Source organism: Streptomyces sp. NPDC102514 (assembly GCF_055584525.1).
Genome location: NZ_JBVJLW010000008.1, coordinates 283,445 through 398,143, shown reverse-complemented (window position 1 = coordinate 398,143; position 114,699 = coordinate 283,445). Strand labels below are relative to the sequence as shown.

The 114,699-nt window shown below is 70.4% G+C and carries 102 protein-coding genes and 1 tRNA gene (1 of these 103 running past the window's edge); 38 read left to right on the top strand and 65 right to left on the bottom strand.

The features are described from left to right. Window positions 1–276, bottom strand: partial view of a 3-hydroxyacyl-CoA dehydrogenase family protein gene (locus ACZ60E_RS22795; RefSeq protein WP_469442670.1) — the 5' portion only. Its footprint begins 573 nt before the window's first position; only the first 276 of its 849 coding nucleotides appear in the window; it begins with the start codon at window positions 274–276; the stop codon falls past the left edge of the window. A gap of 239 nt (window positions 277–515) precedes the next feature. Further along, window positions 516–1,157: a TetR/AcrR family transcriptional regulator gene (locus ACZ60E_RS22790; protein WP_469442668.1), complete on the bottom strand. Its 642-nt coding sequence runs from the start codon at window positions 1,155–1,157 to the stop codon at window positions 516–518. 90 nt (window positions 1,158–1,247) lie between these two features. Between ACZ60E_RS22790 and ACZ60E_RS22785 the strand changes: the two genes are divergently transcribed. Genes ACZ60E_RS22785 through ACZ60E_RS22775 form a run of 3 tightly spaced genes read left to right on the top strand, consistent with a single transcriptional unit; the run spans window position 1,248 to window position 3,405 of the window. Then, window positions 1,248–2,030, top strand: a complete 783-nt coding sequence (locus ACZ60E_RS22785; RefSeq protein ID WP_469442666.1) for an ABC transporter ATP-binding protein — start codon at window positions 1,248–1,250, stop codon at window positions 2,028–2,030. A 36-nt stretch (window positions 2,031–2,066) separates the two neighbouring features. Further along, window positions 2,067–2,819, top strand: coding sequence for an ABC transporter permease (locus ACZ60E_RS22780; protein WP_469442663.1), 753 nt, complete (start codon window positions 2,067–2,069; stop codon window positions 2,817–2,819). Between the two features lie 13 nt (window positions 2,820–2,832). Further along, window positions 2,833–3,405 carry a cob(I)yrinic acid a,c-diamide adenosyltransferase gene (locus ACZ60E_RS22775; protein ID WP_384803130.1) on the top strand — a complete coding sequence of 191 codons (573 nt, stop codon included), beginning with the start codon at window positions 2,833–2,835 and terminating at the stop codon, window positions 3,403–3,405. 231 nt (window positions 3,406–3,636) lie between these two features. Here the strand turns inward: ACZ60E_RS22775 and ACZ60E_RS22770 are convergent, their stop codons facing one another. Further along, window positions 3,637–4,197 (bottom strand): hypothetical protein, encoded by a 561-nt coding sequence (locus tag ACZ60E_RS22770; RefSeq protein WP_469442660.1) that lies wholly within the window; start codon window positions 4,195–4,197, stop codon window positions 3,637–3,639. A 152-nt stretch (window positions 4,198–4,349) separates the two neighbouring features. Here ACZ60E_RS22770 and ACZ60E_RS22765 point away from each other — a divergent pair, with 152 nt between their 5' ends. The 3 genes from ACZ60E_RS22765 (at window position 4,350) to ACZ60E_RS22755 (ending at window position 8,149) form a co-directional block, all read left to right on the top strand. After that, window positions 4,350–5,567 (top strand): sensor histidine kinase, encoded by a 1,218-nt coding sequence (locus ACZ60E_RS22765; RefSeq protein WP_469442658.1) that lies wholly within the window; start codon window positions 4,350–4,352, stop codon window positions 5,565–5,567. Next, the gene (locus ACZ60E_RS22760) at window positions 5,564–6,205 is read left to right on the top strand and encodes a response regulator (RefSeq protein ID WP_384803136.1); all 642 of its coding nucleotides are present in this window, start codon (window positions 5,564–5,566) and stop codon (window positions 6,203–6,205) included. Before ACZ60E_RS22765 ends, ACZ60E_RS22760 begins: the two co-directional genes overlap by 4 nt. 105 nt (window positions 6,206–6,310) lie before the next feature. After that, complete coding sequence (locus ACZ60E_RS22755) at window positions 6,311–8,149, top strand: glycosyl hydrolase family 18 protein (protein ID WP_469442656.1); 1,839 nt, start codon at window positions 6,311–6,313, stop codon at window positions 8,147–8,149. A gap of 164 nt (window positions 8,150–8,313) precedes the next feature. Here the strand turns inward: ACZ60E_RS22755 and ACZ60E_RS22750 are convergent, their stop codons facing one another. The 25 genes from ACZ60E_RS22750 to ACZ60E_RS22630 all read right to left on the bottom strand — a co-directional run bounded on the left by ACZ60E_RS22750 (window position 8,314) and on the right by ACZ60E_RS22630 (window position 35,070). Beyond that, window positions 8,314–8,760 carry a DUF2550 domain-containing protein gene (locus ACZ60E_RS22750; RefSeq protein ID WP_189773465.1) on the bottom strand — a complete coding sequence of 149 codons (447 nt, stop codon included), beginning with the start codon at window positions 8,758–8,760 and terminating at the stop codon, window positions 8,314–8,316. 128 nt (window positions 8,761–8,888) lie between these two features. Further along, window positions 8,889–9,263, bottom strand: coding sequence for a F0F1 ATP synthase subunit epsilon (locus tag ACZ60E_RS22745; RefSeq protein ID WP_107021294.1), 375 nt, complete (start codon window positions 9,261–9,263; stop codon window positions 8,889–8,891). A gap of 129 nt (window positions 9,264–9,392) precedes the next feature. Beyond that, on the bottom strand, window positions 9,393–10,829 hold the full coding sequence (gene atpD / locus ACZ60E_RS22740; protein ID WP_107021295.1) for a F0F1 ATP synthase subunit beta: 1,437 nt from the start codon (window positions 10,827–10,829) through the stop codon (window positions 9,393–9,395). Beyond that, complete coding sequence (locus tag ACZ60E_RS22735; protein ID WP_469442654.1) at window positions 10,829–11,770, bottom strand: F0F1 ATP synthase subunit gamma; 942 nt, start codon at window positions 11,768–11,770, stop codon at window positions 10,829–10,831. The genes atpD and ACZ60E_RS22735 overlap by 1 nt, the downstream gene beginning before the upstream one ends. Window positions 11,771–11,790: 20 nt before the next feature. After that, the gene (atpA, locus tag ACZ60E_RS22730; RefSeq protein WP_107021297.1) at window positions 11,791–13,383 is read right to left on the bottom strand and encodes a F0F1 ATP synthase subunit alpha; all 1,593 of its coding nucleotides are present in this window, start codon (window positions 13,381–13,383) and stop codon (window positions 11,791–11,793) included. A gap of 189 nt (window positions 13,384–13,572) precedes the next feature. Beyond that, window positions 13,573–14,388: a F0F1 ATP synthase subunit delta gene (locus tag ACZ60E_RS22725; RefSeq protein WP_384803144.1), complete on the bottom strand. Its 816-nt coding sequence runs from the start codon at window positions 14,386–14,388 to the stop codon at window positions 13,573–13,575. Then, on the bottom strand, window positions 14,385–14,939 hold the full coding sequence (locus tag ACZ60E_RS22720; protein WP_107021299.1) for a F0F1 ATP synthase subunit B: 555 nt from the start codon (window positions 14,937–14,939) through the stop codon (window positions 14,385–14,387). The genes ACZ60E_RS22725 and ACZ60E_RS22720 overlap by 4 nt, the downstream gene beginning before the upstream one ends. Before the next feature lie 44 nt (window positions 14,940–14,983). Then, on the bottom strand, window positions 14,984–15,220 hold the full coding sequence (locus tag ACZ60E_RS22715; protein WP_067273352.1) for an ATP synthase subunit c family protein: 237 nt from the start codon (window positions 15,218–15,220) through the stop codon (window positions 14,984–14,986). 74 nt (window positions 15,221–15,294) lie between these two features. Next, a complete protein-coding gene (atpB, locus tag ACZ60E_RS22710; protein ID WP_210889789.1) occupies window positions 15,295–16,116 on the bottom strand; it encodes a F0F1 ATP synthase subunit A in 822 nt (273 codons plus the stop codon). 225 nt (window positions 16,117–16,341) lie between these two features. Next, the gene (locus ACZ60E_RS22705) at window positions 16,342–16,779 is read right to left on the bottom strand and encodes a hypothetical protein (protein WP_384803448.1); all 438 of its coding nucleotides are present in this window, start codon (window positions 16,777–16,779) and stop codon (window positions 16,342–16,344) included. Window positions 16,780–17,076: 297 nt separating this feature from the next. After that, on the bottom strand, window positions 17,077–18,465 hold the full coding sequence (locus ACZ60E_RS22700; RefSeq protein ID WP_469442651.1) for an MraY family glycosyltransferase: 1,389 nt from the start codon (window positions 18,463–18,465) through the stop codon (window positions 17,077–17,079). Between the two features lie 130 nt (window positions 18,466–18,595). After that, the gene (locus tag ACZ60E_RS22695) at window positions 18,596–19,846 is read right to left on the bottom strand and encodes a serine hydroxymethyltransferase (RefSeq protein WP_469442649.1); all 1,251 of its coding nucleotides are present in this window, start codon (window positions 19,844–19,846) and stop codon (window positions 18,596–18,598) included. Between the two features lie 283 nt (window positions 19,847–20,129). Beyond that, window positions 20,130–20,810, bottom strand: a complete 681-nt coding sequence (locus tag ACZ60E_RS22690) for an arsenate reductase/protein-tyrosine-phosphatase family protein (RefSeq protein ID WP_282566196.1) — start codon at window positions 20,808–20,810, stop codon at window positions 20,130–20,132. Further along, window positions 20,807–21,454: an L-threonylcarbamoyladenylate synthase gene (locus ACZ60E_RS22685; protein WP_189773476.1), complete on the bottom strand. Its 648-nt coding sequence runs from the start codon at window positions 21,452–21,454 to the stop codon at window positions 20,807–20,809. The genes ACZ60E_RS22690 and ACZ60E_RS22685 overlap by 4 nt, the downstream gene beginning before the upstream one ends. An 82-nt stretch (window positions 21,455–21,536) precedes the next feature. After that, window positions 21,537–22,382 (bottom strand): peptide chain release factor N(5)-glutamine methyltransferase, encoded by an 846-nt coding sequence (gene prmC, locus ACZ60E_RS22680; protein ID WP_384803155.1) that lies wholly within the window; start codon window positions 22,380–22,382, stop codon window positions 21,537–21,539. 78 nt (window positions 22,383–22,460) lie between these two features. Then, complete coding sequence (prfA, locus tag ACZ60E_RS22675; protein WP_384803158.1) at window positions 22,461–23,537, bottom strand: peptide chain release factor 1; 1,077 nt, start codon at window positions 23,535–23,537, stop codon at window positions 22,461–22,463. Window positions 23,538–23,744: 207 nt separating this feature from the next. Further along, window positions 23,745–23,972 (bottom strand): 50S ribosomal protein L31, encoded by a 228-nt coding sequence (gene rpmE / locus ACZ60E_RS22670; protein WP_189837654.1) that lies wholly within the window; start codon window positions 23,970–23,972, stop codon window positions 23,745–23,747. A 240-nt stretch (window positions 23,973–24,212) separates the two neighbouring features. Further along, a complete protein-coding gene (locus tag ACZ60E_RS22665) occupies window positions 24,213–25,298 on the bottom strand; it encodes an LCP family protein (RefSeq protein ID WP_469442645.1) in 1,086 nt (361 codons plus the stop codon). 358 nt (window positions 25,299–25,656) lie between these two features. Beyond that, window positions 25,657–27,780, bottom strand: a complete 2,124-nt coding sequence (gene rho, locus ACZ60E_RS22660) for a transcription termination factor Rho (RefSeq protein ID WP_469442643.1) — start codon at window positions 27,778–27,780, stop codon at window positions 25,657–25,659. Window positions 27,781–28,165: 385 nt separating this feature from the next. Continuing rightward, the gene (gene thrB / locus ACZ60E_RS22655; RefSeq protein ID WP_107021308.1) at window positions 28,166–29,083 is read right to left on the bottom strand and encodes a homoserine kinase; all 918 of its coding nucleotides are present in this window, start codon (window positions 29,081–29,083) and stop codon (window positions 28,166–28,168) included. A 267-nt stretch (window positions 29,084–29,350) separates the two neighbouring features. Then, a complete protein-coding gene (gene thrC / locus ACZ60E_RS22650) occupies window positions 29,351–30,409 on the bottom strand; it encodes a threonine synthase (protein ID WP_469442641.1) in 1,059 nt (352 codons plus the stop codon). Window positions 30,410–30,415: 6 nt separating this feature from the next. Then, entirely contained in the window at window positions 30,416–31,714 is a 1,299-nt protein-coding gene (locus ACZ60E_RS22645; protein ID WP_384803451.1) for a homoserine dehydrogenase, read from the bottom strand. A gap of 166 nt (window positions 31,715–31,880) precedes the next feature. Continuing rightward, window positions 31,881–33,272: a diaminopimelate decarboxylase gene (lysA, locus tag ACZ60E_RS22640; RefSeq protein WP_384803171.1), complete on the bottom strand. Its 1,392-nt coding sequence runs from the start codon at window positions 33,270–33,272 to the stop codon at window positions 31,881–31,883. 121 nt (window positions 33,273–33,393) lie between these two features. Continuing rightward, window positions 33,394–34,494: an ArgS-related anticodon-binding protein NrtL gene (gene nrtL / locus ACZ60E_RS22635; RefSeq protein WP_469442639.1), complete on the bottom strand. Its 1,101-nt coding sequence runs from the start codon at window positions 34,492–34,494 to the stop codon at window positions 33,394–33,396. 90 nt (window positions 34,495–34,584) lie between these two features. Beyond that, window positions 34,585–35,070, bottom strand: a complete 486-nt coding sequence (locus ACZ60E_RS22630; RefSeq protein WP_469442637.1) for a response regulator — start codon at window positions 35,068–35,070, stop codon at window positions 34,585–34,587. Window positions 35,071–35,312: 242 nt separating this feature from the next. On the opposite strand from ACZ60E_RS22630, the gene ACZ60E_RS22625 reads away from it, so the two are divergent. Further along, window positions 35,313–35,384: transfer RNA gene (locus tag ACZ60E_RS22625), tRNA-Arg, on the top strand. A gap of 101 nt (window positions 35,385–35,485) precedes the next feature. On the opposite strand, the gene ACZ60E_RS22620 is transcribed toward ACZ60E_RS22625, so the two are convergent. Beyond that, window positions 35,486–36,274 carry a hypothetical protein gene (locus ACZ60E_RS22620; RefSeq protein WP_469442635.1) on the bottom strand — a complete coding sequence of 263 codons (789 nt, stop codon included), beginning with the start codon at window positions 36,272–36,274 and terminating at the stop codon, window positions 35,486–35,488. A gap of 70 nt (window positions 36,275–36,344) precedes the next feature. On the opposite strand from ACZ60E_RS22620, the gene ACZ60E_RS22615 reads away from it, so the two are divergent. The 3 genes from ACZ60E_RS22615 to ACZ60E_RS22605 all read left to right on the top strand — a co-directional run bounded on the left by ACZ60E_RS22615 (window position 36,345) and on the right by ACZ60E_RS22605 (window position 37,898). Beyond that, window positions 36,345–36,608, top strand: coding sequence for a CopG family transcriptional regulator (locus ACZ60E_RS22615; protein WP_469442634.1), 264 nt, complete (start codon window positions 36,345–36,347; stop codon window positions 36,606–36,608). Continuing rightward, window positions 36,605–37,018, top strand: coding sequence for a type II toxin-antitoxin system VapC family toxin (locus ACZ60E_RS22610; protein ID WP_469442632.1), 414 nt, complete (start codon window positions 36,605–36,607; stop codon window positions 37,016–37,018). Before ACZ60E_RS22615 ends, ACZ60E_RS22610 begins: the two co-directional genes overlap by 4 nt. 127 nt (window positions 37,019–37,145) lie before the next feature. After that, complete coding sequence (locus tag ACZ60E_RS22605; protein WP_384803237.1) at window positions 37,146–37,898, top strand: DUF4142 domain-containing protein; 753 nt, start codon at window positions 37,146–37,148, stop codon at window positions 37,896–37,898. Between the two features lie 11 nt (window positions 37,899–37,909). Here the strand turns inward: ACZ60E_RS22605 and ACZ60E_RS22600 are convergent, their stop codons facing one another. From ACZ60E_RS22600 to ku, 6 genes are all read right to left on the bottom strand, one after another. Beyond that, window positions 37,910–38,431, bottom strand: coding sequence for a MarR family winged helix-turn-helix transcriptional regulator (locus ACZ60E_RS22600; RefSeq protein ID WP_384803454.1), 522 nt, complete (start codon window positions 38,429–38,431; stop codon window positions 37,910–37,912). Window positions 38,432–38,686: 255 nt separating this feature from the next. Further along, window positions 38,687–39,760 (bottom strand): LacI family DNA-binding transcriptional regulator, encoded by a 1,074-nt coding sequence (locus tag ACZ60E_RS22595; protein ID WP_384803240.1) that lies wholly within the window; start codon window positions 39,758–39,760, stop codon window positions 38,687–38,689. 126 nt (window positions 39,761–39,886) lie between these two features. Continuing rightward, window positions 39,887–42,406 carry a beta-galactosidase gene (locus tag ACZ60E_RS22590; protein WP_469442630.1) on the bottom strand — a complete coding sequence of 840 codons (2,520 nt, stop codon included), beginning with the start codon at window positions 42,404–42,406 and terminating at the stop codon, window positions 39,887–39,889. Beyond that, the gene (locus tag ACZ60E_RS22585) at window positions 42,406–44,172 is read right to left on the bottom strand and encodes a beta-galactosidase (RefSeq protein WP_469442629.1); all 1,767 of its coding nucleotides are present in this window, start codon (window positions 44,170–44,172) and stop codon (window positions 42,406–42,408) included. Before ACZ60E_RS22585 ends, ACZ60E_RS22590 begins: the two co-directional genes overlap by 1 nt. A 104-nt stretch (window positions 44,173–44,276) precedes the next feature. Beyond that, window positions 44,277–45,446, bottom strand: a complete 1,170-nt coding sequence (locus tag ACZ60E_RS22580; protein ID WP_469442743.1) for an MFS transporter — start codon at window positions 45,444–45,446, stop codon at window positions 44,277–44,279. Window positions 45,447–46,133: 687 nt separating this feature from the next. Further along, window positions 46,134–47,117 (bottom strand): non-homologous end joining protein Ku, encoded by a 984-nt coding sequence (gene ku / locus ACZ60E_RS22575; protein WP_469442628.1) that lies wholly within the window; start codon window positions 47,115–47,117, stop codon window positions 46,134–46,136. Window positions 47,118–47,202: 85 nt separating this feature from the next. Between ku and ligD the strand changes: the two genes are divergently transcribed. Continuing rightward, the gene (ligD, locus tag ACZ60E_RS22570) at window positions 47,203–48,084 is read left to right on the top strand and encodes a non-homologous end-joining DNA ligase (RefSeq protein WP_469442627.1); all 882 of its coding nucleotides are present in this window, start codon (window positions 47,203–47,205) and stop codon (window positions 48,082–48,084) included. Between the two features lie 294 nt (window positions 48,085–48,378). Here ligD and ACZ60E_RS22565 read toward each other — a convergent pair whose 3' ends face one another. Then, window positions 48,379–49,182 carry a nuclease-related domain-containing protein gene (locus tag ACZ60E_RS22565; RefSeq protein ID WP_469442625.1) on the bottom strand — a complete coding sequence of 268 codons (804 nt, stop codon included), beginning with the start codon at window positions 49,180–49,182 and terminating at the stop codon, window positions 48,379–48,381. A gap of 91 nt (window positions 49,183–49,273) precedes the next feature. On the opposite strand from ACZ60E_RS22565, the gene ACZ60E_RS22560 reads away from it, so the two are divergent. The 7 genes from ACZ60E_RS22560 (at window position 49,274) to ACZ60E_RS22530 (ending at window position 56,282) form a co-directional block, all read left to right on the top strand. After that, window positions 49,274–49,780, top strand: a complete 507-nt coding sequence (locus ACZ60E_RS22560) for a protein-tyrosine phosphatase family protein (RefSeq protein WP_384803258.1) — start codon at window positions 49,274–49,276, stop codon at window positions 49,778–49,780. A gap of 182 nt (window positions 49,781–49,962) precedes the next feature. Beyond that, entirely contained in the window at window positions 49,963–50,721 is a 759-nt protein-coding gene (locus ACZ60E_RS22555; protein WP_469442622.1) for a hypothetical protein, read from the top strand. Window positions 50,722–50,795: 74 nt separating this feature from the next. Beyond that, window positions 50,796–52,085: an ATP-binding protein gene (locus ACZ60E_RS22550; protein WP_469442741.1), complete on the top strand. Its 1,290-nt coding sequence runs from the start codon at window positions 50,796–50,798 to the stop codon at window positions 52,083–52,085. A 354-nt stretch (window positions 52,086–52,439) separates the two neighbouring features. Continuing rightward, entirely contained in the window at window positions 52,440–52,802 is a 363-nt protein-coding gene (locus tag ACZ60E_RS22545; RefSeq protein ID WP_384803263.1) for an SH3 domain-containing protein, read from the top strand. A 92-nt stretch (window positions 52,803–52,894) separates the two neighbouring features. Next, window positions 52,895–54,268, top strand: coding sequence for an FtsW/RodA/SpoVE family cell cycle protein (locus ACZ60E_RS22540; RefSeq protein ID WP_469442620.1), 1,374 nt, complete (start codon window positions 52,895–52,897; stop codon window positions 54,266–54,268). A gap of 17 nt (window positions 54,269–54,285) precedes the next feature. Continuing rightward, on the top strand, window positions 54,286–55,743 hold the full coding sequence (locus tag ACZ60E_RS22535; protein ID WP_469442740.1) for a penicillin-binding transpeptidase domain-containing protein: 1,458 nt from the start codon (window positions 54,286–54,288) through the stop codon (window positions 55,741–55,743). 44 nt (window positions 55,744–55,787) lie between these two features. Beyond that, entirely contained in the window at window positions 55,788–56,282 is a 495-nt protein-coding gene (locus tag ACZ60E_RS22530) for a DUF3291 domain-containing protein (protein ID WP_469442619.1), read from the top strand. A gap of 30 nt (window positions 56,283–56,312) precedes the next feature. Here the strand turns inward: ACZ60E_RS22530 and ACZ60E_RS22525 are convergent, their stop codons facing one another. Then, entirely contained in the window at window positions 56,313–57,422 is a 1,110-nt protein-coding gene (locus ACZ60E_RS22525; protein WP_469442617.1) for a ferritin-like domain-containing protein, read from the bottom strand. 184 nt (window positions 57,423–57,606) lie between these two features. Here ACZ60E_RS22525 and ACZ60E_RS22520 point away from each other — a divergent pair, with 184 nt between their 5' ends. The 4 genes from ACZ60E_RS22520 (at window position 57,607) to ACZ60E_RS22505 (ending at window position 61,023) form a co-directional block, all read left to right on the top strand. Continuing rightward, on the top strand, window positions 57,607–58,557 hold the full coding sequence (locus ACZ60E_RS22520) for an AurF N-oxygenase family protein (RefSeq protein ID WP_469442615.1): 951 nt from the start codon (window positions 57,607–57,609) through the stop codon (window positions 58,555–58,557). Between the two features lie 157 nt (window positions 58,558–58,714). Further along, entirely contained in the window at window positions 58,715–59,440 is a 726-nt protein-coding gene (locus ACZ60E_RS22515; protein ID WP_384803278.1) for a TetR/AcrR family transcriptional regulator, read from the top strand. A 10-nt stretch (window positions 59,441–59,450) separates the two neighbouring features. Further along, complete coding sequence (locus ACZ60E_RS22510) at window positions 59,451–59,762, top strand: hypothetical protein (protein WP_469442612.1); 312 nt, start codon at window positions 59,451–59,453, stop codon at window positions 59,760–59,762. 106 nt (window positions 59,763–59,868) lie between these two features. Beyond that, complete coding sequence (locus tag ACZ60E_RS22505; protein WP_469442610.1) at window positions 59,869–61,023, top strand: C40 family peptidase; 1,155 nt, start codon at window positions 59,869–59,871, stop codon at window positions 61,021–61,023. An 81-nt stretch (window positions 61,024–61,104) separates the two neighbouring features. Here ACZ60E_RS22505 and ACZ60E_RS22500 read toward each other — a convergent pair whose 3' ends face one another. The 5 genes from ACZ60E_RS22500 to ACZ60E_RS22480 form a co-directional block, all read right to left on the bottom strand. Then, on the bottom strand, window positions 61,105–62,358 hold the full coding sequence (locus ACZ60E_RS22500) for a styrene monooxygenase/indole monooxygenase family protein (RefSeq protein WP_469442609.1): 1,254 nt from the start codon (window positions 62,356–62,358) through the stop codon (window positions 61,105–61,107). Between the two features lie 129 nt (window positions 62,359–62,487). Then, the gene (locus ACZ60E_RS22495; protein ID WP_384803290.1) at window positions 62,488–63,150 is read right to left on the bottom strand and encodes a GTP-binding protein; all 663 of its coding nucleotides are present in this window, start codon (window positions 63,148–63,150) and stop codon (window positions 62,488–62,490) included. Next, entirely contained in the window at window positions 63,131–63,547 is a 417-nt protein-coding gene (locus ACZ60E_RS22490) for a DUF742 domain-containing protein (RefSeq protein WP_384803293.1), read from the bottom strand. The genes ACZ60E_RS22495 and ACZ60E_RS22490 overlap by 20 nt, the downstream gene beginning before the upstream one ends. Continuing rightward, window positions 63,544–64,044, bottom strand: a complete 501-nt coding sequence (locus ACZ60E_RS22485) for a roadblock/LC7 domain-containing protein (protein WP_469442607.1) — start codon at window positions 64,042–64,044, stop codon at window positions 63,544–63,546. Before ACZ60E_RS22485 ends, ACZ60E_RS22490 begins: the two co-directional genes overlap by 4 nt. After that, window positions 64,041–67,040 carry a sensor histidine kinase gene (locus tag ACZ60E_RS22480; RefSeq protein ID WP_469442606.1) on the bottom strand — a complete coding sequence of 1,000 codons (3,000 nt, stop codon included), beginning with the start codon at window positions 67,038–67,040 and terminating at the stop codon, window positions 64,041–64,043. The genes ACZ60E_RS22485 and ACZ60E_RS22480 overlap by 4 nt, the downstream gene beginning before the upstream one ends. 356 nt (window positions 67,041–67,396) lie before the next feature. On the opposite strand from ACZ60E_RS22480, the gene ACZ60E_RS22475 reads away from it, so the two are divergent. Continuing rightward, window positions 67,397–68,182: a hypothetical protein gene (locus ACZ60E_RS22475; protein WP_469442604.1), complete on the top strand. Its 786-nt coding sequence runs from the start codon at window positions 67,397–67,399 to the stop codon at window positions 68,180–68,182. A gap of 302 nt (window positions 68,183–68,484) precedes the next feature. Here ACZ60E_RS22475 and ACZ60E_RS22470 read toward each other — a convergent pair whose 3' ends face one another. Beyond that, on the bottom strand, window positions 68,485–68,994 hold the full coding sequence (locus tag ACZ60E_RS22470) for a MarR family winged helix-turn-helix transcriptional regulator (protein ID WP_385832389.1): 510 nt from the start codon (window positions 68,992–68,994) through the stop codon (window positions 68,485–68,487). A gap of 229 nt (window positions 68,995–69,223) precedes the next feature. Between ACZ60E_RS22470 and ACZ60E_RS22465 the strand changes: the two genes are divergently transcribed. Further along, window positions 69,224–70,078, top strand: a complete 855-nt coding sequence (locus tag ACZ60E_RS22465; protein ID WP_469442603.1) for a lysozyme — start codon at window positions 69,224–69,226, stop codon at window positions 70,076–70,078. Window positions 70,079–70,240: 162 nt separating this feature from the next. On the opposite strand, the gene lon is transcribed toward ACZ60E_RS22465, so the two are convergent. Further along, entirely contained in the window at window positions 70,241–72,658 is a 2,418-nt protein-coding gene (lon, locus tag ACZ60E_RS22460; RefSeq protein ID WP_384803306.1) for an endopeptidase La, read from the bottom strand. Window positions 72,659–72,888: 230 nt separating this feature from the next. On the opposite strand from lon, the gene ACZ60E_RS22455 reads away from it, so the two are divergent. Then, a complete protein-coding gene (locus tag ACZ60E_RS22455; RefSeq protein WP_469442602.1) occupies window positions 72,889–73,803 on the top strand; it encodes a hypothetical protein in 915 nt (304 codons plus the stop codon). Here ACZ60E_RS22455 and ACZ60E_RS22450 read toward each other — a convergent pair. After that, on the bottom strand, window positions 73,761–74,432 hold the full coding sequence (locus ACZ60E_RS22450) for a rhomboid-like protein (RefSeq protein WP_469442600.1): 672 nt from the start codon (window positions 74,430–74,432) through the stop codon (window positions 73,761–73,763). The genes ACZ60E_RS22455 and ACZ60E_RS22450 overlap by 43 nt on opposite strands. A gap of 408 nt (window positions 74,433–74,840) precedes the next feature. On the opposite strand from ACZ60E_RS22450, the gene ACZ60E_RS22445 reads away from it, so the two are divergent. From ACZ60E_RS22445 to ACZ60E_RS22430, 4 genes are all read left to right on the top strand, one after another. Continuing rightward, on the top strand, window positions 74,841–75,527 hold the full coding sequence (locus ACZ60E_RS22445; protein ID WP_469442598.1) for a spermine/spermidine synthase domain-containing protein: 687 nt from the start codon (window positions 74,841–74,843) through the stop codon (window positions 75,525–75,527). Between the two features lie 112 nt (window positions 75,528–75,639). Next, window positions 75,640–76,377, top strand: coding sequence for a response regulator transcription factor (locus ACZ60E_RS22440; protein WP_107021341.1), 738 nt, complete (start codon window positions 75,640–75,642; stop codon window positions 76,375–76,377). 500 nt (window positions 76,378–76,877) lie between these two features. Then, window positions 76,878–77,942, top strand: coding sequence for a HAMP domain-containing sensor histidine kinase (locus ACZ60E_RS22435; RefSeq protein ID WP_384803469.1), 1,065 nt, complete (start codon window positions 76,878–76,880; stop codon window positions 77,940–77,942). A 285-nt stretch (window positions 77,943–78,227) separates the two neighbouring features. Beyond that, complete coding sequence (locus ACZ60E_RS22430) at window positions 78,228–82,088, top strand: multifunctional oxoglutarate decarboxylase/oxoglutarate dehydrogenase thiamine pyrophosphate-binding subunit/dihydrolipoyllysine-residue succinyltransferase subunit (protein WP_469442596.1); 3,861 nt, start codon at window positions 78,228–78,230, stop codon at window positions 82,086–82,088. Window positions 82,089–82,198: 110 nt separating this feature from the next. On the opposite strand, the gene fxsT (ACZ60E_RS22425) is transcribed toward ACZ60E_RS22430, so the two are convergent. The 9 genes from fxsT (ACZ60E_RS22425) to fxsA all read right to left on the bottom strand — a co-directional run bounded on the left by fxsT (ACZ60E_RS22425) (window position 82,199) and on the right by fxsA (window position 96,844). Continuing rightward, entirely contained in the window at window positions 82,199–85,672 is a 3,474-nt protein-coding gene (gene fxsT / locus ACZ60E_RS22425) for an FxSxx-COOH system tetratricopeptide repeat protein (RefSeq protein WP_469442594.1), read from the bottom strand. After that, window positions 85,672–86,991, bottom strand: a complete 1,320-nt coding sequence (locus ACZ60E_RS22420) for a CHAT domain-containing protein (protein ID WP_469442593.1) — start codon at window positions 86,989–86,991, stop codon at window positions 85,672–85,674. The genes fxsT (ACZ60E_RS22425) and ACZ60E_RS22420 overlap by 1 nt, the downstream gene beginning before the upstream one ends. Beyond that, window positions 86,981–88,951, bottom strand: a complete 1,971-nt coding sequence (locus ACZ60E_RS22415; protein ID WP_469442592.1) for a magnesium chelatase — start codon at window positions 88,949–88,951, stop codon at window positions 86,981–86,983. Before ACZ60E_RS22415 ends, ACZ60E_RS22420 begins: the two co-directional genes overlap by 11 nt. Window positions 88,952–88,959: 8 nt before the next feature. Next, a complete protein-coding gene (locus ACZ60E_RS22410) occupies window positions 88,960–89,904 on the bottom strand; it encodes an AAA family ATPase (RefSeq protein ID WP_469442591.1) in 945 nt (314 codons plus the stop codon). Further along, window positions 89,901–90,320, bottom strand: a complete 420-nt coding sequence (locus ACZ60E_RS22405; RefSeq protein ID WP_469442589.1) for a CU044_2847 family protein — start codon at window positions 90,318–90,320, stop codon at window positions 89,901–89,903. Before ACZ60E_RS22405 ends, ACZ60E_RS22410 begins: the two co-directional genes overlap by 4 nt. Window positions 90,321–90,442: 122 nt before the next feature. Continuing rightward, the gene (fxsT, locus tag ACZ60E_RS22400) at window positions 90,443–93,460 is read right to left on the bottom strand and encodes an FxSxx-COOH system tetratricopeptide repeat protein (protein WP_469442588.1); all 3,018 of its coding nucleotides are present in this window, start codon (window positions 93,458–93,460) and stop codon (window positions 90,443–90,445) included. Between the two features lie 209 nt (window positions 93,461–93,669). After that, on the bottom strand, window positions 93,670–95,163 hold the full coding sequence (locus tag ACZ60E_RS22395; RefSeq protein WP_469442586.1) for an aKG-HExxH-type peptide beta-hydroxylase: 1,494 nt from the start codon (window positions 95,161–95,163) through the stop codon (window positions 93,670–93,672). Then, a complete protein-coding gene (locus tag ACZ60E_RS22390) occupies window positions 95,160–96,416 on the bottom strand; it encodes an FxsB family cyclophane-forming radical SAM/SPASM peptide maturase (RefSeq protein WP_469442584.1) in 1,257 nt (418 codons plus the stop codon). The genes ACZ60E_RS22395 and ACZ60E_RS22390 overlap by 4 nt, the downstream gene beginning before the upstream one ends. A gap of 251 nt (window positions 96,417–96,667) precedes the next feature. After that, window positions 96,668–96,844 (bottom strand): FxSxx-COOH cyclophane-containing RiPP peptide, encoded by a 177-nt coding sequence (gene fxsA, locus ACZ60E_RS22385; RefSeq protein WP_469442582.1) that lies wholly within the window; start codon window positions 96,842–96,844, stop codon window positions 96,668–96,670. A gap of 197 nt (window positions 96,845–97,041) precedes the next feature. Between fxsA and ACZ60E_RS22380 the strand changes: the two genes are divergently transcribed. The 3 genes from ACZ60E_RS22380 to ACZ60E_RS22370 all read left to right on the top strand — a co-directional run bounded on the left by ACZ60E_RS22380 (window position 97,042) and on the right by ACZ60E_RS22370 (window position 99,770). Beyond that, window positions 97,042–97,227 carry a DUF6104 family protein gene (locus ACZ60E_RS22380; RefSeq protein ID WP_267027230.1) on the top strand — a complete coding sequence of 62 codons (186 nt, stop codon included), beginning with the start codon at window positions 97,042–97,044 and terminating at the stop codon, window positions 97,225–97,227. Window positions 97,228–97,603: 376 nt separating this feature from the next. Continuing rightward, window positions 97,604–98,653: a DUF4097 family beta strand repeat-containing protein gene (locus ACZ60E_RS22375; protein ID WP_469442580.1), complete on the top strand. Its 1,050-nt coding sequence runs from the start codon at window positions 97,604–97,606 to the stop codon at window positions 98,651–98,653. A gap of 1 nt (window position 98,654) precedes the next feature. Continuing rightward, window positions 98,655–99,770 (top strand): PadR family transcriptional regulator, encoded by a 1,116-nt coding sequence (locus ACZ60E_RS22370; RefSeq protein ID WP_469442578.1) that lies wholly within the window; start codon window positions 98,655–98,657, stop codon window positions 99,768–99,770. A gap of 49 nt (window positions 99,771–99,819) precedes the next feature. Here the strand turns inward: ACZ60E_RS22370 and ACZ60E_RS22365 are convergent, their stop codons facing one another. The 4 genes from ACZ60E_RS22365 to ACZ60E_RS22350 form a co-directional block, all read right to left on the bottom strand. Continuing rightward, on the bottom strand, window positions 99,820–100,428 hold the full coding sequence (locus ACZ60E_RS22365) for a Clp protease N-terminal domain-containing protein (protein WP_469442576.1): 609 nt from the start codon (window positions 100,426–100,428) through the stop codon (window positions 99,820–99,822). After that, the gene (locus ACZ60E_RS22360) at window positions 100,428–100,637 is read right to left on the bottom strand and encodes a helix-turn-helix domain-containing protein (RefSeq protein WP_107021356.1); all 210 of its coding nucleotides are present in this window, start codon (window positions 100,635–100,637) and stop codon (window positions 100,428–100,430) included. Before ACZ60E_RS22360 ends, ACZ60E_RS22365 begins: the two co-directional genes overlap by 1 nt. A gap of 107 nt (window positions 100,638–100,744) precedes the next feature. After that, entirely contained in the window at window positions 100,745–101,710 is a 966-nt protein-coding gene (locus ACZ60E_RS22355; protein WP_469442575.1) for a zinc-binding dehydrogenase, read from the bottom strand. Between the two features lie 514 nt (window positions 101,711–102,224). Further along, window positions 102,225–103,448 carry an NAD(P)-dependent malic enzyme gene (locus tag ACZ60E_RS22350; RefSeq protein WP_384803340.1) on the bottom strand — a complete coding sequence of 408 codons (1,224 nt, stop codon included), beginning with the start codon at window positions 103,446–103,448 and terminating at the stop codon, window positions 102,225–102,227. Window positions 103,449–104,107: 659 nt separating this feature from the next. On the opposite strand from ACZ60E_RS22350, the gene ACZ60E_RS22345 reads away from it, so the two are divergent. From ACZ60E_RS22345 to ACZ60E_RS22335, 3 genes are read left to right on the top strand one after another with little or no spacing between them, the layout of a single operon-like run. Then, window positions 104,108–105,070 (top strand): ABC transporter substrate-binding protein, encoded by a 963-nt coding sequence (locus ACZ60E_RS22345; protein ID WP_384803343.1) that lies wholly within the window; start codon window positions 104,108–104,110, stop codon window positions 105,068–105,070. A 33-nt stretch (window positions 105,071–105,103) separates the two neighbouring features. Next, window positions 105,104–106,048, top strand: a complete 945-nt coding sequence (locus tag ACZ60E_RS22340) for an amino acid ABC transporter permease (RefSeq protein WP_384803346.1) — start codon at window positions 105,104–105,106, stop codon at window positions 106,046–106,048. A gap of 53 nt (window positions 106,049–106,101) precedes the next feature. Next, entirely contained in the window at window positions 106,102–106,854 is a 753-nt protein-coding gene (locus ACZ60E_RS22335) for an amino acid ABC transporter ATP-binding protein (protein ID WP_210890593.1), read from the top strand. Between the two features lie 423 nt (window positions 106,855–107,277). On the opposite strand, the gene ACZ60E_RS22330 is transcribed toward ACZ60E_RS22335, so the two are convergent. Continuing rightward, window positions 107,278–108,036, bottom strand: coding sequence for a class I SAM-dependent methyltransferase (locus ACZ60E_RS22330; protein WP_469442571.1), 759 nt, complete (start codon window positions 108,034–108,036; stop codon window positions 107,278–107,280). A gap of 98 nt (window positions 108,037–108,134) precedes the next feature. Between ACZ60E_RS22330 and ACZ60E_RS22325 the strand changes: the two genes are divergently transcribed. Next, window positions 108,135–108,767, top strand: coding sequence for a CGNR zinc finger domain-containing protein (locus ACZ60E_RS22325; protein ID WP_384803352.1), 633 nt, complete (start codon window positions 108,135–108,137; stop codon window positions 108,765–108,767). Here ACZ60E_RS22325 and sodX read toward each other — a convergent pair. Then, a complete protein-coding gene (gene sodX, locus ACZ60E_RS22320) occupies window positions 108,668–109,105 on the bottom strand; it encodes a nickel-type superoxide dismutase maturation protease (protein WP_384803355.1) in 438 nt (145 codons plus the stop codon). The two genes, ACZ60E_RS22325 and sodX, sit on opposite strands and share 100 nt — an antisense overlap. A 144-nt stretch (window positions 109,106–109,249) precedes the next feature. Between sodX and sodN the strand changes: the two genes are divergently transcribed. Together sodN and ACZ60E_RS22310 are read left to right on the top strand one after the other, a co-directional pair. Beyond that, window positions 109,250–109,645: a superoxide dismutase, Ni gene (gene sodN, locus ACZ60E_RS22315; protein ID WP_005480378.1), complete on the top strand. Its 396-nt coding sequence runs from the start codon at window positions 109,250–109,252 to the stop codon at window positions 109,643–109,645. Window positions 109,646–109,874: 229 nt separating this feature from the next. Then, a complete protein-coding gene (locus tag ACZ60E_RS22310; protein WP_469442569.1) occupies window positions 109,875–110,228 on the top strand; it encodes a hypothetical protein in 354 nt (117 codons plus the stop codon). A gap of 13 nt (window positions 110,229–110,241) precedes the next feature. On the opposite strand, the gene ACZ60E_RS22305 is transcribed toward ACZ60E_RS22310, so the two are convergent. The 5 genes from ACZ60E_RS22305 to ACZ60E_RS22285 form a co-directional block, all read right to left on the bottom strand. Continuing rightward, entirely contained in the window at window positions 110,242–110,571 is a 330-nt protein-coding gene (locus ACZ60E_RS22305) for a MerR family transcriptional regulator (RefSeq protein WP_384803361.1), read from the bottom strand. A 168-nt stretch (window positions 110,572–110,739) separates the two neighbouring features. After that, entirely contained in the window at window positions 110,740–111,243 is a 504-nt protein-coding gene (locus ACZ60E_RS22300; RefSeq protein WP_469442567.1) for a hypothetical protein, read from the bottom strand. A 173-nt stretch (window positions 111,244–111,416) separates the two neighbouring features. Further along, window positions 111,417–111,803: an STAS domain-containing protein gene (locus ACZ60E_RS22295; protein ID WP_469442565.1), complete on the bottom strand. Its 387-nt coding sequence runs from the start codon at window positions 111,801–111,803 to the stop codon at window positions 111,417–111,419. Window positions 111,804–112,040: 237 nt separating this feature from the next. Next, window positions 112,041–112,769, bottom strand: a complete 729-nt coding sequence (locus ACZ60E_RS22290) for a GAF domain-containing protein (protein ID WP_469442563.1) — start codon at window positions 112,767–112,769, stop codon at window positions 112,041–112,043. Further along, on the bottom strand, window positions 112,766–113,614 hold the full coding sequence (locus ACZ60E_RS22285) for a GAF and ANTAR domain-containing protein (protein WP_384803373.1): 849 nt from the start codon (window positions 113,612–113,614) through the stop codon (window positions 112,766–112,768). The genes ACZ60E_RS22290 and ACZ60E_RS22285 overlap by 4 nt, the downstream gene beginning before the upstream one ends. Window positions 113,615–114,699: the final 1,085 nt, after the last annotated feature.

Sequence of the window (114,699 nt, the reverse complement as noted above, 5' to 3'; positions counted from 1 at the left end):
CTTCTCGAACACGGCCTCGACGACGAGGTCGACGTCGGCGACCGCGTCCAGGTCGGTGGTCGTGGTGATGCGGCCCAGCGCCTCTTCGGCCGCGCCCGCGTCCAGCTTCCCCTTGCTCACGAACTTGTCGTACGAGACCTTGATGCCGTCGGTGCCACGGGTCAGCGCCGCGTCGGTGACATCCCGCAGGACGACGTCCCAGCCGGCCTGTGCGGCGACCTGGGCGATACCGGACCCCATGAGTCCGGCCCCGATGACGGCGAGCTTCCCTGCCACTGTCCGACTCCCCTGCTGCTTCTTCCCCGGGGCCGCGTCGATGTGCGGCGACCGCCGCGCGACCCCGGACTCCGGCCGGCGAGAGGCCGACCGGGACGACTGGTGCTGACAACGCGAGACAGCCCCGAACAACGCGCCTTCGAGTTGCCTCTCCGGCGGACCATAGCGCTCGTGAGGTGCCGTGTGACCGCTAAGTAATGCGCGTCACGTCTCATCTGACGGACATCACACCGGGCGGCTCATTCCGCCGCTCGTACGGCGTAGTTGAGGACCTTCTCGCTCAAAAGGTCCTCCATGCCGTCCAGGAGCGTCAGCACCTCGCGGGAGACCTCGGCCGGATCGCGCCCGGCGATCATCTCGCGGCCGACGGTGCTCATGACCGTCTGGTGGAGCCAGCCGATCTGGCCCGCCATCAGGCCGGGCATCGGATCGTCGGGCGCGGCGCCCGTCTCCTCGCGCAGGGTGTCCGCCAGGTGGTCGTGCACCTCCTGCTGGAGACTCCACAGCCGGGAGCGCAGGGCCGGCGCGTCGTGGATGACGCGCATGAACCGGTCGTACCCGTCCATCAGGCCGACCCGCGGCGAGACCGCCTCGACCTCCTCGCGCAGTTCGCGCAGGACGGCGGCGGCGGCCGACTCGCCGGGATCCCGGCCGCGCACCCAGCGCGAGAGCCGGTCGATCACGCCCTTGCTGCGGTCGAAGAAGAGGTCTTCCTTGGCGGGGAAGTAGTTGTACACGGTGTTCACGGACACATCGGCGGCGTCCGCGACGTCGACCATCGTCACGGTGACGAAGCCGTGCTCCAGGAACAGTCCCGTGGCGATGTCCGAGATGCGCTGCCTGGTCTCGCGCTTCTTCCGCTCCCTGAGCCCCTCTGCCATGGCCTCATCGTAGGCCGGACCGGGATTTTCTGGGCTCCTCCAAATTTTGGTGGCATTGCAAAATTGGGGTGCCTCTGTTTTTCTTGACGCATGCCCATCATCAGCACGGCCGGCCTGGCCCGGACGTTCCACACCAAGCGCGGCCCCGTCGAGGCGGTCCGCGGCATCGATCTCACCGTGGCGCCGGGCGAGATCCTCGGCCTCCTCGGCCCGAACGGCGCCGGCAAGACGACCACGCTCCGGATGCTCACGACCCTGCTGGCCCCCACCGGCGGCGCCGCCACCGTGGCGGGCCACGACCTGGCCGGCGACCCGGCGGGCGTGCGCCGCGCGTGCGGGTACGTGGCGCAGTCGGGCGGGGTCGACCCCCAGGTCTCCGTACGGGAGGAACTGGTCACGCAGGGCCGCCTCTACCGTCTGACGAAGCGGCAGGCGGTCGAGCGCGCCGACGAACTGGCCCTGGATCTCGGCCTGACCGACCTCCTCGACCGGAAGACGTCGGCGCTCTCCGGCGGGCAGCGCCGCCGGCTCGACATCGCGCTCGGCCTCGTCCACCGCCCGAAGGTGCTGTTCCTCGACGAGCCGACCACCGGCCTCGACCCGGCGAGCCGCGCCGACCTCTGGGACCTCGTCCGCCGCCTCCGTACCGAGCACGGCACCACCGTCGTCCTCACCACGCACTACCTCGACGAGGCGGACGCGCTGGCCGACCGGCTTGTGATCGTCGACGGGGGTGTCGTGGTCGCGGAGGGCACGCCGAGCGCGCTCAAGCTCCGGTACGGGGGGTCGATCGACGCGACGCTCCAGGACACGTTCCTGGCGATCACCGGCCGCACCCCGGAGCCGACGGCTCCCGCCCCCGCAACCGTCTAGCCATCGGCCGCCGGCCATCGAGGAAGTGACCTGCCCATGCTTCTCCACGACACCGCGCTGATCTTCGGGCGCTATCTCCGCCAGACCCTGCGCTCCAGATTCGCGATGCTCTTCGGCGTACTGATGCCGCTGCTGTACCTGCTCTTCTTCGGCCCCCTGCTCACCGATCTGCCGCTGGGCGGCGGCGGCGGGAGTTCCTGGCAGATCCTGGTACCGGGACTGCTGCTCCAGCTCGGCCTGTTCGGCGCCGCGTTCGCCGGATTCATGATCATCGTCGAGAAGAACCACGGGGTCGTCGAGCGGATGCGCGTCACCCCGGTCAGCCGGCTCGCGCTCCTGCTCGGCCGGGTACTGCGCGACACGGCCGTCTTCGTCCTCCAAGCGGTCCTGCTGGTCCTGGCCGCCGTGGTGATGGGCCTGCGCGCGCCCGTGGCGGGCATCCTGATCGGCTTCGCCTTCGTCGCCCTCCTGACGGTCTCCCTGGCCTCGCTCTCCTACGCGCTGGCCATGCGGATCAGCTCGCCCCACGCGTTCGGCCCGACGATCAACGCCCTGACCATGCCCTCCATGCTCCTGTCCGGCTTGATGCTGCCCATGTCGCTGGCCCCGGGCTGGCTGGACGCCCTCTCGCACGTCATGCCGCTGCGCTATCTCGTGGACGCGATGCGGGACGCGTACACCGGCTCGTACGCGACCGCCTCCATGGCGTACGGGGTCCTCGTGGCCGTCGGCCTCGCGGGACTCGCCGTGACAGTGGGCACACGCGTGTTCCGAACGGCCGGGGCGTAACTACGCTGGCCGCATGGTCAATCTGACGCGCATCTACACCAGGACCGGCGACCAGGGCACCACCGCCCTCGGCGACATGAGCCGCACCGCCAAGACGGATCCGCGGATCTCGGCGTACGCCGACGCCAACGAGGCGAACGCGGCCCTCGGCACGGCGATCGCCCTCGGCAACCTCGACGAGGAGATCGTGAAGGTCCTCTCCCGCGTCCAGAACGACCTGTTCGACGTGGGGGCGGACCTGTCGACGCCGGTCGTGGAGAACCCCGAGTTCCCGCCGCTGCGCGTCGAGCAGTTCTACATCGACAAGCTGGAGGCGGACTGCGACCGCTTCAACGAACAGCTGGAGAAGCTCCGCTCCTTCATCCTCCCCGGCGGCACGCCCGGAGCGGCCCTGCTCCACCAGGCCTGCACGGTGGTCCGCCGGGCGGAACGCTCGACCTGGACGGCCCTGGAATCCCACGCGGAGGTGATGAACCCCCTCACAGCGACCTACCTGAACCGCCTCTCGGACCTCCTCTTCATCCTGGCAAGGACAGCGAACAAGGAAGTGGGCGACGTCCTGTGGATCCCGGGCGGCGAACGCTGACGCTTGTCCCCTGGGGGCGCGGGGAACGACGCAGTCTTGCCGTCTTCCGCCTCCAGGGGCCGCGGGCAACGGCGCAATCCCGTTGCCTCCAACTCCCAGGAGCGCGGGCAACGGCGCAATCCCTTCGCTCTCAAGGGGCGCGGGGAACGGCGCAGTCTTGTCGCTTTTAAGGGGCGCGGGGAACTGCGCGACCGGCCCCCACCGGGCCCGCACCCGAGAACCGCACCCCAGTCACTCCTTCGTCAGGCCCGCCACAGACTCCGGCACCTTCTTCGGAAACACCAGATACGTCAACGCGATCACCCCGTGAATCCCGGCAGCCCGCCACGCCACATACCGCCAGCTCTCCAGCGAGGACACCCGCCCAGGGTCACCGACGTACCAGATCGCGATCTGAAGCAGAGCCGTGGCGACGGCAGCCCCCACCACGGTCCCGACCCACACCCGCCCCTCGTGCCGCGCCCGAGCCATCCCGTACCGCGGCGGCCCCGCCGGCCGAGGCCCCCCGCCGAGCCGATGCGCCGCATGCCCGTCGAGCCACGACACGGTCCGGTGCCCGTGTCCGACGGTGTACCCGATGTACAGCGCGGCCAGCCCGTGCGTCCAGTTCGGCTCGGCCCCGGCCTTGAGGTCCAGCGCGGTGACCACCAGCAGCACGACCTCCAGCAGCGGCTCGCACAGCAACAGCGCCAGCCCGGTGCGGGGCATCCGAAGCAGATAGCGGAAGGCGAGCCCCCCGGCCAGCAGCACCCAGAAGCCGACCTCGCACACGACGATCAGCGTGACGACCACGACGAACTCCTCTCGGTCACCCTTCAAGACTTCCGCGGGCCGCGCCCCCGATCGTCGTCGGCAGTGACGAAGTCGTACTGCATCCTTCGATGTACCGGCAGACCGTCCTGCGGCATCAGGCGACGGGCGGACCCGCCGTGTTGGATGGAGTCATGGCCCTCCGACACCCGCGCCCGCACCGCGACGACGTACGCATCGCGCTGGCGGGACTGCTCGGCGGGCTCCTCCTCTGGGCCGTCGGCCTCGGCACCCGCCCGGCCGCCGACCCGATCGTGCTCTGGTCGGGCCGCTGGCCGATCCTGCTGCCGCTCGCCGTGACGGCGGGCTGCGAGCTGCTGCGCCGGACCCGTCCGCGCACGGGCCTGCTGGTCGGCGTCGCCGCACTGACCGCCGACACGATCACGCAGGGCAGCCTGGCCACGGTCGTGATGTTCACGGACCTCGTGTATGCGGCCGTCCTGTACGGCCCGCCCGCCACCGCCCGCCGCGTCCTGTGGATCAGCGGGGTGCTCACGGTGCTCGGCACGGTGGTGCCGTTCGCCGTCTGGCGGGTCCCGGAAGCGCTGCTGATCGGTGTGGTCGTCGGCATCGTGGCGTTCACGCCCGGCGCGACCGGCTGGGTGGTCCGCAACCACCGCGACGCCGCGGAGGCCGCCCGGCTGCGCGCCGAACAGACCGCCCTGCTCGCCGAGATCGACCGCGTCCAGGCCGTCACCGCCGAACGCGCCCGGATGGCGAGGGAGTTGCACGACATGGTGGCCAACCACCTGTCGGCGATCGCCATCCACTCCACGGCCGCGCTCTCCCTCGACGACCCGGACACCTCGAAACAGGCGCTCGGGGTGATCCGCGAGAACAGTGTCGAGGGGCTCGCCGAGATGCGCCGTCTCATCGGCATCCTGCGCGACAGCAGCGGGGACACCGAGCCGGCCGCCGCGCCCACCCTGGACGGACTCGCCTCCCTGGTGGAACACGCCCGCGGCAACGGCCTGGACGTCACCCTCGACTGCGCCCGCACCGTGCTCCCGGCCCCGGTCGAACTCGCCGCCTACCGCATCGTGCAGGAATCCCTGACCAACGCCCTCAAGCACGCCTCCCCCGGCCGGGTCACCGTCTCCCTCGTGCAGCGCGACCACGCCCTGGACGTACGGGTGACCAGCCCTTTCGGCGAGGTCCGGCACGACGGCCCCCGCGCCCCCGGTTCGGGCGCGGGCCTGATCGGCATGCGCGAACGGGTCGCCCTGTTGCAGGGCACCTTCGAGGCGGGACCCGGGACCGAGGGAACGGCGACCGCCCCGCGGAACACACCGGGCGGCAGCACCTGGACGGTCCGCGCCACCCTCCCGATCGCCGAAGGAGAAACCGCATGATCCGTGTGCTCGTCGCCGAGGACCAGTCCGCCGTACGCGCCGGACTCGTCCTCATCCTGGGCAGCGCCCCCGACATCGAGGTGATCGGCGAGGCCGCGGACGGCGAGCAGGCGGTGGCCATGGCCCGGGAACTACGCCCCGACCTGGTCCTGATGGACATCCAGATGCCCCGCCTGGACGGCGTCGCCGCCACCCGCCAGGTCGTCGGGGAGAACCTCGCCGACGTCCTCGTACTGACCACGTTCGACCTGGACGAGTACGTGTTCGGCGCGCTGCGCGCGGGCGCCGCCGGCTTTCTGCTGAAGAACACCGAGGCCCGCCAACTCATCGAGGCGGTCCGCACGGTGGCGGGCGGCGAGGGCCTGATCTCCCCCGCGGTCACCCGCCGGCTGATCGCCGAGTTCGCCGCACGCCCCGTCCGCGCACCGTCGGCGGACCCCTCGGTCCTGGACGCGCTGACCCGGCGCGAACGGGAGGTCCTCGCCCGCCTGGGCGAGGGCCTGTCCAACGCGGAGATCGGACTGCGCCTCGACATGGCGGAGGCGACGGTGAAGACACACGTCAGCCGCCTGCTGGGGAAGCTGGGACTGCGCAGCCGGGTGCAGGCGGCCGTACTGGCCCAGGAGTTGGGCGTGTAACAAGTAGTCGCACCACACCCCAACAGTGGTCTGGACCTATTGACCTATGGTCCAGACCTTTCTATTGTCCTGCGCACCTCATAAAACTCCCCCAAGGAGACGCGGATGCGCCTCAGACGCAGACTCGGTCACAGAGCCATAGCGGGGTTCACCACCCTGCTGCTGCCGTTCGCCGCCCTGGTCGGGCTCGCGAGCCCCGCCTCCGCCGCCACGTCGGCGACCGCCACCTACGCCAAGACCCAGGACTGGGGAACGGGCTTCGAGGGCAAGTGGACCGTCAAGAACACCGGTACCACGGCCCTCAGCTCCTGGACCGTCGAGTGGGACTTCCCCTCGGGCACCTCGGTCACCTCCGCCTGGGACGCCGACGTCACCAGCTCCGGCACCCACTGGACCGCCAAGAACAAGTCCTGGAACGGCACCCTCGCTCCGGGCGCCTCCCTCTCCTTCGGCTTCAACGGCGCGGGCGCCGGCTCCCCCGCCAACTGCAAGCTCAACGGCGGCAGTTGTGACGGCGGACCCACCGTCCCCGGCGACAACGCGCCCTCCGCCCCGGGCAAGCCGACGGCCTCCGACATCACCAACACCTCGGTGAAACTCGCCTGGAGCGCCGCCACCGACGACAAGGGCATCAAGAACTACGACGTCCTGCGCGACGGCGCCAAGGTCGCCACGGTGACCGGGACCTCGTACAGCGACACCGGTCTGACCGCCGGCACCGACTACTCCTACACCGTGCAGGCGCGTGACACGGCCGACCAGACCGGTCCGGTCAGCGGCGCGACCGCCGTGCACACCACGGGCGGCACCACCGACCCGCCGCCCACCGGCGACAAGGTCAAGCTCGGCTACTTCACCGAGTGGGGCGTCTACGGGCGCAACTACCACGTGAAGAACCTGGTCAGCTCCGGCTCCGCGTCGAAGATCACCCACATCAACTACGCGTTCGGCAACGTCAAGGGCGGCAAGTGCACCCTCGACGACGCCTACGCGGCCACCGACAAGGCGTACACCGCCGACCAGTCCGTCAGCGGCACCGCCGACACCTGGGACCAGCCCCTGCGCGGCAACTTCAATCAGCTGCGCCAGCTGAAGGCCAAGTACCCGAACATCAAGGTGCTGTGGTCGTTCGGCGGCTGGACCTACTCGGGCGGCTTCGGTGAGGCCGCCGCCAACCCGGCCGCGTTCGCCGCGTCCTGCAAGGCCCTCGTCGAGGACCCGCGCTGGGCCGACGTCTTCGACGGCATCGACATCGACTGGGAGTACCCGAACGCCTGCGGCCTGAGCTGCGACGCGTCCGGCTTCAGCTCCTTCAAGACCCTCACCCAGGCACTGCGGACCGAGTTCGGCTCCAACTACCTGGTCACCGCCGCCATCACGGCGGACGGCTCCTCCGGCGGCAAGATCGACGCGGCCGACTACGGCGGCGCCAGCACGTACCTCGACTGGTACAACGTGATGACGTACGACTACTTCGGCGCCTTCAACGCGCAGGGCCCGACCGCCCCGCACTCGCCGCTGACCTCGTACAGCGGCATCCCGACGGCCGGCTTCAACTCGGCCGACGCCATCGCCAAGCTCAAGAGCAAGGGCGTGGCGTCCAAGAAGCTGCTGCTCGGTATCGGCTTCTACGGACGCGGCTGGACCGGCGTCACCCAGGCCGCCCCCGGCGGTTCGGCGACCGGCGCGGCACCCGGCACGTACGAGGCGGGCATCGAGGACTACAAGATCCTCAAGAACTCCTGCCCCGCCACCGGCACGATCGCCGGCACGGCGTACGCCTACTGCGGCAACAACTGGTGGAGCTACGACACCCCGGCCACCATCGGCTCCAAGATGACCTGGGCCAAGAACCAGGGCCTGGGCGGCGCGTTCTTCTGGGAGTTCAGCGGCGACACCACGAACGGCGAACTGGTGACGGCCATCAACAACGGCCTCAACTAGCAGCCCCGTAGGGGGCGCGGGAAACTGCGCGCCCCCGTAAGGGCCGCAGGAACTGCAGGCCCCGTAAGGGGCGCGGGGAACTGCGCGGCCAGCCCCCACCGGCCCGCAGACACCCCCCGACCCCCGCGGCATAAGCCAAAACCGCCCGGGCAGCGGGTGAATGGTTAAGCCACATTCACCCGCTGCCCGGGCGGCGCGGCTTCCAGCCAAGCCAAAAACCCGGTCAGCGCATCCTCGCTCATGGCGAGTTCAAGCCGCGTCCCCCGATGGACGCAGGTCAAGATGATCGCGTCGGACAGCAGCGCGAGCTCTTCCTCACCCTCAGGCGCCCGCCGCCCCGCGACCTCGATCGCCGAGCGTTCAAGAACCCGCCGCGGCCGAAGCGCGTACGAGAAGACGCGGAACCACTCGATCCGGTCACCGCTGTAGCGGGCGATGCCATAGCCCCAGCCCTTGCCGCTCGTGTCGGTCTTCTCCGGGACGTCCCACCGGAGGCTGCAGTCGAAGGTGCCGCCCGAACGCTGGATCACTCTGCGACGCAGGCCGAAGACGAAGAGTCCGAGGGCCACCAGTAGTACTACCGACCCGACCACAGTCAGAGCGAGGACCATCGACACCGACCTCCTCGTCTCCTAGGTAACGGAAAGGAAAAAAGCACCCGCATCGCCTCAGCCGCGACCCGGTCCGGAAAAGCTCCGGTCCTGGCCGCGGCTGAGTCACTTCCTTCTGCGCGCTGGTTTCAGTGCGCAGACACCGCCCGCAGTCGTACGTCCGCGCGACGCTCGGCGGACGCGTCGGCGTCCGACTTCGCACGCTCGAACGCCCGCTCCGCACGCTGGACGTCGATCTCGTCCGACAGTTCGGCGATCTCGGCCAGCAGGGACAGCTTGTTGTCCGCGAAAGAGATGAAACCGCCGTGCACCGCGGCGACGACCGTTCCACCATCACTCGTACGGATGGTCACCGGGCCCGACTCCAGCACACCGAGCAGCGGCTGGTGACCGGGCATGACGCCGATGTCGCCGGACGTGGTACGCGCGACGACCAGGGTGGCCTCGCCGGACCAGACACTGCGGTCCGCGGCGACGAGCTCGACATGCAGCTCAGCAGCCAAGGTGGGCTCCTCGGGTCACCACCCGGCGTTCGCTGCCGGGTGTTGGGTCAAAGTCTAATGGGCGTAGTGAGAGGGGCGGGACCCGCCCCGCGAGGCACGGCCCCGCCCCTCTCACTCAGAACGCGAGGTTCAGCTGACGCCGAGTTCCTTGGCGTTGGCCTTGAGGTCCTCGATGCCACCGCACATGAAGAACGCCTGCTCCGGGAAGTGGTCGTACTCCCCGTCGATGATCGAGTTGAACGCCGCGATGGACTCCTCCAGCGGAACGTCCGACCCGTCCACACCGGTGAACTGCTTGGCGGCGTGGGTGTTCTGGGACAGGAAGCGCTCCACACGACGGGCACGGTGGACGACGAGCTTGTCCTCCTCGCCCAGTTCGTCGATACCGAGGATCGCGATGATGTCCTGGAGGTCCTTGTACTTCTGCAGGACCGTCTTGACGCGCATGGCGGCGTCGTAGTGGTCCTGCGCGATGTAGCGCGGGTCCAGGATGCGGGACGTGGAGTCCAGCGGGTCCACGGCCGGGTAGATGCCCTTCTCGGAGATCGGACGGGAGAGCACCGTCGTCGCGTCGAGGTGGGCGAACGTGGTCGCCGGGGCCGGGTCGGTCAGGTCGTCCGCGGGAACGTAGATCGCCTGCATCGACGTGATCGAGTGACCACGCGTCGAGGTGATGCGCTCCTGCAGCTGACCCATCTCGTCGGCCAGGTTCGGCTGGTAACCCACCGCGGACGGCATACGGCCGAGCAGGGTGGAGACCTCGGAACCGGCCTGCGTGAAGCGGAAGATGTTGTCGATGAAGAACAGCACGTCCTGCTTCTGCACATCGCGGAAGTACTCCGCCATGGTCAGACCGGCCAGGGCCACGCGCAGACGGGTGCCCGGGGGCTCGTCCATCTGACCGAAGACGAGAGCGGTCTTGTCGAGAACACCGCTCTCTTCCATCTCCGCGATGAGGTCGTTGCCCTCACGGGTGCGCTCACCGACGCCCGCGAAGACGGAGACGCCCTCGTGGAGGTTGGCGACACGCATGATCATTTCCTGGATCAGCACGGTCTTGCCGACACCGGCACCACCGAACAGACCGATCTTGCCGCCCTTGACGTACGGGGTCAGCAGGTCGACGACCTTCAGGCCCGTCTCGAACATCTCGGTCTTCGACTCGAGCTGGTCGAACGCGGGGGCCTTGCGGTGGATGGTCCACCGGTCGCCCTCGTAGGCCTCGTCGGAGTTCAGAACCTCGCCGAGGGTGTTGAACACCTTGCCCTTGGTGAAGTCACCGACGGGGACGGAGATGCCCGTGCCCGTGTCGGTCACCGCGGCCTGGCGGACCAGACCGTCGGTGGGCTGCATGGAGATGGTGCGGACCAGACCGTCACCCAGGTGCTGGGCGACCTCAAGGGTCAGCGTCTTCTTCTCGCCGGCGTTGGCCGGGTCGGCCACCTCGACGTGAAGGGCGTTGTAGATCTCCGGCATGGCGTCGACGGGGAATTCCACGTCGACGACCGGGCCGATGACCCGGGCGACGCGGCCCGTGGCAACGGCCGTCTCAACTGTCGTCGTCATTACCTGTCACTCCCCGCGGTCGCGTCGGCCAGCGCTGCGGTGCCACCGACGATCTCGCTGATTTCCTGGGTGATTTCGGCCTGGCGGGCCGCGTTGGCAAGTCGGGAGAGTGAAGTGATCAGGTCTCCCGCGTTGTCGGTCGCCGACTTCATCGCGCGGCGGGTGGCGGCGTGCTTGGAAGCAGCCGACTGGAGCAGCGCGTTGTAGATACGGCTCTCGACGTACCGCGGCAGAAGGGCGTCCAGGACGTCCTCCGCCGACGGCTCGAAGTCGTAGAGCGGGAGGATCTCGTCCTTGCTGGACGACTCCTCCGTGCCCGCGGCGGTAGCCGCTGATGTCACAGTTTCGAGGCTGAGCGGCAGCAGACGGCTGTCCACCGCCGTCTGCGTCATCATCGAGACGAACTCGGTGTAGACGATGTGGATCTCGTCCACGCCGCCCTCCGCCGTCTCCTTCTCGATGGCCTCGATCAGCGGAACGGCGACGTTCTTCGCGTCCGCGTACGAGGGCTCGTCGGTGAAGCCCGCCCACGATTCCGAGACCTTGCGCTCACGGAAGTTGTAGTGGGCGAGACCGCGGCGGCCGACGATGTACGTGTCGACCTCCTTGCCCTCGGCCACCAGACGGGCGGTCAGCTGCTCCGCCGCCTTGATGGCGTTGGAGTTGAAGGCGCCGGCCAGTCCGCGGTCGCTCGTGAGGAGCAGCACCGCGGCACGGGTCGCCGTCTCAGCCTCCGTGGTCAGCGGGTGCTTGGTGTTCGAACCGGTCCCGACCGCCGTGACCGCGCGGGTGAGCTCGGTCGCGTACGGCGTGGAGGCCCGTACCTTGCGCTGCGCCTTGACGACACGCGAGGCGGCGATCATCTCCATCGCCTTGGTGATCTTCTTGGTCGCGGTGACGGATTTGATGCGACGCTTGTAGACCCGGAGCTGGGCTCCCATGAGTCAGGTCCCTTCCGTCGTCACTTGCCCGCAGCGGCAGGGGTGTCCTCGCCGAGCAGCTTGCCGTCCGACGTCTCGAACTGCTTCTTGAAGTCCGCGATCGCGTCGGCGATGGCCTGCAGGGTGTCGTCCGACATCTTGCCGCCCTCCTTGATGGAGGTCATGAGGCCCTGCTCCTTGCGGTGCAGGTACTCCAGGAGCTCCTTCTCGAAGCGGCGGATGTCGGCGACCGGAACCTCGTCCATCTTGCCGGTGGTGCCCGCCCACACGGAGACGACCTGGTCCTCGGTGGCCATCGGCTGGTACTGAGCCTGCTTGAGCAGCTCGACCATCCGCTGACCGCGGTCCAGCTGCGACTTCGACGCGGCGTCCAGGTCGGAACCGAAGGCGGCGAACGCCTCCAGCTCACGGAACTGGGCGAGGTCCACGCGCAGTCGGCCGGAGACCTGCTTCATCGCCTTGTGCTGCGCGGAACCACCGACTCGGGAGACGGAGATACCGACGTTCAGCGCGGGGCGCTGACCGGCGTTGAAGAGGTCCGACTCCAGGAAGCACTGGCCGTCGGTGATGGAGATGACGTTGGTCGGGATGAACGCCGAGACGTCGTTGGCCTTCGTCTCGACGATCGGCAGACCGGTCATCGAGCCCGCGCCCAGCTCGTCCGAGAGCTTCGCGCAACGCTCGAGGAGACGGGAGTGCAGGTAGAAGACGTCACCGGGGTAGGCCTCGCGCCCCGGCGGACGGCGGAGCAGCAGGGACACGGCGCGGTAGGCGTCGGCCTGCTTCGAGAGGTCGTCGAAGATGATGAGGACGTGCTTGCCCTCGTACATCCACTGCTGGCCGATGGCCGAGCCGGTGTACGGCGCCAGGTACTTGAAGCCGGCCGGGTCGGACGCCGGGGCGGCGACGATGGTCGTGTACTCCAGCGCGCCGGCCTCTTCGAGGGCGCCACGCACGGAGGCGATGGTCGAGCCCTTCTGACCGATGGCGACGTAGACGCAGCGGACCTGCTTCTTCGGGTCGCCGGTGCGCCAGTTGTCACGCTGGTTGATGATCGTGTCGACGGCCAGCGCGGTCTTGCCGGTCTGACGGTCGCCGATGACCAGCTGACGCTGGCCACGGCCGATCGGGGTCATCGCGTCGACGGCCTTGTAGCCGGTCTCCATCGGCTCGTGGACCGACTTACGGGCCATGACGCCCGGTGCCTGCAGTTCGAGCGCGCGGCGTCCGGACGTCTCGATCTCGCCGAGACCGTCGATCGGGGCGCCGAGCGGGTCGACAACGCGGCCGAGGTAGCCCTCGCCGACGGCCACGGACAGGACCTCGCCGGTACGCGTGACCGGCTGTCCCTCCTCGATACCGCTGAACTCACCGAGGACGACCGCACCGATCTCGCGCTCTTCCAGGTTCAGCGCGAGACCGAGGGTGCCGTTCTCGAACTTCAGCAGTTCGTTGGCCATGGCCGAGGGCAGGCCCTCGACCTTCGCGATGCCGTCGCCGGCAAGGGTGACCGTACCGACCTCCTCGCGCGAGGCCGCGTCCGGCTTGTACGACTGGACAAAGTTCTCCAGCGCATCCCGGATCTCCTCCGGCCGGATCGTGAGCTCCGCCATCTGGGTTCCCTGCTCTCCTTGTTGGGCCCGAAGTTTTCTTGGGGGGTCTGGGGCTTTTTCCCTCAGCGGCTGCGCCGCGGGCCCCCAGGAATCCTCTGCACGGCCCAACCAGGGCCGTAAGTACTGCGGTGTACTGACTGCGGTGTACTGAACTTCCGGGTACTTCTGTGTACGCGTATGGAATTGCTGCTAGCTCGCCATGCGGCGGCTGACTGCTTCCAGCCGGTCCGCGATGGAGCCGTTGATGATCTCGTCTCCGACCTGCACCCGGATCCCGCCGAGGACCTCGGGGTCCACGTCGAGGTTGAGGTGCATGGGGTGGCCGTAGAGCTTCGAGAGGGCGGCGCCGAGGCGCTGCTTCTGCACGTCGCTCAGCGGAACCGCCGAGGTGACGACGGCGACCATGCGGCTTCGGCGGTCGGCCGCGAGCTTGGACAGGGATTCGAGTCCCGACTCCAGGCTACGTCCCCGGGGCGCGGTCACAAGGCGCGTGACCAGCCGCTCGGTGACGGCGTCGGCCCGGCCGCCGAGCAGGCTGCGCAGCAGCTCGCTCTTGGCCGCGGCTGAGGCGCCGCGGTCGGTCAGCGCGGCACGCAGACCGGTGTCCGAGGCGACGATCCGGCCGAACCGGAACAGTTCGTCCTCGACGTCGTCGAGCCTGCCCAGCCGCTGCGCCGCCGTGAGGTCGGCGGTGTCGGCCAGCTCCTCGACGGAGTCGACCAGGTCGCGCGAACGCGACCAGCGGGAGCGCACCAGACCGGCCACCAGGTCGGCGGTGGTGCCGCTGACCTGACCGCTGAGGAGACGCCCGGCCAGTTCGGCCTTCGCCTCGCCGGCCTGCGCCGGGTCGGTGAGGACCCGGCGCAGGGACACCTCACGGTCGAGCAGCGCGGTGACGGAGGCCAGCTCGTCGGCGAGCTGCGCCGCGTCGACGGACGTGGAGTCCGTCAGCGCGTCGAGACGCTCACGTGCGGTGGCCAGCGCGTCGCGGCTCGCTCCGTTCATCGCGTGGCCTCGGCCTTCGAAGCGGTCTCGTCGAGACCGTCGAGGAACCGGTCGATCGTGCGGCTCTGCCGGGCGTGGTCCTCAAGGGACTCGCCGACGAGCTTGCCGGCCAGTTCGGTGGCCAGCTGGCCCACGTCCTGGCGCAGCGCGGACGCGGCGGCCTTGCGGTCGGCGGCGAGCTGCGAGTGACCGGCGGCGATGATTTCCTCACGCTGCCGCTGGCCTTCCGCGCGCATCTCGGCGATGAGCGTGGCACCCTGCTCCTGCGCCTCCTGGCGCAGACGCGCGGCCTCGTGCCGGGCCTCGGCGAGCTGGGCCTTGTACTGCTCCAGCACGCTCTGGGCTTCGGTCTGAGCGGCCTCGGCCTTCTCGATACCGCCCTCGATGGCCTCGCGGCGCTGCTCCAGAACCTTGTTGATGTTCGGGAGCAGCTTCTTGGCGAGGAAGCCGAAGACGATGACGAAGGCGATCAGGCCGATGACCAGCTCGGGGATCGGCGGGATGAGGGGATTTTCCATCTCCTCGGCCGCGACAGTGAGCAGCTGGCTCATATCAGTGCCTTTCGTCTAGTGGGCGGTCTGTCGTGAATCCGACGTCAGACGCCGTAGACGAACGGCATGACCAGACCGATGAGGGCGAGCGCCTCACAGAAGGCGAAGCCGAGAATCTGGTTGGCACGGATCAGGCCGGCAGCCTCGGGCTGACGGGCAAGGGCCTGGGTGCCGTTACCGAAGATGATGCCGACGCCGACGCCGGGGCCGATCGCGGCAAGGCCGTAGCCGATGGAGCCGAGGGAGCCGGAGACAGCGGCGAGGGTCTCAGTGGCAGCCATGCTGATTCTTCCTTCTCTGTACGGACCGGCGGGGGTTGACCACCGGACGTTTAGGGGGTTTTACCGGGGGTGACTCAGTGGTGCTCGGCGAGCGCGCCCTGGATGAAGGTGCAGGTCAGAAGCACGAAGACGTAAGCCTGCAGGGCCTGGATGAACAGCTCGAACGCCGTCATGACGATCACCATGATGAACGAGACACCGGCGTAGGCGATCCCGATGCCGTTGAGCAGGTACCAGCTGGCGATCGTGAACAGCAGCAGCAGGGTGTGGCCCGCGAACATGTTCGCGAACAGTCGCACCGCGTGCGTGAACGGCCGGACGATCAGGTTCGAGAGGAGCTCGATGCCCATGGCCAGCGGAAGAACCGGGCCCAGCGACTTGTCGTAGCCGGAGAAGTTCTTGAACGCACCGACGAATCCGTGCCGCTTGAAGGTCAGCGAGACCCACAGGACGTACACGATCCCGGCGAGGACCGCGGGGTACGAGATGATCGACGTGACCGGGAACTGGGCGACCGGGACGATCGACCAGATGTTCATCATCCAGATGAAGAAGAACAGCGAGACGACCAGCGGTACGTACTTCTCGCCCTCCTTCTTTCCGATCGTCTCGTAGACGACGCCGCGCCGGACGAAGTCGTATCCGGCCTCGGCGACCATCTGCAGCTTGCCCGGGACGACCTTCGGCTTACGGAAGGCGGCCCAGAAGAAGCCGATGACGATGACGGAGCCGAGCAGCGCCAGGAGCATCGTCTTGTTGAAATAGACGCTGCTGTCCGCATCGCCCACGAGGGGCTCGAACAGGAACGAGTGCAGGCCGGGAGCCGGGAATCCACAGCCGTCGAAGATGTGGCAGTCGGTCTCGAAGGCGAGCACCTGCGTCGGGTCAGCACTCACCGCGGGCTCCTTCAGCGTGGCGCATAGGTACGGCAACCTCGTTGTGTCGGCGCGGCGCGCAGCCGCGGTTCGGCACTGGACTGGTGTATCGGATGTGAGGGCGGCTGGGGGGCATCAAGCCTCGCGATTGAGCAGGCGTCAGCTCAGATGCCCGCGCCCGCGATGCCGCAGTTGGCACCGGACGATAGCAGGGTCTTCCACGAGCACTTATCCCGGCCCTACCCCTCACGACGAGTGCCCTGTCTTTTCGGGCCTGTCGCCCTTCGAGGACTCGGGTTCGACGTAGAGGATCTTGGCTTTCATCTGGGCACGCGCCTGTGCGCCGATCCACGCGAGCGTGGCGGCGACGATCGAGATCGCGAAGGCCTTCGGGTTGAACAGCGTCGTGTTCTTGAACGCGGCGACAAAGATGAACAGCAGAAGAATCTGTGCCGTGTAGAGCATCAGACCCATCGCCTGGAACAGGTGCGGAAGCGATTTGGCGGTGCGCTGCAGAACGTACAGCCCGACACCCATGAAGAGGATCACGACCAGCGTCGCCACGAGCGCCCCGACCGCCCCCTTGCCCCCCGCGACCACACCACTGACGACGGCGGCGATCGCGCCGACGGCAGCTGTGGGCACAGCGGCCTGGAGAAGGATCCGGACGTCATTGGAGGGCATGGCGGCAACTCCGCTTTGCTCAAGGGGGCAGGTGTCGTCATGGACGAGCGTAGTCCCGGACAGCGAGAGAACCTCACCGCCGGTGAACCGTCGCACTGCGGTCCTTCGGCTCTGTCCTGGGTTCTCGTGAACCGTATCACAAACTATTTGATGAGGTCTTTACCTGGTTGGTGTGCTCGGTGTCACACATGAGGGTGAACATGCACGTCTGTGCACTCGAGCGACCAACTTGTCTGGTATTGGGGCGCTTTTGGAGAGCCGCCCAGCGGACGGCTCTTGCACAACTCTTACCCGGCGTCAGCGCGACGTTCCGGCCCCTCGCTCGTCCAGCAGACGCTGACGGGCGCCGACAGCGGTCGCCCCGTTGACTCCTGAGACACCGACAGCGACCGGGGTACGGCGTTCCCCGTCCTCCCCGCCGCCGTGCTCCCCGCCGTGTCCGCCGCCGTGCGCGAGGTCCGCGCCGGCTTCGTCGTACGCGACCGCCGGGCCGCCCTCCGCGGGCACGTCCACGGCCCTGCGGCGGCGGTAGCGCGGCGGGATGAAGTTCTCGGCCCAGCGCGGGGCACGCGGCGTGAACCGCGGCAGCAGGAGCAGCAGCAGGCCCACCGCGCTGAGCGCCATGATGCCGAGCACGATCCACATGGCGCCCGAGTTCACCGAGTAGGCGAGTGCTCCGAAGGCGATCAGCGCCGACCAGAAGTACATGATGAGCACGGCCCTGCTGTGCGAGTGCCCGATCTCCAGCAGCCGGTGGTGCAGGTGCCCGCGGTCGGCCGCGAACGGGGACTGGCCGCGCCAGGTGCGCCGCACGATGGCGAGCACCAGGTCGGCCGCCGGGACGGCGATGATCGTCAGCGGCAGCAGCAGCGGGATGTAGACGGGCACCGTCTGGTGCACGGCCTCCTTCTCCGACCCCGCGAACAGGTTCATCGCGTCCGGGTCGACCTGCCCGGTGATGGAGATGGCGCCGGCCGCGAGCACGAGCCCGATGAGCATCGAGCCCGAGTCGCCCATGAAGATCCGCGCGGGGTGCATGTTGTGCGGCAGGAAGCCGAGGCACATGCCCATCAGGAGCGCGGAGAACAGCGTGGCGGGGGCGGCGGACTCCAGCCCGTACCCGTACCAGATGCGGTAGCCGTACATGAAGAACGCGGCGGCGGCGATGCAGACCATGCCCGCGGCGAGGCCGTCGAGGCCGTCGGCGAAGTTCACGGCGTTGATGGTGATCACGACGAGCGCGACCGTCAGCAGCGTGCCCTGCCACTGCGTCAGCGAGACCGAGCCGACGCCGGGGATGGGCAGCCACAGGATCGTCAGACCCTGCATGACCATGACGCCGGCGGCGATCATCTGACCGCCGAGCTTGATGAGGGCGTCGATCTCGAACTTGTCGTCCAGGACGCCGATCAGCCAGATCAGGGCGGCGCCGGACAGCAGGGCCCGCGGCTCGTTCGAGTTCTCGAAGACCTCGCTGAGGTTCGTCAGATGGTCCGCGACCAGCAGGCCCGCGCACAGTCCGAAGAACATCGCGATGCCGCCGAGGCGCGGTGTGGGTTCTCGGTGCACGTCACGTGCCCGGATCTCCGGCATCGCTCCGGCCACGATCGCGAACTTCCGCACCGGCCCGGTCAGCAGGTACGTCACCGCGGCCGTGATGCAGAGCGTCAGGAGGTATTCACGCACGGGCATTCCCCACAGGTCTCGCTGGCCATCTCAGCCCCACACCATAGCTTCGTGCGCATACGGTTGAGGACTTCCGGGTAGAGCCGATGGTTGCACGAGTGGCTGTGGCTCCACGCCCACCCACCCCACGCTAGCCGGGATAGGGGGGAAATCTCCCGGTCAGATCCCGCACTTCTTCACGTACACGCCGGCCTGCGGACTCGTCCCGCAGGGCCGCGCCGAACAGCACCGCGATCCGGGCCGCCTCCGCCTCACCCATGCCCTGGGTGGTGAGGGCGGCCGTGCCCAGGCGCAGACCCCGTACGTCGGGACGGGGCAGCGCGCAGGTGTCGAGGACCATTCCGGCGGCGGCGAGCCGGCCGCGGGCGGTTCGGCCGTCGACGCCGAGCGGGGCCGGGTCGACGGTCAGCAGATGGGTGTCGGTACCGCCCGTGACGACCGTGAGCCCCTCGGCGGCCAGGCCCTGCGCCAGCACCCGCGCGTTCGCGACCACCTGATGGGCGTACGCCGTGAACGCCGGTGTTGCCGCCTCGCCGAACGCGACGGCCTTCGCGGCGACGGTGTGCATCTGCGCGCCGCCCTGCGTGAAGGGGAAGACGGCCCGGTCGACGCGGTCGGCCAGCTCGCCGCCGCACAGCAGCATGCCGCCGCGCGGCCCGCGCAGCACCTTGTGCGTGGTCGCGCACACGACGTCGGCGTACGGGACCGGGCTGGGCGCCGCTCCCCCGGCGACGAGGCCGATGGGGTGGGCGGCGTCGGCGATGAGGTACGCGCCGACCTCGTCCGCCACCTCGCGGAAGGCCGCGTAGTCGATGTGCCGGGGGTACGAGATGGAGCCGCACACGATGGCCTTCGGCCGGTGGGCGCGGGCCAGCGTCCGGACCTCCTCGTGGTCGATGAGGCCGCTCTCCGGGTCGACGCCGTAGCCGACGAAGTCGAACCAGCGGCCCGAGAAGTTCGCGGGCGACCCGTGTGTGAGGTGCCCGCCGTGCGGCAGGCCCATCGCCAGGACGGTGTCACCGGGGCGCAGCAGGGCGGCGTACGCGGCCAGTACGGCCGAACTCCCGGAGTGGGACTGCACGTTGGCGTGTTCGGCGCCGAAGAGGGCCGTGGCGCGCTGTACGGCGATCCGCTCGGCGACGTCGACCAGCTCGCAGCCGCCGTGGTGCCGGGCGCCGGGGTATCCCTCGGCGTACTTGTTGGCGAGCGGCGAGCCCAGCGCGGCCAGCACGGCGGGCGAGGTGAAGTTCTCGGCGGCGATCAGCTGCAGGGTCGTGGCCTGCCGCGTCAGCTCCGCGAGGAGGATCTCGGCCAGCTCCGGATCCTGCCGGCCCAGCACATCGACGGACGGCGGGCCTTCGAGCGTGGGTGTGACCGGCATGGCGGACTCCGGACCTCGGCGGGGGGATCGCTATGTCCAATGTAGGACCGACTCCCCTGCCGCGCCCGGCGTTACGCCCGACGACCCCCACACACCGCCCTGGCGGCCCACCCCACTCAGGCCCGCGCAGGCGCTCCCGTCAAAGCCGTGACCACCGGATCCAAGGCCTGGTTGATCTCGACCGATCCCCCACGCGCCCCTCGCACTGCTCGGCCCCGAAGGGCCTCCCAGGCGTCGAGCCGCTGCGCCGGACGCCGTCCGTCGGAGATGGCGCCCGCCCCGCTCATGCCCGCGCAGGCGCCCCCGTCAGGGCCGTGACCACCGGATCCAGCGCTTGGTTGATCTCGTCGCCCACCGAGCGGAAGAACGGGAGGGGGGCGCCGTACGGGTCGTAGACCTCGTCCGCCTCCGCCGTGGGGGCCAGGAGCCACCCGCGTAGAGCCGCCGCGGCGCGGACCAGGGCACGGGCGCGTTCGACCATGCCGTCGTCCAGCGGGGGCAGGGTGGCCGGGTCTATGGCGCGGACCAGGCGGGTGAACTCCTTCAGCGTGAAGGTGCGCAGGCCCGCCGAGTGGCCCATGGAGATGACCTGGGCGCGGTGGTCACGGGTCGCGGTGAGGACCAGGTCCGCCCGGATGACGTGCTCGTCCAGCAGTTCGCGGCCCACGAAGCCGGAGGCGTCCGCGCCGAAGTCCGCGAGGACCGCCTCCGCGTTGGCCTCCATGGGCGCGCCCTCGTGCCCCCAGGTACCGGCGCTCTCCACGATCAGGCCGCCCCACAGGGGGTCGCCGAGCCGGTCCGCCAGGGCATGCCGGGTCAGCCGCTCGGTGATCGGCGAGCGGCACACATTGCCGGTGCTGACGTGGAGGATGCGAAAAGAGGAGTCGCCCGAGGCCCCGTCGCCGTAAGCCCCCGCGTACCCCGTCCCCGTACCTATGCCACGCCCCGCGTCAGGGGCTGTCAATTCGCCACCTCAAGGTCGGGTACGACCTTTCGCAGCTCCTCGGCCGACAGCGCGCCGGCCCGCAGCAGCACCGGCACCTTGCCCGTCACGTCGACGATCGACGACGGGACGATGCCGGGGGTGGGACCGCCGTCCAGGTACACGGAGACGGAGTCGCCGAGCATCTCCTGCGCGGCGTCGCAGTCCTCGGGGGACGCGTGGCCGGTGAGGTTGGCGGACGAGACGGCCATCGGGCCGGTCTCGGTCAGCAGCTCGATGGCGACCGGGTGCAGCGGCATGCGTACGGCGACGGTCCCGCGGGTGTCCCCGAGGTCCCACTGCAGGGACGGCTGGTGCTTGGCGACCAGGGTCAGCGCGCCCGGCCAGAAGGCGTCGACGAGTTCCCAGGCCATCTCGGAGAAGTCCGTGACCAGGCCGTGCAGCGTGTTCGGGGAGCCGATGAGGACGGGCGTGGGCATGTTCCGGCCGCGGCCCTTGGCCTCCAGCAGGTCCGCCACGGCCTCCGAGCTGAACGCGTCGGCGCCGACCCCGTACACGGTGTCGGTCGGCAGCACGACGAGCTCGCCCCGGCGCACGGCGGACGCGGCCTCGCGCAGACCCGTCGAGCGGTCGGTCGCGTCGTTGGTGTCGTATCGCCGTGCCATCAGCAAGCCTCCTCGCACACGCGGACCCCGGTGGCCGCGCACTTAACGGTTTCCACGTCGTCCACACGGGACATCGCCGTGGTCATGGCGTCGCCCTGCGGGCGGTCGCGAACCGCGGCCGGTTGTTGAGGTCCGGGTGGTCGGCCGCGTCGGCCCAGCCCCGCTCCTCGGTGAAGATCCACGGCACCTGTCCGCCCTGGGTGTCGGCGTGCTCGACGACGACGACACCGCCCGGCCGCAGCAGCCGGTGCGCGGTGCGCTCCAGACCGCGGATCAGGTCGAGGCCGTCCTCCCCCGAGAACAGGGAGAGTTCGGGATCGTAGTCCCGGGCCTCCGGAGCGACGTACTCCCATTCCGTGAGCGGGATGTACGGCGGGTTGGTGATGACGAGGTCGACCTGGCCGTCGAGGTCGGGGAAGGCGTCCAGGGCGTTCCCCTGGCGCAGGTCGACCCTGGACCCCTCGACGTTCTTACGGGTCCACCGGAGGGCGTCCTCGGACAGTTCGACGGCGTGTACGCGCGAGCGCGGGACCTCCTGTGCGAGGGCGAGCGCGATGGCGCCCGAACCGGTGCACAGGTCCACGATCAGCGGCTCCACGACGTCCATCGCGCGGACGGCGTCTATGGCCCAGCCGACCACGGACTCGGTCTCGGGCCGGGGCACGAACACGCCCGGCCCGACCTGGAGTTCCAGATAGCGGAAGTAGGCCCGCCCGGTGATGTGCTGGAGCGGTTCGCGGGCCTCGCGGCGCGCGATCACCTCCCAGTACCGGGCGTCGAAGTCCGTGTCCTTGACGGTGTGCAGCTCGCCCCGCTTCACACCGTGCACGAACGCGGCGAGCTCCTCGGCGTCGTTGCGCGGCGAGGGCACGCCGGCGTCGGCCAGCCGCTGGGTGGCCTGGGCCACTTCCGCGAGCAGCAGGTTCACGCGTCCTCCGGGCTGAGCTGTTGTCCTTCGTGCGGATGTGTACTGCGACTGTCCACTGCGGCCGTGCGGGTACGCGTCCTAGGCCGCGGCGAGCTTGGCCGCCGAGTCGGCGTCCACGCAGGCCTGGATCATCGCGTCGAGGTCACCGTCGAGGACCTGGTCCAAGTTGTACGCCTTGAAGCCGACGCGGTGGTCCGAGATGCGGTTCTCCGGGAAGTTGTACGTACGGATCTTCTCGGAGCGGTCCACGGTGCGCACCTGGCTGCGGCGGACGTCCGCCGCGTTGCGCTCCGCCTCCTCCTGGGCCGCGGCGAGGAGCCTGGAGCGCAGGATACGCATCGCCTGCTCCTTGTTCTGCAGCTGGCTCTTCTCGTTCTGGCAGGAGGCGACGACTCCGGTGGGAATGTGCGTGATGCGCACCGCGGAGTCGGTGGTGTTGACGGACTGGCCGCCGGGCCCGGAGGAGCGGTAGACGTCGATCCGCAGGTCGTTCGCGTGGATCTCGACGTCGACCTCCTCGGCCTCGGGCGTGACGAGCACACCGGCGGCGGAGGTGTGGATACGGCCCTGGGACTCGGTCGAGGGCACCCGCTGCACGCGGTGCACCCCGCCCTCGTACTTCATCCGCGCCCAGACGCCCTGGCCGGGCTCGGTGGCACCGTTGCCGCCCTTGGTCTTCACGGCGACCTGGACGTCCTTGTAGCCGCCCAGCTCGGACTCGGTGGAGTCGATGATCTCGGTCTTCCAGCCGACGCGCTCCGCGTACCGCAGGTACATGCGCAGCAGGTCGCCGGCGAACAGCGCCGACTCGTCGCCGCCCGCGCCCGCCTTGATCTCCAGGATGACGTCCTTGTCGTCGCTGGGGTCGCGCGGGACCAGCAGCAGCCGGAGCTTCTCGGTGAGCTCCTCGCGCTGCTTCTCCAGGTCCTTGACCTCGGCGGCGAAGTCGGGGTCGTCGGCGGCGAACTCCTTCGCCGTCTCGATGTCGTCCCCGGTCTGCTTCCAGGAGCGGTACGTCGCGATGATCGGGGTCAGCTCGGCGTAGCGCTTGTTGAGCTTGCGCGCGTTGGCCTGATCGGCGTGGACCGACGGGTCAGCGAGCTTCTTCTCAAGATCGGCGTGCTCGCCGATGAGTTCCTCGACCGCCTCGAACATCTCCGGCTCCAATGGACTGCCCCCCGGCACCATCACGGGCTCGGGGACGTAGGTACGGCATGGGGGTTCGTACGGGGTTCCCTGCTCGATCGAACTGCCCGGTCGATCTGCTCGATCGCGTTCGAGAGCGAGGGGTGGGGCTGCACCGCAAAGCGCCGGTCCCAGCGCCCCCGGACGGAGGCACCGAAGACCGGCGCTGTGAGCTCGCTACTTGCTGTCGGCCGCAGCCTTGGCCTTGCCGAAGCGGGCCTCGAAGCGGGCCACGCGGCCACCGGTGTCGAGGATCTTCTGCTTGCCCGTGTAGAACGGGTGGCACTCGGAGCAGACCTCGGCACGGACGGTGCCGCTGGAGATCGTGCTGCGGGTGGTGAACGACGCGCCACAGGTGCAGCTGACCTGCGTCTCGACGTACTCGGGGTGGATGTCGCGCTTCAAGGTGTCTCCTAGTTTCGGGAGGGCGCCGGGTCGCTGCCGCGGATTGCGGGGGCGTGAACCGGGGCCGACTGTCCAGTCTGCCAGGACTGGTGCCATCTCCCCAAACCGGGGGACGGCCGGGGGTATTCCCCAGGGCCCCTGCGGGGGTGCCGGGAGCTCGCCGCGGGCGGGTGCGGGACCGTCGTGGCTGGGCGCGCAGTTCCCCGCGCCCCTTGCGGGGCCGGGGCGGAGCACGATCGATTACTGCACGACGCCCTTGGCGTCACCACTCGCCGTACCCTCCGTCGCCGACTTCGGAATCGCACGATCGTTCTTCAGCGCGTCCCACACGACCGCGGCCTTGTCCTTCTCGACGAGAACACGGTTGCCGTCAGCCGGGTCGTACTGCACCGGCAGCGTGACCATGTTCATCTTCGACGAGCTGATGCCCTTGAGCCCGTTGGCGAAGGACGCCAGGTCCTTGACCGAGGCCAGGTCGGAGTCGGTGGTGACCGTCTTCGTCGCGGTGTCGGCGAGGTCGTACAGCTTCTTCGGGCTGGTCAGTACGCCGACGCTCTTGACCTGCTCGACCAGCGCCTTGATGAACGCCTGCTGGAGCTGGATCCGGCCGAGGTCGGAGCCGTCGCCCACCCCGTGCCGCGTACGCACCAGGCCGAGGGACTGCTTGCCGGTCAGCCGGTGCGTGCCGGCCTTGAGGTCGAGGTGGCTCTCCTTGTCGGTGATGTCCTTGGTCGTGGTGACCTCGACACCGCCGAGTTCGTCGATGAGCTTCTGGAAGCCGCTGAAGTCGACCTCGACGTAGTGGTCCATGCGGATCCCGGTCATCGACTCGACGGTCTTGACCGCGCAGGCGGCGCCGCCCGTCGAGTACGCCGAGTTGAACATCGCCAGGGACGCGGCGTCGTGCTCGACGCCCTCGCTGTCGGTGCACGCGGGCCGGGGCACGAGTGTGTCGCGCGGTATGGAGACCACGCTGGCCTTCTTGTGGCCCTCGTAGACGTGCACGACCATCGCGGTGTCCGAGCGGGCGCTGCCATCGTCGGTGCCGCCGCCCAGGTCCTTGTTGCTGCCGGAGCGGGTGTCGGAGCCGAGTACGAGGATGTCCTGCGAGCCGTTGTCGACGTCGAGGGGCCGGTCGGTGCCGAGTGCCTGGTCGATGTCGACGCTCTTGATGTTGTCGTTCAGGTTGAAGTACACGTACCCCAGACCCGTGCCGCCCAGAACGAAGACACCCGCCGCGGACCAGGCCGCGATGACGAGCGCCTTGTGACGCGTGCTCCGCGGTTTACGGCGATGGCCGGATTTAGGTGTGCTCTCGGCAGGCATGTGCTCCTCAGTTCTCGCTGGTCGGCTCGATTACCCCCTGCGGTCAGGGTCAGGCGTGGTCATGTGCCGTGACGTCTCTGTCAGGACCCGTCTGTTCAGACGTTGAAACCGAAAAAAGGGTTGCACAACGCACTGTGACCGTACTGTGCGAACACGGACACAACGGGTGACAGGTGGTGCACGCCGTCGGCGGCTCACCTGCGCTTACGTGGGCGGAAGCCCCGCCTCCGCGCCACCGTGTCGACCTTCACAGCTGTGGCGAAGATCTCCGGAGGCGCGGTACGGGGACAACGCGGAGGGCCGCCCCCCGATGGCACGGGGACGGCCCTCCGCGGTACCGGCTGCGCCGGCTGAGACCTCAGTCGTTGCCGTTGCCCGGCATCGGCGTCGTCTTCTGGATCTGCAGCAGGAACTCGGCGTTCGACTTCGTCTGCTTCATTTTGTCGAGCAGCAGCTCGATCGCCTGCTGCTGGTCGAGCGCGTGCAGCACGCGACGCAGCTTCCAGGTGATGGCGAGTTCGTCGCTGCCGAGCAGGATCTCTTCCTTACGCGTACCGGACGCGTCGACGTCCACCGCCGGGAAGATGCGCTTGTCGGCGAGCTTGCGGTCGAGCTTGAGCTCCGCGTTGCCCGTGCCCTTGAACTCCTCGAAGATGACCTCGTCCATGCGCGAGCCGGTGTCGACCAGCGCGGTGGCCAGGATCGTCAGCGAGCCGCCGTCCTCGATGTTGCGCGCGGCACCGAAGAAGCGCTTCGGCGGGTACAGCGCGGTCGAGTCGACACCACCGGACAGGATGCGGCCGGAGGCCGGGGCGGCGAGGTTGTACGCACGGCCCAGACGCGTGATCGAGTCGAGCAGCACGACGACGTCGTGGCCCAGCTCCACCAGCCGCTTGGCACGCTCGATGGCGAGCTCGGCGACCGTGGTGTGGTCCTCGGCGGGACGGTCGAAGGTCGAGGAGATGACCTCGCCCTTCACCGACCGCTGCATGTCGGTGACTTCTTCCGGACGCTCGTCGACGAGGACGACCATCAGGTGGCACTCGGGGTTGTTGACGGTGATCGCGTTGGCGATCGCCTGCAGGATCATGGTCTTGCCGGTCTTCGGCGGAGCCACGATCAGACCACGCTGGCCCTTGCCGATGGGCGCGACGAGGTCGATGATGCGGGTCGTCAGCACACCCGGGTCGGTCTCCAGACGGAGCCGGTCCTGCGGGTACAGCGGCGTCAGCTTGTTGAACTCCGGGCGTCCGCGCCCCGATTCGGGCGCCATGCCGTTCTGCGAGTCCAGGCGGACGAGCGCGTTGAACTTCTCGCGGCGCTCGCCGTCCTTGGGCTGACGGACGGCGCCGGTGACGTGGTCACCCTTGCGCAGACCGTTCTTGCGGACCTGGGCGAGGGAGACGTACACGTCGTTCGGACCGGGAAGGTAGCCCGACGTACGGATGAACGCGTAGTTGTCGAGGATGTCCAGGATGCCCGCGACGGGGATCAGGACGTCGTCGTCGGCGACCTGCGGCTCGTTCGGGCCGAACTCGTCGCGGCCACGGCGGCCACGGCGGTCGCGGTAACGACCGCGGCGGCCACGGCGGCCACCCTCGAAGTCGTCGTCGTCCTGCGGGCCGTTGTCGCGCTGCCGGTCCTGACGGCCGCCGCCCTGCTGACGGTCCTGCCGGTCCTGGCGCTGCTGGTTGCCGCCGCCCTGGCCCTGACCGCCCTGGCCACCCTGGTTGCCCTGGCCGCCCTGCTGTTCGTCGCCCTTGCCACCACGGCGGTCGCGGTCGCGGCCCCCGCGGTCACGGTCGCCGCGCTCACCGCGGTCGCCACGGTCGGCGCGGTCACGACGGTCGCGGCGGCCCTGACGGCCGTCGGTCCCGCCGTCCGAGCCGTCGCCCTTGGCCTCGCCCTGGGACTGCGCGGACTCGTCGGTCCTGACCTCGGTCTTCGCCTCGGCGGTGATCGTCTCGGGGCTGCCCGCCTCGGCGGTGGCGCGACGCCGGCGGCGCTCGGCCGGAGCGTCGTCCCCACCGCGCTCGCCGCCCTCGCTCGCCCGGGCGGGGCCACCGGCCGGCTGGCCGGGGATCTCGATCTGCTGCTGAGCCACGGCCTTCTCGGCCTTGGTCTCCGCCTTCTTGTCGGCGGGAGAGACGGCCTCGTCCCCCGTACGAGCCTTCGAGGTGGCCCGGCGCTTGGGCTTCGTCTCGGTGGCGTCCCCGGCGGAGGGCGCGGCCTTGGCCGAAGCACCCCCGCCGCCCTGCGCCTCCTTGATGACCTCGATCAGCTGGCTCTTGCGCATCCGCGCCGTGCCCCTGATGCCGAGGCCGGATGCGACCTGCTGCAGCTCGGCCAGCACCATGCCCTCAAGGCCGGTACCGCGGCGCCGACGGGAGCCGGCACCGGTGGCAGGCGCGGAGGCGTCCGTGGCGGGCGCGGCAGCGGTCTCCTCGACACGTGCGCCCATCAGATCGGTGGTGTCGCTCACGAAGGGTCCTTCCCTGGAGCGGACGTCGGCCTGTCTGGCTCGGCGACCGGTTGTGCTGTCCGACAGTGGTCCGTCATGTGTGGACCGTGCCGGGGCGGTGGTCCGCCAAAAGGCGGAGGGAATTTCTGGGATGACGTTTCCCGGGGCCGCGGACTTGAGGTTCTGTGTCCATCGGCTCGTTCACGCCGGTTCCGGAGCGTACTCAGCACCGCTCAGCGCCTAGCACCCAATGCATGGCACAAAGCGATTTGGGGGGCTCCCGGAAGAATGATTGTCCCGGACGGGGACGTGAAGCACCTCGCCATGGTGGGGTCGGGTGCAGACTTGAGGTTAACACTACCGGATCCAACAAACATTCCCCCTCTCGAAATCCGGCAACCGAGTGTCACGGAGCAAGCGGCAGCACGCTCGCTCCGGTGGCGTCGAGGCCCAGCCGGTTGGCCGCCCAGCCCTCTCCCGCCAGTTGTGCGACCTTGTCGGCCGCGGCCTCGTCGGCGAGCGCGAGCACGGTGGGCCCGGCACCCGAGATGACCGCGGGAATCCCGTCCGCCCGCAGCCGCTCCACCAGCGCGGCGCTCTCCGGCATGGCCGGCGCGCGGTACTCCTGGTGCAGTCGGTCCTCGGTGGCGGGCAGCAGCAGCTCGGGGCGCCTGGTGAGGGCCTCGACGAGCAGTGCGGCGCGGCCCGCGTTGGTGGCGGCGTCGACGTGCGGGACCGTACGCGGAAGGAGTCCGCGGGCGGTCTCCGTCAGTACTGCCTTGCCGGGTACGAAAACCACCGGAACGATGGAATCGGCGGGTTCCATCCTGATGGCGCGCGCCGCCCCGTTCTCCAGCCAGGACAAGGTGAATCCGCCGAGCAGACAGGCCGCGACGTTGTCGGGATGACCCTCGATCTCGGTGGCGAGCTCAAGGAGCGCGGTGTCGTCGAGCTTGCTGTCGCCGCCTATGGTCACCGCGCGTGCGGCGACGATGCCGGCGCAGATCGCGGCCGACGAGGAGCCGAGGCCCCGGCCGTGCGGGATGCGGTTGGCACACACGATCTCAAGACCGCGGGGCTGTCCGCCCAGCAGGTCGAAGGCGGTGCGCAGGGACCGTACGAGGAGGTGGCGCTCGTCGCGCGGCAGCGTCTCGCTTCCCTCACCCGCGATGTCGATGTGCAGGCCGGAATCGGCCACGCGGACGACCACGTCGTCGTACAGCCCCAGTGACAGGCCGAGGGCGTCGAAGCCCGGGCCGAGGTTGGCACTGGTGGCGGGGACGCGCACCCGGACGGCGGCGGCGCGGAACGCTGGACCGGCCATCGCTCGATGACTCTCCTTGAGCTTGAGCTGCGAGATTTTCGAAATCCTGCGAGACGTACGGAGAATGCGGAAGACCCGGAGGCCGCAGGGGCGGCGCGGCACCGCGGCATATGCGGCGGGCGGGTTCGGTACAGCTTATCGAAGGAAGGTTCAGTGGCGACATAGGGCGCACAGGAGGCGCACGATGCGTGTCGTAAGCCCGCATGTGCACCCCCTGACGGATGCCTCTTCCCGTGCCCTGCCGGGCGGGTGTGCCGTGTGGTGCGGCTACGCCAGGCCCAGACGCTCGGCGGCCGTGGCGGCGTCGACCGGGACGGTGACGGGTTGCGGGGCGCCCGCGACGGCCCAGTCGGGGTCCTTGAGGCCGTTTCCGGTCACCGTGCAGACGATGCGCTGTCCCGGGTCGACCTTGCCCTGCTCGGCCGCCTTGAGCAGACCGGCGACGGAAGCCGCGGAGGCCGGCTCGACGAAAACACCCTCCTGTGCGGCCAACAGCCGGTAGGCGCGCAGGATCTCACGGTCCGTCACCTCGTCGATGAAGCCGCCCGACTCGTCCCGCGCGGCGAGCGCGTACTGCCACGAGGCGGGGTTGCCGATGCGGATCGCGGTGGCGATCGTCGAGGGGTCCTTGACGATCTCGCCGCGCACGATGGGCGCGGACCCGGACGCCTGGAAGCCCCACATGCGCGGGGTCCGTGCGGCGATCTTGTCGGCGGCGTACTCGGCGTACCCCTTCCAGTACGCGGTGATGTTGCCCGCGTTGCCCACCGGGAGGACGTGGATGTCGGGGGCGTCGCCGAGCATGTCCACGATCTCGAACGCCGCGGTCTTCTGCCCCTCGATACGCACCGGGTTCACCGAATTGACCAGTGCCACCGGGTAGTTGTCGGAGAGGTTGCGCGCCAGGGTGAGGCAGTCGTCGAAGTTGCCGTCGACCTGGAGGATCTTCGCGCCGTGCACGAGGGCCTGGCCCATCTTGCCGAGCGCGATCTTGCCCTGCGGCACGAGGACGGCGCACACCATCCCGGCGCGTACGGCGTAGGCGGCCGCCGAGGCAGACGTGTTGCCCGTGGAGGCACAGATGACGGCCTTCGCGCCTTCCTCCTTGGCCCGGGTGATGGCCATGGTCATGCCGCGGTCCTTGAAGGACCCGGTGGGGTTGGCACCCTCGACCTTGAGGTGGACCTCGCAGCCCGTGCGCTCGGAGAGCACCTGCGCGGGCACGAGCGGCGTACCGCCCTCACGCAGGGAGACGACCTGCGTGGTGTCGGACACCGGCAGCCGGTCCCGGTACTCCTCGATGATTCCGCGCCACTGGTGGGTCATTGCTCGTTACTCTCCTTCAACCCGCATGATGCTGGCGACACCACGCACGGTGTCGAGGTTGCGCAGCGCCTCCACGGTCCCGGTGAGGGACGCGTCGGACGCGCGATGGGTGACGACCACGAGGGAGGCATCGCCGCCTCCGTCCTGCCGCCCCTGCTGGCGAACCGTATCGATCGACACTCCGTGTTCGGCGAACACGGTCGCCACCTGGGCGAGAACGCCCGGTTTGTCGGCCACATCGAGACTGATGTGGTAGCGGGTCACGACCTCGCCCATGGGCGACACCGGCAGCTGGGTGTACGCCGAGTCGCCGGGCCCGGTCGCGCCGCTGAGCTTGTTGCGACAGACGGCGACGAGGTCCCCGAGGACGGCGGACGCGGTCGGCGCACCACCGGCGCCCGGCCCGTAGAACATGAGCTGCCCGGCGGCGTCGGACTCGACGAACACGGCGTTGTAGGCGCCGCGCACGGAGGCCAGCGGGTGGCTCAGCGGGATCATGGCGGGGTGCACCCGCGCGGTGACCGATCCCCCGTCGGCGGCCCGCTCGCAGATGGCGAGCAGTTTGATGGTGCAGCCCATCGCCTTCGCGGAGGCGAAGTCGGCGGCGGTGACCTCGATCATGCCCTCGCGGTACACGTCGTCGAGGCGTACGCGCGTGTGGAAGGCGATCCCGGCGAGGATGGCGGCCTTGGCGGCGGCGTCGAACCCCTCGACGTCGGCGGTGGGGTCGGCTTCCGCGTACCCGAGGGCGGTGGCCTCGTCGAGTGCTTCCTGGTAGCCGGCGCCCGTCGAGTCCATCTTGTCGAGGATGAAGTTGGTGGTGCCGTTGACGATGCCGAGCACGCGGTTGACCTTGTCCCCCGCGAGGGACTCGCGCAGCGGCCGGATCAGCGGGATGGCACCGGCGACGGCGGCCTCGTAATAGAGGTCCGCGTCGTGGTCGTCGGCCGCCGCGTGCAGTGCGGCGCCGTCCTGCGCGAGGAGCGCCTTGTTGGCGGAGACCACGGACGCGCCGTGCTCGAAGGCGGTGGTGATGAGGGTGCGGGCCGGTTCGATACCGCCGATGACCTCGACGACCACGTCGATGTCACCCCGTTTGACCAGGGCGGTCGCGTCGGTGGTGACCAGGGCGGGGTCGATGCCCTCACGCACCTTGGAGGGCCGGCGCACGGCCACGCCCGCCAGCTCGACGGGGGCTCCGATGCGCGCGGCGAGGTCGTCGGCGTGCGTCGTCATGATGCGCGCCACCTCTGAGCCGACTACCCCGCAGCCCAGCAGCGCCACCTTCAGCGGACGCGTACGCATCATCCGACCTCGTTTCCTCATACCGTCACGGTGGGACCAGTCTCACTCACCGGACGGGAGTTTCTACCCTTCGTCCGGATCGTGAGATGTCGATTTCATTTATGCGAGGCCGGAAAACAGGAGATCTTCCGTCCTTGCTCGTCCGTCCATGTCAGCGGACATCGAGTCAGCCGACATCGAGACGCAGTAGATCCTCCTCGGTCTCGCGGCGGACGACGACCCTGGCCTCGCCGTCGCGGACCGCGACGACGGGCGGACGCAGGGCGTGGTTGTAGTTGCTCGCCATCGAGCGGCAGTACGCACCGGTGGCCGGCACCGCGATGAGGTCGCCGGGCGCGAGGTCGGACGGCAGGAAAGCGTCCTTGACCACGATGTCCCCGCTCTCACAGTGCTTGCCGACCACACGGACGAGCATGGGCTCGGCATCGCTCGTACGGGAGACGAGGGCGACGCTGTACTCGGCGTCGTACAACGCGGTACGGATGTTGTCGGACATGCCGCCGTCGACGGAGACGTACGTACGCAGTCCTTCGAGGGGCTTGACGGTGCCGACCTCGTAGAGGGTGAAGGCGGTCGGCCCGACGATGGCGCGGCCGGGCTCGACGGAGATCCGGGGGGTCCGCAGCTTCGCGGCCTCGCACTCCCGGGTCACGATCTCACCGAGCGCCTTGGCGATCTCATGGGGCTCGCGGGGGTCGTCGTCGCTGGTGTAGGCGATGCCGAGGCCGCCGCCGAGGTCGATCTCGGGCAGTTCGACACCGTGCTCGTCGCGGACCTGGGCGAGCAGCGACACGACACGACGGGCGGCCACCTCGAACCCGGCCATGTCGAAGATCTGCGACCCGATGTGGGAGTGGATGCCGATCAGTTCGAGCCCGTCGAGGGTGAGCGCACGCCGGACGGCCTCGGCGGCCTGTCCGTCCGCGAGCGCGATCCCGAACTTCTGGTCCTCGTGCGCGGTCGCGATGAACTCGTGCGTGTGGGCCTCGACGCCGACGGTGACGCGGATCTGCACGCGCTGCCGCTTGCCGAGGCTCTGCGCGATGTGCGCGACGCGCACGATCTCCTGGAAGGAGTCGAGGACGATACGCCCGACGCCGACCTCGATGGCCTTGGTGATCTCCGCCACGGACTTGTTGTTGCCGTGGAAGGCGATGCGGTCGGCGGGCATCCCGGCGGACAGGGCGGTGGTCAGCTCACCCCCGGAACACACGTCGAGATTGAGGCCCTCCTCGTGCAGCCAGCGCACGACGGCACGCGAGAGGAACGCCTTCCCGGCGTAGAACACGTCGGCGTCGTGCCCGAAGGCGGTGCGCCAGGCGCGCGCCCGCGCCCGGAAGTCGGTCTCGTCGACGAAGTAGGCGGGCGTGCCGAACTCCTCGGCGAGCGTCGCCACATCGATGCCGCCGACGCTGACCGAACCGCTCGCGGTACGCGTCACGGTCTGCGCCCAGACCTTGGGGTCGAGGACGTTGAGGTCGGCCGCCGGGGCGGTGTAGTGACCCTCGGGCAGGACATCGGCGTGACGGGGCCCGGCGGGGTGTGCGGATCGGCTCATGTCTTTTTGGGCTTCCTAGAAGATCTCAGTTCGCTTCTCAGTTCACTTCACATCAGACAGGATCAAATCAATCAGATCGGATCGGATCAGGTCTGTTCAGCTCAGGTCTGTTCAGCTCGGCTCAGAGATGGGTCGGTGCGTCGATGCCGAGCAGGGACAGGCCGCCGGCCAGCACCGTCCCGGCGGCTTCGGCGAGCGCGAGCCGGGAACGGTGGGCGGCCGAGGGTTTCTCGTCCCCCAGCGGGAGCACGGTGTGCTGGAAGGCGAGCAGCGCGTCGGCGACGGTGACGAGATGCCGCGCGACCCGGTCGGGCGCGCGGTGGCGCGCTGCGGCGGCCAGGACGTGGGGATAGCTGTCGAGGGCGTCGAGAAGAGGGCCGGAGCCGCTCACGCACTCCCCGGGAACGGCGGCGAATCCGAGGGCGGCGGCGTTGCGGCCGAGGGCCGTCGTGCGGGCGTACGCGTACTGGACGCGGAAGAGGGGGTTGCCCTCCCGCTGGACGAGGTGCTCGTCGGTGATGCGGGGGTGGTCGCGGGCCGCGGGGTAGAGGAGTGCCCAGCGCGCGGCGTCGCGACCGAGGGGGGTGGGGTCCTGACCTGCGGGGACGGGCCGGAGGTCGACTTCGAGGGGCGCGGGCGCTGGCGCGGGCGTGGGCGTGGGCGTTTCGGGCGGGCCTTGGGCGGCGTCGACGGTGACGCCGAGGGGGCGGGCCCAGGCGGGTTCGAGCGCGGCCTCCGCGCCCGCGGAGGGGGCAGGGACGGCATGGCCGTTACGGACGAGGACGCCCTGGGAACGCAGAATCCGGGTGAGGACCTGCCCGATGACGGCGGCGCGCACTTCGCGGGGGTGACGCAGCTGGACGACCTGCCCGGTCGGCCCGTCGACGTACCCGTACCGCTCGCGGCGCCGCAGGATCTCCGCGACGAGGGCGGGCCCGCGGCCGGCGAGGGTGATGTTGAGGAACCCGGGCCCGGAGATGTCGACGCGCTCAACGCCCGCCACTCCACTGAGGTGGGGCCGCAGGATCTCGGCGACCTCCTTCGGCGGCCGACCGGCGGGACGGGCCAGCTGGAGAGCGACGTTGGTGGCGTAGTCCCCGCGCCCGCCGGGCCCGGGCGGCACGACCTGCGCACGCTCCGGCACGGCCACGACCAGCTCACCCTCGTCCACGGCACGGCGCACGGCGCGCAGAACGGTGCTGGAGAGCTCGACTGGGGTCACGGGACAAGCGTAGGGGAGGAGGGGGGTGGGTAGGCGAATGGGTTTGGGCGATGGTCCGGCATATGGACGCTTGCCTTCTTCGCGTGCTGCTCAGCTACCGGTACGGCCGGCGCGCTCGGGTCCGCCGGGCCCGTACAGACTCTCGGCACTGTCGAACGACGAACCGGAGCCGCCGCCGGAACCGGGGCCGGAGGCACTGCCGACACCGGTGTCGGCGGTCTCCCGCCGCTCCCGCAACTGGCGTACGAGCCGGACCAGGTCCGCGGGCTCGAAGGGCTTGGAGAGGAAGGCGTCGACGCCGACGTCGAGGCCGCTCTCGACCTCGTACTGCGTACAGGCGCTGATGATGGCGAGGGGGAGGGCGCGGGTACGCGGATCGGCCCGGAGCCGGGCGGCGGTACGCAGCCCGTCGAGCCGGGGCATGACCACGTCGAGGGTGACGACATCGGGGCGCACCTGGTGGATGACGTCCAGGCACTCGACACCGTCAGCCGCGGTCACGACCTCGAAACCCTCCAGTTCGAGGTTGACCCTGATCAGTTGCCGGATGACCTTGTTGTCGTCCACAACAAGCACCCGACCCGACGCGCCTGGCACAACTTGAGAGTAGGTCGGCGCGCGGGTTCGCGTCCGGCTTTTCCCTACTTCCACCCCACGCGGGGGATGCCGGCCCGTGCCCCGGGATCAGCCCCGCCCCAGCCCCAACCAAGATCCAACGAACCCCGGACACCCCTTCCCCACCCCTCCAAATCCGTTCATGAACACCCGGAGAGAGCTGGTAGTGTTCAACCCGTCGCCGCAACCACAGCGTCCGACACGCCCCCGTAGCTCAGGGGATAGAGCAACGGCCTCCGGAGCCGTGTGCGCAGGTTCGAATCCTGCCGGGGGCACCTTGGATTAGGTGCCCAAAGACCCCGCCATCAGCGCGTTCGCTGAAGACGGGGTCTTGGCGTATGTGCGGGTGGAGGTTGTTCGGACCCGGTGCGTACGTCTACTTGGTGTCCAGGTCGATTCCTGACAGGGCGGGGAGGGCGCCGAGGAAGGCCTCTACGTCGGGCAGGCTGTCCGCGCCGGTTTCGTAGGTCTCGATCCGTCCGGCGAAGTCGGTCGTCAGTGCGTCCAGTCGGGGCTGGAGGTCCGTGTGGGAGGCGATCGTGATTGCGTCGTAGTAGTCGATGTCGCTGCCGATCGTCAGGTCTACGAACACATCCTCGTTCCTGATGACCGAGGGCAGGCTGGGTCTGGACGAGCCGTTCAGGGAAGCGACGAGGTCCTTCAGTCGGGCTTCGCCGGGGGCTACCGCGAAGACGGTGATCTCGGAGGTCGCGTCCAACAGGACCGCATGCAGCAGGCGAACCAGATCCCGGGGTGTTGAGAGGTCGAACAGTCCAGCGCGGCTGGTGGCGCTGGTACCGGCAGTTGAGTGTCCTGGGACGAAGCCGTTGTCCCGCACCTCGTGCGGACTCTCTGCTTCGATGTCGTACTCCCAGTCGACGAGTACCGGCTCGCGTCCCAGAGCCTGCGCCGCCTCGTCTCGGTAGTAAGCAGGAATCGCGTATCGGGCCAGCCCCGCGGTCATGCGCCAGACCAGGCCGGTGTAGACGGCCACCTCTTCCATGTTGTTGTTGTTCACCGCGTACTCGGTGAAGGGCGTCGGCCCGGGCGGCCAGTCCTGGAACAGACCCGGCCAGTGGCGGGTCACCGCTGTCTGCGTGCCTGGAAGGTAGCGGTGGACATTGATGCCCTGCTCCTTCGAACTCTGGAAGTGAAGGGGATGCACAGCCGTAATTTAGGCCTCCCGCGGCTTACTGACCCCAGCGGCCGGTAGGACGGCAGGTAGGATAGGTGGCATGACCGAGAGTACCGGTAAGTATTCGATCACCATGCCTCGCGACATCGCGGAAGCGGCCAAGGCCCGCAGCGGGCCCTCCGGGCTGTCCGCCTATGTGGCCGGCGCCGTGGCCCGGCAGATCGAGCGGGACAACCTCAACGAGGTCATCCAGGTCGCCGAGGCGGAGCACGGACCCGTCACGGACGGGGAGATCCAGGCTCTGCGCGATCAGCTCCAGCAGGCCCGCCGGCAGCAGACCCAGGGTGGGGCGAGCGCCGCGTGACCCGCTCCCCCGCCGTCCCCGGCGGCACTCTGGTCCTCGACAGTGAAGGGCTGGCCAAAGCCGTTCTGCGAGACCGGGCCGTCACCGGTTGGCTGGCGCTCGCCCGTGCCGACGACCTGCGAGTGATCACCTCCGCGGCCACTCTTGTCGAGGTGGTCCACCCTCGGATCAACCGACCGGCCCTGGAGTGGATCCTGTCCCGTCTCGTCGTCGAACCGGTGACCGAGCCCATCGCCCGCCACGCGGCCGCACTCCTCGCCGACACCGGTCGACACGGTCACAAGTACGCCATCGACGCCATGCTGAGCGCCACCGCGCTCGCCGCCCCCTCGCCGGTCACCGTGCTCACGTCCGATCCGGAAGATCTCACCGCGCTGTGCGGTGGACGGGTCACCGTCATCAAGGTTTGACCCGGGACACGAGGTCACCCTCGACGGACCAAATCCCCCCGAGTGCAAAATTTACCTAGCGCAATGATTGCCTTGTGCTTCTCGTACGTACCCCCTGTGGACCGGGTCGTACAGCTCAGGAGGCAGCATGCGTGTCACGCAACGCACCGCAGGGACCGTATTTGTGATCGGTGGGCTGGGCGTGACGGTTGCCGCGCTCGCCTATCCCGCTCTCGTCGGGGTGGAGACCACCACGACCAGTCAGGACCGGATCATCGCCAACACCCGGTACGGGCCCCTGACCGAGGCCGACCGGGATTTCGTCGTCAAGGTGCGGGCCGCGGGGCTCTGGGAGCATCCGCTGGGGCTGATGGCCATGGAGCGTGGGACGACCCCTGCCATGAAGGAGGCCGGGAAGCATCTCGTCGCCGGGCACTCCGGGCTCGACGAGATGTGCCGGAAGATAGCGCCCGAGCTGGGCATCACGCTGCCCAACCAGGCCAGCCCGCAGCAACAGCAGTTCGTGGCCACCGTGGACGGGAGCACCGGGCAGCAGTTCGACACGACCGCCGTCAACATCATGCGCGTCACGCACGGGCAGATCTTCCCCGTCATCGCGAAGATCCGCGCCAACACCAAGAACACCATGGTCCGTGAACTCGCCGACCTGGCCAACGACACCGTCCTCGACCACATCACGGTGTTGGAGAAGACCGACCTCGTCAACTACGACCAGGTCAACTTCCAGCAGACCAGCCCGCCCAAGCTCCCCAAGGCCGAGTTGACCCCGCCCGCCCCGCAGCCCGGTTCGCCCGTCCTCGTCCTCAACAGGCCGGAAGGGCTGGATGTGAACACGACCTCGCCGACGCCCACCCCGACTCCGACCCCCGCCGTGGGATGAGCGACAGCCCGCTATCCGTCGTGGCCCGTCGGCGGGTCCACCCAGCCCAGCGGGTGCGGCACCCCGTCGTCCGCGTCGTCCACGTCCGGGACCGGGGGCTCGCCGCCCGCCTCGTTGAAGGCGGTCAACGCCTCGACTATCGCGGTCCGTTGGCCGGGCGTGAGGCGTTCCACGATCGTGGCGATCTCCGCGCGCCGGCGGGCCGTCACGTCCTCGACCGTGCGACGGCCCTCCTCCGTGAGCCGGAGCAGGGTCTCGCGGCGGTTGCCGGGGTTGGTCTGCCGGTCGGCGAGACCGGCGGTGATGAGCCGGTCGACCATGCGCATGGCCGTGGACGGCGCGACCTGGAGCAGCTCCGCGAGCGTGACCAGCTTGGTGGCGCCGCGCGTGGACAGCACGACCAGCATGCGGACCTGCGGCAGGGTCACCCGCTCCTCGACCTCCGCGAGCGAACGGGCCGAGACCGCGACCAGTACGCGCGACGCGGTCAGCACCGCCCGGGTCACCGCGTCGACGTCGTCATCGACGCCCACGCCGGCGACGCCCGCGTCTTCCACGCCGGCGCCGGCAACGGCCGCGTCTTCCACTGCCACTTCACTTGCGTCTACGTCGTTCATGACGTCCAGGTCCTCCGTGACATCGACGTCATCTGTGGCTCCGACAGGGGTCTCGTGCTCCGGCATGTGTCCTTTCTATCTCGCCGAAGTGCCTGCCCACTCACCTGATCCACACAGATTTTCCTCGTCCGTGACCCGTGTAAGCACGCAAAGACTCCACGACTGAACGGCTCAACGGGCCGGCGCCGGGCCCGTACTTCGGCGCACGATCAGTTCGACCGGCACCACCCGGTCCAGTTCCGGTTCCGGCGGACCGTCCAGCTGGGACAGGAGCAGCCGCAGGGACCGCGTACCGATCTCGGGGAAGTCGGTACGGACCGTGGTCAGCGGGGGAAGCAGGTGCGCGGCCTCGGGGATGTCGTCGTAGCCGACCACGCTGACGTCGTCCGGCACCCGGCGGCCCGACTCGTGCAGGGCGCGGAGCACGCCGAGCGCCATCTGGTCGTTGGACGCGAAGATCGCGGTGACATCGGGGTCCTCGGCCAGTCTGCGGCCCAGTTCGTAGCCCGAGTCGGCGCTCCAGTCGCCGACGAGGGGCTCGTGGACCGCGGCCCCCGCCGCCTTCAGCGTGGCCCGCCAGGCCTCCACCCTGCGGTCCGCCGACAGCCAGCCCGTGGGGCCCGCGATGTGCTCGACCGTCACGTGCCCGAAGTCCAGCAGGTGCTCGGTCGCCTTGCGGGCGCCCGCCCAGTTGTCCGCCGTGACGAACGACGCGTCCTTGCCTAGGTCGTTCTCCAGGACCATCAGCGGGGTGTCGAGCCGCGCCTCCGCCAGCGCCTTGCCCACCCAGCGCTGCGGGGCGATGGCGATCACACCGTCCGCGCCCTCGGCCGACAGGGTGTCCACGGCCCGTACGACGGTGGCCCGGTCCGCCGTGTCGAGCGCGATGGAGCTGACCAGGTAACCGGCGTCCTGGGCCGCGCTGTTGATCGCGGTCAGTATGGAGGCCGGGCCGTACCGGGCCGCGTCGAAGGAGATCACGCCCAGCATGCGGGTCCGGCCGCTGGCCAGCGAGCGCGCGCTGCGGCTCGGGCGGTAGCCGAGGGTCCGCATGGCCGTCAGGACCACCTCACGGGTCTCAGGGCGGACGGCCGGATTGTCGTTCAGTACCCGGGACACCGTCTGTTTGGAGACACCGGCCAGTTGCGCCACGTCGCCCATCACCGGCCGCGCGCCCGCGAAGTTGCGCCGGCTGCGTCCCTTGGGGAGATCGGGCGGCACATCGTCACCGGCACTTCGGGTCATTGCGGGTGATGCCCTTCGAGGTACGGGGACGGGGGTGCGGGTTCGTCCGTCGGGCGGAGCCCGCCCGGTCGGCCCAGAATAGGCCGCCGGGCGGGAAGGCGGCGCGGCAGCCCGGCCCCGCCCTGCCTACCTCACCTCCCCCGCCTCCCCGATCACCCACGTACGGGTCGTCACCCACTCGATCCGCCCGACCGTCGCCACAGCCCCCTCGTCAGGAGCCACGTCCGCCACGTACACCCGCGCGTCCGCCGCCCTCGGCAGCACCCGCAGCCGCAGTCCCTCTCCCCGGAGGGCGAAGGCCGGGAGCCGGTCCAGGGCGATGTCCCAGGGCCGCCCCGTGTGGAACTGGTCCGCCACGAGCCTGTCGCCCACGTACGCGCGTGCCACGTCCCCGGACCAGTGGACACGCAGCAGGGTTCCGGTGAGCGGAAGTCCGTCGGGGACGGCGATGGCGTACTCGGCGGCGGTCGTGTCGTAGTGCTCGTCGGCGGGGGCGCTCGCCCGGCCCAGCACGCCGGTCACGGGCAAGGGCGCAGGCCCGGCGGCCCGCACCAGCTCAGCCCCTCCGAATCCGAATCCGAATCCCGCTGCCGCTCCCCCGGCCCCGACGCCGACATCGCCCCCTCCCCCTCCGCCTCTCCCTCTCCCGGACCGCGGGTCCAGGGCGTCCCCCGTCAGGTGATACCGCGTGAACACCCCGTCCCCCGACTCCCGCACGCTCCCGCCCGTCACCACCGGAGGCCGTCGGGGTGCGGGCAGCACGGCGAACGAGGTCGCGCCGGCCGGGCTGTGCAGCCGTACCTCCCCCTGCCCACCCCGCGCGTACTCGTCGAAGACGACACCGGCACCGCCACCGGAGCCGGAGCCGGAGCCGGAGCCGGCGAGCACCAGCCGCTCCGCTCCCCACGCCACACCCCGGTAGGCGGTACGGGCCGTCTTCGCGTCCAGGACCAGGAGGCCGACCCGTTCGCCGTCCGCCGTGTCCACCTCGACCAGGGCGTCGGTGCCGGGCCGCACCCCCGTGACCAGGACACGGCCGTCGAGCGTGACGCACTGCCCCGAGGGCACCTGCACGGACGCCAACGTGACGGCGTCCAGGGCGAGTTCGACCGGGATGCCGTCCGTCGCCGCCATCACCAGGACCGTACGGCCGTCGGCGTCGACCGTGCAGACGGGCTGGGCGGTCGCCCAGTCCAGGCGCAGGCCCCCGACCTCCAGACGCAGCGGCCAGCAGAAGTACGCGCCCGTCGGGACCGTGACCGGTGTGCTCGGGAAGGTGAGCGCGGGACCTGCCGGGAACTCGACCGTGAACGAGGTGTCCGGGTGGTCCGGCAACTCCTCGTGCGGCTGGTGGTTGTTGACGAAGAGGAAGCCGGAGTCCTCCGAGGCCCGGACCGCCCAGCGCAGGGTGTCCCGGTCGCCCCGCCCGGTCGGCTGCCGTACCGGCAGGAAGGACTCCATCGGCGCGAGCAGCCGGCCGAAGTCCGCCAACAGCAGGTGCTGCAGGCGCAGTTCGTCGTACGAGGGGCGGTACTGGCCGTACTCGCCCAGCGGGGCCTGGAAGTCGTACGTGCGGACGGGGAGGTCGTTGGGGTAGCCCGTCGCGTGGGACTCCTGGAGGGTCGTCCGCTCGCCCACCGGATTCGTACCGCCGTGGAACATGTAGTAGCCCTGCCACACGGAACCGCAGCCGATCTTCGTGAGGCCGAGCGCGCCGACGTCGGCCGCGTCGACGCGGGGGCGGCGGTGGTACGAGACCGCCATGCCGCCGCCCAACTCGCAGGTGGCCCAGGGGAATCGGCCCTGGGTGGCCGTCGGGTCGGCGCCGCGTACCGTCGTCGGGCGCAGGTCGGCGCCGATGCCCTCGTCGTCGCGCTGGTGGGTGAAGAAGAAGTGTGTGCGGCAGGTGTCGGGCCAGCCGCCGTCGGCCTCGGTCCAGAAGGTCTCGGGGTAGCCGCCGTACAGCGGAAGCAGTTCGTCGGGCGGGAGTTCGACACCTCCCCACGCCGTCGACGTCCACAGCGGGGCGCTCAGTCCGGCCGCCTGGGCCATGCGTTTCAGCGTCAGCAGGTGGCCCGGCTGGTCGTACAGCTCGTTCTCGATCTGGATCGCGACGATCGGGCCGCCGTGCGCGCGGTCGAGCCCGCTCAGTTGCGCCGCGATGGCCTCGAACCAGGTGCGTACGGGTGCCAGGTACGCCGGATCGTCGGTGCGCGGGGCGCGGGCGCGGGTCAGCAGCCAGTCGGGTAAGCCGCCGTTGCGGACCTCCGCGTGGGACCAGGGGCCGATGCGCGGGACGAAGTCCAGGCCGTGGCGGGCGCAGAGCCCGGCGAAGCGCCGCAGGTCCCGGTCGCCGTCGAAGCGGATCCGGCCCTCGACCTCCTCGTGGTGGATCCAGATGACGTAACTCGCGACGGCCGTCACCCCGCCCGCCTTCATCTTCAGCAGCTCCTCCTCCCACTCCCCCGCCGGGTAGCGGGTGTAGTGGAACTCGCCGGAGACCGGGAACCAGGGGCGCCCGCCGCGGGTGAGGCAACGGCTGGTGACCTCGATCGGGTCGGGCACTCCGGGGGCGTCGGAGAAGGGGAGATGGCCGGTGAGGGGTGGCGCGGCCGGCGTGGACACCTTCAGGCGAAGCGGCGGCATCAGGGCTTCACCGGGCCGAGGTCGGGGGTGTCGGTGAGGTGGACGCGCGGTTCGGTCGTGGCCTGCAGCTCCAGCAGGACGACGTCGTTGGTGCCGGGCCGCAGGACGGGCGCGGGCACGTACAGCGTGCGCTGCGGGCCGCGGTTCCAGTAACGGCCGAGGTGGAAGCCGTTGATCCAGGCCTGGCCCTTGGTCCAGCCGGGCAGGGAGAGGAAGGTGTCGGCGGGCGTGCGGACCTCGAACGTGCCGCGGTGGAAGGCGGGCCCGGCGTCGGGCGGCGAGTCTGCGGCCGGAGCGAAGGGAATCGCGCCCGCCGCGTCCAGGGCCAGGGGGTGGCAGTCCCAGCCGTGCAGGGCGGTGCCGTCGAAGGTGACGGGTCCGAGCAGTCCCTTGGGTGCGCCGATACGCGGCCCGTAGTTGACCCCGCCCATGTTCTCGACGAGCACGTCCAGCGTGACACCGGCCCGCGGCACACGCACGGACAGGGCTTCCTCGTGCCGTTCCCGTTCCAGTACGCCGACGGGGGCGCCGTCCACGAAGACCTGGGCGCGGTCGCCGACCCCGCCCGCGAAGTGCAGGACACCGTCACCGGCCACGGGAACCGTGGTGCGGTAGAGGACGTACCCGGCCCGCAGGCCCAGCTCCTCCATGGTCACCGGACCGGCGTCGACGCGTACCGGCTTGGCGAGAACGCTCGCGTGCGGAAGCAGCGACGCGCGATCACCCAACTCGACGACGGTGTGCGGCAGTTTGGGACTCGGCGCCGGGGCGGGCTCATCGGGGACCGGGGCGTGGCGGGCGATGACCTCGCGGAAGGCGTGGTACTTCGGACCCGGGTCGCCGGACTCGGTGAGGGCCGCGTCGTAGTCGTACGAGGTCACGATCGGCTCGTACGCGTGGTCGTGGTTGGCGCCGTTCGTGAAACCGAAGTTGGTGCCGCCGTGGAACATGTAGATGTTGACCGAGGCGCCCGCGGAGAGCAGCCGGTCGAGGTCGGCGGCGGCGTCGGCCGCGTCGCGCACGTGGTGCGGTTCGCCCCAGTGGTCGAACCAGCCGATCCAGAACTCCGCGCACATCAGCGGCCCTTCGGGCTGATGGGCCCGCAACTGATCGAGCGACTCGGTGATCCGGCTGCCGAACGTGCCGGTCGTGAGGACGCCGGGAAGACTGCCGGCCGCAAGGTGCGCCGGGTTGGCCTGGTCACAGGTGAACAGGAGCTCGTCCACACCCCGGGCGCGAAAGGACTCGGCGAGGTTTTCCAGATACGCGCGGTCGTCGCCGTACGCCCCGTACTCGTTCTCCACCTGGACGGCGATCACCGGACCGCCGTTCGCGGCCAGTTGGGGCAGGAGCGGGGGAATCAGCAGGTCGAGATAGCGGTCGAGCGCGTCGGTGAAACGGGGGTCGCTGGTGCGCAGCCGGATGTCGGTGTCCGTGGTGAGCCAGGAGGGCAGGCCGCCGCCGTCCCACTCGGCGCAGATGTACGGGCCCGGACGCAGCAGCACATGCAGGCCCTCGGCCTGGGCCAGCCGCAGATAACGGGGCAGATCGAGGATGCCGTCCAGGACCAGCGTGCCGGGTTCGGGCTGGTGGAGGTTCCAGGGGACGTACGTCTCCACCGTGTTGAGGCCCATCAGCCGGGCCTTGCGGAGCCGGTCGGCCCACTGGTCGGGGTGGATGCGGAAGTAGTGCATCGCACCGGAGATGATCCGGAACGGCTCGCCATGCAGCCGGAATCCGTCGGAGGACGTACTCAGAACAGTCATCAGGATGCTGCTTCCCTTCAGCTCGGACAGGGGATCGGTACCGGGGGATCGCATCAGCGGCTGATGCGATGGGAGCTTCAGCCGTCGATGCAGTGAGGGGGGCTTCAGCGGGCGGCCGTCGCCGGGCGCGTGGCACGGACCAGCCAGAGCGTGGCGGCCAGGCACACCGCCGAGACCGCGCCCAGCAGGAGCGGGACGGCACGCACCCCGGACCACTCGATGGCCTTGCCGAGCGCGGGCCCGGCGACGACTCCGCCGGCCATCGACGCGGCGATGACCACCGCGCCCGCTCTGCGGGCCTTCGGGGCGGCCCGGTTGAGCCAGGGCAGGCCGGTGGGGAAGATCGGCGCGATGAACAGGCCGACTCCCGCGTACGCGTAGGGGGCGAGGCCCGGGATCGTGGCCAGCAGCAGGCAGACCGTCATGCCCGCGCACGACACGGTGATGATCGCCTGGGCGGAGTGGCGCAGCGCGAGCGGTGCCGCGAGGAAGCGGCCGACGGTCATCATCAGCCAGTACACGGAGGTGGCGGTGGCCGCGGCGCCCGCTCCGTAGCCGACCGCCTCCAGATGGGTGGGCTCCCAGCCGCCGACGCCCGCCTCGATGCCCACGTGCAGCACGTACAGGGTCACGAACATGGCGAGCACCGACCCCAGACTGCGGCCGAGAACGGACGTACCGCCGGCCGCCCGCTCCCCCGGCGGCGGCGCATGCTCGCGCACACCCCTGAGGAACAGCAGCAGCGGCAGATTGACCACGGCGAAGACGAGGAAGACCACCGGATAGTGCTCGGCGCCGACCAGGCCGATCACAGCCGGTCCGAGGATCGCGCCCACGCCGAAATGGGCGTTCAGGATGTTGAGCATGGCGGTCGAACGGTGACCGAAGCCGACGGCGAACAGCTGGTTGAGCCCGTAGTCGATCCCGCCGAAACCGAGCCCGGCGAGCAGGGCCGAGGCCAGGGCCACGGGCCAGCTCGGCGCGAGTGCGAAGCCTGCCGCGCCGAGGGCCATCAGCAGGTACGAGGCTCCGAGGATCTGCCGGTTGCCGAGACGGCCGTACAGCCGGTCGAAGAGCAGCACTCCGGCTACGCCGCCGACGAAATGCGCGCTCAGCGCGAGTCCGGCGGCCGAGGGCGACAGCCGGAACTCCTCGCGGAGGGCGGGGATCGAGGGGCCGTACAGGGCTTGGAGCGCGCCGATGAGCACGAAGCCTCCGCAGGAGGCGGCGACGGCTGCGGGGCTGAACACGGGCGCGGTCTGCACTGCGTCCATGACCGGCCGCCGGGTCGGATGCCCGGTCACGTCGTCACTCACGCGGTCACTCACGTGGACTCCAGTCAGCGGTTGACGGGCCGACCGGGCGTCGGCGCTGGCGCTACGGGAACCATGATGTTACCGGTAACTCTACCCGTCAAGATCGTGGGACCAGATGTCTGCGGGTGCGGGTCGCTTGTGGCTGAGTGCGCCGTTCCCCGCGCCCCTGGGGGGTGGGGGCGGGCCGGTGTTTGTACGTGAACGTCGTACGTGGCTGGGTGCGCCGTTCCCCGCGCCCCTTAGGGGGTGGGGGTGGGCCCGGGTGCGTACGTCACCGTCGTGTGTGGCTGATCGCGCCGTTCCTCGCGCCCCTTAGGGGGTGGGGGTGGGCCCGGGTTTGTACGTCGCCGTCGTTTGTGGCTGGGTGCGGCGTTCCTCGCGCCCCTCGGGGGCGGGGTGGGTTCGGTGATTTGTGTGTGTACGTCGGTTACCCCTCCCCTCGGGCGGGCGCTGATGTGAGTCGAGGGGGTGGTTCGGGATGTGCGGGCGTTGCGGCAAGGTGCGTTCACTTGTAGGCCCGAGAGCGACGACCGGATATCCCGGAGCGCCCCCGCCCCCACACGCGGCGTCAGGCGCGTCTTTCAGGGGCGCGGGGAACTGCGCGGCCAGCCACAGACGACCCGCAGCCGAATCGCGAGGCAGGGATCAGGCCGATGCCCTCTTGCGGGGGGAGGGCTTCTTCGCAGCCGCGGCTTCCGACGTTTTTTTCGTCGCGGTCTTCTTCGAGCCCGCCGCAGACTTCGCCGGCGTCTTCTTGCCCGACGCCGGCTTCGAAGAACTCGCGGCCGTCTTCCTCGCCGCCCCCTTGCGCAGGGGCTTCACCTCGGCCCCGCCAGAACCGGCGTCCCCGCCCCGCGCAACCCGCGCCTGCCGCACACTGTTCTCCAGCGCGGACATCAGGTCGATGACCTTGCCGCCGGACTTCGAGGCGGCGGGAGCCGACGGCGCCGCCTCCCCGGACGCCTTCGCCGCGATCAGTTCCTCCACCGCCTCGCGGTAGTCGTCGTGCAGCTCCGCGAGATCGACCTCCCCGAGCGTGTCCATCAGCGCGTCGGCCAGGTCCAGTTCCTTGTCCCGGACGGTGACACTCGCGTCCGGCGCGACGCTCTCGGGCGCCCGGATCTCGTCCGGCCACAGCAGCCCGTGCATGGCGATGACGTCGTCGACGACCCGCAGCATGCCCAGCCGCTCCCGCCCGCGCAGCGCGAACTTCGCGATGGCGACCTTCTGGCTGCGCTTCAACGCCTCCCGCAGCAAGGTGTACGGCTTGGCCGCCGGCACCCCGTTCGCCGACAGGTAGTACGCCGTGTCCATCTGGAGCGGGTCGATCCGGTCGGCCGGCACGAAGGCCACGATCTCGATCGTCCGGGCGGTCGGGAGCGGCAGGGCGGCCAGATCCTCGTCCGTGATGGGGATCATCGTGCCGTCCGCGTCCTCGTACGCCTTGCCGATCTCCGACGACGCCACCTCCCGGTCCTCCATCTCGCACACCTTGCGGTAGCGGATACGGCCGCCGTCCTCGGTGTGGATCTGGCGGAAGGAGATCGAGTGGTTCTCCGTGGCGTTCACCAGCTTGATCGGGATGCTGACCAGGCCGAAGGAGATGGCACCGTTCCATATGGATCTCACGTTCGACACCCTTCAGGTCGCTGTCACCCGTCCCCGCCCCAACCCACCCACCCGTTTTCGTACGAATACGTGGGATTGTCATCCTATGACGCCAATCACTGAGGTGGCCGGGCGAAAGGTGACCCTGAGCAACCTGGACAAGGTGCTCCACCCGGCGACGGGCTTCACCAAGGGCGAACTGCTGCACTACTACGCGACCGCGGCGGAGGCGTTCCTCCCTCACCTCCGCGACCGCCCGGTCTCCCTGCTGCGCTACCCGGACGGCCCGGACGGCCAGGTCTTCTTCACCAAGAACGTCCCGCCCGGTACGCCCGACTGGGTCGCCACCACGGAGGTCCCCCGTTCGGAAGGTCCGGCCCGGATGGTCCTGGTGCAGGATCTGCCCTCCCTGATGTGGGCGGCGAACCTGGTCACCGAGTTCCACACCCCGCAGTGGCGGGCGCGGACCCCCGATGTCGCCGACCGGCTGGTCCTCGACCTGGACCCCGGCGCACCGGCCACGATCGTGGAGTGCTGCCGGGTCGGCGTGTGGCTGCGCGACCGGTTGGCGGCGGACGGTCTGACGGCGTACGCGAAGACGTCCGGCTCCAAGGGGCTGCATCTGCTGGCCGCCCTGGAGCCCACTCCGTCCGCCGACGTCTCCGCCTACGCCAAGGCGCTCGCGGTGGAGGCGCAGGCCGATCTGCCCGGGCTGGTGGTCCACCGGATGACCCGGAGTCTGCGGCCTGCGAAGGTCTTCGTCGACTTCAGCCAGAACGCGGCCCGTAAGACGACCGCGGCCCCGTACACGCTGCGGGCCCGGGCGGTTCCCACGGTCTCCACCCCCGTGACCTGGGACGAGGTGGAGTCCTGCGGCACTCCGTCCGAACTGGCCTTCGTGGCCGCGGACATCGGGCGCCGTCTCGATCGCCACGGCGATCTGCTGGCGCCGTTGCTTTCCGCGGGCCGGGCGGGATCACTGCCGTGACGTTCAGCTGCGGGCCGGTGGGGGTCGGCCGCGCCGTTCCCCGCGCCCCCTCAGGCCCGGGGTCATGACCCTGACACACAATCTGCGGGCCGGTGGGGGTTGGCCGCGCAGTTCCCCGCGCCCCTTCGGGGCACCCATCCGGCGCGGTCGGAACTCAGCACCGGAAACACCGCCCCGACACTCGACCGCAGGCCGGTGGGGGTGGGCCGCGCAGTTCCCCGCGCCCCTTCGGGGCGCCCCGAGCCCAGGGTCACCGGCCTGCGCACTCGACCGTGCCCCCTCGGGGCGTCGGTCTCAGAGGCGTGACCATGTCCCCCGGTCTCGGGCCATCGCGTGCAGGGCTTCTACGTCCGCCGGTTTGAGGATGCCTCCTGATCGGGCCAGGGATGTCACGTCCGTGTCCAGCAGGATGCGCATCTCGCGCAGCGGGGCCGTCACCGGGACGTCCTTGGGGGCGAAGAGGGCCAGTACGGGGCGCACCTCGGCCGTGAGGGCGTACGAGGCGCGGTCCGCGTCGGCGCGGACCTCGCGCAGCAGCGGCCGGGCCTCCCGGCGCCCCACCGTGACCATGGGATCGGCGACGAGGACGCGCTGCTTGCGGGCGTACAGCGTGTGCACGGCGAACAGGCCTCCCGGCCCGATCACCAGGTGATGCAGGCGGTCCCTGCCGGGCAGCGGCACCGAGTGCAGGGTCCGCCACCCGGCCCCCTCCAGCCGGTCCAGCGCCTCGCCCACCGCGAGCTCCGCCGCGAGGGCGTGCCGCCGGGGATCCGCTCGCAGCCGCCGCTGCGGGCCCGGCTCGTGGTCGAGCACGGTCTGCAGGGCTTCGCCGGGCCGGTTCGGCGCGAGGTCGTCGTCCGGGTGCAGGGACAGCCGGGCGAGTTCGGCGGGGGTCGGCACCGGTGGCGGTCCGACCGTCACCGTTCCGGTCAGGAACGGTCCCAGTACATCGAGCACGTCCTCGCGCCGCTCCTCGCTGAGCAGATTGACCCGGGCGGCCTCCCTGTCGTACCAGGCGACGTTCCTGCCGTCCGTGCGGCAGACGTAGAGCCGTTCCTGACCGTGCCGCCAAGTCGGTATGACGCGCAGTGCGTTCATGCATCATCACCCCTCGACCATGGGAACAGGCGGGGTGCTCCAGGGGCAAGAAGGCGGTTACCTTTGGAAGCAGTTGGAGGGGGAGGCGCCGTTGCGGGCTCGCAGGAGGCAACCCGATGTGCCGGTCCCGGACAGCCCGTGGAACGAGGTCGTGCCCGGTCTGTGGATGGGCGGGCACCAGTACGCGGGCCGGTCGGGAGAACCGGAGTTCGCCGTCGTGCACGACGAGTTCGACCTGGTGCTGACCCTGTTGCGACTGCCCGGCCACGGCCCCGACCCGGGCGTGGAGCACCATGTGTGGGCCATCCCGGACGGGCCGCTCGACGGCACCCAGCTGGCCGGTGTGATGCGGCTCGCCCGGACCGCGACCGAGGCGCTGGAGGAGGGCAGGCGTGTCCTGGTCCGCTGCTTCCACGGCTACAACCGTTCGGGGCTCGTCGTCGCCCACGCCCTGGTCCTCACGGGCCGTACGTCGGACGAGGCGATCCGGCTGATCCGCTCCCGCCGCTCCCCGTGGGCCCTGCACAACGAACTCTTCGTGGAGTACCTGCGGACCGGTCTTGCCACGGCCCGCCTCCTGGAGGAGCTCACTGAGTAGCCGGCCGGCGGCGCCGACAGGACCGCCCGCCCGGTCCGCCGAGTCGAATCGGTCCACTCGGCCCACTCGGTCCACTCGGCGAACAAAAGGGACTTCCGTACGAATAAGGTGTCCCGGACAGCAGGGTCGATCAGCCATGCTCCCTGACCCCGTCCGGCCCCGACGCAGGAGCGCAGTGCGCAGTGATCCACAAACGCCCCGCGGCCCTCGCGCGGCCCGCCGCCGCCCTGCTCGTCGCGCTGGCGCTCGCCGGTCCGCTGCTGGCGGGCTGCGGCGACCCGGGCGACCTGCGCGGCGCGGGTCCGACGTCCACCGCCGTGGGGCCGACCCGGCTGTGGCCCCAGGTCCCGCCCGCCGCCTCGCCCGCCGTCGACTACGGCGAGGCGGACACCGAGACGGTCAAGGGCGTCCCGGTCCCGGGTGACGACATCCGCAAGGCCGACCCGGTCGCCGTCTTCCGCGCGGAGATCGCCGCCCACCCGGACCTCTACACCGGCAAGGGGCGTTACGCGGAGACGGCCCGGCAGGTCGCGGAGTGCGGCGGGCAGAGTGCGCGCGGCCGGACGTGCCCGGTCCTGCGGGCGTACTACCGCGATCTCACCGGCGACGGCCGCGACGACATGGTGCTCGGAGTGCGGATGCCCGACCACCAGTTGGGCGTGCGCGCGTACACCGTCATCGGGCATCGGCTCACCGAGGTCATGGCGACGACCGACAGCACGCTCGGCGTCGAGATCGCGGGCCGGGACGTGATCATCCGCTCGCCGTCGAAACTTGCGGGCTACGAGTACCGCACGGTCTGGTCGTGGGACCGGCGGCAGCGGGCGATGCTCGCGGCCAAGGACGAGATCCTGCGGGTCGGCGCCACGGCCCCGCCCTCCGGACGCGCGCCCGCCCGCACGCCCGTCCGCACGCCCCCGGCCTCGGCCGCGACCCGGTGAGCCGTCCACCGGAGGGGCCGCTTCCCGGACCGTTCCCCGGGCCGCCCTCAGGCCCGCCCCCCGGGACCGGCCGCATCGGGCGGCTGCGGCGGCGGACCGCCAGTCTCACCTGGAAGGCCGCCGTCTTCATCACGGTGATGTGCTGCGGCCTCGCCGCGCTCCTCGGCATCCTCGTGCACGTCTCGGTGACCGACCAGACCGTCGGCGAGGCCCGCGACCACGCACTCGACCGGCTGACGGAGACCACGGAGGCGTACGAGGCGGGCGACCGGCTGCCACCGGGCGCGGGCGTGGATCCGGCGGGGCTGCCCGCCGAGTTGCGTACGCTCGCGGCGGGCGGGCGGCGCGGCACGATGGTCGGGACCGGCGACCCGTACCCCACGATGTGGGCGGCCGGGCCCGTGAACGGCGGACGGACGCTGGCCGTACAGGTCGACTACGCGCAGGGCGTCCGCACGATCGACGGGCTCGACCGGGCGATCCTCGGCTCCTCGGCGCTGGCGATCGGCGTGACCCTGCTGGTGGGCGCGTTCGCGGTGACACGCGTGACGCGACGGCTGCAGTCGACGGCCCAGGTGGCGCGGCGGATCAGCGCCGGCGATCTGGACGCGCGGGTGGGGGATCCGCGGGCGGGGGATGCGCGGGCCGGGCGCCGGGTGAGCCCTCAGGACGAGGTGGCCGCGGTGGCGGGCGCGCTGGACACGATGGCGTCCTCGCTGCAGAACAAACTGCTGAGCGAGCAGCGCTTCACCGCGGATGTGGCGCACGAGTTGCGGACGCCGCTGACGGGGCTGCACGCGGCGGCCGAACTGCTGCCGCCCGGCCGTCCGACCGAACTCGTCCGGGACCGGGTCGCCGCGCTGCGTACGCTCACCGAGGATCTGCTGGAGATCTCCCGGCTGGACGCGCGCAGCGAGCGGGCGGAGGTGGACGCGGTGCGGTTGGGGGCCGTGGCCGAGCGGGTGGTTCGGGCCGCGGACGCGGGTACGGGCGCCGGTACCGGTGTCGGTACGGGCATCGGTACGGAGATCAGGATTCTGCGGGATGCCGTTGTGGAGACCGATCAGCGGCGGTTGGAGCGGGTGCTGGGGAATCTTGTGGCCAACGCCCACCGGCATGGGCGGGGGCCCGTGACGTTGACGGTCGACGGGGGTGTCATCACCGTGCGGGATCACGGGGACGGGTATCCGGAGTATCTGCTGGGGCATGGGCCGCAGCGGTTCCGGACGGAGGGGGGTGCTCGGGGGCACGGGCTGGGGTTGACCATTGCCGTGGGGCAGGCGGAGGTGTTGGGGGCTCGGCTTGTGTTTGCCAACGGGGTGGGTGGGGGTGCGGTTGCCGTGTTGACGTTGGCCGGGGCGTAGTTGCCGGGGGCGGGCCGTTGTCGGGTGCGGGTCCGTTGTGGCTGGTCGCGCCGTTCCTCGCGCCCCTAAAGGCAAAGGATTGCGCCGTTCCCCGCGCCCCTGAAAGCAAAGGATTGCGCCGTTCCCCGCGCCCCTGAAAGCAAAAGACTGCGCCGTTCCCCGCGCCCCTGAAAGCAAAAGACTGCGCCGTTCCCCGCGCCCCTGAAAGCAAAAGACTGCGCCGTTCCCCGCGCCCCTCGGGGGCGCGTCCCTGGAGCGTTGCGCCCCGATGGCTCAGTGTGGCGGGCGGTGGCAGGGAACGGATTCTAATGTGGCGGTTAGTCAGCCTTGGTCCCCATTTCTGAGGAGCCCGCCATGTCTCTGCGCACCGCTTTCATCCGTCTCGGCATAGCCGTCGCCGGGGGCGCTCTCGCCGTCGGGGCCGCCGCGAGCCCCGCCCTCGCCGGTGACGACTGGGGCGACCACGACAGCAGCCACCCCCGGTACTACAAGGGCCGCATCAGCGCGCCCGGCGGGCTGAACCTGCGGGACAAGCCGACCCGCAGCAGTTCCGTCATCGGCTTCGCTGAGTACGGCGAGGTCGTCTCCATCTTCTGCAAGACGCCCGGTCAGAGCGTCCAGGGCAACCCCCTCTGGTACCTCCTCGCCGACGGCACCTGGGCCTGGGGATCCGCCCGCTACATCGACAACATCGGCGCCTCGCCCCGCTGGTGCTGAGCGCGTCCCCCGTACATCCCGAGGCGCGCCGGAACAACCCCGCTGTCGCGACATAACAGGACATCGGGGGACCGGCTTGCTAACTTCCGGACATGCTCTCGCCCGGAACGACAGTGCAGGCGGACCCGCCGGCTCCCGTTGTACGCCTCCCCCGGCGCCGTGGCATCGAGTTCACCCTCCTCGTCATAGCCGTCCTGCTCTCCGTGTACGGCTACTGCGACGTCGGTCTCGCACGGACCGGATCCGTCCCGCCCGGCGCCGCCGGATACGGCGCCGGGCTGGGCGTGCTCGCGCTCCTCGCCCATCTCGCGGTGCGCCTGCGCGCCCCCTGCGCCGACCCGCTGCTGCTGCCGATCGCCGTCCTCCTCAACGGCCTGGGCCTGGTCCTGATCTACCGGCTCGACCTGGAGACCCCGGCCGACCGGGCGGCGCCCACGCAACTCGTCTGGTCGACACTGGGCGTGGGCCTGTTCATCGCGGTGATCGTGCTCCTGCGCGACCACCGGGTGCTCCAGCGCTACACGTACGTGTCCGTCGTCACCGCACTGGCCCTGCTCGTCCTGCCGATCTTCTTCCCCTCCGTGAACGGCGCCCGGATCTGGATCAGGATCGCCGGGTTCTCCATCCAGCCGGGCGAGTTCGCGAAGGTCATGCTCGCGCTGTTCTTCGCGGGCTACCTCGCCGCCAACCGCAACGCCCTCGCGTACACCGGCCGTCGGATCTGGCTGCTCCAACTGCCCACCGGACGCGTACTGGGCCCGATCCTCGCGGTCTGGGTGCTGAGCGTGGGCGTACTGGTCCTCGAACGCGACCTCGGCACCTCGCTGCTCTTCTTCGGCCTCTTCGTGATCCTGCTGTACGTGGCCACGGGCCGCACCGGCTGGATCGCGGTGGGGCTGCTGCTCGCGGCGTGCGGGGCGTTCGCCGTCGGCTGGCTGGAGCCGCATGTGCACAGCAGGGTCGAGGACTGGCTGCACCCCTTCGCGTCGATCGAGGCGGGACTGGGACCGAACCAACTCGCCCAGTCCCTCTTCGCGTTCGCCGCCGGCGGGTTCCTCGGCACGGGCCTCGGCTCCGGCCACTCGATCCTCATCGGCTTCGCCGTGAAGTCGGACTTCATCCTGGCCACGGCGGGCGAGGAACTGGGCCTGGCCGGCCTCTCCGCCATCTTCATCCTGTACGGGCTGCTGGTCGAGCGCGGTATCCGGGCGGGCCTCACCCTGCGCGACCCCTTCGGCCGGCTGCTCGCGGTCGGGCTCGCCTCGATCGTGGCGCTGCAGGTCTTCGTGATCGCGGGCGGGGTGACGGGGCTGATCCCGCTGACCGGGATGGCGATGCCGTTCCTCGCGCAGGGCGGTTCGTCGGTCGTCACCAACTGGATCATCGTGGCCCTGCTGATGCGCCTCAGCGACTCGGCGCGCGGCAGGTCCGAGGAGAAGCAGCAGGCAGAGGAGGTCGCGCCGTGACGGGCAACGGCCGGCCCATGACCCGGTACATCCGGCACGCCGCCGCCTTCTGCGCGCTCCTGCTGCTCGCCCTCCTCGTCAACGCCACCCGGGTGCAGCTCGTCCAGGCCCGCGCGTACGACGAGAACCCGGCCAACCGCCGCCACACGATCGCCCGCTACGGGCAGCCGCGCGGCGACATCCTCGTCGGCGGGCGGGCGGTCACCGGCTCCCAAGACTCCGGCGAGCAGTTCCGCTACGAACGGACCTACAAGAACGGCCCGTTGTACGCGCCGGTCACCGGCTTCGCCTCCCAGGTGTACGGGACGTCCCTGCTGGAGGGTGCCGCGGACGGCGTACTGGCGGGCACCGACCCGGCGCTCTCGATGCTCCCGCTGTGGAACGACCTCGCACGGGCCCGTAACCCCGGCGGTCGGGTGGTCACGACCCTCGACGCGGCGGCGCAGCGGGCGGCGTACGCCGGGCTCGGTGCGCGGCGGGGCGCGGTGGCCGCGCTGGAACCGTCCACCGGCCGCGTCCTGGCCCTGGTCTCCACCCCCTCCTACGACCCCGGGGAGCTGTCCGGCACGGATGCCGACGTGGCCAGGGCGTGGGCGCGGCTGAACGGGGCGGCGGACAGGCCGATGCTCAACCGGGCGGTCCGGCAGACGTATCCGCCGGGTTCGACCTTCAAGGTGGTCACCGCGGCGGCGGCACTGGACTCGGGTGTGGTGCGCGATGTGGACGCGCCCACCGACTCCCCGGACCCGTACCGGCTGCCGGGCAGTACGGCCCGGCTGACGAACGAGGTCGAGGGGTGCGCGGACGCGTCGCTGCGGTACGCCTTCCAGTGGTCGTGCAACACGGTCTTCGCCGGGCTCGGGGTGGAGGTGGGCCGGCACGCGATGGGCACGACGGCGGCCGGCTTCGGCTTCAACGACCGAAAGCTCGGCATTCCCTTCCGGGTCTCCCCCAGCACCTTCGACACCCGGGTGGACAAGGCGCAGCTCGCGCTGTCGTCCATCGGCCAGTACAACACCCGTGCCACACCGCTGCAGATGGCGATGGTGGCCGCGGCCGTCGCCAACTACGGCTCGGTGCGCACCCCGCATCTGGTGGAGCGGACGACGACGGCCGACGGCGACACGGTGTCCGCCACCCCGCAGCACACCCTGCGCCGGGCCATGAACCCGGCCACGGCCGTACGGCTGCGCGAGCTGATGACGGACGTGGTGGAGAAGGGCACCGGCACGAACGCGGCGATCCCCGGCGCCACGGTCGGCGGCAAGTCCGGCACGGCCCAGCACGGCATCCACAACTCCGGTACGCCGTACGCCTGGTTCATCTCCTGGGCGCAGGCCGACGACACCATGGAACCGGCGGTGGCCGTCGCGGTCGTTGTCGAGGACGCGGCGGCCGACCGGGGCGACATCAGCGGCGGCGGGGACGCGGCACCGATCGCCCGGGCGGTGATGGAGGCGGTGCTCGACCGGTGAGACGGGGGTGGTGTCACGGTCGCGGCCCGACCTAACGTTCGGTCATGACTCAGCCCGCAGCCGCGTACGAACTCGCCCAGGTGAACATCTCCCGGCTCCAAGCCCCGCTGGACTCACCGCAGTTGAAGGACTTCGTGGACGCCCTCGATCCGGTGAACGCGGTCGCCGACGCCGCCGACGGATTCGTCTGGCGGCTGCAGAGCGACGAGGGCAACGCGACGGACGTGTCCGTCTTCGGCGACGACCGGCTGATCGTCAATCTGACCGTGTGGCGGGACACCGACGCCCTCACCGCCTTCATGTATCAGGGGCGGCATCGCGAGCTTCTCGCCCGGCGGAACGAATGGTTCGAGCGGATCCGGGAGGCGATGACCGCCCTGTGGTGGGTGCCGGCCGGGCATCGGCCGACGGTGGCCGAGGCCGAGGAGCGCCTGCTGCATCTGCGGGCGCACGGGGCCACGGCGTACGCGTTCACCCTGCGGACGTCGTTCCCGCCCGGGGAGGCCCGGCCCCTCCTTGAGCCCCAGGGGGCTTCCTGAGCCCTGAGCCCCGTGGGGCCTCCTGAGTTGTCAGGGGGCTTCCTCGCCCGACCGGATCGCGGCGCTCACCTCCGTCACCCGCGCCTGTTCCTCCGCGGCGAAGCGGTCCGCGTCGAGTTTCTCCGCCAGTTCCTCGTCCTGGGACATGAGGAGGTCGAGGTTGGAGTTGCCCATGTCGAAGACGCCCATGTCGACGTAGGCCTGCTGGAGGCGTTTGCCCCACAGGCCGATGTCGCGGACGCAGGGCACGATGCGGGAGAACAGCAGTTGGCGGAAGAGTGCCAGGAACTCCGACTGCTCGGTGTACTCCTCGGCCTCCGCACGGGGCACGCCGAAGTTCTCCAGGACCTCCGTGCCGCGCAGCCGGTCGCGCATCAGGTAGCAGCCCTCGATGACGAACTCCTCGCGTTCGCGCAGTTCGGCGTCGGAGAGCTGCTGGTAGTAGTCGCGCAGCGCCATCCGGCCGAAGGCGACGTGACGGGCCTCGTCCTGCATGACGTACGCGAGGATCTGCTTGGGCAGCGGCTTGTCGGTGGTGTCCCTGATCAGGCCGAACGCGGCGAGGGCGAGCCCTTCGATGAGGACCTGCATCCCGAGGTAGGGCATGTCCCAGCGGGAGTCGCGCAGGGTGTCGCCGAGCAGCGACTGAAGGTTGTCGTCGACCGGGTAGAGCATCCCGATCTTCTCGTGGAGGAAACGGGAGTAGATCTCCGCGTGCCGCGCCTCGTCCATCGTCTGGGTGGCCGAGTAGAACTTGGCGTCCAGGTCGGGCACGGACTCGACGATGCGGGCCGCGCAGACCATGGCGCCCTGCTCGCCGTGCAGGAACTGGCTGAACTGCCATGAGGCGATGTGCTTGCGGAGTTCACCCCGGTCCCGGTCGTTCATCTTCTCCCAGTACGGCGTGCCGTAGATGGAGATCGACTCGTCGGGGGTGCCGATGGGGTCGTGCGGATCGACCTCCAGGTCCCAGTCGATCCGCTTCTGCCCGTCCCACTGTTTGTCCTTGCCCTTCTGGTAGAGGGCCAGCAGTCGGTCGCGCCCTTCGTCGTACTCCCAGCTGAACCGTGCCGCGCCGGTCGCGGGCACCTGCCAGAGGGGAGCTCCGGGGTCCTTGGCGTACAGGTCGTAGGTCGGCATGTCTCGCAGGCTCACACGTGGTAGACGGCGGGTCAACAAGTTGCGCAGGGGGGATTGACGGGCTTGCTGACAGGCAGTCTCATAAGACGTGACCGACGGTAACCCGACCGGCTTCCGGCACGACGACGCAAGCGCGACGCACGCACGACGAGATACGACGACGTACGGCGAGGTGGGCACAGCCATGACGACCGTGACGACGGACGACCCCGAGGACACCGGGATCGCGGGTCTGCGCGACGCGCTCGGCCTGCTCAAGGACCGCGAACAGGTGGCCGAGCGGCTGCTCGAAGCCTCCGCGAAGCACTCCTTCGACCCGGACGAGGAACTGGACTGGGACGCGCCCTTCGAGGACGGCAAGTGGTTCTGGCCGCCGGAGCTGGTGTCGCTCTACGGCACCCCGATGTGGAAGCGGATGAGCCAGGAGCAGCGCATCCTGCTCTCCCGTCACGAGGCCGCGGCGCTCGCCTCGCTGGGGATCTGGTTCGAGATCATCCTCATGCAGCTGCTGGTGCGGCACATCTACGACAAGGCGGCGACGAGCGCGCACGTGCGGTACGCGCTGACCGAGATCGAGGACGAGTGCCGCCACTCGAAGATGTTCGCGCGGCTGATCACCCGGGGCGGGACACCGCACTACCCGGTGAGCCGCGCGCACCAGAACCTGGGCCGGCTCTTCAAGACGGTGTCCACGACCCCCGGTTCGTTCACGGCCACGCTGCTGGGCGAGGAGGTCCTCGACTGGATGCAGCGGCTGACGTTCCCGGACGAACGGGTGCAGCCGCTGGTGCGCGGGGTGACGCGGATCCACGTGGTGGAGGAGTCGCGCCACGTCCGGTACGCCCGTGAGGAACTGCGCCGCCAGATGATGACCGCGCCGCGCTGGTCACAGGAGTTCACCCGGATCACCTCGGGCGAGTTCGCCCGCGTCTTCTCCGTCGCCTTCGTCAATCCGGAGGTCTACACGAACGTCGGCCTCGACAGCCGGAAGGCCCAGGCCGAGGTGAAGGCGAGCGGCCACCGCCGCGACATCATGCAGACGGGCAGCAAACGCCTCACGGACTTCCTGGACGACATAGGAGTCCTGCGCGGCACGGGCCGCCGCCTGTGGAAATCGTCGGGTCTGCTGGCCTGAACGGCGCGGGCTCTCCGGCGGGGGCAGGGGGGCGGCCCCGCTTTACAGGGGCGCGGGGAACTGCGCGGCAAGCCCCCACCGGCCCGCACCCACCCACGAATCCCCACCCACCTCCCACCCCACTCCGCACCCCCCGGGACGGGCTACCCTGCGAGACATGACCTCGCAGGCCCCCACCCGCGCATACCGACGCCTGAGCGTCGAGGAACGCCGCAGCCAGCTCCTCGACGCCGCGCTGTCCCTGTTCGCGACGCGGGCCCCGGAGGACATCTCCCTGGACGACGTGGCGGAGGCCGCGGGCGTCTCCCGCCCGCTGGTCTACCGCTACTTCCCCGGCGGCAAGCAGCAGTTGTACGAGGCGGCCCTCCGCTCCGCCGCGGAAGAGCTGGAGCACTGCTTCGCCGAACCGCCGGACGGCCCCCTCACCCGCCGCCTCGCCAACGCCCTGGACCGCTACCTCGCCTTCGTCGACCAGCACGACGCCGGTTTCAGCGCCCTGCTGCAGGGCGGCAGCGTGGTCGAGACGTCGCGGACGACGGCCATCGTGGACGGCGTACGACGGGCCGCCGCCGAGCACATCCTCAGCCACCTGGCCGTCGAGGAGCCGGGCAACCGGCTGCGGATGACCGTCCGGATGTGGATCACGGCCGTCGAGGCGGCCTCACTGATCTGGCTGGACGAGGAGAAGGAACCCCCGCTGGACGAACTGCGGGACTGGCTGGTCGAGCAGTTCGTGGCCTGCCTGGTGGCGACGGCGGCCCGCGACGAGCAGACCGCCGCGGTCGTCCGGGCCGCGCTGACGCTGGAGTCCGCGGACGGACCGATGGGCTCGCTGGCCCGCCGCGTGCTGCCCGTGGTGGGCGACGCGGCGCACCTGCTGTGACACTGGCCCGGTGAAGAGCGAAGACACCCCCTTCGAGGGCGGCCCCCTGGACGGCCGTGTGCTGCCGGTCCTGCTCGGCCCGACCGGCCACCCGCCGAAGGTGTACCGCGTCCCGGTGCCGTCGAACGACGGCGGCCCGCCCACCCTCCTGGTCTACCGCCGCGTACAGGCGGCCGCGAGCAGCCGTCTCGGCCTGCACCAGGGATGGAAGTACGAGTACGACCCCACGGGCCGCGCCGGCGGACTCAAGTGGCCGTGGTCGAAGCCGGACGCCACGCCAGACGCCACGCCGGACGGCAAGCCGGAGGACACCCACGGGTGACCTCGTTGGGCCGGTCCGCCCACGGTCGGCGCGCGCGGCTCGCGCGGGCGTCTGATGCTCACGGTGCGGAGGAGCGGAAATACCGCCCCGCACCGGAGGTGACGACGTGTCAGGAAGGCTTCTGCGACTGGTCTGCACGGCGGCGATCGCGGCCGGCGCGGTACTGGTCCCCGCACCCGTCCCCGTACAGGCCTCGGCGGCACCCGGCCCGCGGGACAGCGGCGCCCCCGCGGCCGAGCGGCCGGTGGCCGAGCTGCTGACGGACCTTCAGCGGCTGTACCGGGAGGCGGAGAAGGCCACCGAGACGTACAACGCGACCGAGGAGCAGCTGAAGCGGCAGCGGACCGAGGTCACCCGGCTCAACGGCCGGCTCACCGCGGCCCGCCTCGCGCTCCACGGCAGCCGCGGCGCGGCGGGACGGCTCGCCCGGCAGCAGTACCAGGGCAGGAGCGAGCTCTCCTCGTACGTACAGCTGCTGCTCGCCCGCGACCCGCAGCACGCGCTCGACCAGGGGCACGTCATCCGGCAGGTCTCGCAGGAGCGGGCCGGGACGATGGAGCGGCTGGCGGGGGACGAGCAGCGGACCGACGAGCTGGCGCGCCGGGCCCGTACCGCCCTCGACGGCCGGCTCACCCTCGCCGAGCGGCAGAAGAAGGACCGCGACCTGGTGCGCGAGCGGCTGAAGGACGTCGAGGAGCTGCTGGCCTCGCTCACCGAGGAGCAGCTCTCGCGGGTGGCCGAGCTGGAGAGGTCCGGGGTGGCGAAGGCCCAGGACGAGCTGGTGGCGTCGGGCGCGCTCAGCAGCACCCGCCGGCCCACCTCCGAGGGGGGCGCGGCGCTGCGCTACGCCGTGGCCCAGATCGGCAAGCCGTACGAGTGGGGCGCCGAGGGCCCGGACTCGTACGACTGCTCGGGCCTCACCTCACAGGCCTGGACCGACGCGGGCCGCCCCGTCCCCCGCACCAGCCAGGAACAGTGGGCCGAACTCCCCCGCATCCCCCTGACCGACCTGCGCCCCGGCGACCTGGTGGTCTACTTCCCCGAGGCCACCCACGTGGCGATGTACCTGGGCGACGGCCTGGTGATCCAGGCCCCGAGACCGGGAGCGAGGATCAAGGTGTCCCCGATCGCGGCGAACCCGATCCTGGGCGCGGTCCGCCCGGACCCGTCGGGGATGCCTCTGCGGCAGTACACCCCGCCGAGGCTTCCGGAGGGCGCGACGAACGGCTCGGACGAGGGCTACAGCGCGAACACCCCTTAGGTCGCCCCGAGGGCAGCGCCCCCGAAGGGGCGCGGGGAACTGCGCGGCCGGCCACGACGGCGCGGCAGGCACAAGCAGCCCTCAGCCACCGGTCACAGAAGCCAGGTAAGCCCCCGTCTTCTCCGGCTCGTAGAAGAAGTTCTCGAAGTCGGACGGGTCGTTGAAGCCGTTCGCGAAGCGGTTGGCGACCGGGGGGAGTTGGCCCGCCGCGCCGATCAGGTTCAGGACGTGCTCCGGGGGCGGGCCGAGCATCGCGTTCGTCCACTTCGTGACGTGCTGGGCCGTGTCCCAGTAGCGCTCGAACGTGGCGCGCATCCACTCCTCGTCGAACTCCTCCTCCCCGTGGCCGAGGATCGAGTCGAGGTACGAGGCGGCGCACTTGGAGGCCGAGTTGGAGCCCTGGCCGGTGATCGGGTCGTTCGCCACGACCACGTCCGCCACGCCGAGGACCAGGCCGCCGCCGGGCAGCCGGCCGACCGGGTTGCGGACGGTCGGCGTGTAACGGCCGGCCAGCGTGCCGCCCGCGTCGGTGAGTTCGACCTTGGTGGCCCTGGCGTACTCCCACGGCGTGAACCGCTCCATGAGTTCCAGGGTCAGGGAGAGGTGTTCGGCCGGGTCCTTCACACCCTGGAAGGCATCCAGCGGGCCGCCGGGTATGCCCTCCCAGAAGAGGATGTCCGCCCGGCCGGAGGTGGTGAACGTCGGCATGACGAAGAGCTCGCCGACACCGGGCACGAGGTTGCAGCGGACCGCGTCGAACTCGGGGTGCTCGGGTCGCGGGCCGAGCCCGTGCACGTACGCGACGGCCAGCGCGCGCTGCGGCTCCGCGTACGGGGAGCGGGAGGCGTCGCGGCCGAACATCGACACCAGTTCGCCCTTGCCCGCCGAGACGAGGACCAGGTCGTACGTACGGGCGAAGTAGTCGAGGTCGGAGACCGCGGCGCCGTGGATGACGAGCTGGCCGCCGCGCTGCGCGAACGTCTCCATCCAGCCGGCCATCTTCACGCGCTGGTCGACCGACTGCGCGTACCCGTCGAGCCTGCCGACCCAGTCGATGGCGCGCTGCGAGGGGCCCGGGTCGAAGGAGCCGGGGGCCGCGACGGAGACGCCGAGTCCTTCGATCTTCGGGGCCTGGGACTCCCAGAAGTTCAGCTGGAGATCGCGCTCGTTCTCCAGTGCCGTGTGGAACATGCACTGGGTGGACATGACGCGCCCGGTACGGATCTCGTCCGCCGTCCGGTTGGACATCAGGGTGACCTCGTACCCGTTCGTCTGGAGTCCGAGGGCGAGCTGGAGTCCGGACTGGCCGGCTCCGACGACGAGTATCTTCCGCATGCGGGTCCTCACTGTGCACTCTGCGTACGCGTACGCCTTGTTACGCCTTGTTCGGGGCTGACGTCTGCGCGAACTGTCCGGTGCGAACTGTCCGGTGCGAACTGTTCGGGGCGAACTATTCGGGGCGAACTATTCGGGGCTGACGTCGAGCGCGTGGCCCACCAGTGCCAGCAGGCTCTCGATGACGGAGATCCTGCGGCGCGCGTCCATGATCATGACAGGTATGTGCCGGGAGATCGTGAGCGCCTCCCGCACGTCGTCGGCATCGAACCGCTCGCTGCCGTCGAAGTGGTTGACGGCGACGACGTACGGCAGCCCGCAGCTCTCGAAGTAGTCCAGCGCCGGCCAGCAGTCCTTGAGACGGCGGGTGTCGGCGAGGACCACGGCGCCTATCGCCCCGCGCACCAGGTCGTCCCACATGAACCAGAACCGCTGCTGCCCGGGCGTACCGAACAGGTACAGCACCAGGTCGTCGTCGAGCGTGATGCGGCCGAAGTCCATGGCCACGGTCGTGGTGGTCTTCTCCGGGGTCGAGCTGAGGTCGTCGGTGCCCTCGCTCGCCTGTGTCATCAGCGCCTCCGTCTGGAGAGGCGTGATCTCGGAGACGGCGGTGACGAGGGTGGTCTTGCCCACCCCGAAGCCACCCGCCACCACGATCTTCGTGGCGATCGGCGCGCGGGTCCGATCCTTCTGCCAGGCTTTCAACTCCTCGTCGGGCTCCACGACTTCGGGGAGGCCGGACGATCGGGAGACATCCGAGACGCGGGAGACGTCAGAGACGACGGAGTCCACTCAGCACCCTTTCCAGCAGAGCACGGTCCGGCTGTCCCGGGCCGTGACCTGTTCCGTACACACGGATCTTGCCCTGGTCCGCCAGGTCGCTGAGGAGCACTCGGACCACACCGAGCGGCATCTTCAGAAGGGCCGCGACCTCGGCCACCGTACGCATCCGGCGGCAGAGTTCGACGATGGCCCTCATCTCCGGCATCACCCGGGTGGAGAGTGAACCATTCTCCAGTTCACGCCGTTCATCCGGGGCCTCAAGTGCGGCCACGAACGTCTCGACGAGCAGCACGTGCCCGAATCGCGTACGTCCGCCGGTGAGCGAATAAGGGCGTACGCGGGCGGGTTTGCGGTCGCCGCCGCGGACCGGCAGCCTGGGCGTGCCGTTCACGTTCGCGTCGCTCACTTGGCCGTCTCCATCGTCGTGGACTCAAGCGACTGGCGCAGCTCGCTGCGGAGTTCGGGAGTCAGGACGTGTCCGGCACGGCCCACGAAGAGCGCCATGTGGTACGCGACGACGCTCATGTCGCAGTCGGGGGCGCCGTGCACACCGAGCAGCGAACCGTCGCTGATCGACATGACGAAGAGCCCGCCCTCCTCCATCGCGACCATCGTCTGCTTGACGGTCCCGCCGTCCATCAGCTTCGCGGCGCCGATGGCGAGGCTGCCGATGCCGGAGACGATGGTGGCCAGGTCCGCCGCGGACCCGCGGGGACCGGAGGGTCTCCCCTCGTCCTGCCGCGCCTGCGCGTTTCTCCCGGGGTCGGAGGAGAGGAGCAACAGGCCGTCGGAGGAGACCACCGCGACCGACAGGAGGCCCGGCACCTCCTCGACGAGGTTCGTCAGCAGCCAGTGCAGATTGCGGGCTTCGTGGCTCAGTCCGAAGGTACTGGACGCGGTCAACTGCTTGCCTCCTCGACTGTGTCCCCCCTGGTTTCTACGGCATGTGCGGCGGGCGTCTGCAGATCCGACGTCTGTTCGGAGATCTCCGCCTCGACATCGCGCCGGCCCTCGCTGGCGCCCCGGTGGAACCCGCCGAGACGGCGGCGCAGTGCCTCGGCGTCGACGGGCGTCTGGCGCGGGCCGGCGGCGGGCGCGGGCGCGGCGATCCTCGGGGTCCGCTTGGGCAGCCCCTTGTCGGTGATCCGCTCCGCCGGCTCCGGCGACCCCTGGGTCCCCTCGGTCCCCTGTGACGTCTGTACGTCGTCCCGGGCGCGCTCGTGGGCGTCGGGGCCGATGGCGTACGGGTCGGGGGCGCGGTGCGGCTCGGTGCGGTGGTCCTTGGTGGCCTGGGCCGGGACCCGGATCGCCGATGCGTCCGATGCGTCCGACGGGGACGCGGCGCCGGGTTCGGCGGGCCCGGCGGGCTCGGCAGGTGCGGCGGGCTCGGCGGGCTCGTCCTTCGGTGACGCGGGAGGCACCGGGGCCATGAGGACCATGGTGGTCTCGGGACCGGTGGGCTGATCCGGCTCCGGGGCGGCGGGCTCGACGGGGGCCGCAGGCGAGGTGGTGACCGCGGACTCGTCGGCGGCAGCCGGCTCGGTCGCGGCAGTCGGCTCCGGCGGGGCAGTCGGCTCCGGCGGGGCGAGAGCCGTACCCGCGCCGTCCGTCTCGCGCAGGGTGTCCTCCGCCGCCGCGATCAGCGGGTCGCGGCCCTGACGGCCGTACAGGACGTTGGAGTTGACCTCGGCGTCCGCGCCCGGCAGGGACATCGCGGCGGCGCCCCCGGGCGTGCGGGCGGTGGTCGCCTGCGGGACCGCCACGGTCGGCGCGGCGGCGAGCAGCGCCTTGGGCAGGACCACGACGGCCGTGATGCCGCCCTGCTTCTGCTCGCGCAACTGCGCCCGTACACCGTGCCGGTGGGCGAGCCGGGCCACCACGTACAGGCCGAGCCCGAGGCCCTCGCCGCTCTCCTCGTCGTACGGGTCCTCCGGGTCGAAGGCCGCGAGGCGGGTGTTGAGCCGCTCCAGGCGCTCGCCGGTCATGCCGATGCCCTCGTCCTGGACGGAGAGCATGACCTCGCCGCTCTCCAGGAGCCAGCCGGAGACCTCGACGGGGATGTCGGGCGGCGAGAACGAGGAGGCGTTCTCCAGGAGTTCGGCCACCAGGTGGCTGATGTCGTCCGCCGCGAACCCGGCGAGGTGCGCGTGCGGCGGCAGCGCGGAGATGCGGACGCGCTCGTAGCGTTCGACCTCGCTGACGGCCGCGCGGACGACGTCGACCAGCGGGACGGGGCCGGGGTGCTGGTGGCCGTGCTCCGCGCCCGCGAGGACCAGCAGGTTCTCGCTGTGGCGGCGCATGACGGTGGCGAAGTGGTCGAGCTTGAAGAGGGTGGCGAGGCGCTCGGGGTCCTGCTCGCGCTCTTCGAGGCCCTCGATGACACCGAGCTGCCGCTCGACCAGGCCCAGGGTGCGCAGGGCGAGGCTGACGTAGGTGCCGTGGATGTTCTGCCGGACCTGCTCCAGGTGGGCGGTGGCCTCGGCGAGTTCGGTACGGAACGTGTCGCGTTCGTCGGCCATCTTCTGGCGCTGGCCGATGAGGTGCTTGCGGTCGCCCTCCAGTGTGCCGAGGCGCTCCTGGAGCGCGACGGCGTGCGTGTGGAGTGTGTTGACGGAGCGCACGACCTGCGCGAACTCGTCGTTGCGGCCGGTGAACTTGACCGGGTCGCCGGTGCCGGGCTCGGCGGCCAGCCGTGCCGAACCGCGGCGCAGGACGGACAGCGGGCGCGTGAGCGACCGGGCCATGCCGGTGGAGACGCCGACGGCGAGCAGCATGAGCGCACCGAGGATCGCGACGCGGATCTCCAGCGCGGTGACGTCGTCGTCGCGCAGCTGGGCGAGTTCCTCGGCGCGCTGGGTGTTGAGGGACGCCTCGACCCCGCGCATCAGCTCGACGCGGGAGGAGAGCGCCGCGTCCAGCTTCTTGGTGCTGGTGGCCAGTTCGTCGTCGGAGAGGGTGGGCTGGTCCGCCAGGCTCGCCAGGTACTTCTCTGCGGACGCGACATCCGGTCCGTTGACCGTGGAGTCGTACGAGGTCCGGTCCGCCTTGGGTGCCGTGCCGGCGAAGTCGGCGAGGGCGGCCTGCTCACGGACGTTGGCCTGCTGGGCCGCGGCGGTGAGCGCGTCGCGCTGCTTCGTCGCGGCGGCCGACGACGTGGTGGTCGTGGTGGGCAGGCCCGTGATCGGGTCGGTGGTGGTCTGACTGCTGGTGGGCACGCTCAGCGCGGCGAGCAGCAGACCACGGGTCGAGGCCGCCTGCTGGACGGCGGTGTCGAGGTCGGCGAGGGCGTGCGCGCCGGAGCCCGCGCGGGGCGGAATCTTCTCGGCCAGGTCCTCGGCGAGCCCGTGGAGTTCCGTGAGGGCCGTCGAGTACGCCTGGTGCGCTTCGAGGGCGCTGCTCTCCCCGGTGAGCGCCGACCTACGGACGGCGGCGATCGCGTCGAGCGTCTTGAGGAAGGACGCGGGGGCGTCCGCCTCGACGGCGGCGACGCGCAGTTCGTCGACCTGGCGGTCCACGCGGGTGCTGCGGCGCTCCGAGGGTGCCTGGCCCTTGGGCCGGCCGGCCGCGAGGTACGAGGTGACCTCGTCGCGTTCGTCGGCCAGTGAGTGGGCGAGGGCCAGGGCGTCCTGGGTCCGCTCGGCCGACGTCACCAGATTCTGGGAATCGTTCAGCTGTCCGGAGGCGGCGATCACGGACGGAGCGCCCGCTCCGGCGATCGCGGCGGCCACCACGGCCACGGCGACGATCAGCCGACTGCGTACGTGAGCGGGCCGGCCTCGTCCCGCGGGGTCCGGAGTGTCCTGCGGTGCCGGTGAGTTCGGGGTGTGCCCTGAGGCTCCACCCGAGGCCGGCTGCCTGCCTTTGCGCCGAGGCCGCATTTTCTGCACCGGTGCTCGCATTCTTGACTCGTGTCCCCATGGGCCCGGGTGACGATCCGTCAACTCGCGTGTCGTCCCGGTTCGGCTCCCGACCTTCCCAGTGCCGGTGGGCAGTGGTCGCGCATCGCCTGACCCGCCACACGAAGGAGTGAACATCGCCGGGGAGCGGCCCGGCAAGTTCCCCTGGCGCGTGCGACACCCCTGCGGGACAGGCCGGTTGGACGTCCACGGCAACCGATGGCAGGATGCGCCGCCACGCTTCGCCCGAGTCGGCGAATCCGTCGCAAAACAGGCGCCTGACCTGCTTGTCCGGACCATTTGACCGACGGTTGCCAGCCTTTGGTGAAGCTCGTGAAGGGGTCGTGCAGACTGGCCGGATGCGCTCGGAACTGATCTCGGTACCCGGTGACCCCACCCGCCCCGACGAGGACTACGCATCGGTCGGGCTTCCCGCCTCCGGACAAGGGGGTTCGATCGTCGTCCTGGACGGCGTGACGCCTCCCGCGACCGACCAGGGCTGTCTGCATTCCGTCCCCTGGTTCACCGCCCGACTCGGTGGCGCGTTGCATGAACTGTCCGTTTCACGGCGAGATCTGACACTCACTGAGATCTTGGGCCACGCCATCGCGCGTACCGCCGACGCACATCGGGCAACCTGTGACCTTTCTCACCCACGCACCCCGCAGGCGACGGTGGTGCTGGCGCGCTGGTCAGAGGCGTTGGTCGAGTACTTGGTGCTCTCCGACTCGGCGCTGCTCATCGAGTCACCGGCGGGCGCGGTCATCCCCGTGCTGGACGACCGCCTCTCGCGGGTCCCGCACGCCACGCTGAGGTCGGCAGCGGCGACGGACGCGATCCTGCGCAACAAGGAGGGCGGCTTCTTCACGGCCGCGGCGGACCCGTCTGTGGCGTCCCGCGCCGTCACGGGCACGCTCCCCCGCTCCGAGGTCCGCGCCCTCACGGCCCTCACGGACGGCGCGACGCGCTGGGTGGAGAAGTTCGGCGAGGGCGACTGGACGGACCTGTTCACCCTGATCCGCAAGGAGGGCGGCCGGTCCCTGATCGACCGGGTCCGCACCCTGGAACGCTCCGAAACGGCCGCCACCTATCTGGGCCGCTCCAAGACCCACGACGACGCGACGGTGGTCCACGCGGAGCTGTGATCCCCCGCCCGCCGCGGAGTGGCTCGGAGCCGCGTGGAGGGGCTCGGAGCCGCGCGCAGTGGCCCGAAGCCGCGTGGTCGGGCCCGGGTGCGCCGTGGCTGGTCGCGCCGTTCCCCGCGCCCCTCGGGGAGGGGCTGCGCCCCGTCCCACCCAGGGGCGCGGGGAACGGCGCAGTCTTATGCCTTCGTCTTCAGGGGCGCGGGGAACGGCGCAGTCCTTTCGCCCTTAAGGGGCGCGGGGAACTGCGCGACCAGCCACGACGGACCGTCAGCCACAAGGCGACGACCCGCGGCCGGAGCCGCTCAGCCCCGTTCGACCCCCCGGTTGAGCCGGTGCAACAACCGCGCCAGCTCAGCCACTTCCCCCCGGTCCCAACTGGCGAGTTCGCGAACATACCGAGCCCGCCGGGCATCCCGCACGGTCCCGAACCGCTCCCGCCCCACGTCGGTGAGATGCACGAGCCAGGCCCGCCCGTCCGCGGGATCGGGCTCCCGCGCGACAAGCCCGATCTCCTCCAGCGCCCGCAGCTGCCGGGACATCGTGGCCTTGCCGACCCCGATGTACGCGGCAAGCTCCGTCGCCCGCTGCCGCCCACGCTCCTCCAGCCGTACGAGCAGCCCGTAGGCCGAGGACTCCAGATCGGGGTGCACCTCGCGCACCATCTCCCCGGAGGACGCCCGCGCCCGCCTCAGCAGAACGGTCAGCTCACGCTCCAGCGCCAGGAACTCCTGGTCGACAGGACCGTGGTCCACACCACTGCCCGGAACGCCGGATCCCGCCCGATGCCCCTCACCCATACCGCCCTCGTGCACGTCAGCACCCATGACCCGGTTTCCCGATCCTGAAAGTTTCCGCCAAAGACCGCCATTGCCGCAGCTCGGCCAGTATTTCGCAGGAATAGACCAACGGCAGCCGCCGAGCCCTCTTTCCGCCGCCCGCCCGCGTGCGTAGCTTCTTCACCACGCACCCGCATGGCATGCCCACGCCATTTTATGGACCCCACCATCACCCGGGCACCACCGAGCCTTCGGAGGCACGAACATGTCCGTGCACACATCCGGAACGGCCCACCCCTCGCACGCGCGCGACCACCTCAGAACGCGCTTCGGCGCGATGGGCATCCTGCTCCTGTCCCTCTCCCTGTCCCTCTCCGTCCTCATCCCCGGTCCCGCCCACGCGGCCGACGTCCCGGCCCGCGGCTCCGCGTACATGGGTATGGGCGTCATCCCGCACGACGGCCAGGACGGCCTGCCGACCCCGGGCGACGCCACCCAGACGGAGGGGGTGGACGTCAGCAGCCACCAGGGCAACGTCGCCTGGTCCACCCTGTGGACCAGCGGGGTCAAATGGGCCTATGTGAAAGGCACCGAGGGGACGTACTACACGAACCCCTACTTCACCCAGCAGTACAACGGCTCGTACAACGTCGGCATGATCCGCGGCGCGTACCACTTCGCGACCCCCGACACGACGGGCGGCGCCGCGCAGGCCAACTACTTCGTGAACAACGGCGGCGGCTGGTCGAAGGACGGCAGGACGCTCCCGGGCGCGCTCGACATCGAGTGGAACCCGTACGGGGCGGCCTGCTACGGCAAGACGCAGAGTGCGATGGTCACCTGGATCCGCGACTTCCTGAACCAGTACAAGGCCCGCACCGGCCGTGACGCCGTCATCTACTCCGCCACCAGCTGGTGGACCCAGTGCACCGGCGACTACGCCGGTTTCGCCTCCGCCAACCCGCTCTGGATCGCCCGCTACGCCTCGGCGGTGGGCACGCTCCCGGCGGGCTGGGACTACTACACGATGTGGCAGTACACGTCCTCGGGCCCCACGGTCGGCGACCACGACAAGTTCAACGGCGCCCTCGACCGCGTGGTGGCACTGGCCAACGGCTGACCCCGCCCCCGTACCCACGGCACACGTCGTACGCGGAAGGCCCGGACCCCTCACGAAGAGGGGGCCGGGCCCTGCCCGCCCGATGACGTCCGTCACTGCGCCACCGGAGTCTGCGCCACGCGGCTCGCACGAGTCGTCACACGACTCGCGCGAGCCCGCCACTCACGCGGCCAGCGGAACCTCCGTCGCCGCGCCGTTCGTCGCCGGCGCCAGCGCCAGTTCCAGGACCTGGCGGACGTCCGTCACCGCGTGGACGTCGAGCTTCTCCAGCACCTCCGCCGGTACGTCGTCCAGGTCGGCCTCGTTGCGCTTCGGGATGATCACCGTGGTGACACCCGCCCGGTGCGCGGCGAGCAGCTTCTGCTTGACGCCGCCGATCGGCAGCACCCGGCCGGTGAGCGAGACCTCACCGGTCATGGCCACGTCGGTACGGACCTGGCGGCCGGACAGCAGCGAGGCCAGTGCCGTCGTCATCGTGACACCCGCGCTCGGACCGTCCTTCGGCACCGCGCCCGCCGGGAAGTGGATGTGCACGCCCCGGTCCTTGAGGTCGGCGACGGGCAGTTCCAGTTCGGCGCCGTGCGAGCGGAGGAAGGAGAGCGCGATCTGCGCCGACTCCTTCATCACGTCGCCCAGCTGACCGGTGAGGGTCAGCCCCGCCGCGCCCGTCTCCGGGTCGGCGAGCGACGCCTCGACGAAGAGGACGTCACCACCGGCGCCGGTGACCGCGAGCCCGGTCGCCACGCCGGGCACCGCCGTGCGGCGCTCGGCCGGGTCCTGGGCGGACTCCGGCACGTGGTGCGGCCTGCCGATCAGCGCGCGCAGATCGTCCGCGCCGACCGTGAACGGCAGCTTCCGCTCGCCGAGTTCGTGCTGCGCCGCGATCTTGCGGAGCAGCCGTGCGACGGACCGCTCCAGGTTCCGTACGCCCGCCTCGCGGGTGTACTCCCCGGCCAGCCTGCGCAGCGCGCTCTCGTCGAGGGTGACCTCGGCGGTCTCGAGACCGGCCCGCTCCAGCTGGCGCGGGAGCAGGTGGTCGCGGGCGATGACGACCTTCTCGTCCTCGGTGTACCCGTCGAGCCGCACCAGTTCCATCCGGTCGAGCAGCGCCTCCGGGATGGCCTCCAGCACGTTCGCCGTGGCCAGGAAGACGACGTCGCTCAGGTCGAGCTCGACCTCCAGGTAGTGGTCCCGGAAGGTGTGGTTCTGGGCCGGGTCGAGGACTTCGAGGAGGGCCGCTGCCGGGTCGCCCCGGAAGTCGGAGCCCACCTTGTCGATCTCGTCGAGCAGGACCACCGGGTTCATGGACCCGGCCTCCTTGATCGCCCGCACGATCCGGCCGGGCAGCGCGCCGACGTACGTACGCCGGTGGCCGCGGATCTCCGCCTCGTCCCGTACGCCACCGAGGGCGACCCGGACGAACTTGCGGCCCATGGCGTGCGCGACTGACTCGCCGAGCGAGGTCTTTCCGACGCCGGGAGGGCCGACGAGCGCGAGCACCGCGCCACCGCGCCGGCCGCCCACGACACCGAGACCCCGGTCGTTGCGCCGCTTGCGGACCGCCAGGTACTCGGTGATCCGCTCCTTCACGTCGTCCAGGCCCGCGTGCTCGGCGTCCAGGACGGTCTTGGCACCCTGGATGTCGTACTCGTCCTCCGTGCGCTCGTTCCACGGGAGTTCGAGCACGGTGTCGAGCCAGGTGCGGATCCAGGAGCCCTCGGGCGACTGGTCGCTGGAGCGCTCCAGCTTCTCGACCTCCTTGAGAGCGGCCTCACGGACCTTCTCGGGGAGGTCGGCGGCCTCGACGCGGGCCCGGTAGTCGTCGGACTCCTCGCCCTCGGCCTCGCCGTTCAGCTCGCGCAGCTCCTTGCGCACGGCCTCCAGCTGCCGCCGCAGCAGGAACTCCCGCTGCTGCTTGTCCACACCCTCCTGTACGTCCTTGGCGATGGACTCGGCGACATCCTGCTCGGCGAGGTGCTCGCGCAGGTGCTCGGTGGCCAGCTTCAGCCGGGCCACCGGGTCGGAGGTCTCAAGGAGCTCGACCTTCTGGGCGGTCGTCAGGAACGGCGAGTAACCGGAGTTGTCGGCGAGCGTGGACACGTCGTCGATCTGCTGGACGCGGTCCACGACCTGCCAGGCGGCCCGCTTCTTCAGCCAGTTCGTGGCCAGCGCCTTGTACTCCTTGACCAGCTCGGTCACGGAGCCGGGCAGCGGGTCCGGCACGGTCTCCTCGACCTGCGTGCCCTCCACCCACAGGGCCGCGCCAGGGCCGGTCGTACCGGCGCCGACACGCACCCGTCCGCGACCGCGGATCAGGGCACCGGGGTCACCGTCGGCGAGGCGCCCGACCTGCTCGATCGTGCCGAGCACCCCCGTGTTGGCGTACGTGCCGTCGATCCGCGGAACAAGAAGCACCCTCGGCTTGCTGGCACCGGTGGAACGGGCTGCTGCCTGCGCGGCTTCCACCGCGGCGCGTACATCGGCGTCGTTCAGGTCCAGGGGCACCACCATGCCGGGCAGCACGACCTCGTCGTCGAGCGGCAGCACGGGCAGAGTGAGCGGTTCGGACGTCAAAGTCATGATCTCCCCTTCGGCATTCAAGTTGAGCTATGCCGACTCAATGCACGTGAGCCTCCGATTGTTCCCCTAGGGGTGTTCGCTGTGAGCGATCGCCTGGCGCGACCGCTTGAGGACGGGCTCATTTCCGCCCTCGGAGCGAACGTCAGGGCGGGTTACCGCGTCTCAGGAACGTCGTCGGTACCCCGTCGGTACCTCGTCGACTTCATCCGGCCGGCTGTCCTGGGAGCGTCATGCGGATCACCTTGTTGTTGCGGCTGCTCGTCGCGGGGGGCCTGTTCACCGGAGCCGCCGCGTGCGGCCAAGAAAGTGCCGGGGGCGGCGGTGCCGACGTCGGGGGCGGCTCGGCGCACGGCCCGGAGGGGAGCACGCAACGCGCCCGTGACGTCTCCGAGGCCTGGGCCGGCTCGAAGGCCGCACGGATCTGGCGCGAGCGGTACTTCCCGATGGACGCCGCCGTCCAGCTTCCGAAGGGCGCCTTCCGCAGCCGGGCCGACGAGCGTGCGTACGCCACCCAGAACTTCGAACTGGACGGGGAACTCCCCTCCGGTACGCCCGCGGAGGGGCAGGTCCGCTGGCGCGGTGGCGGCACGCTCGCCCTCCCCGTCTCCTCCGCGCGGGCCGCCTACGAGAAGCTCGCCCGCGGCCGGAACTCCGGCCCCTCCCTCGTCGTGACCGGTGCGCGGCTCGGGACGATGACCCAGTCCACCAGCCGGGGGCCGGCGACCGTGCCCGCGTGGCTCTTCACCGTCAAGGGGTACGACACCCCGCTCAAGCGGGTCGCGGTCGCGCCCTCGAAGCTCCCCCGGCCGCCCGTCGGGCCCTTCCGGGAGACCTCGGACTTGCTGCTTCCGCTCTCCGGGATCGGGTCGGTGTCGCGGGAGGAGCGCACCGTCACCGTTCGGGCCCAGCACGGTTCCTGCGACAAGGGTCCGCAGGTGGCCGTCCTGGAGACCGCGGACAACGTGGTGTTCTCGGCCGGGGTCCGTGATCCGTCGGACGGTCCGTGCACCGCCGATATGCGGTCCAAGAAGGTGAGGGTGCGGCTCGACCGTCCGGTCGGCGACCGCATGCTCCTCGACGCGGTCACGGGCAGGCCCGTGCCCTACGACGCGCCCGTGGGCTCTCCGGCGCCGTCCTGGAGCTGAGCGTCCGGGGCGGGCCTCTTGGTGCGGCGGGCCCGTTGCACCCGCCGCACCCACGGCCACGTGGCGACCCCGATGGCCAGGGCCAGCAGGTGGCCCCAGTTCGTCAGGGGGTCGGTGTAGGCCACCAGGCCCTCGCCGACCAGCCAGGCGGACACCGCCAGGAGGAGCAGGCGGGGCCAGAGCGTCAGGAGCCCGGCCAGTGCGCCGGCGCTCGCCGCGACACCGAAGCTGATGCCGTAGTCGTAGCGGTGGAGGGAGCTGTCGGGGAGGTGCCCGGCGAGGACCGAGAGGCCGACGGGTATCTCGGTGGCCAGCGTCGCCACGACGTGCCCCAGCAGGAAGACACCCGCCGTGCGCCGGCCGCCGATGCGCCGCTCCAGCGCGGTGAGCACCAAGAGGAAGGCGATCGCGAACACGGAGGAGATTCCGCCGGCGATCCACAGCGCGCTGGCGATCAGTACGGGGACCGGTGCCTGCGCCAGGTGCACCACGTCCGTGCTGGACCCCTGGAGCACGCGGCTCACCAGGTAGGGGTCGGCGTACTCGGTGAAGAGCGAGGTCAGGAGGAGGACGACGGCGTACCCGAAGGTGAAGGGGGTTGCGGTGGGGGTGGGGAACGGGTTGCGCACGCGCCTCGGCCGTCGGAGACGGGTTTCGGACGGTATCGGATTCGGGTGCGGGCCCGGTGGGGGCTTGTCGCACAGTTCCCCGCGCCCCTTACGGGGGCTGGAGGGTGCGGGCGGTCGGGAAGGGCCCTCTGCCTGTGCCGGATTCGAGTGCCGGTTCGGTGGGGGCTTCGGAGCGTTCGGGTTCGGGGACGCGTCCCTCTCGCTCCGTTCCACCGTCGGGGGCTCCTTCCGTTCTCCCCCACCCTCGGCGTGCTTGATCGCGCTGTCTATGACGGATGCCACGCACAGGCCGTCCATGTCCGGGTCCCAGCGTCCTCCAGGGGACCCGGCACCGCCACCGCGGGCCGGAGTCGGGTGGCGCGGCGAAAACCGGCTGCCCGGCCGGGCGCGGGTTGCCAGGATGAGGTCATGACCGCGTACGCCACCCCGCACGGCAGCCCCGAAGTCATCGACCGCCGCGAGGGACCGTACGGCGAGGTCGTGCTGCGCCGCCACGGCGAGCTGCTGCAGATCATCGCCAACGGCTGCTTCCTCATGGACACCTCCGACGGCCGGTCGGAGAGGCTGCTGGTCGACGCCGCGCTCGGCGCGCTGGACGGGCGCCCCGCGCCGGAGATCCTGATCGGCGGCTTGGGCGTCGGCTTCTCCCTCGCCCACGCGGCGGCCCACCCCCGCTGGGGCCGTATCGCCGTCGCCGAACGGGAACGGGCCATCGTCGACTGGCACCGCGCCGGGCCGCTCGCGGAGTTGTCCGCCCCCGCGCTCGCGGATCCGCGCACCGAGATCATCGAGGTCGATCTCGTCGCCCACGTCCATGAGACATCCGACACGTACGACGTACTGTGCCTCGACATCGACAACGGGCCCGAGTGGACCGTCACGGAGGGCAACGAGAGCCTGTACTCACGGGCCGGACTCGCCGCGTGCGCACGGGTGTTGAGGGAAGGCGGGGTACTCGCTGTTTGGTCGGCCAAACCTTCGCCTGATTTCGCAAGAACCTTGCGGAATGCCGGGTTCCAGGGGGTGCGTACCGAAGAGATCCCCGTTGCCCGGGGCGTTCCGGACGTGGTGCATCTCGCGGTAAGGCCTGGATAGCCGAGGGGTGGTCACTGCCCGTACCCTGCTGCTCTGACGCCGATCATTCAAGCGTCAAGCGCAGTCATGGAATCACCCCACTGGTTCCGGAAAGCACACTCAGGGGCGGGCGATGGAGCAGACACACACCTCGCACAACGGCACGGCGGCCACGCCGGGCGCTCAGCGCCGGGTGCTGGTGGTCGAGGACGATCCGACGATCGTCGACGCCATCGCCGCCCGGCTTCGCGCCGAGGGATTCCTCGTGCAAACAGCGGGTGACGGACCGGCCGCCGTCGACACGGCCGAGGCATGGCAGCCCGACCTGCTGATTCTCGACATCATGCTGCCGGGCTTCGACGGCCTGGAGGTCTGCCGCCGGGTCCAGGCGGCCCGTCCGGTACCGGTGATGATGCTCACCGCCCGCGACGACGAGACGGACATGCTGGTCGGCCTCGGCGTGGGCGCCGACGACTACATGACGAAGCCGTTCTCGATGCGGGAGCTGGCCGCGCGCGTGCACGTTCTGTTGCGCCGCGTGGAGCGGGCCGCACTGGCCGCGTCCACTCCGCGCTCCGGCATCCTGCGCCTCGGCGAGCTGGAGATCGACCACGCCCAGCGGCGGGTCCGGGTGCGCGCCGACGACGTACACCTCACGCCCACCGAGTTCGACCTGCTGGTCTGCCTGGCGAACACGCCCCGCGCGGTCCTTTCGCGCGAGCAGCTGCTGGCCGAGGTCTGGGACTGGGCGGACGCCTCCGGCACCCGGACCGTGGACAGCCACATCAAGGCGCTGCGCCGGAAGATCGGCGCGGAGCGGATCCGTACGGTGCACGGCGTGGGCTACGCGCTGGAGACCCCGACACCCTAGAGTCGGGCACCCTGACCGAGGGGGCGTATGTGATGAGGGGTCTCGGCGTACTGCGCAAGCGCGTCAAGGCGGGCGCGGGGCTGATCTCCGGCACGGGTTCCGGTACTGGTTCCGGCGCGGATTCCGGCCCGGCCGCCGGTGCGGGTCCCGGTGCGGCGTCTGACGCCGGGCCTGGCGCGCAGCCTGCTGCGGGGCCTGTTTCCGGCACGCCGTCCGGTACCGCGTTCGGCGGCTCGTCCGGCACAGGCACCGGCACCGGTCCCCTTGCCGACGCCGTTTCCGGTGCGAGTCCGGCGCTGGGCCGCGGTCCGGCCGTCGGCGAGGGCGCGGGCGGCTTCTCAGCGACGCGCCCGCCGCCGGGTTCGGCCCCGGGCGCCGACAGAACGTCCGGCACGACATCCGGCACCACGACCGGCGCCGCCTCCGTCACCACGTCCGGCGCGAGCGCGCATGCCGGCCCGGGTATCGGTTCCGGCTCCGGATCGGGATCCTGGGGAGACATGCGCCCCTTCTCCATCAAGACCAAGCTCGGCACGCTGGTGGTCGTCGCCGTCTTCATCACCACCGGCCTGCTGATGATCGCGGTCCGCACGGAGACGGAACTGCGCTTCATCACGGTCTTCTCGATGATCGCGACCCTGCTGATCACCCAGTTCGTGGCGCACTCGATCACCGCTCCGCTGGACGAGATGAGCACCGTCGCGCGAGGCATCTCGCACGGCGACTACACCCGCCGGGTCAGGGGCGCCGACCGCCGCGACGAGCTGGGCGACCTGGCCCAGACGATCAACCGCATGGCCGACGACCTGGAGGCCCAGGAGCGGCAGCGCAAGGAGCTCGTGGCGAACGTCTCGCACGAGCTGCGTACGCCCATCGCGGGCCTGCGGGCGGTCCTGGAGAACGTGGTGGACGGCGTCTCCGCGGCCGACCCCGAGACGATGCGCACCGCCCTGAAGCAGACGGAGCGGCTCGGCCGGCTGGTGGAGACGCTGCTCGACCTCTCCCGCCTGGACAACGGCGTCGTACCGCTGCGCAAGCGCCGCTTCGAGGTGTGGCCGTACCTGTCGGGCGTACTGAAGGAGGCCAACATGGTGGCCTCCGCGCGCGCGGGCATCGCCTCCGGCTCCGGCAGTCACACGCGTACGGACGTCCATCTGCACCTCGACGTGTCGCCGCCCGAGCTGACCGCGCACGCGGACCCGGAGCGGATCCACCAGGTCGTCGCCAACCTCATCGACAACGCGGTCAAGCACAGCCCGCCGCACGGCCGCGTCACGGTGAAGGCCCGGCGCGGCGACGGCCCCGAGTCCCTGGACCTCGAAGTCCTGGACGAGGGCCCCGGCATCCCGCGCTCGGAGTGGCACCGGGTCTTCGAGCGGTTCAACCGCGGCGGGGTCGTCGCGCCGCACGGCCCGGGCAGCGACGGCGGTACGGGGCTGGGGCTGGCGATCGCCCGCTGGGCGGTCGATCTGCACGGTGGCCGGATCGGCGTGGCCGAATCCCAGCGCGGTTGCCGGATCCAGGTCACTCTTCCGGGAGTGCCCTCGCCGGACAGGTTGACGTAGGGTTCGAAGCGAGAGCCCAAGATCCACGTGATGGGGCAGCAGGACACGTGTCATCGTGCGTTCCTGGCACGGAGGTTCGGCCTTTCGGGGCCGCAGCCTTGAGCCGGCGCGTCCATTTCACATCAGAACCTCGCTTGTTTCCCGCCATTTCGAACGCCGAAACACGCTTTTCGATGTGACTTACGCGACGATGACCAGGCCCGGACTGACCTAGCCGGTCCGGGGGGCGTAGCCTTTATTCCCGCTGTCCATCACCTTGTGAAGCGGAAGAGGGCGGTTGCCGCCGTGTCGCCACAGTCCCCCAGTAACTCATCGAGCGTCTCGACCGAGGACCAAGCCGGGAAGAACCCTGCTGCCGCCTTCGGCCCGAACGAGTGGCTCGTCGACGAGATCTATCAGCAGTACCTCCAGGACCCGAATTCGGTAGACCGAGCCTGGTGGGACTTCTTCGCCGACTACAAGCCCGGCGGCGTGGCCGCCTCGGCTCCGGCGGGTACCGCGGCCGCGGGGGCCGCGGGAACCACCACCGCGCCCAAGGCGGCTCCGGCCGCTCCTGCCGCACCCCAGGCCCAGGCCGCTCCGGCCCAGGCACAGGCTCCGGCTCAGGCCGCTCCGGCCAAGGCCGCGGCCCCGGCGCAGGCCGCACCGGCCGCCGCGAAGCCCGCGGCTGCCGCTCCTGCCCAGGCAGCGACTCCGGCCGCCGCCCCGGCGAAGCCCGCGGCGGCGAAGCCGGCCGCTGCCAAGGCGGCGCCCGCCGCGGAGGCCACCGCCTCCACGGGCGGGCCGGAGTACGTGACGCTGCGCGGCCCGAGCGCCGCGGTCGCGAAGAACATGAACGCTTCCGTCGAGGTCCCCACGGCGACGTCCGTGCGCGCGGTCCCGGTGAAGCTGCTCTTCGACAACCGCATCGTCATCAACAACCACCTGAAGCGTGCCCGGGGCGGGAAGATCTCCTTCACCCACCTCATCGGCTACGCGATGGTGCAGGCCATCAAGGCCATGCCGTCGATGAACTACTCCTTCACGGAGAAGGACGGCAAGCCGACCCTGGTCAAGCCGGAGCACGTGAACTTCGGCCTCGCCATCGACCTGGTGAAGCCCAACGGCGACCGCCAGCTGGTCGTCGCGGGCATCAAGAAGGCCGAGACGCTGAACTTCTTCGAGTTCTGGCAGGCCTACGAGGACATCGTCCGCCGGGCGCGTGACGGCAAGCTGACGATGGACGACTTCACCGGTGTCACGGTCTCGCTGACCAACCCCGGCGGCCTCGGCACCGTCCACTCGGTCCCGCGTCTGATGCCCGGACAGTCGGTCATCATGGGCGTCGGCTCGATGGACTACCCGGCGGAGTTCCAGGGCACGTCCCAGGACACCCTGAACAAGCTCGGCATCGCCAAGGTCATGACGCTCACGTCGACCTACGACCACCGGGTCATCCAGGGCGCCGCGTCCGGCGAGTTCCTGCGCGTCGTCGCGAACTACCTGCTCGGCGAGCAGGGCTTCTACGACGAGATCTTCGAGGCCCTGCGCATTCCGTACGAGCCGGTCCGCTGGCTCAAGGACATCGACGCCTCGCACGACGACGACGTCACGAAGGCCGCCCGCGTCTTCGAGCTGATCCACTCCTACCGGGTCCGCGGCCACGTCATGGCCGACACCGACCCGCTGGAGTACCGCCAGCGCAAGCACCCCGACCTGGACATCACCGAGCACGGGCTCACCCTGTGGGACCTGGAGCGCGAGTTCGCGGTCGGCGGTTTCGCGGGCAAGTCCCTGATGAAGCTGCGCGACATCCTCGGCGTGCTGCGCGACTCGTACTGCCGCACCACGGGCGTCGAGTTCATGCACATCCAGGACCCGAAGCAGCGCCGGTGGATCCAGGACCGTATCGAGCGCCCGCACTCCAAGCCGGAGCGCGAGGAGCAGCTGCGCATCCTGCGCCGCCTGAACGCGGCGGAAGCGTTCGAGACCTTCCTGCAGACGAAGTACGTCGGCCAGAAGCGCTTCTCCCTGGAGGGCGGCGAGTCCGTCATCCCGCTGCTCGACGCGGTGCTCGACTCCGCCGCCGAGTCGCGTCTTGACGAGGTCGTCATCGGCATGGCCCACCGCGGCCGCCTGAACGTCCTGGCGAACATCGTCGGCAAGTCGTACGCGCAGATCTTCCGGGAGTTCGAGGGCAACCTCGACCCGAAGTCGATGCACGGCTCCGGCGACGTCAAGTACCACCTGGGCGCCGAAGGGGTCTTCACGGGCCTCGACGGCGAGCAGATCAGGGTCTCGCTGGCCGCCAACCCCTCGCACCTGGAGGCGGTCGACCCGATCCTGGAGGGCATCGCCCGCGCCAAGCAGGACATCATCAACAAGGGCGGCACGGACTTCACCGTCCTCCCCGTCGCCCTGCACGGTGACGCGGCCTTCGCGGGCCAGGGTGTCGTGGCCGAGACCCTGAACATGTCGCAGCTGCGCGGCTACCGCACCGGCGGCACGGTCCACGTGGTCATCAACAACCAGGTCGGCTTCACCGCCGCCCCGGAGTCCTCGCGCTCCTCGATGTACGCCACGGACGTGGCCCGCATGATCGAGGCGCCGATCTTCCACGTGAACGGCGACGACCCCGAGGCCGTCGTCCGCGTCGCGCGGCTGGCCTTCGAGTTCCGGCAGGCGTTCAACAAGGACGTCGTCATCGACCTCATCTGCTACCGCCGCCGCGGTCACAACGAGTCGGACAACCCGGCGTTCACGCAGCCGCTGATGTACGACCTGATCGACAAGAAGCGCTCGGTGCGCAAGCTCTACACCGAGTCTCTGATCGGCCGGGGCGACATCACCCTGGAAGAGGCCGAGCAGGCGCTGCAGGACTACCAGGGCCAGCTGGAGAAGGTCTTCACGGAGGTCCGTGAGGCCGCTTCGGCGCCCGGCGAGGCGCACGCCCCCGACGTGAAGCCCGAGTTCCCGGTGGCGGTCACCACGGCCGTCTCCCAGGAGGTCGTCAAGCGGATCGCCGAGTCCCAGGTCAACATCCCCGAGCGCGTCACCGTCCACCCGCGTCTGCTGCCCCAGCTGCAGCGCCGCGCGGCGATGGTCGAGGACGGCACGATCGACTGGGGCATGGGCGAGACGCTCGCGATCGGCTCCCTGCTCCTGGAGGGCACTCCGGTGCGCCTCTCGGGCCAGGACTCCCGCCGCGGCACGTTCGGCCAGCGCCACGCGGTCCTGATCGACCGGGAGACGGCGGAGGACTTCACTCCGCTCCAGTACCTCTCCGAGGACCAGGCCCGCTACAACTGCTACGACTCGCTCCTCTCCGAGTACGCGGCGATGGGCTTCGAGTACGGCTACTCGCTGGCCCGTCCCGAGTCCCTCGTGATGTGGGAGGCCCAGTTCGGCGACTTCGTCAACGGCGCCCAGACGGTCGTGGACGAGTTCATCTCGTCGGCGGAGCAGAAGTGGGGCCAGACGTCCGGCGTCACCCTGCTCCTCCCGCACGGCTACGAGGGCCAGGGCCCGGACCACTCGTCCGCGCGCCCCGAGCGCTTCCTCCAGATGTGCGCGCAGAACAACATGACGGTCGCCATGCCGACGCTCCCGTCGAACTACTTCCACCTCCTGCGGTGGCAGGTGCACAACCCGCACCACAAGCCGCTGGTGGTCTTCACCCCGAAGTCGATGCTGCGCCTCAAGGCCGCCGCGTCGAAGGCGGAGGAGTTCACGACGGGCGGCTTCCGCCCCGTCATCGGCGACTCGTCGGTGGACCCGGCGGCCGTCAAGAAGGTCGTCTTCACCGCGGGCAAGGTGTACTACGACCTCGACGCCGAGCGTAAGAAGCGCGGCATCATGGACACGGCCGTCATCCGCATCGAGCGCCTGTACCCCCTCCCGGGTGCCGAGCTCCAGGCGGAGATCGCCAAGTACCCGAACGCCGAGAAGTACCTGTGGGCCCAGGAGGAGCCGGCGAACCAGGGCGCATGGCCGTTCATCGCCCTGAACCTCATCGACCACCTGGACCTGGCGGTCGGCGCGGACGTCCCCCACGGGGAGCGCCTCCGCCGCATCTCCCGCCCGGCGGGCTCGTCCCCGGCGGTCGGCTCGGCGAAGCGCCACCAGGCGGAGCAGGAACAGCTGGTCCGCGAGGTGTTCGACGCCTGACCGGTCACGGTATGCACTGACGGTACGAACGGAGGGCCCGGTCCTGAGCTTCGGCTCGGGGGCGGGCCCTTCGGCGTGACCTTCACGGCGTACGAAGCGGACGTCGCCGTTCAGATCGTCAGCGGCTCGAAGTTCCAGAACAGGCGGGCACGGTCCTCGGCCTCGACCGTCTCCCGGTCGTGCACGGCGCGCAGGTCGGCGTCGAGTGCGCGCCGGGCGACCCGGGTCAGCGGATGATTCGGCCCCAGGATCCGGTCAGCCCGTTCCACCACGCCCTGGCTCAGCTCGCCGGCCGCTTCGACGCGTTCGACGAGGTGCAGCGTCAGCGCGGCGTTGACCGCGCAGCCGAGGGTCCACGGGTGGTCCGGCCCAACGGCTCGTGTCATGCTGGCCAGTGCCTGCTCGGCGACATCGCGGGCCTGCGTCCGTTCGCCGACGGCTCGGAGAATGAGGGCCTGGTTGCTCCGCGCGCCGGCGACGAACAGATGGTCCGGGCCGAGCAGACGCTCGTAGCGGTCGACCACGCGCTCGCTGAGTGTGCGTGCCTGGTCGATGTCTCCGCGTTCGCGCATGAAACAGCTGTGGGCGGTCGCGAAGACCAGGGTGGTCGAGTGCCGCTTGCCGAGAACCCGGTCGCCCTTCGCGTGCGCGACGGCGAAATGCTCCTCCGCTGCTCCGTGGTCGTCCGTGCGGTACAGGCACTGGGCCAGGTTGTAGAGGGCCCACAGCGTCTGCGGATTGTCTTCGCCCAGGAGCTGCCGGTGCAGAGCCGTGTTCTCCCGCTGAAGGTCGAGGGCTTCCTGGTGGCGGCCCAGCAGACGAAGATCGATCGCGCACCAGAGTTCGCTGAACAGCGTCAGGAAATGGTGCGCCCCCAGGGCCTCGCCCCGGAGTCGGGACACCCGTCGGCCGATCTCCAGGGCGTCCTCGTAACGGCCGAGCAGACGCAGTGAGACGGCCCTGTTGTTCTGGGCCCCGAGGGTGGCGGGGTGGTCTTCCCCGCGCAGGTCCGCATAGCCGTCGCAGACCTCGTCCGACAGGTGCAGCGACTCCTCGTACCGTCCGAGCGCCCGCATGTCGGCGGCGAGACCGCTGACCGCGCGCAGGTAGCGGTACTCCCGTACCCCGCCGACCGCCCGGTGTTCCTCCACCGCCGCGCGGTTCACGATCTCGCTGTCCTGGTACGCACCCATGGCCCGGAGCAGATTGGCGTAGTGGTGGCCGAGGTCCCACAGCTGTTCGGAGTGCTCGTCCTGGTGCTCCTGCCAGGCCTCAAGCGCCTGTTCGGCGAAACGGGTACCCGTGTCGTACTCGCCCGAGACGTACAGGTAGCGGAGGCAGTGCAGGACGAACTCCTGGACGTCCTGATCGGTCCGCGACAGCAGGTCCGCGTGTTCCAGATGGGGGACGAGTGCGGCGTACCGCTGCCACAGTTCGGCCGTGTCCGGGTTGCCCGGGTCCGATCCGACCAGCACGCGCCGGGCCACCTCGGCGCAGTCCCCGTACTCCTGCGGGGACATGTCGTGCCGGACGGTCCGGTGGACCATCCGGTGCACGGTGAGGAACTCGTCCGACGGATCCTGCGGCGGGTGCTCCACCCGGACCACCGAGTACTTCCGCAGTTGTCCGACGGCGGCGTCCCAGCAGGCATCGTTCGTCAGCAGCCGCGCCACGGCCGGCGGCAGTCCGTCGGCCGGGGCACCGCGCAGCAGCCTCACGGGCACCGCGTCGGGGGCGAAGAGCGTGCAGAGCCTCAGCAGTTGCACGGAATCAGGTGAGGTCTCGCGGAACTTGTCGAGCAGGAACGTCCAGGCGGCACGGAAGGTCATCGGGAAGTCGGCGGACACCTGTATCAGGGTGTCCCGGTCGGTGTCGCCCGCCAGGAGTTGCTCAAGGTACTCCGCGACCGGCATGCCGGACTCCTCCAGCCAGCCCGCGGTCTGGTCGAGGACCAGGGGCAGGTCTCCCAGCGCCTCGGCCAGCTGGTGGGAGTCCGGCTCCGTCAGGCGGGGCGCCCGCCGCCGGATGAACGCCACCGACTCGTCGCGGTCGTAGCCGGAGACCTCCACCATGGCGCCGGGGCGTGTGCCCCAGTCCGGGTTGCAGGAGGTGATGAGCACATGTCCGGTACCGGTCGGCACGAGGTCCCTGATCTCGTCCGGCTCGTCGGCGCCGTCCAGGACGAGCAGCCACCGCGGGTACGGGTCACCGCGGCCCAGCGCGTCCCGTATCACCCGCAGTCGCTCCCCGTAGTCGGTCCCGGTAGGCAGTCCCAGCTCAGGGGCCAGATCGGCCAGCCCCTGCCGGAACGCGGCCCGGTTGCCCGCGTGCACCCACCACACCACGTGGTAGCCGGAGGAGAAGCGGTAGGCGTACTCGGCTGCCAGCTGGGTCTTGCCCACGCCCGACAAGCCGTGCAGAGTGACCCGGCTCTCCCGCTGGAGCGCTTCGTACACCGTGTTGAGCAGCGGAAGCCGGCCGGTGAAGCGGTCGTTGCGCTCGGGGACACGGCCCCAGACACGGAGTGTGTGCACGGGGAACGGCGGCCCGGAACGCGTGTCCTCGGCCGACTCGGAGAGCAGGTCGGACGGCAGGTCGAGACGGTCCAGGAGGCGTCGTTCGGCTTCCTCGGCACCCACGTCGTGGAGGGTGACCGCGTCGAGCACGGCCGCCCCGGTGGGCGGGGCCGAGGGCGCCACGGTCACCGCCGCGATGCGTTGCGCGTTCGGTACGACGACTTCACGCAGGGCCGCGTCCCACTCCTGGGCCGTGCGGGTGGCGAGCCGAAAGAACTGGTCGCTCAGGAGCAGCAGGACGGGCCCCGGCGCCAGCAGGAGGTCCCGCAGGGACTCCTTGACGGAGACACCGGGCGGCGGACCCCACCGCTGGTGCACGACCCGGTGGCCGCGCCGCTCCAGGCGGTGCCCGATCCAGTCGGCCCAGCTCCGGTGGACGTCCGAGAAGCTGAGCGTGACGGTCTGCCGTCCGGTGCGCAGCCGCCGCGGCCTGCCCGGCGGCACGAGCTCCGGCAGCGGGTCGGGGACGGATGGCCGGTCGGCCGGGCGGCGGTCGTCGGCCGGGCCGTACCCGGCCCCGAAGAAGTCCCCGGACCGCTCCGGCGTCCGGGGGGAGGGCATGAGGCCGGCCGCGGACGTCCGTTCCCGCATGACCTCGGCCAGCCGGGCGGCCGGTGCGCTGCCGGGCACGCGTTCCCGGATCTCCGACAGCAGCTCGGCCTTGCGGACCGGTACGCCCCACTGATTGTTGACCGTCAGCCACAGCGACGCGTGTCCGACGGCGCGCCCGGTCGAAACCCGGAAGCGAACCGGTCCGTACGTACCGCCGAACCGGTGCAGGACGACGCTCGGCTCGTCGAGGGCGGTGCAGACGAAGTACGGCGAACCGTCCAGGGCGACGGTGAAGGTGAACTCCTCGTCGGGGTAGGGCCAGCGGCCGGCCGTGCCCCCGTCCTCGGTCAGCGGGCCCCGCAGGTCGACGGTGACCAGGTACTCGCACTGTGTCTCGGCCTCCCGCGGCCAGGCCACGACGGGTTCGATCAGGAGGGTGTGGTCGTCGAGGTTCATCACGAACCCTCTCCCCAGGCGCTGTGCCCTTTCTCGGTGACGAGTCGCAATGTGGTGAGCGGATGACCGTAGTACTGGAAAGTGAAGGCATACAGCAGCCTCATGACCCGTTTTTGACCGACCGCGTCCACGCGACCGTCATCGTTGCGCGTCCTGGGGATGGCCGCCAGGCTGCCGAAGTCCCCCAGGGCCCCGGCTCTGAAGGACCGTAGGCTCTCCGGGACGGGGAGGTCCGGCCGCCCGGCGACCTGGCGCATCAGACGCTGGATCAGCACGCGCGCGTCGTGGTCCCCGACCTCCCCGGCGGTGACGATGCAGCCGCCCGCCCCCTTGCGCAGGAAGAGTTCGGCGAATCCGCGCAACGCGTTCTCGCCCTGTCCCACGTTGTTGACGAAGCGCCCCGAGTGGCAGGCGTTCAGGCAGACCAGGGACCGGTCCCTGCCCAGTACCCGCATGTCCTCGCTGTTGTACTCCGCCCAGGTGCGCTCCGCGAGCGTGAGGCTCATGACGGCGTCGCCGTAGGTGCCGTGGCAGCCCAGGTAGACCAGGCCGGTGGGATCCTTCTGCTCCGTGGCGTCGAGCGCGTGCAGGAAAGAGGTCATCTCCGGATGCGTCCGGTGCAGGTACGGCGCGAAGACGTCCGAGTCACCGGCCATGTCCCGATGGAGGTAGGACAGGACACTGCCGTGGCACTCGCCGGAGGGACGTGGCAGGCCCTGACTGCCGTCGTGCACGGTGGTCCAGCGGGTCAGGACGAGCAGGGCGCCCAGCAGGCCGCCCGGCAGGCCGCGTTCCTGGTCCGGTGGCACCCAGAACGCCTCCCACGGCAGCTCGTAGCCGGTGTCGTCCCACACGATGAGGCGCAGCGTGTCGCCGTGCCTGGCACGGACACTGTTGACCCAGGAGGCCAGCTCGCCCTGGTTCCCCGACCAGTGCCGGATGCCCCGCAGGATCTCGGAGGGATACAGGCCGCGCTGTGTCAGGTTGCCCAGGCCGACGGCCGGAGCGGTGAGCCGGGTCGGTCCGGGGTCACAGGTGACCGAGAGGTCTCCGCACCAGCCGCGGAACCGGTAGCCGTCCCGTCCGTCCGCGCCCGCGGCACGGATGACCCGCAGTACCGCGTACCCGTCCTCCAGGCGCTCGTTGAGTCTGGCGTCGACACTGCCCATGCCGACCGGAGCGTCCGGCGGAGGCCGCAGGTGGAGCAGTGACGGAAGTTCGCGGCGCACGGTGTCCATGGGGCGGGTCAGGGGCGCCCGGCGAATCGCGTTGCCCGCGCCCGTCAGCCAGCGGGGGCCGCGCGGCGGCTCACCACTCACCGGCGTCCCCTCCCCGTCCGGAACCCGGACCCCTGAGGCTGCCGGTGCCCCGACCTCTGCCGTGTCCTTCGATCACGGTGCCGCCCAGCGTGTCCGCGAGGGCGGACGGCAGGTTCCCGTACGGTTCGCGCCCCGCGTCGACCACGACCGTCTGCAGCCTGGTGCGGTCCATGCTCCTGACGTCCGCCGCGGCGGACAAGGCGTCCTCCACCCCTTCGGCACCCACCGAGCCGCTCAGCCTCCCCGTGTGACTGGCCCGCAGCGGGACGTTGCCGCGCCCGTCCGTGACCACGACCAGAAATGCCTCGGCGAGACCGCTGCCGTGCTGCCGGAAGGCGCGGCGCAGGGCCCGCGCCGCCTGTTCGATGCCGTGGGCGAGCGGGCTCGCACGGCCCGGCGGCCGGTAGAGGGCGGCGAGAAGCCGCGGGTCGAGCACGCTGCGCAGGGCGAAGGACTCCGCTTTCAGTTCGTCCGCCGCCCGTGCGCCGCCGACCTCCACCACATGGACGGCGGCACGCATGGTGTAGGCCCACTGGAGGTACGGGGTCAGCGTGTCCTGCCAGTCCCAGTCCCCGCGGCACGTGTGGTCCAGGACCAGGACGAGCAGGCGCTCCGGAGCGCCGGCCCGGACGTGGCTGTGCAGGTCGGCCGGGGAGACCGTGAAGTCCTCGGTGCGACGGACGCGTTGATGCACCGCGGCCTCACGCACGGTGCGCACATAGGCGAGGTCGTTCAGGTCCCGGGCCCGCCGTGAGCCGATGACCACCCCGCGCTGAGGGTCCGCCCCCGGCGTCCGCTGCCAGGGGCTGCGCAGCGGGGCGAAGTCACGCAGTACGTCCGCGCGGTCCTCCGGGTAGGGCGTGGCGAACACAGCCGGCGCGCCGCCCGGGGCACTGCCGACGCCCTCGGCCGGTTCGCTCTCCAGCAGCGTCTGGCCGGGTTCTGCCCAACGCCGCTCGTTCTGGTCGCTCTGTCCGCGTCGCACGGTGTCGCCACGTGGCCGTGGCACGGGGCGGGACGGAACAGGCGCGGGAGGTGCCGGACCGGTTGCCGGTTCGGGGGGCCGGGGTGGCTCACCGGCGGCCAGGCCCATGAGCCGGGCCGCCTCGTCGCAGTGCGCGACAACGGCCGTGTGCTCCCCCTCCAGTGCGGCGAGCGCCCGGGCGAGCCGGGCGAGGGCGAGTTGTCTGCGCACGCCGGTGTCCGGACCGAGGAGGCGTCCGACGCGAGTGATCACCTCGTCCGTCACGGTCACCGCTGGTGCGGCCTGTCCGCCGGCCGACCGGGCTGCGCGGTCGAGCCAGCCCGGTGGCAGGGAGCCGAGCAGCCGCTCGACATCGGGGAGCCGGAGGCCGGCGGCGGGCAGCCGGATGGCGAACCGGTCGAGCAGGTGACTGCTGACCCGGCCCGCGTCGGCCGAGCCGCAGGCCGCCAGCCAGCGGGCCCGGGGCCGGGCGGTCCGGCTCAGTCCCGCGTGCTCGACCACCGCCACGTCCGCGCCCAGCAGTTGGACGGCGCCGCGCATCCCGGCGACGCTCAGACGGCACAGGTCCGGCACGGCGACCACGGGCGGGAGCGCCTCGGGCCGGTCGTCCGCCTGGATGAGCGGGCCCGGCTCCAGATGGAACGCGATGCCGTCCGCCTCCTGGCGCAGTACGGCCCTGGTCCACAGGTCCTCGTCCCGGCTGGTGGTGCCCAGCATGACCAGTGGGGCCTCCGTCCGGCCGGCACCCGCCAGGATCCGGCGGAAGAGGCGGGCCACGGGATCGAGCAGCTGGGGTTCGAGGTCGAACAGCAGCACACTGCAGAGGGCCGGGTCGACCGCGGCGCAGACGAGTGCCCGGCACAGCCGCAGCGCGAGGTCGTCCGGCCGCCCCTCCTGCTCGTGCCGTGCTCCTCGCCCCGGCTCGATGCCGGTGTCGGTGCGTCGTTCGGCGCCGCTCGGCGGCTCGGTGGACATCGTCTGTCTCAGCCCGCGTCGAAGAGGTCCTTGACACGGGCCTCGTCGTCGGGAGCCCACTCGAACGTGCCGCCGTGGGCGGTCTCGGGCCTGCGGTGCCGGAACGCCATCGGCAGGACCCGGAGAAGGTGGCCCGGTTCCACGCCGTCCGCCTCCTCCAGCGCCGCCAGCGCACGGGCCGCCCTGGTCGCGACGATCTCTCCGCGCTGTCCGACGGCATCCACCCGCTGGGCCACCCGGGCACAGAGTCTGACCACCTCGTCCGGCACCTTCATCGTGCCCACCCGGCTCCTGGCACCTTCCAGCCGTTCACGGGTGACGGCGTTGTCCCGTGCGGCCTCCTCCAGCCAGGGCGACTCCTCCTTCTGGTGCTCCTCCTCGAAGGCCAGCACGGTCTTTATCGTCCGGTGCCGGGTGTCCGAGTCCTGGTGCTGCGCGGCGACCATGAGTCCAAACCTGTCGAGCAACTGCGGCCGCAGCCAGCCCTCTTCGGGGTTCATCGTGCCCACCAGACCGAAGGAGACGTGTTTGGCGTTGGCCAGGCCCTCCCGCTGCACGGACAGCACGCCGGTGGAGACGACATCGAGAATGACGTTGACGAGGTGGTCGTCGAGCAGGTTGACCTCGTCTATGTACAGAAGCCCTTTTCCGGCCGCCTCTTCGAGGAGTCCCGGCTGCGGGCGGGCCTCGCCCCGCATCAGCGCTTCCAGCTCCCAGCCACCGACCACCCGGTCGTCGGTGGCGTTGATGGGGAGGGTGACGGGCAGCTCCGCGTGCGCCATCAGTGCGAAGGCCCGCACGATCGTGGACTTGGCGGTGCCCCGCGCCCCGGCCATCAGGACCCCGCCGATACGAGGCGCCACGTAGTTCAGTTCCAGCGCCAGCTTGAGATCGTTCTGCCCCACCACCCGGCTGTAGGGAAGGATGCGTATGGCTCCGGTCGTACGGCTCACGAGTCGGTTCCCCCTTCGCTGCCCGGTAACGTCTCGGCCTGGGCGGCGGTCCGCCACCGGAACGTGACCTGCAGCTGCGCTTCGGCCTTGCTGCTGACCAAGGCCGCCATGCCCGCGTCGACCTTGATGGACAACTGCATCTCGATCTCGTCCGGTCGCAGGTCGTCCGTCAGTTCGGCGAACCGGCCGACGGCCTGTGCGGCGCACCGCCGGGCCAGCTCCAACCCGTCCGTGTAGGCGTCGTGGGTCACCTCCATCACACGCTGGGTGACCCGGCCCCTGACCTTCTCGTCCCCGTAGACGGCCGCGAGACCGCCGTCGGGGCCGTCCTCGGCGTCCGGATCGAGGTTCACCTCGACCTGGACGGGGATGGGTCCGTCCGCGCCCGCCGGAACGGGGCCCACCAGAATCACCACATGTCCCCCCGGTGACAACTCTCCGGATTTCTGCGGGTGTTGGCTGTTGGTTCTTGGACGGGAACTGGCTTCATTCCCCGGTACGTATGAAGATATACGTCGACGCAGTCACTTCCCCCAGCTCACGAGGAGTACAGCTCGAAGTCCCAGAAAGGCCGTCTGCGGGAACGGGCCGACACGACCCGGGGGTGCTGGACGTCGAATGAGGCGGTCAGATCCGACAGCGCTTCCTGTTCGACCTTGTCGGCCTGCTGACCGCGCCTGAGGCCCCGCAGATCGTCCGCGAAGGCGACACGCGCGCAGAGCGTCAGCGGGTGAGTACGCCCCAGAGCCGCGGTGGCCCTGTCGACGATGTCAGCGCTGAGTTCGGCAGCCCCGTCGAAGTCGCCCATGGCCTGGCGTACCCCCGAGGCGTTGACGGCACAGCCCATGACCCAGGGATGGTCCTCGCCCACGGCCGCCGTCAGGCCGGCCAGCGACTGCTCGGCCAGTGCGTGCGCCAGATCGCGTTCGCCCACGTCATAAAGGATCACTGAGTGGTTTGTGCGGGCCCCGGCGATGTAAGGGTGCGTGTCGGGGAGCATCACCTCGTAACGGGCGATCACGGACTCGCTTGCGGCGCGCGCCTCGTCGATGTCGCCTTCCCGACGGGCGAAACAGCTGTGGCTGGAGGTGATGAGCAGGGTGGTTGGATGCGTCTCCCCCAATGCGCGCTCGCTACGTTCCCGCAGCTCGGCCATGAGCGTCCCACCTTTTCGACGATCACCGCCGTCGTACAGGCACCGTGCCAGATTGTGTTCGGCCAGGAGAGTCTGTTCGTGGTTCGACCCCACGGCCTTCCTCAGTTCACGAACGTTCTTCTGCTGGATCGATCCGGCCTGTTTGTAGTCACCCAGCAGGCGAAGGTCCGTCGCGTAGTAGCTCTCGGAGTACAGCGTCTCCGCGTGCTCCGCACCCCGCTTCTGCCGCCGCTCCTCCCACGTGCGCCGGTCCTGGTCCCGTGCCTGTTCGTACCGGCCGAGGAGCCGCAGGGAAACCGCAAGGTTGTTCTCGGCACGCAGAGTCGTCTCGGAGTTGTCGCTCAGCGCGCTGCGGCACATCGGAACGAGCCATTCGCAGAGTTGCAGTGCCTCCTCGTACCGGGCGAGACCGCGCAGGTCCGCCGCCAGTCCGTTGGCGGCTTTCAAATGCGCCAGCGAGTCCGCTCCCTGCTCCCCCTTCAGATACTCCACGGCTGCGCGCGCGACGGCTTCCGACTGCTGATAATTACCTACCACACGCAAGAGATTCGTGTAATGATGCGCCGCTTCCCACACCCTCGGGTGATTCTCACCGAGGAGTGCGCGCCATGCCTCCATGGCACGCTCGCCGAGTTCGAGGCCGGCCGCGTACTCACCCGAGCGGTACATGTAGCGCAGGCTGTTGAGGATGAGGAGCTGCGCCCCGCGGTCCTTGCTCCCCAGGACGTCCGCGTATTTGAGATGCGGTACGAGCTGGGCGTAGGTGTCCCACGACAAGCGCTTGTCCGGAGATCGCGGATCGGCCGTCACCAACGCCCTCCGCACCACGTCGATGAAGAGTTCGCGATCTTCGTCCGGCATGTTCTGGCGCACGATCTGGTGGACCATCCGGTGGAGATAGAAGGTTTCGTCCCAGGTACTGGCCTCGTCGGCGTCGACCGGCCTGAATTCCTCGGGAATGACGGAGTAACGCTGCAATTGGCCGACCGCTTTGTCCCACAGCTGCGGATCGTCCAGCAGGTTGGCCACACGCTCGGGCAGACGGTCGGTCGGCACCTGCCTCAGCAGACTCACGGGAATGAGTCCCGGCGCGAAGAACGAGCACAACCGCAACAGGTCGACCGATTCCGGAACGGCCTCGTACAGCTTGCCCAGGAGTATCGACCAAGCCCGCTGGAAGGGCATCGGAAAATCGGGGGACACCCTCACCACGTCCTGATCGATGCTCCCCTCCAGCAGGTCGATGTACCGCGCGACCGACATGTCGGAGTCGTTGAGCCAACCCGCCGTCTGGTCCAGCACCAACGGCAGATCCTCCAGCGCTTCCGCGAGCTGTCCCGCTTCGACCCTCGTCAGCCGGGGGGCTCGCCGACTGACGAAGGCCACCGACTCCGCACGGTCGTACACCGGCACTTCCAGCAGCCGACTGTTGTGTTCCCGCCATCGCGGGTTGCGGGACGTGATCAGGACGTGGCCGGTGCCGGTCGGTACGAGACCCGAGATCTCCTCCGGCTCGTCGGCACCGTCCAGCACAAGCAGCCATTTCGCGTAGGGGTCGCCCCGCCGCAGCGAGGTACGCACCGCTCGCAGCCTCTCGCCGTAGTCGGCGCCGGTGGACAGTCCGAGTCTCGGCGCGAGTTCCGCCAGAGCGCGCCGGTACCCCGGGCGCTTCTCGGCACGCACCCACCAGACCACGTCGTACTCCACACGGAACCGGTACACGAACTCCGCGGCCAGCTGGGTCTTGCCCACGCCGGGCATACCGTGGAAGGTCACGACGCCCGCGCCCGGCTCGGCGCCCTGCAGCACCCGGTACGCCTCGTTCAACAAGTCCTCGCGCCCGGTGAAGCGCGTGTTGCGGCGCGGCACTGTCGGGCCCCAGATCTCCGGAGTTGCGGTCGGGAAGCGCGGCGTCCGCCGCCCATCGGCGAGGTCCACCGGAGGCCTGCGGAGCAGGTCGAGGCAGTCGAGCCGGTCGAACACCCGCCTCTCGGCTTCCTCGGGCCCCACGTTGAGATCCGGCGCGGCGAACACGGCGGTCGCCGTGGGCACCGGTTCCGTGGTGACGGCGACCGCGGCGAACCGGTCCGGATCAGGAGCCACCACCTCGCGGAGCGCCGCGTTCCACTCCTCGTGGGTTCTCGGCCCGAGCTGGAAGTACCACTTACTGAGGACGATGAGGATGCGCCCCGGAGCGAGCGTCAGGTCCCTCAGGTGTTCCACCAGGACGACTTCCCGGGATCCCACCCAGCGCTGGTACACGACATGCAGTCCGCGGCGCTCCAGCACGTGACCGATCCAGGCAGCCCAAGCGCGGTCGTAGCCCGCGAAACTGATCGTGACGGACTGTTCGCGGGCATGCCTGTCGGCCGGTACGGCCGACCCGCGGCTTTCAGACATGCAGCGGCCTCCCCCGCGATTCAAAACGCCCACTCTAGACGCGCATGAGGCCAACCAATAGGCCTATTTTCAGCGCGACTTGACCACTTGAGTGCTCCGGTTGCACATTCTTGAGCGGATCACCCATGGGTATCATTTTGCATCCATTTATCAACCAATTGTGACTCTTTAAAACACTTCACGTCGTTTTGATCGCACCCATTGTCCGCTCATTCGGAGGGCGCACGGGAGCGAAGCCAGAGCGCGCGAGCGGTATTCACGGCCGCCTCGGCTCTGATCCGGGCACCGCGGGGAGGAGGGTTCTCGCCCATCCGCTCACATTCGCCGGCCAACTGGTCGACCAGCCGACGCCCCCACGACGTGAGGGAGTCCGCCTCGGCGACCACCGGCAGCGTCACCCGCACCTGCTCCCGATAGCGGGCGTGTTCCCGCCAGGCCGCCTCTCTCTGCCCGGGACGGGCGGCGACGGTCAGCGCGCACCTCTGGAAGAAGTCCGCGAGCGCCACATGGCTGTACACCCCCTGCAGCAGTCCGTCGTACGGCCTGGGATCCGGGCGCCACGGAGCGAAGTACCGTTCCTGCGGACCTTCCCGATGCAAGACCACCATGTCGCTCAGAGCGGCGAGCTTGGCGTGCTGCACCTCGTGCACGAGGGTCGCCGCAAAAGTGGCCGGCGTCGGCGGCGTACTGCTGAGTACGGCACCGAAAGCCTCCCTCCGGGTCCCGCTGCAGCTCCCTGCCGCTCGGCCCTGGACCTCGGGGTCCGGCGGCGCGACCAGCGGCACCAAACAGCGCAGGAGCGCAACGACCTCCGTCACCCGGTGCTCGCCTCCGAGCCGAAGCATCGCAAGCACCCCCGACCAGGAACGGAGCCACCGCTCACGGTCCGCTCCGTCAAGGGTCGCCGGTCCGCTCAGTCCTTGACTGCGAAGGTCGCCCTGCGCCATGCGGTAGGGATCGAGGTCGTCGAGGGGTACGGAGGCGGAGGCGGAGCCGGGCAGCAGGCTCGGCAAGCTGTAGGCCGGGGCCCAGGACTCGGCCCGGGAGTGGGTGGCCGCGCCGGCGCCGGGGTCCGCACCGCTCTTCGCGTCGTGCACCACGACATCGGCGCAGCCGCGTCGGCGAAGGACCGTACGGCCGTCGCGGTGGACGACGCCCACAGCCCCGTCCCCGGGCTCGACCGTGCGCAGCGCCCCCAGCGACGGCAGGTGCAGCGCGCCTTCTGTCGCGGTCAGCCGCACGGAAAAGGGCACCCCCGCCCGTACCGCGGCCGCCGCGGCGAGCGCGCTGAAGTGGGCGAGGCCGCGGCGCACGGTATCGGCCTGCTGTCGACGCGCCGCGCGGGAGGCCGGTACCGCGCCGAGTGCGCGCAGGCAGCTCCGGCCCCACGGGCCGACAAGGGGGTACAGGAGCAGAGTTCGGGCGGGAGACAGACGGACGCCGCCCCTCTCACCGTGCGCCGGAACTTCCGCCCTCAGCTCCCTGTCCGCCTCCTCCAGCAACGTCCAGTCCTCCCTCAGCCTGTCGCGCAGCTGCGCAGGGCACACCTCCGGGTCGGCCGCGTCGACGGCGTCCAGGATCGCCCGGAGCAGGAGCAGGCGTCGCAGGTGCTGGTCTCGTTGCAGAAGGGCGAGCGTGTCGGGCCCGCCTGCCGTACGGCCCAGTTCGCTCAAGGCCCGCTCGGTCAGCACCGACGGGATCAAGGCGCGTCTCCTCCGTGAACGTCCGGATCGGTCAGGACGCGGTCCGATGCCGTCGCTGTTGCTGCCGTCGCTGTTGCCGTCGCGGTCGCGAGTCGCTGGGCCACATGCCGGATGAAGCGTTGCAAATCGTGACAGTAGACAGAAGGGTTGGCGAAGCCCTCCCCCGCGCGGTAACGATGGGCATAGTGGCCGCCGCCGCACACCGCGAGCAGAGGGCAGGCCCGGCAGTCGGCCGCCAGCCCCGCGGCACCCGCCTGCCGGGCCGCGACGCCGGGATGAAGCAGCGCTTCGTCGAAACCGTGCCGGAAGACGTCGAGGCCCGTCCGGGCCGCGCCGTCGAATGCGGACTTCAGGGAATCGACCTGTTCGATGCTTCCGTCGGTCTCGACGACCACGGCGTCGAACGGGGCGAGCCCCAGCGACTCGGTGGCCGCGGGCAGCCCCATGAGCAGGGCGATGCATTCCTCGAAGAGACGCACCCGGGTCTCCTTGCGCCGACCGGCCCACCACCGGTCGAAGACAGCGCACAACCAGTCGCCGTACGGCGTCCGTACCGGATGGAGGCCGTCCCCACCCGCCTCGGGCTCGATGTGGGGCGGTGGAGCGGACCAGTTCCCGTGCGGCAGCAGCAGGTCGAGGGCCGGGGGGCGCAGGGCGAGCAGGGACTCGTAGACGACGACGGGATCGGTGAGCGGGTCGACCACCGTCAGCACGCCGGCGTACGCATCCCGATGGTGATCGGCGAGCAGACGCGCGCCACGCACCGCGGCCTGCCAGGACGGGCGGCCGGAGTGGTCGACACGTTGGGCGTTGTGCGCGGGCAGCCCCCCGTCGAGGCTGATGCCGATGCTGATGCCGTGGCGGGCGAGCACCCCCACCCGGTGTGCGGTCAAGAGGGTCGCGTTGGTCTGCACGGTCGGGTGCACCGCACAGGCCCGGGGGACGCTGCGGCGGACACGGGAAGTGAAACGGACGAGCGTGTCCACCCCTGCGAGAAGGGGTTCACCGCCGTGCAGAACCAGGGAGAGCGCGGTCAGCCCATGTACGGCCGCGTGCTCCCCGATGCGATACGCGGCCTGCTCCAGCACATCGGGCGGCGTAGCGGCCGGCCGGTCCCTGTAGCCGCCGTCGGGGCCTTCGAAGAGGTAACAGTAACGGCAGGCGAGATTGCACCGACCGTGAACTTTCACGATGAACTGCCGAAATGGTACGGCTGAGACATGTGCCGGTGTGGGAATCACTTGGCCGTCCACCGCGCCACCCCCAAAGTGTCGGCTTCTCTCCCCGCGTCCCGTTCTCCCCGCGTCCCGTGATGCCGCCTCGCCCTTTGCTGTCGCGGCACCGAAGGCCGCGACAGCAATTACTCTTCGCGAGTGACCTCGGCAGCGTCATTCCCGCCGCCTTTGCCATGACAAACGCAACCCTGTCGAACCTGTCCGGTTCAACCGACGGATCGACCGGAACCGGCAGGTACGACCGGGGCCTTCACGACTCACACGGCGCCTCAGAAAGCGTTGTTGAACCCCCACAGCACCTCGCTCGGCTGCTCCGCCCTCTCCCGGAGTTCCGCCAGCACCTCGGCGAGCACAGGATGGTCGATCGCCCTCAGTTCCGCGAGCCCCATCGCGAGAAGATCCGGCAGCGGCGCCTCGGCCCCCTGTGCGTCGTCCTGTTCGCCCATCCCCTGACTCCCTCCTTCCGGTCCACGGCGTCACACCGTGACCGGTGGTGGCGGCCGGGCCGTCTTCGAGGCCCTACCGTCCCGTAGGACATACCCAACCGGCGCGGCGGGCATCGAGCCAGTGTGCTCCAGAAGCCCGGACGCGCTCCGCCTATCCTGCTGTACAGACTTTCAGCGAGGACGACGGAGCACTACGCATGTACTTCACCGACCGCGGTATCGAGGAACTTGAGAAGCGGCGCGGCCAGGAAGAGGTCACTTTCGAGTGGCTCGCCGAGCAACTGCGCACTTTCGTCGACCTCAACCCGGACTTCGAGATCCCAGTGGAACGCCTGGCAACCTGGCTGGCCCGCCTGGACGACGAGGACGAGGACGACGAGTAACCCCCCTTCGCTTCAGCCCGCCCGACGACCACCCAGCCGGTCCGACGACCACCCAGCCCGTCCGGCGTTTGAGGACGAGCGCGCAGCGCGATCAGGGGGCGAGGGGGCGCAGCCCCCATGCGTGGACGGGAATGGGAAGGGGCGGCGGGGGCGAGAAACATCCGGTCGCGATATGGCGGGACGTCCCCGCTGCGGAGCAGCAGCCCCGGCCTTCGACGGACGTCACGAGATCGAATTATCCACATTTAGCGCCATTGGCAGCCTGCAGATCACCAGAACGAGTGCCTTGACTTCCGACATCCGCGATATATCGTGTCTATCAGAAGACGCGATATGGCGCGTCGTCGTGTACGCCCCTGCCGAGGAGGTCAGCACCATGTCCGAGTGGTCCGTCGCAGAGCCAAGGAAGCTCACATTCGACGAACCGGTGACGGCTCTCCACGTACGCATCGCCAGCGGCACGGTGAACGTGGTGGGGATCGACGAGGGCCCCGCCCACCTCGAAGTCTCCTCGATAGAGGGACCGCCCCTGATGGTCACGCAGGAGGACGGCACCCTGACGGTCGCGTACGAGGACCTGCCCTGGAAGGGGTTCCTCAAGTGGCTCGACCGCAAGGGCTGGCGCCGCAGCGCGGTGGTCTCCCTGGCCGTACCCGCCCGCACACGCGTAGAGGTGGGCGTCGTCAGCGCCACCGCCGTGGTCTCCGGCATCGACGGCCGCGCGGTGGTGAAGGGCATCTCCGGCGACACCACACTCGTGGGACTCTCGGGCCCGGTCCGCGCGGACACAGTGTCGGGGAACGTGGAGGTCCAGGCCCTCACCGGCGACCTCCGGCTCAACTCCATCTCGGGCGACCTGACCGTCATCGACGGCTCCAGCCGGTCCGTGCGGGTCGACTCGGTCAGCGGCTCCGTGATCGTCGACCTCGACCCGGCCGGCCGGTCCAGCGACATACGGCTGACCAGCATCTCGGGCGAGATCGCCGTCCGCCTGCCGCATCCGGCGGACGCGGAGGTCGAGGTGGACTCGGCGAGCGGAACGGTCTCCAGCGCCTTCGAGGACCTGCGGATCGACGGCCGGTGGGGCGCCAAGAAGATCACCGGCAGGCTCGGCGCGGGGAACGGCCGCCTGAAGGCGACCACCGTCTCCGGTTCGATCGCCCTGCTGCGCAGGCCCCCCGCGGAGGACGAGCCGTGGGACGAGGAAGTGGATTTCAAGAAGAGGGCGGACGTCGGAGAGGATGGTCCACGGGACGCGGACGCGGCTCCCACCCCATCAGGAACCGGACCCGCCTCCGGGACGCCCGCGTCAGCCACCCCCTCCACCCCCGCTCAACGCCCACCCTCCGACGTCTCCGGCGCCGCCACCACCACTGACGCCACCGACGGATCACCCGACGGCCCGACCCACCAGAAGGGGCTCTGACATGGCTCCCGTCTTTGCCCATGGCCGCCTGCGGCTCTACCTCCTCAAGCTGCTCGAAGAGGCACCACGCCACGGTTACGAAGTGATCCGCCTCCTGGAGGAGCGCTTCCAGGGGCTGTACGCGCCGTCGGCCGGCACCGTCTATCCCCGGCTGGCCAAGCTGGAGGCCGAGGGTCTGGTCACCCACACCACCGAGGGCGGCCGGAAGGTGTACGCGATCACGGACGCCGGCCGTGCCGAGCTGGCCGACCGCAGTGGCGAACTGGCCGACCTGGAGCTGGAGATCCGCGAATCGGTCGCCGAGTTGGCCGCCGAGATCCGAGCCGACGTGCGCGGCGCCGCGGGGGATCTGCGCCGCGAGATGCGGGCCGCGGCGAGCGAGGCCCGCCAGGGTTCCGCGGGAGCCGGCGCCAAGGCCCACGGCGAACGCGAGGGCGCCAACGGCGACTTCACGGACCTCGGGGACAAGGAGGCCTGGCGCGCGGCCAAGGAGGAGATGCGTCGCGTCAAGCAGGAGTGGAAGGAGCAGGCCCGGCGGGCCAAGGACGAGAGCCGGCGGGCCCGCGAGGAGGCCACGCGGACCCGGCACCAGGCCAAGGAGGCCCAGGAGCGGGTGCGGGCGCAGGCGCAGGAGGAGCTCCAGCGCATCGCCAAGCGCGTCCAGGACCAGGTGCAGGACCACTTCACCCACGGCGACTGGCCGACGGGGGTCCGGGAGGGCCTCACCGAGCTCGCCAAGGAGTTCGGCGATTTCGGCAAGGACTTCGGCAAGGAGTTCGGGAAGGACTTCGGCTTCGGCCGGCCGGGCGCGGGATCGGGTGCCGGGACGGGGACGAGGAAGCCCGGCCAGCCCGGCCAGCCCGGTCAACCCGCTCAGCCCGACTACACGGACACTCCTGAGGACTTCCCCGCCGGTTACGAGCCCTCCTGGGCCCATGAGGACTCGACGGGCGATCCCACCCGGGACCTGGACCGCCTGCTGGACCGCTTCCGCGACGACATCCGCGACGCGGCCCGCGATCACGGGGTGACGGAGCAACAACTGCGCGATGCCCGCAGGCACCTGTCGTCGGCCGCGGCGCACATAGGTGCGGTGCTGCGGACGCCCAAGGGCTGAGCGACGGTGGAGGCGGTCCGGGAGCGGACCGCCTCGCCTCCCCTCCCCCTCAGCTCGCCTTGGCCTCTCCCCCGCCGTACAGCACGCGGCGCAGTGCCACGTAGGTCACGCCGTGGTCGGCAAGGACCTCCGACGGGACACCGGGGCGTGCGGCGAGCGCAAGGAGGAGGTGCTCGTCGCCGATGTGCCGGTCCTGCTGGGCGAGGGCCATGCGCAGGGACTCGGTGAGGACGTCTTTGGCCCCTCGCGCGAAGGGACGCCGCTGACCGACGAACCCGGCCCACCACCCCTTGCCACGCCCACCGTCGCTGCCGTCGCCCGTCGCGTTCCCTTGCGTGGCCTCCAAGGCGCCCTCGCCGTGGGCCTCCTCGACGCGGGAGACGATCGCCGAGACGTCGATGCCCAGTCCCGAGAGGGCGTCGGTGTCGGCGCGGGAGAGGCCGCCGCGGCGGCGCGCCTCGGCCAGGGCCTGCTGGACGGACTCCCTGCGGCCTCCGAGCCCCAGCGACGTCAGGGCGAACGACGCGCGGCTGGCCTCGCGGTCGAGGAGTCCCAGCAGCAGGTGCTGTTCCTCGACTGTCTCCGCGTCCAGGCGTTCGGCATGGCCGACCGCGCCGAGGACCACCGCGCGGGCGTCCTTCGTGAACCGTTCGAACATCACTGCCTCCCGTACTTCTTGTGCACGGCCTGCCTGCTGACACCCAGTTCCGCGGCGATCTCCTGCCACGACCAACCCTGATTGCGCGCGCTGCGCACCTGCACCGCTTCGAGCTGCTCCAGGAGCCGCCGCAACGCGGTCACGGCCCGCAGTCCGATCCGCGGATCGCGGTCGCCCGCGCGCTCGGCGAGATCCGTTGCTTCGGTCATGGCGTCAACTTAGGTTGACGCGCAAAGAGTTGTCAACCCCGATTGACGGCCCGGGTTGGCGACCTGGGAGGCAGGCAAGGGCCATGGGGCGTCAGAGGGCAGGCGGGTCAGGAGGTGGCCAGCACGACCTTGCCGAAGAGTTCGCCCGACTCCATCCGCTCGAAGCCCTCGCGGGCTCGGTCCAGCGGGAGGACTTCGTCGATGACGGGGCGTACACCGGTGGCGGCGCAGAAGGAGAGGAGGTCCTCCAGTTCGTCCTTGGTGCCCATCGTGGAGCCGACGACCTTGAGTTCGAGGAAGAAGATGCGGGTCAGTTCGGCGTGCGGGGGGCGGTCACCGCTCGTGGCACCAGAGATGACCAGGGTGCCGCCCGGCTTGAGGGACTTGACCGAGTGGGACCAGGTGGCGGCGCCGACGGTCTCGATGACGGCGTCCACGCGGTGCGGCAGCCGGGCACCGGACTCGACGGCTTCGACGGCGCCGAGTTCCAGGGCGCGCTTGCGCTTCGCCTCGTCGCGGCTGGTGGCGAAGACGCGCAGCCCCGCGGCCTTGCCGAGCGCGATCGCGGCCGTGGCGACACCGCCGCCGGCTCCCTGGACGAGAACGGAGTCGCCGGGGCGTACACCGGCGTTGGTGAAGAGCATGCGGTACGCCGTCAGCCAGGCGGTGGGCAGACAGGCGGCCTCTTCGAAGGAGAGCTCGGCGGGCTTGGGCAGGACGTTCCAGGTGGGGACGGAGACCTGCTCCGCGAAGGTTCCCTGGTAGCGCTCGGTGAGGATGGAGCGGGGCTCCTTCGGGCCGACCCCGTGGCCCGTCTGCCCGATGACGGAGTGCAGGACGACTTCGTTGCCGTCCTCGTCGATGCCCGCGGCGTCGCAGCCGAGGATCATCGGCAGCTTGTCCTCGGCGAGGCCGACTCCGCGCAGCGACCAGAGGTCGTGGTGGTTCAGGGAGGCGGCTTTGACGTTGACGGTCGTCCAGCCGGGGCGGGAGGTGGGGGTGGGGCGGTCACCCAGTTCCAGGCCGTTGAGGGGGTGGTCGCGGTCGATGCGGGCGGCGTAGGCGGCGAACATGTGCCGACCCTAGGTTGCGGGCGCGCCTGGCGGAACGCCTTCCCCCTGTGACACGCGTCCCCCGCCGGGCCTCGCCCCCACGCGCGCCTGGGCAGCCCACGCTGCCCCCTCCCGAGCCCCAAAGATTGCGCCGTTCCCCGCGCCCCTGAGGAGCGTCGTCGGCTGACCCGCCGTCGCGGCTGGCCGCGCAGTTCCCCGCGCCCCCAGACAGACCGGGGCTGCGCCCCGGCTCTTGCCTTTTAGGGGCGCGGGGAACTGCGCGAGCAACCCAAACCCGCCCGCACGCAACACACCACCCCCACCACCCCTGCGATCTGCTGCGGGTCCATGACGATCGAGGTCGATCGAGGTCGATCGGGGCCACCGTGCCCCTGGGAGCCCGTTCTCGACATTCGCGAACGGATCGCCGTCCATCCGCCCGGACGAACCCCGGCAAGAAATTCCCCGCGCGCACGACTTCGGGCCCCGCCCACCAGGACGGGACCCGAAGCCGACAGTCGAAAAACCCGCGCGGCTAGCGCCGCGCCACGCCCTCCGCCCGTGCCGCCGCCGCGACCGCCGCGGTGACCGCCGGAGCGACCCGCTCGTCGAACGGTGACGGAATCACGTAGTCCGCGGCCAGGTCGTCCCCGACGACCGCGGCCAGCGCCTCGGCCGCCGCGATCTTCATGCCCTCGGTGATCCGGGAGGCCCGCACCTGCAGCGCTCCCGCGAAGATCCCGGGGAAGGCCAGCACGTTGTTGATCTGGTTCGGGTAGTCCGAGCGCCCGGTGGCGACGACCGCCGCGTACTTGTGGGCGACGTCGGGGTGCACCTCGGGGTTCGGGTTCGCCATGGCGAAGACGAAGGCACCCTCGGCCATGGAGGCCACGGCCGGCTCCGGCACCGTACCGCCGGAGACGCCGATGAAGACGTCGGCGCCCGCGAGCGCGGACTCCAGGGAGCCGGAGAGACCCGCCTTGTTGGTCATGACGGCGAGGTCCCGCTTGACCGGGGTCAGATCGTCCCGGTCGGTCGACACGATGCCCTTGCGGTCCGCGACGGCGACGTCCCCGAGCCCCGCCTCGAGCAGGAACTTGGCGATGGCCACCCCGGCCGCACCGGCGCCCGAGATCACGGCCCGCAGCTGGCCGAGCGAGCGCCCGGTCAGCCGTGCCGCGTTCCGCAGGGCGGCCAGCGTGACGACGGCCGTACCGTGCTGGTCGTCGTGGAAGACGGGGATGTCCAGCCGTTCCTGCAGCCGGCGCTCGATCTCGAAGCACCGGGGTGCCGAGATGTCCTCCAGGTTCACGCCGCCGAAGGACGGCGCGAGGCGCACGACGGTCTCGACGATCTCGTCGACGCCCGTGCAGTCCAGCGCGATCGGCACAGCGTCGACGCCGCCGAACTGCTTGAACAGGATCGCCTTGCCCTCCATGACGGGGAGCGAGGCCTCGGGCCCGATGTCACCGAGACCGAGCACGGCGGTCCCGTCCGTCACGACGGCGACCACGGACGACTTCCACGTGTAGTCGTGGACGAGTTCCGGCTGCTCCGCGATGGCCATGCAGACCTTCGCGACGCCGGGCGTGTACGCGAGGGACAGGTCGTCCTTGTCACGGACGGGCACGGTGGCCTGCACGGCCATCTTCCCGCCACGGTGCAGCGCGAACGCCGGGTCGAAGGAATCGAGGGGCTCCGCCCCGCCGTCCTGATCCGTACTGCTGTCGCTGCGAGGATTGACGATCTCCGCTGCCACTTTGTTTTACCCCTTAAGTCTTCTTGGTTGAGGGTTGCCGCTCCTGGTGAGGAACGGGCGGGCACCGCACGTGTCCCTGATGACTGTTAAGTACGGAACATGCGCGACGGGCGCGCCGCACACGCGCCCTGAGCCCCGGATGAGGGGTGTAAGGAACCTTCTTACCGGACGGACCGCATCGCGGACGAGTCGATAGAGCGAAGGTCACACACGGGCGGCCGAAGCTCGCGCACCGGAGGGCCGGGACCCTCATATCGCGGGGGCCGGGCTCGTATACCGGAGCGTGAAGGTCACATACCGGTGACATGACTCATGACCGAATACATCGAACAAGCCCACTTCACGAACAATCCGCCGATAGGCGCCATGGTGTCGCAAGTGCACAGATGTGGCCGCACGTACGGCGGGATCCGCAGAAGATCCTCCGGCCCTCGCGGAGGTTTTCCGCACAAGATCCGGTCGAGCCGGACCGCTTCGGTCCGGTTAGGGGGTCACCCGTTATCCGATTTTGACATGGCGGGCACCCTGAAGGGACGAGTCCGAATGGCAAGATGCCCTAATCACACGAGGTCGCGACACCCGAAGGTGTGTGTTCTCGTCGACCCATCGGCTACTGCCGACCCATCGGCAACTCCACCCACCCGCCGGAGGAACCCACCATGACCGCACGCTCCACCCGTCGTACGACCGCCGCGCAGTCCCGGATAGCCGCGGTCGGTGCGATCGCGGTCGCAGGCGCCCTGCTGCTCACCGGCTGCGGTGACCAGACCAAGGACAAGGACAGCGGCAGCTCGGACACCGCCGACTCCAGTGCGGCCCCGCTGGCCGACAAGCTGCCCAAGGCCGTCCGCGACAAGGGCGTCATCAAGGTCGGCTCGGACATCGCGTACGCGCCCGTCGAGTTCAAGGACGACTCCGGCAAGACCGTGGGCATCGACCCCGACCTCGCCGACGCCATGGGCAAGCAGCTCGGCGTGAAGTTCGAGTTCGAGAACGGCACGTTCGACACCCTGCTCACCGGCCTGCGCTCCAAGCGGTACGACATCGCGATGTCGGCGATGACGGACACCAAGGACCGCCAGGAGGGCATCGACGCCGAGACCGGCAAGAAGGTCGGCGAGGGCGTCGACTTCCTCGACTACTTCACCGCGGGTGTCTCGATCTACACCAAGCAGGGCGCCGACCAGGGCATCAAGACCTGGGACGACCTGTGCGGCAAGAAGGTCGTGGTGCAGCGCAACACCGTCTCGAACGACCTCGCCAAGGACCAGGCGAAGAAGTGTCCGGCCGGCAAGAAGCTCTCCATCGAGGCGTTCGACAACGACCAGCAGGCCCAGACCCGGCTGCGCGCCGGTGGCGCCGACGCCGGTTCCTCGGACTTCCCCGTGGCGGCGTACGCGGCGAAGACCTCGGGCGGCGGCAAGGACTTCGAGGTCGTCGGGGAGCAGGTCGAGGCCGCCCCGTACGGCATCGCGGTCGCCAAGTCGAACACCGAGCTGCGGGACGCCCTGCAGGCGGCGCTCGACGCGGTCATCAAGAACGGCGAGTACGACAAGATCATCGCGAAGTGGGGCGTCGGCGCCGGCGCCGTGAAGGAAGCCACCCTCAACGGCGGCAAGTGACCGCGTAGCCGGCGGCGCTGAAAGGCAACATCCGTGACTGTTGACATCGACAAGACGGCCGGTCCCCAGGACACTCCCCCGGGCGGCCCGGAGGCCATCAAGGCCATCCCGGTCCGGCACTACGGGCGGTACGTCTCGGCCGTCATCGCGATCGCGATCTTCGTCTCGATCATCTACGCGTTCGCCCAGGGCAAGATCAACTGGGGTGCCGTACCGGACTACTTCTTCGACGACCGCATCATCAAGGGCGTCGGCCAGACGATGCTGCTCACCGTCCTGTCGATGGTCATCGGCATCGCGGGCGGCATCCTCCTCGCGGTGATGCGCCTGTCGAAGAACCCGGTGACGTCGTCGATCGCGTGGTTCTACATCTGGTTCTTCCGGGGCACCCCGGTCCTGGTCCAGCTCGTGGTCTGGTTCAACCTGGGCCTGGTCTTCCAGTACATCAACCTCGGTCCGATCTACAAGGACTACTGGTCGAGCTTCATGACGCCGCTGCTGACGGCGCTCCTCGGGCTCGGCCTGAACGAGGCCGCGTACATGGCGGAGATCTGCCGCGCGGGTCTGCTCTCGGTCGACGAGGGCCAGTCCGAGGCCTCGCACGCCCTGGGCATGAGCCACAGCAAGACCCTGCGGCGGATCGTGATCCCGCAGGCGATGCGCGTGATCGTGCCCCCCACGGGCAACGAGGTCATCAACATGCTGAAGACGACCTCGCTGGTGTCGGTGGTCCAGTTCTCCGAACTGTTCCGGTACGCGCAGGACATCGGGCAGTCGTCGGGCGCACCCGTGGAGATGTACTTCCTGGCCGCCGCCTGGTACCTGGTCCTGACCTCGGTGCTCAGCGTCGGGCAGTACTACGTCGAGCGGTACTACGCCCGCGGTTCGAGCCGTGCGCTGCCGGCCACCCCGTTCCAGAAGATCAAGGCGAACATGCTGTCCCTGTCCAACCGCTCGGGCGGAGGAGCCAGCGCATGAGCGCCGACGCGAACCTGACGAAGAACGTGCCCGGGGCGGGCTCCGGCACGGCGATGGTGAAGGCCGAGGGCGTCCACAAGTCCTTCGGCCCGGTCGAGGTCCTCAAGGGCATCGACCTCGAAGTGAAGCCCAGCGAGGTCTTCTGCCTGATCGGCCCGTCCGGCTCGGGCAAGTCGACGTTCCTGCGGTGCATCAACCATCTGGAGAAGGTGAACGCCGGGCGGCTGTACGTCGACGGGGAGCTGGTCGGCTACCGCCAGAAGGGCGACAAGCTGTACGAGCTCAAGGACAGCGAGGTCGCGCTGAAGCGGCGGGACATCGGCATGGTGTTCCAGCGGTTCAACCTGTTCCCGCACATGACGGCGCTGGAGAACGTCATGGAGGCGCCGGTCCAGGTCAAGGGCGTGAGCAAGGCGCAGGCGCGTGAGCGGGCCGGTCAGCTCCTGGAGCGGGTCGGTCTGGCCGACAAGGCGGGGAACTACCCCTCGCAGCTCTCGGGTGGGCAGCAGCAGCGGGTCGCGATCGCGCGGGCGCTCGCGATGGAGCCGAAGCTGATGCTGTTCGACGAGCCGACGTCCGCGCTCGACCCGGAGCTGGTCGGTGACGTCCTCGACGTCATGCGCGACCTCGCGGAGTCGGGCATGACGATGGTGGTCGTCACCCACGAGATGGGCTTCGCCCGGGAGGTCGGCGATTCGCTGGTCTTCATGGACGAGGGTGTGGTGGTCGAGTCGGGCCACCCGCGGGAGGTCCTGACGAACCCGCAGCACGAACGGACGCAGTCGTTCCTGTCGAAGGTGCTTTAGCCGTCCGGCGGTCGGGCGGATACGCGGAGGGGCGGTACGGGTTTTCCCGTACCGCCCCTCCGCGTAGCGGCTACCGCCGGGTCGACGCTCACCTGCGGGTCCGGTGGGGGCTGGCCGCGTACGGCTACCGCCGGGTTGAGAGTGATCTGCGGGTCCGGTGGGGGCTGGCCGCGCAGTTCCCCGCGCCCCTGAAAGGCGGGGCTGCGCCCCTGCCTTTCAGCCTGCCGACCGGCGTGTGCTTCTCAGCCTGTCCGGCGTTTGAGGACGAGGCCGTTCAGGCCGATGCCCACCCACCCCCGCAGCCCCACCCCCACCCAGCCCGTCCGGCGTTTGAGGACGAGTGCGTAGCGCGATCAGGGGCGAGGGGCGCAGCCCCATGCAGTGACGGGGAGGGTAGGGGCGGCGGGGGCGAGGGGAAGTCGGTTACCGGACGGCCAGGACCAGCGCGTCGGACGGTGACCGCCACACCTCCCGCGCCTCCCCGAACCCCGCCGCCCGCAGGGCCCCCGCGTGCCACGAGGCAGAAGGCGTGTCCCCGTCCGCATGCTCCCCGTAGATCTCGAAGCGACGAGCCGTCGGCCCGGCGAGCACGGGGTCGGCCGCGGCCAGCGCCCACCACGACGCCCAGTCGAGCACCCCGGCGGCCTTCGCCGCCTCCATCCGCGCATGCCGCTGCGCCCGGTCCGCCGCGTTGATCAGCGGAGTCGTCTCGTCGATCATGTGGTCCGCGTTCATGAACACGCCACCCTCCCGGACGACCCCGGCGACCTGCCCGTACAGCGCCGCCAGCGGCTCACTGTGCAGCCAGTGCAGCGCGGTCGCGGTGAGGACGGCGTCGTACGACTCGTACGGCAGCAGTGAGACCCACTCGGGGTCCTTGAGGTCGGCCGTGACGAACGCGACCCGGTCGTCGCCCGCGAAAGTGCCCTCGGCGATGGTCAGGAGCGCCGGATCGAGATCAACGCCGGTACTGACCGCCTTCGGGAACCTTTCGAGGAGCCGGGCCGTGATACTTCCCGTACCGCACGCGAGGTCCAGGACCCGTGGTTCGGGGCCCACCAGAGCCTCGACCATGTCGAGCATGACCCGGAAGCGCTCCTCGCGGTCCGGGAGGTACCACTCCTGCTGCCGGTCCCAGCTCTCCTGCCACGCCTGCCAGTCGGACCCGAGGGTGGTCGTCATGTTAGCCCCTTTCGACTCCAGGATGTAATACCCTGGAAGCGCCATCAGCCATTACGTGCCCGCACCACGACCATAGAGCGCCCCCGTAAGGACTACAAGTGGAACTGGCCTATTACTCGGATTACGCCGTCCGTCTCGTCAACAGCGAGGAACCGGCCCGGGGCAAGGACACGCTCACGTCGGTCGAGGCCGTCCGTGACCTCTTCGGGGGCAACTCGTCGGCGGCCCGCCGCGCCAACGACTCGGACGTGACCCGCTTCCGCGGCGTACGGGCCCGGCTGCGCGCGGTCTTCGAGGCCGCCGACGGCGGCGACGAGACGCTCGCCGTGGACCTGCTGAACTCGCTGCTGCTGGAGTTCCCGGTCAGCCCGCAGATCTCGGGCCACGACTTCCGGGACGACAACGGCCGCCCGCTGTGGCACATGCACCTGGCGGACCACCCGTCGAACGCGACCGCCGGGTACGCCGCGATCGCCGCGATGGGCCTGGCCTTCCACCTCACCGAGTACGGCGTGGACCGCCTGGGCCTGTGCGAGGCACCGCCGTGCCGCAACGCCTACCTCGACACCTCGACGAACCGCTCCCGGCGCTACTGCTCGGACCGCTGCGCGACCCGGGCGAACGTCGCCGCCTACCGCGCCCGCAAGCGCCTGGAGGCGGAGGACCGGCCGGAGAGCACCGGCCGTGCGGCCGACCACACCCAGCGCGCGACCGCGAACGGTGAACGCTGACCCTTCTCCGGCGGGCGGTAGCGGAACCGCACCTTCCCGAGGACGAGCTCCTCGGGCACGGTTCCGTAGTCCCTGCTGTCCCCGCCGGCGAACGCGTTGTCGCCGAGCACCCACCAGCCACCCTCGCGCCGCTCGGCCGCCCGTTTCACGACCAGCAGGTCCTGCTGGAACGGATGACGCAGGACGACGACGTCACCGGGCCTGACCCTGGCCCCGTACTGCACGACGAGTTGATCCCCGTGCAGCAGCGTGGGCGCCATGGACGGCCCCGTCACCTCGGCGGCCCCGAACGGCAGGACGCCCCTCACGCGCTCGGTCTCCTGCGACAGCTCCGGCATCCCGGCACCTCCCCGGTCCTATCCTCCACGAGTCCCAGTCTGACCCTGGACTTTTGTCCTAAGCCCATGGGGGCACTCGCGAAAACCCGTCCCTCACGGAGTAATGTCCCACCTGAGAAGACGATCACGAGGAAGGACAGCTCAATGCTTTCCCGCCTGTTTGCCCCCAAGGTCAAGGTCAGCGCACACTGCGACCTGCCCTGTGGTGTGTACGACCCCGCCCAGGCCCGCATCGAGGCGGAGTCGGTGAAGGCCGTCCAGGACAAGATGGCCGCCAACGACGACCCGCACTTCCAGGCCCGCGCCACCGTCATCAAGGAGCAGCGCGCCGAGCTCGCCAAGCATCACGTGTCGGTGCTCTGGAGCGACTACTTCAAGCCCCCGCACTTCGAGAAGTACCCGGAGCTGCACCAGCTGGTCAACGACGCCCTCAAGGCCCTCTCGGCCGCGAAGGCCTCGACCGACCCGGCGACGGGCCAGAAGGCTCTCGACTACATCGCCCAGATCGACAAGATCTTCTGGGAGACCAAGAAGGCCTGACCTCGCGTCAAGCTCTCTGACCTGCGGTTGCTCCAACCGCAGCGCCTTCCCGACCGCACCCGGTCCGCAGGCCGCCGAACCCGGCGTCCGTCGCGGTCCGGGTGCGGTCGTTTTCTGTGCACCGCGCATACAGGGAACCTCCCCATGGGAGGGAAAAGAAGTTGAGCTGATTGTTGTCAACCCCTGGTCGGCGGAGTATAGAGAACGATGACGCGGGAGGGGTGAGGGCATGATCACCGAACTGGCTGTGGAGCGGGTCGAGTTCACCTGCGGCCAGTGCCAGGACCGCTGGACCGTCGACTACGACGTGCAGCGCTTCATGGACGGCTTCGGTCACGAGTGGGAGTACTTCTCCTGCGACAACCGCAGTGTGCCGTCGCCGTACAGCGCCGACAGCGCGCCCGTCTGCGGCCGTTGCGGCCACCGCCCGGCGGGCCGTCTCGCGGCCCGCCGCCCCGTGCCGCTGCCCGGCATGCCCGGCTCGCCCCGCAGCCCGGTCCCCGACGCCGGCGGCCACCGGCCGGAGCGGCACAGCGCGCCCATGCTGTCGGCCGCCGCCGACCCGCAGGGCGCCACTCCCTGACGAACGGCGCCCGTCAGCCCCTCGCCGCGCGACCGCAGCCGACGTGTCGTTCCTGCCGCAACTCGGCCAGGTCGGACTCCAGTTGGGCGACCCGGTGCCGGAGCGTCAGCACATGCCGTACGCCGGCCAGGGTGACGCCCTCCTCGATCAGGGCGAGCGTCTCGGTCACCTGGCCGATCTCCCTGCGGGTGTAGCGGCGCTGACCGCCGGCCGACCGGACGGGAACGATCACGCGCTGCTCGTCCAGCCGGCGCAGGAAGGCGAGCTGCACGCCGAGCATGTCGGCGACCTGGCCGATGGTGTAGAGCGCCGCGTTCTCGTCGTCGATCGGCAGGGTCGGCACGACCATCCCCCCGTTGAGGCCTTCAGAAATCCGGCTTGGCACAAACCTGCAACCCAGTTTACAGATTTGATGGACCGTAGCTCATAGAAACGAGGACGGTTTCAGCGGCGCACGGGCGGTTCCGGCAGCGCACGCCCGCGCGAGGGCCGGCACCGGCTCAGGCCGGACTCACGTCCGCGCGTGGTCCTGCGGCACGTGCCCCGGACCGCGCAGGGGGACCCGCCGGCCCACGAGCATGGGGTGGGTCATGGCCAGGAACCAGGTGTCGGCCCTGACGTCGAGCCCCCGGGCCTCAGCTATGCGCCGGCACTCGCGCACGTCGTCGAAGCCTACGATCCAGCGGGGCCGGGCGACGGCGGTGACGCTGTGCACCTCGCGCCGGGAGTCGGTCAGATCGTCGGTCTGCAGCGCGACGAGCCTGCGCGGGGAGATCACCTCGGACAGCACGCGGGCGACGGGGCTGTCCTCGGGCAGGAGCGCCACCGGTTCGCCGTCGAAGTGGACCAGTCCGACCAGTTCGATACGGGGCAGACCACGGCGGGTGACGGCCAGTCGGGCGGCTGCCGTGCGGGCCAGGACCTCCCGGCACTCCTGCTCGGTCAGCCGGGTCCGGTGGTCCTGCCCGGCCGGCCGGGCCGGGTGCTCCGGCCCGCTCCGGTGACGTCCGTCCACGCTTCGGCCCTCCGTCGGCGCCCGCGCACGCCCGCGGGGGCGCGCTCGGATCGCATCCGATGTGGGGGTGCCTGCCGGGGTCCTGGGCGGGTGCCCCCGGACCGGGTGATCCCGGCGCGGGAGCGCCTTCCCACTCTCGTACGGCGGAGGAGTCCCGGCAAGACGCCGGCCGGTCAGGCGGTCACACCGCGCCCGGAGGCCTTGTCGCAGGGTGATCTGGGTTCGTCGAGGAACGTGAAGGTGCGTTCGAGCCGGGAGAGACGCAGGACGCGGCGGACCTTGGCGGGGGTGCGGGCGAGCCGCAGTTCGAGGCCGCTCAGGCATGTCCGGTTCCTGAGGCGCACCAGCAGGCGCAGACCGCCGGCGTCGAGGAAGGTCACCGCGCCGAGGTCGACGACGACACCGGTCAGGGCCCGGTCGCGGGGACGGTCGAGGAGTTCGGCCACCTGCGGGAACAGTTCCTGGTCGGCCCAGGCGTCCAGCTCACCGCGGGGCAGGAGTAACAGCGTGTCTCCCGCGGTCCGGTGGCGCAGGCCGAAGGTGACGTGATGGGTGCCCATGGCCCACCTCAGTGTTCTTTCCAGGAGTGACGGCAAACGCGAGGACGCGACTGGGGGGACGCGCGGCGGACGCCACCAGGGTCTTGGGCGGCACCGAAGTGATACTCACCATCGTGCCCGGTCAAACACGGTCGTACGCCGTACACGGGGTGCTTCTTGGTGGTACTTGCATGGATCGGGCGCCCCTGCGCACGCCGTGGCGCAGGGGGCGTACGCGACGGCTCGTACAGGCCGGGGTCATCCCAGGGCGGCGAGCACCGCGGCCGGTTCGAGGGTGCGGCGGACCAGGGCCTGCGCGGTCGCGGTCAGCCGGTTGCCGTTGCGGCCGCTGTAGGCGAGCAGGGCCTCCATCGCCCGTGCGGGTTCGAGCTGCCCGTGCTCGGCCAGCATGCCCTGCGCCATCTCGACGGTGGCCTTGGCGGCGACGGCCGCCTGGACATGGGTGAGGATGTCCATGGGCCTGGCGGGGTCTGGGCTCCAGTGGACCAGCGCCACGGCGGCCACGTCGGCGAGCGCCTGGGCGAGGCGCAGATCGCCCGGCAGGAGTCCGGCCGGCGCGGCGAGCAGGAGGCTCACGGACCCGATGGTCTGGTGGTTGACCCGCAGCGGCAGCGCGTGCGCGGCGCCGTAACCGGCTTCCTGGGCCTGGGCCGTGAACCGCGGCCACCGGCCGTCGAGGTCGTCGAGATGGGTGGCGTCCACCGGCAGCCGGGTCCGGTAGCAGTCCCGGCCGGGGCCTTCCCTGGTCTGGGTCTGGACGAGTTCGGCCGACGCGGCGTGGGCGGAGACCGACATCGTACGAAGGTCGCCGCGGACCGTGGCCATCATGACGCTGACCGTGTCGGCACCCACGATGCCGACGCAGTGCCCGGCCAGGCGGTCCAGCAGGACCACCGGGTCGAACCCGTCGGCGAGGGTGTCCGCCAGCCCGACGAACGCCTCGGCGAGCTGCTCTTCACGGGTCATGACCGGTCACCGTCTCCTTCGTCGCCGAGCCGACCGCGGCCCTTCTGCTGATTGTCGTCCGCTTCCGGCTGGAAACGCAGCGTTCGGGCCAGAATCTCCTGTGCCACCTCGGTGACCGTCCGCCCTTCTGAGAAGGCGTGCGCCCGCAACCGGTCCAGTGCCTGCTCGGGATCGACCCCGATTTGGACCATGACCATGCCAACTGCCTGGTGAACCTCGACGTGGTCGGCCTCCGCGGCGTCCACCCATGACGCTACTCCTGCTTCGTCCCCCGAGACGAAGCCGTCGGAGGCTGCTTCGAGATTCAGTACGGCAAACGTCACCGCGTCCCGTGCCAGCAGCGCGATCCGCAGGTCACGCGGCGACAGGGCGCCGGCGGTGTCCCGGTAGAGGTCGAGGGTGCCGATCGCGAGCGCGCCGGCACCCAGGGGCAGCGAGAAGACCGCCCGCACGCCCAGTTCGACGGCCTGATGGGCGAAGACCGGCCAGCGGCGGGCGTCGGGACCCTGGGTGAGGTCCGGCGCGAGCACCGGGGCGGCCCGGTCGAGGGCGGTCTGGCAGGGTCCGTCACCCAGCGTGTACTGCGCCTCGGCGAGGCGCGCGGCCGTGTCGTCACTGGCGCACCACAGCGCCCGCGCGGTGCGGCTGCCGGTGATCGAGATCGAGGCGCCGGTGACAGGCAGCAGGTCCACGCAGGCCGCGCACAGCAGCTCGGGCACCCGCCGTACTTCGCTGGACGAGGTCAGGGAGGTGAAGGCCTCGGTGACCCGGCGACGGTCCTCCACGTCGGACGGCTGTATGCGGTCAGGCATCTCGTTGTCGCCGCCGCGGTTCTCGTGCCGCATCCGCTTCACCTCCGCCCGGTCGCACGGCCAGCAGCATGATCCACCAAGTATCGCCCACGCCGACGGCCCCGGAGGGCAACCACCCGCCCGTCGCGCCCTGTCCCGCCACGACACTCGTGCCCCCAGTCTCGTCCTCCAGCCCGCTCCGGGCCCGCACCGGTTCGGACTCTTGACGGTTCGGACGCCCACCGGCCCGGGATCCGTGGCGTTTCAGCCACGGTGCCCCTCCGTCCGTGCCGCGCGCGGGTCCTGCGGGCTGCCGACTCGCGTCATCCCGCCGCTCCGGTGCGCCTTCCGTGAGTGGCCGATCACCCTCTGTTCCATGCTGCCCGCCCGGCTTAGGGTGACCGGAGCCCAGGACCCCGGCGAAGCACCGCGCGCATCAGCGACCCATGAGCGAAATCCGAGGTGAGGGCCGTGCCAAGGGGTCCGCGCGCCCAGGGGCACCGGCACGCGGCGACCGGCTTCGCCGTGCGGCCCGCACCCCTCCGCCGTACGCCGTCGGGCCGCCGCCCCGCGCCGGCCGCGTACGTCCGTCGTCACACGGGTCGATCGAGCCCCGCCTTCCCCGGAAGGCCTCCCCTCCCCGCCCCGGCACACGTCCCGGCCTCCCGTGCCACCTCGGCAAGGACCGCTCGAACACTCCGCCCCTATCACGAGCACGGGCGCGAACACGTCTGCGCCGACAGCGTTCCACACCAGATTTCCTACGCCGAAGAAGGAGTGATCCGATCCCATGAGGATCCTGGTCGGCTACGCCAGGGTGCACGGATCGACCCGGACTCCCGCCGAAATGCGCACGGTCGGACCGGCCGAGGGCGGTCGCACGGCGGCCGTCGCGGACCGCTGTCCGATACAGGTGGCGTTCGAGCGCGGCTCCTTCAGCCTCGGTGGCGCACCTCGCCGCGATGCCCGGCCGCCACAAGCGGCGGGCTTCGTGCACCGTTGTCGCGACAGCCTGTGCACGTGCTCGCAGAGGCTGTTCGGTGCGGGCGGGCCGCCCCCGGTGCGACACCGGTCGCGGCGGCACGGCGCGGAGCCACCTCGACCGTCCGCACCCCGGCCGGCGTTTCGGTTCCGAAGGC

Bases quoted from the DNA above. Each gene is read 5' to 3' on its own strand.
- ACZ60E_RS22545 (WP_384803263.1), top strand. From the start codon at position 52,440: ATGTCTCTGCGCACCGCTTTCATCCGTCTCGGCATAGCCGTCGCCGGG.
- ACZ60E_RS22790 (WP_469442668.1), bottom strand. From the start codon at position 1,157: ATGGCAGAGGGGCTCAGGGAGCGGAAGAAGCGCGAGACCAGGCAGCGC.
- ACZ60E_RS22435 (WP_384803469.1), top strand. From the start codon at position 76,878: ATGCGCCCCTTCTCCATCAAGACCAAGCTCGGCACGCTGGTGGTCGTC.
- ACZ60E_RS22735 (WP_469442654.1), bottom strand. From the start codon at position 11,770: ATGGGAGCCCAGCTCCGGGTCTACAAGCGTCGCATCAAATCCGTCACC.
- ACZ60E_RS22525 (WP_469442617.1), bottom strand. From the start codon at position 57,422: ATGCCGACCTACGACCTGTACGCCAAGGACCCCGGAGCTCCCCTCTGG.
- ACZ60E_RS22695 (WP_469442649.1), bottom strand. From the start codon at position 19,846: ATGCCGGTCACACCCACGCTCGAAGGCCCGCCGTCCGTCGATGTGCTG.
- ACZ60E_RS22760 (WP_384803136.1), top strand. From the start codon at position 5,564: ATGATCCGTGTGCTCGTCGCCGAGGACCAGTCCGCCGTACGCGCCGGA.
- ACZ60E_RS22540 (WP_469442620.1), top strand. From the start codon at position 52,895: ATGCTCTCGCCCGGAACGACAGTGCAGGCGGACCCGCCGGCTCCCGTT.
- prfA (WP_384803158.1), bottom strand. From the start codon at position 23,537: ATGTTCGAGGCGGTCGAGGAACTCATCGGCGAGCACGCCGATCTTGAG.
- lysA (WP_384803171.1), bottom strand. From the start codon at position 33,272: ATGAGCCGATCCGCACACCCCGCCGGGCCCCGTCACGCCGATGTCCTG.
- ACZ60E_RS22515 (WP_384803278.1), top strand. From the start codon at position 58,715: ATGACCTCGCAGGCCCCCACCCGCGCATACCGACGCCTGAGCGTCGAG.
- ACZ60E_RS22565 (WP_469442625.1), bottom strand. From the start codon at position 49,182: ATGAACGCACTGCGCGTCATACCGACTTGGCGGCACGGTCAGGAACGG.
- ACZ60E_RS22520 (WP_469442615.1), top strand. From the start codon at position 57,607: ATGACGACCGTGACGACGGACGACCCCGAGGACACCGGGATCGCGGGT.
- lon (WP_384803306.1), bottom strand. From the start codon at position 72,658: ATGACTTTGACGTCCGAACCGCTCACTCTGCCCGTGCTGCCGCTCGAC.
- ACZ60E_RS22375 (WP_469442580.1), top strand. From the start codon at position 97,604: ATGTCCGAGTGGTCCGTCGCAGAGCCAAGGAAGCTCACATTCGACGAA.
- ACZ60E_RS22615 (WP_469442634.1), top strand. From the start codon at position 36,345: ATGACCGAGAGTACCGGTAAGTATTCGATCACCATGCCTCGCGACATC.
- ACZ60E_RS22595 (WP_384803240.1), bottom strand. From the start codon at position 39,760: ATGACCCGAAGTGCCGGTGACGATGTGCCGCCCGATCTCCCCAAGGGA.
- ACZ60E_RS22585 (WP_469442629.1), bottom strand. From the start codon at position 44,172: ATGACTGTTCTGAGTACGTCCTCCGACGGATTCCGGCTGCATGGCGAG.
- ACZ60E_RS22370 (WP_469442578.1), top strand. From the start codon at position 98,655: ATGGCTCCCGTCTTTGCCCATGGCCGCCTGCGGCTCTACCTCCTCAAG.
- fxsT (WP_469442588.1), bottom strand. From the start codon at position 93,460: ATGTCTGAAAGCCGCGGGTCGGCCGTACCGGCCGACAGGCATGCCCGC.
- ACZ60E_RS22335 (WP_210890593.1), top strand. From the start codon at position 106,102: ATGGTGAAGGCCGAGGGCGTCCACAAGTCCTTCGGCCCGGTCGAGGTC.
- ligD (WP_469442627.1), top strand. From the start codon at position 47,203: ATGACGCCAATCACTGAGGTGGCCGGGCGAAAGGTGACCCTGAGCAAC.
- fxsT (WP_469442594.1), bottom strand. From the start codon at position 85,672: ATGAACCTCGACGACCACACCCTCCTGATCGAACCCGTCGTGGCCTGG.
- ACZ60E_RS22310 (WP_469442569.1), top strand. From the start codon at position 109,875: ATGATCACCGAACTGGCTGTGGAGCGGGTCGAGTTCACCTGCGGCCAG.
- sodX (WP_384803355.1), bottom strand. From the start codon at position 109,105: ATGCCGGAGCTGTCGCAGGAGACCGAGCGCGTGAGGGGCGTCCTGCCG.
- ACZ60E_RS22715 (WP_067273352.1), bottom strand. From the start codon at position 15,220: ATGGCTGCCACTGAGACCCTCGCCGCTGTCTCCGGCTCCCTCGGCTCC.
- ACZ60E_RS22780 (WP_469442663.1), top strand. From the start codon at position 2,067: ATGCTTCTCCACGACACCGCGCTGATCTTCGGGCGCTATCTCCGCCAG.
- ACZ60E_RS22645 (WP_384803451.1), bottom strand. From the start codon at position 31,714: ATGCGTACGCGTCCGCTGAAGGTGGCGCTGCTGGGCTGCGGGGTAGTC.
- ACZ60E_RS22785 (WP_469442666.1), top strand. From the start codon at position 1,248: ATGCCCATCATCAGCACGGCCGGCCTGGCCCGGACGTTCCACACCAAG.
- ACZ60E_RS22775 (WP_384803130.1), top strand. From the start codon at position 2,833: ATGGTCAATCTGACGCGCATCTACACCAGGACCGGCGACCAGGGCACC.
- ACZ60E_RS22530 (WP_469442619.1), top strand. From the start codon at position 55,788: ATGACTCAGCCCGCAGCCGCGTACGAACTCGCCCAGGTGAACATCTCC.
- ACZ60E_RS22355 (WP_469442575.1), bottom strand. From the start codon at position 101,710: ATGTTCGCCGCCTACGCCGCCCGCATCGACCGCGACCACCCCCTCAAC.
- ACZ60E_RS22750 (WP_189773465.1), bottom strand. From the start codon at position 8,760: ATGGTCCTCGCTCTGACTGTGGTCGGGTCGGTAGTACTACTGGTGGCC.
- ACZ60E_RS22330 (WP_469442571.1), bottom strand. From the start codon at position 108,036: ATGACGACCACCCTCGGGTCCGACTGGCAGGCGTGGCAGGAGAGCTGG.
- ACZ60E_RS22290 (WP_469442563.1), bottom strand. From the start codon at position 112,769: ATGACCCGTGAAGAGCAGCTCGCCGAGGCGTTCGTCGGGCTGGCGGAC.
- ACZ60E_RS22295 (WP_469442565.1), bottom strand. From the start codon at position 111,803: ATGGGCACCCATCACGTCACCTTCGGCCTGCGCCACCGGACCGCGGGA.
- ACZ60E_RS22685 (WP_189773476.1), bottom strand. From the start codon at position 21,454: ATGGCACGGCGATACGACACCAACGACGCGACCGACCGCTCGACGGGT.
- ACZ60E_RS22475 (WP_469442604.1), top strand. From the start codon at position 67,397: ATGCGCTCGGAACTGATCTCGGTACCCGGTGACCCCACCCGCCCCGAC.
- ACZ60E_RS22755 (WP_469442656.1), top strand. From the start codon at position 6,311: ATGCGCCTCAGACGCAGACTCGGTCACAGAGCCATAGCGGGGTTCACC.
- ACZ60E_RS22285 (WP_384803373.1), bottom strand. From the start codon at position 113,614: ATGCGGCACGAGAACCGCGGCGGCGACAACGAGATGCCTGACCGCATA.
- ACZ60E_RS22580 (WP_469442743.1), bottom strand. From the start codon at position 45,446: ATGGACGCAGTGCAGACCGCGCCCGTGTTCAGCCCCGCAGCCGTCGCC.
- atpA (WP_107021297.1), bottom strand. From the start codon at position 13,383: ATGGCGGAGCTCACGATCCGGCCGGAGGAGATCCGGGATGCGCTGGAG.
- fxsA (WP_469442582.1), bottom strand. From the start codon at position 96,844: ATGGGCGAACAGGACGACGCACAGGGGGCCGAGGCGCCGCTGCCGGAT.
- ACZ60E_RS22720 (WP_107021299.1), bottom strand. From the start codon at position 14,939: ATGAGCCAGCTGCTCACTGTCGCGGCCGAGGAGATGGAAAATCCCCTC.
- ACZ60E_RS22765 (WP_469442658.1), top strand. From the start codon at position 4,350: ATGGCCCTCCGACACCCGCGCCCGCACCGCGACGACGTACGCATCGCG.
- ACZ60E_RS22345 (WP_384803343.1), top strand. From the start codon at position 104,108: ATGACCGCACGCTCCACCCGTCGTACGACCGCCGCGCAGTCCCGGATA.
- ACZ60E_RS22705 (WP_384803448.1), bottom strand. From the start codon at position 16,779: ATGCCCTCCAATGACGTCCGGATCCTTCTCCAGGCCGCTGTGCCCACA.
- ACZ60E_RS22440 (WP_107021341.1), top strand. From the start codon at position 75,640: ATGGAGCAGACACACACCTCGCACAACGGCACGGCGGCCACGCCGGGC.
- ACZ60E_RS22665 (WP_469442645.1), bottom strand. From the start codon at position 25,298: ATGCCTGCCGAGAGCACACCTAAATCCGGCCATCGCCGTAAACCGCGG.
- ACZ60E_RS22465 (WP_469442603.1), top strand. From the start codon at position 69,224: ATGTCCGTGCACACATCCGGAACGGCCCACCCCTCGCACGCGCGCGAC.
- sodN (WP_005480378.1), top strand. From the start codon at position 109,250: ATGCTTTCCCGCCTGTTTGCCCCCAAGGTCAAGGTCAGCGCACACTGC.
- ACZ60E_RS22480 (WP_469442606.1), bottom strand. From the start codon at position 67,040: ATGCGAGCACCGGTGCAGAAAATGCGGCCTCGGCGCAAAGGCAGGCAG.
- ACZ60E_RS22590 (WP_469442630.1), bottom strand. From the start codon at position 42,406: ATGCCGCCGCTTCGCCTGAAGGTGTCCACGCCGGCCGCGCCACCCCTC.
- thrC (WP_469442641.1), bottom strand. From the start codon at position 30,409: ATGACCCACCAGTGGCGCGGAATCATCGAGGAGTACCGGGACCGGCTG.
- atpD (WP_107021295.1), bottom strand. From the start codon at position 10,829: ATGACGACGACAGTTGAGACGGCCGTTGCCACGGGCCGCGTCGCCCGG.
- ACZ60E_RS22605 (WP_384803237.1), top strand. From the start codon at position 37,146: ATGCGTGTCACGCAACGCACCGCAGGGACCGTATTTGTGATCGGTGGG.
- ACZ60E_RS22535 (WP_469442740.1), top strand. From the start codon at position 54,286: ATGACCCGGTACATCCGGCACGCCGCCGCCTTCTGCGCGCTCCTGCTG.
- ACZ60E_RS22725 (WP_384803144.1), bottom strand. From the start codon at position 14,388: ATGAACGGAGCGAGCCGCGACGCGCTGGCCACCGCACGTGAGCGTCTC.
- ACZ60E_RS22380 (WP_267027230.1), top strand. From the start codon at position 97,042: ATGTACTTCACCGACCGCGGTATCGAGGAACTTGAGAAGCGGCGCGGC.
- ACZ60E_RS22415 (WP_469442592.1), bottom strand. From the start codon at position 88,951: ATGTCCACCGAGCCGCCGAGCGGCGCCGAACGACGCACCGACACCGGC.
- ACZ60E_RS22500 (WP_469442609.1), bottom strand. From the start codon at position 62,358: ATGCGGAAGATACTCGTCGTCGGAGCCGGCCAGTCCGGACTCCAGCTC.
- ACZ60E_RS22360 (WP_107021356.1), bottom strand. From the start codon at position 100,637: ATGACCGAAGCAACGGATCTCGCCGAGCGCGCGGGCGACCGCGATCCG.
- ACZ60E_RS22455 (WP_469442602.1), top strand. From the start codon at position 72,889: ATGCGGATCACCTTGTTGTTGCGGCTGCTCGTCGCGGGGGGCCTGTTC.
- ACZ60E_RS22365 (WP_469442576.1), bottom strand. From the start codon at position 100,428: ATGTTCGAACGGTTCACGAAGGACGCCCGCGCGGTGGTCCTCGGCGCG.
- thrB (WP_107021308.1), bottom strand. From the start codon at position 29,083: ATGGCCGGTCCAGCGTTCCGCGCCGCCGCCGTCCGGGTGCGCGTCCCC.
- ACZ60E_RS22445 (WP_469442598.1), top strand. From the start codon at position 74,841: ATGACCGCGTACGCCACCCCGCACGGCAGCCCCGAAGTCATCGACCGC.